Genomic DNA, 100424 nt, shown 5'->3' with positions numbered 1-100424 from the left:
TTATCATTGAGTGATACCCCTGTATTAACAAAGCTATTGTTTGACTTCACATAATTGAGATTCTTCCCCATCATCACTCTTTTTTTCATAACTCACCTCTTCCCCGTTTTGAATTAATTACCTTTACTCAATACCACATAAGTCCCATGCACATACCTCACCGATATCGATGCGATCTTTCCGGCAGCAATCGTAACGCTCTCTTTATCGCACTGCCAGCCGCTCGCATTCGGCAATGCCTGAGTAATGGCGGATGAGCCAGTATTCTTGATGTCTATCATGCACTCCCAGCCTTCGGCGGGAGTTGAAGCAAAAGACAACGCGCTGGCAGCTGACAATGTTACCTTGATCGAATAGTTTTCGATCGGGAGATTCGTTAGTGTCGTAGCCGTAGTGACGCTCTTAGGATCAAACACTTTTTTGTACGTGCCATCATCCATGAGGGCATCTGTGCCTCTACCTGATGTCCGAAAAACAAGATAGCGATTAATAAATGAAATACTAAGATCTGGAGCAATAGATATCGTAAAGCCAGTAGTTGATGGTATGCCAATTGAAGCATAGTATATATCACTAAAGCTAAAGTCAGTAATAAGTGCTATTTGCCCGTCTTCATCCAGTCCTAAATACCCGCTATAAATTGGAATTGTTGTGACAGATGCTACTTCTGGGCCAACTGAAGTATAGCTAACTTTATGATAAACATTTTTAGTTAGTGTTGAAGGTATGGCATTCATTAGAGTGTCCATTTGGTCTTGGGTAATAGAAGTCGTTCCTACCCTATCAAATGGTATGGCATTAAAAGCATCAAGTATGGCGTCCATCTGGTCTTGCGAAAGTTCTCCGTTTTTAATCTCAGCCCACCCTTCATCCTTTCGGCCGTAGGTCTTGCCGTCCGACGGTGCTTCCTGTACATAATTAGACAAGTCGACCTGTGTACTGCCAATATGCTCCGGCTTCCCGTCTATGTAGATATACTCGTCGTATATGTCGTTTCCCGAACCGGATTTGGGGACAAGGTAAATGACATTGCTGTCGCCGGATTCCGGGAGAGAGTCGACCTTTTTAAGGCTTACGCTATTAAGAGCAGAGATCAAAGATTGAACCTCTTCCTTTGTGTATGTCTCCGACTTCAGATAGTAGTTTGTAAGGTCGTTTACAGCCTTAGTGATAAAACCGCTATTGTTGGTCAGATCACTTGTTTCGGTAGGGATGCGCGGCTCGATATACTCCACAAACGTACCGGATGTGCTATCACTCGAGTTTGGGGTAAAGAGATACTTCTTACCTACAACAAGACCAGTTCCTTCAACAGAAACGTTTCCAGAACCAATGCCGGGTAGTCCCTGCTCGCCACGCGGGATGCTCCCGTCAACTCTGTATATTTCTTGTCCTTCTTCGTTTTGTCCAATTTTCGTAAAGGTCAGCGATACGAGAGAAGCGGGATCACCGGTCAGAATATTTCCATTTTGAATAACCGGAGCTTTTCCGGGTTCCCCTTTGTCGCCTTGTTTGGACACAATGCTAAGCGTGTAAACCGGATTCCCCTGACTGTCTTCGCTTGTCTTAACAAGGGAGATAGACGGTTCCAGCCCGCTGGTGTTCGTTCCGGCTTCAAATTTAGCAGTCTTGCCATCTGCCCCTTTTAATGATTCTAACTCTTCTGGTGTAAAATCCTCATAGGTGAATGGATCACCCTTTTCACCCTTCAATTCCGCCTTATCCTCTTCCGTCAAATCAGAAAAATGCAACTTCAACTCATCTTTCTGTTCCGGCGTAAGATCGGAAAACTTCAGCTTCAAATCATCGTAAGGGACAAGTACACGATAAGCTGTATCTTCTTCACTTTTGTACTTCCATTCAATGCCTGTGCTACCGGTTCTAAAAACAGGAGTATCACCGGCAGCACCTTTCAGATCGGACAAAGCGACAAGATTCTGCCAATTACCGTCTGTATAACGCCATTGGATATAGGTCTTATCCTGGTTTACCTGCAAGAATACTTCACGCCCGTCTACACCCTTCAAGATAGACAGGGCAACACGTACAAGCTTGTATGTGCTACCCAATGCCTGAAAGGCTGGAAGGGAAGACACACCGGTAAGCGAACTTACCTCTTCGTACTGCCCCGGATCTTTCGCCGTAGACGCAATCAAATCCTCCACCGCTGCCGCAATCTTCTGCAAGTCGTCCGGCGTGATTGTTGTTCCGTCTGATAATATGATATCTCCTGTCATAAGTGTTACTCTATTGCTGATTCAACTCGTCATAAATTTGTTGCACATCGTCAATAACCGCAGATACAATGTTTTTCTTCTCGTCGTTATTCAAACCTGGATAGGTATAAATATTCATCGTACCATCTACAGCTATGTTTATTTCTCCAAGACGAACTTCACCTTTTTTTAAAACTCCGGCGATATTTGTTGCGTCTTTTCCCGTCTCTTGCAAAATGTTATATTGAATATCAATATCTCCTATTGTATTTTTATACATAGATCTCTGTATTGAAGATAACTTTGTTGCCATATTACTTTCCCGTATCTACAAGTTCAACAATCTGTGCATATACTCCGGCGGCACTATAAATTGTAGCAGCCTGTTTGATCATAACCAGTTCTTCAGGAGATAAATCAATTTCCCCAGTAGAAGCGATTATTTTTTGACAAAGTTTATAGGCCTTGAATCTATAGTCATCATCGACGTTTGCCTTCCCCGCACGTTCAAGACCTCCTCCATTATACAATGCCTTTCCTACAAGATCATTTATAATTACAGGGCTTTTTACCATAACTACTCGTCCATCCTGCATCACTTTTTTGTCTTCTACAGCATCTGTTCCATCAAATTCTTTTAAAATAATGTGAAAATTTACTTTCATGATCCTTTGTTTTTAAGTTATTTATCCTAATGAAATTTTTAATGTAGTTCCATCCCTCCAAACCATTCCCGATGATTTTGGATCTATGGTTGGAATTTTAGTAAGAGTCAAACCTGTTGATAATGAGCTTATAATTTTTCCGTTCACATCATGAACGGAAAATCCTGATATACCTACCGAATATCGGTATATAGTAGAGCCAGAATTGACATCACGCAAATACATGTTTAATGTAGGAATTGATTGATAACCAGAGATGTTATCAAATTTAAATTCACTAACTAATGAATTAGAATTGTTAATCATTTTAAAAGACCTTGATGTAGGGTCGATGATAAATCTGTTGCCATTATCTGATGATTGCAACATGCCAGTAAAGTAGCTACTCCCGTTAACATTCCATAGTATTCTACCTCCAGCTAACCATCCACTTCCATCATGATTCAATTTTATCTTTGCATTTAGCTGATTTTCATATGTACTACCAGCCCAAAATGCAGCACCAGATGTGTCAGGCGATATTCCAGAAACACATTGAAAACTTGTATTCGATCCTGTTCCCATTTCGATACGACGGTTCAAGCGCATTTTGTTTGCCCCAAAAGAGTAAAAAGCGCCAGTTATATCTGCCACAGAATCTAATTCGCCTTCAACGTTGTCAACTCTATTACCTAAACTATTTATATTGATATTTAAACCATTTGCGGTTTGATTAACATAAGTTTCACTTGCAAGCCCTCTCACAGAAGAGGATATCTGGTTACTTGTCCAACTTGTTGTAGCGTATCCAACTAAAGCTCCATCAACATAAGAACCAACCTCGGTTTGTATTTTGTTACTCGTCCAAGACTGAGTAGCGTAATCCCGTCGTACGACTCGCTGAAATTCGTCATATTCCTCTTTAAATGAAGTAAGCTCAGCTTTATCGGCCTTTAATGATAAAGATGTATCGTATTTAGTATAAATTTTATCTGTCTCGGCATCAACATAATCTTTAGTTGCTCGTAATTTGATTTCTTCTTCGGTTTGGAGGATCTGTGTTTGTAACTTGACAATAGCATCTGCTATCTCATCAGAAAACAGCCCTACACCATAGATAAGTATCTCACCGGTAAATCTCAGTTCAAAATCACCTTTCCCATCCCATTTGCCGACCTTAGACAGCTTTTGGTAGCTGTCGCTCTCTGGTAGCTGCTCTTCATGATACAACTCGGTTCCTGGAATACCGAAAGCACAAGAACCGGGACGGAGCACCTTATAGAACAGAGAGAATGAATACATCTTTTCCTCTCCTTCCGTGTGATCCGGGATATTCATTATTGCGTTCTGCTGAAGGATATACGTATTCCTTATTCGCAGTACGTTTTTACCGTTGTCATTATAGATATCGGCTACTTGATCCTTTTCTACATAGAAGCTACCGTCCAGCCAAAGATATTCTCCACCTACGTTAATGAAATGGACGTTGTTCGCGGCTGTCCAATAGTTGGTGTTTTGGCTGAAAGATGAGTTCACAAGGATGTTACCCCCTTCGGCGGATATGTCGTTACGGATTCCATCTATCAAACTTTCAAACTTGCCGTTCATGGCAACGAAGGTCTGCTCGATGGTATCCCCGCTTTGAAGGATGAATGTCGAGTTCTCAACATATATGCCGTTCAAATAAGCCCCATAGCCGGACAACTGGTCGCCCCGCTGTGTCCGGATGCCTTTCAAATTGCCTAAACGGGCTTTTAATTTGTCTTCCGTGCTGACTCCTGTAATGCCGTCGTACACATCGATAAAGGGCGCACCGCTGTCGGCTGTGGTCAGGTATATCAATCCTTGGCGGTCAGCATCTTCGTTGCTCCCCCAACGAAGGGCAAAGTCTCCTGCCTCCGGTTGACCTGTTCCTTCAATCAGAGGAATGGCTATATCAAAATAGTCACTTTCCACACCGATACAACGACCGAAAAGATACTTGATGCTGGTCGTGCCCGTCCGCGTCTGTATGCGCACGCCGTCCCCCTTACGCAGGTTCATGAGCATAAGGCCGTCCATATCGTCCATATAGCAACGGTAACGGTCGGGCATCACTTTCACACTGGCTATTTTGTTGATGTCTGAAACAATCTGGCTACCCCCTAAACCGTAAATCTGGGAATAGGCTATTTCGTAGGCAGTGAATGTTTTGCGGACGAACAAGTTGTCCATCTCTGCCGTGGCCGTAGGGATATCCACCTCTACGCCCCAGCCGGCGAAACCGGAAGCAAACGTCGGAGAACCTATTTTCCCCCCTGCATAGATATCACTCCTTACACGAAGCGAATCAAACGTCGCCGCTCCCGGTGCTGTGATCTCCCAGCCTTTGCCTTCCCAATCATCGATAAAGATGGACGATCCTATTTTCTTGTCAAAAAGGATATTCCCGTGAGCAGTATCGTCGATATCTTTGCGAAGATACCGCTCATCAAGATAGGTCGCCAGCCTTGCACTTTCTACAGACGTTACATGCCCAAAATCATCAACACCGATATTTTGTACAAAAAAATCATCAAAATTAGATGTTGAAACAGCTAAAGATGTATCTTCATGCGAAACCGTGAAAATAACAGTTTCACCAACCAAATCCTTTTTTACATCAATGCCTTTTCCTTCTTTTACGTCAACATCTACATTTACGATTCCACCACCACCCGAAGTCGCACCCCCTCCTATTCGTTTAGGCAAATTATCGCTACCTAAACAAAACAAAGTAGGATCATCCTTATTGTCGTTGAGATACAATTCGCCCCTTACAAGACCATTCAAATCCCAATCTTCTGAACCATCATTGGTGGCGATAGGAGGTGCAGCAGCAACGGTTTTCCCTTCGCTGTCTACGGTTGTCTCAGATCCGTACCATATTCGTTTTGTTAACTTTTTTATGCTCATAGTGAATCAAGATGTGATTGGTTAACAAAACTTCCTTTGTTTCCTTTAAAGACTAAAACTTGACCGTCTTTAGCATTAGAAACGTTTAAACTGACTTCTCCAACAATACCAGATCCATCTGGATATTCGGTAAATCCATTGTAAGACACATTTTTGGAGCATTCTACCGCTAAGGTATAATTGAACTGCGGATATCTCTCGGCAATCGTTTGTTGTTCCGGTATGCTTGATTCACTTCTGGTATAAGACACTCCATTGATCTTCACAGAAGACAAGCAGAAGATATTGTTTAAAAGCCGTGCTATCTCAAAAGGGACACCTTCATTGTCGCCAATCGTAAGCGTCCTTTTTTCATAGGGGACAGAATACAGGTTGATCGGTTCTTGCTTTTGAGTCCTGAATTGTTCATTTTCAACAGCCAATTGCCGGCTATCAGATTTAAAACCTCCTTCTACACGCGTTTTAAACACACGTTTATTCCCTGATACATCAAATACAGCCCCAAATGCTTGCTGATTATTTGCGTTCGTATATTCTATTTGCATCGTAAATGCAGTATAAGATGCGCTATGCAAACAGAAGGGCAAACTAACGGATATCTCTCCCGCCTCGTTTGTTATTTTAGCTTGATAAGTCCCGTCATTTGAAGGATTTATCGTAAATTCATACAATGTGTTATAATCGTTAATCACATACTTTTGAGGAGATATCGGATATGAAGTGCCATTGTATAAATCAACAAGCAACATGGAAAATGTCTTGTTAGGAACGTCGACGATCTGTATGAGGATAGGTGTATCTTCCCTTTCAAACTTCTGAACATAATCAATCGAATGTTCAAAGCCTGTACTTTCAACGTCAAATATTAAAGGAGATACACTGCTTATTTTTATCATACGCTCATACAAACAAAAAGAGCCATACACGCAGTTTTAACTACGTGCATGGCTCTTAGGCTCTATGCTTGCAAATATAGCAATTATTCAAAACAAAGACAACATTAAACAATATTTTTGCAAATCAAAGTATAGTCTGTTGTCTGCATTTTACCAAGATGCTCTGTTATGTCGGAAACATAACCTGTGTATTTTTTGTTGTTGTAGTCAAATGATATAAGACCGTCATACAAAACCGGGAATGGTGATAACCCTATTGTTCCCACTTTCAGTGTTTCTACCCTAAAATAACGGCTATCTAATACAACGGGAGAATTTTCGCTTTCCCGCCATAAAACTGCATCTGCATTTCCCTCGGAAGCGGTAAATTCAAGCCTGCTTGTACAAGATGATAATATCTCCTTATTTGCAAGCAGCATTCTTCTTGGAGAATATGCGACATTAAATACAGAGGAAGGGAATAAAACCCCGGAAGGCCTGTCTCCCTGCCTGTTCAATTTTAACTTTATCGAGGATGTAGAAGGGTCTAAAACAGAAATTGCGTCAACAATGAACAAGTCATTATCCGAACTATCATCTTTCGTCTCTTCATCTCTTTTTTGTGCCAAAAACTCTATCCCATAGCAATCCGCACGATAAGGACTGATGAGTTTGTATATGTTATCATTGATTGAAATACCAGTCGAAAAACTATTCTTTACATGAAATTCATCACGACCGTTTATCTCATCATAATCCTTCTTTTCATACCCGACATCCACCCCGGAATAGATCAAGGAGTTATCAATTGAAATATCAATACTATTGACATGTTCAAGTTCTTTCACCGTTTCCGGATCATATAATTCTGTCAAATGGCAAAATATAACCTTCTTGCCTTCTATCTTGTAGTAATATCCAAGACATGCTTTTGCCCATTCTGAAAATTTACTGAAAGAGGTATGGACTTTTGCATTCTTGATATTTCTGATACTTTCCGCAGCTATCATATACGGTATCGTTGTGTCACCTTCCTTTACTTCCCCGGTCATATCGGTAAGACCCATATTGGATAGTATGGACGTGAGCAGTTTATTAGGGGTGAAGACATCGAAATTAACAGGCATTCCTCTTCCAGTGTACGATACACTAATCTCTTTGACATTGCTTATAGTCAAGGCAACAGGAGATGAAAGAATGTGATTGCCAGATACTGGCATTATTTGGTAGTAAAACCTCTCTCCGGTTCCCAAATCCACTTTATATTCTCTATCTATTTCGTTGAATGAATTAGGATTCATTCGTATCTCTTCTACAACCGTCTGTTTCAATATCCCTTCTTCGTCGTATACTTGCTTTACAGCTACAAACCATAAGAACGAATCTTTAACCGTATTCATGGAACCTACTTGAATGTTTAAGGATATCCTTAACTTCACGGTAACAGGAGTCAGTGCTTTAACAAGATAGTGATTGGCCAGCAACTCAGCATAATTTCGGTCTGTCAAAGGAGTATCGCCGATGTCAATGGTATTTTTGTTAGGGAAATTACTGGTTGTATAGCCTAATGGCAGCAAAAAAGGCCCTTGTATGCCTTTGGGTAATACAATAGAATATAAACCCTCTTCAGTCTGTTCTTCAGTCGGTATCACAACAAAATCGGCTTTGTTGTTCAACTCCATACGATCATAATACAGTTCATCCGATTTGAGACTTGAAACAGGAATATCATACACCTGTGACTTGTTTGCGTTAATTATAGCTTCCGCACTGTTATCTATAGCCTTTATGGATATAGTGTTACCGTTATTTTGGTATGAAGAAAAATCAAGATTACACCGGATCTTCTCATTATATGTCCAAGAATTATTCAATACCCCAATGACTATCACAGCAGAAGCATTCAGATAGTTTGTCAAGAACTCGTTCTCCAAGAGCATATAAGAATCACCGGCAAACTCAAATGAATCCCCGAACGTCCTATACACGCCGCCAAAGTCTTTTCTCTTTATCGATATTTCAACATCTTCCCAATTGACTAAATCTTTGGTAACTTCGTATTTCTTTCCGCCTATTAATAACTGAACACGTATCATAATCAATTCATTTTCGAGTTTTTATAAGAGTTGTATTCTGCCCTGCGCTGGCCTTTGGATATGATTCTACCTAAAGAACGAATCTCTTTCTTCAGATCGCCATTCGTCTTATTGTTTGCCTGAATGATGCCTTCCGCATCAAAGTTGTTCACGATCTGCACCCGTTCCCCGGCCTTGTTATGAGTTAGCCAATAACTGTTGTCCATGAAACGGGAATAAAACTCAGGATCATGAATATCCGGCAAAACTTCAGCACCTTTTGGTATAGGCATCAAGGTTGGAGTATCAGGAGTAATATATGTTTTGCCTCCTGATATGATCGCTTCGTGTTTACCGGCATCACCGACAATTGCCAAACCTCCGGGATGATAATCCGTACCTTTTGCGTACTTGGGGATAGGCTGGGCTATGATGGTGGCAAGTTGAACAGCACCGGTTGCAGCAATTAGCGCAGCCATAGGCCCAGCAAATATTCCAAGTTGTTTATATACGGTCATTATAGCTTGTGCTGTGGATGCAATAGTTTGAGCGATATCTATTGTTTTTTGGAATCGTGCCTGCCTTGTTTGCAAATCAGCCTTTTTCTTTTCAAGCTCAGCGTTTCTTGCAGATGATTGCTCCTCCGCTACGCGCTTACGGGCTTCAGCTTCCTCTTTTGTGATAACATCCTTTTCTGCCAAAGCATCAATTTCTTCAATACGTTTATCATAAGCCTCTTGATTAGCATCCATTTCCGTTTCTATATCCTGTATTCTACGGGTAAATACGGAAGATTCAATTTCTCCAATGGCATTTGCTACCTCTTGAATCAACTTCTTTTTTGCTTCTTCAACCTTTTCCCTTTCTTTAAGCTCCTTTTCTGCATCTGCATTTATTTTATCGGTAGTTTCTTTTGATAGCTGGACTCTTAATTGGGCTATCCTCTTCTCCATTTCTAAGCGTTCGTTTCCAGAAAACAGGTACAAACTGTTCTCAAGCAAATCAATTTCCTGCCGTAGGGCTTGAACCGCATATTGATATTGTAAATCTGCTTTCTTCTTCTCATAGGCTTCTTTCTTGATTATCCCTTTGGAGTATTGTTGTTCAAGCATAGATAATTCCTTGTTCAAGAAAATCTGTTGCTCTGATAATTCTAACTCGTTTTGAGATTGCTGACGAGAGAGTTGTACTTTGCCAAATTCCAAATAAGCATCTTCTATAAGTTTTAAGTACTTATCCTCTACTGCCAATTTATCTGCTCCTGTCTTTTCAGCCTCTTTCAATTCTGCAGCTTTTTGAAGTTCAAGAATATCAATGCGTGCATCAAGTTCTTGCAAACTTCCCTTTTTGGCATAGGAAATTCGATTTTGTGCGTCAATCATTGCACGTTTGGATTCGTATTCTTCCCTAAAATCGGCTAATTCTTTCTCTCTCTCGGCCTCTATTGCAGAAATCTGCTCATTTACACGAACCCCCTTTGTCTTTACATCATCTATTCTCTTTTGATATTGGGCATTACGAGTCTCTATTTCTTTTTCAAAGCCTTCATCCATTAGCTTTATGCGGGCTTCCTGGATTGTTCGCTCGGCTTCCATTTCGAGCTTTTGTCTTTGTTTGGCCTCACGTTCAGCTTGTTCCTTTTGCTTTTTTAATTTCTCCGCATTTGTCGCTTCTTCTATTGCTGCATTTTGTAGGGTAGTACGTGCCGCTTCGTTCTGTTTTAGGGAATAATCTAAATAGGCATCTCCTGCTGCCTTATAGGCTTCCGCTTCTGCGTTTAAATTATTAGCTTCAGTTTCTATAGATTTAGCATGCTGTTCTACGAGCTGATCCCGGCTTTTCATCTCCCCATACCTGGTATCTTGCAAATTCTGATATAAAGCAATCTCACTATTTTTTCTTGCTTCATCTGCCTCTTTCTGCTTATTCTCCGCCTCTACTCTTTTTATGATCATTTGCGAATATTGTTCAGTCGCAAGTTTTTCTCCGGCTGTAGCCAGTGCTCTTTCTTTTAAGGCTTGAATGAAAGCATCTGTATTTTCCACAAGTAGATTCTCTGCCTCATTCACATTAGTGATAGAAACGTCCAATTTTTTAAACTCGGCCTCATTGTCAATGATAAATTGTTTCTTCTTGTCAAAATCATCCCCCAGGCTATTCCATTCCTCCTGTAGTTTTTTAATGGACACAACATTCTGTCCATAGGTGGATGCTGAATTTTTAAGCTCATCAAAAAATTTACCACTTGTTGACGTAAGATCTTCCAATGCATCAGATGCAGCCTTTGAGGCATCTTTACTCTTTAATAAATTAGCGGCAAAATCGAAAATCTCGGAACCGTACACAGTAAGAAGTGTAACGCCAACAGACAGCAATGTTTGCCATGATACCAGACTTCCGGCTACCTGCCTCCATACCGGCACAGCTTTTTGACCGCTTTTCGTTAGCTCTACATTCTCACGTCTTATTCTGGCTATTTCATCAGCCAAAATAGGCAAGTTATTGCTGATTGCGAGCAATCCTGTATTCATGGATACTGCAAATGCAGGCATTTCACGACTTAATTGGTTGATTGCATTTCCTAATCCATCCCAATGAGAGGCATAGTTACCTACATTTCGGCCATATACTCCCATTTTAGCATCTTGTTCTTTCAAAAGCTTATCCAATTTCTGGATATTCTCAATTACTTTAGGATTAACTGCGTCTACCCCCCCGGCTTGAGTTTTGGAATAAGCCTTTAACTGACTTAATATGCGAGCTTGCTCTTTGTAAGAAAGGTTTGCTGTATCAAGTTTTAAAATTAGGTTTTCAACTTGATCAGATGTCAACTGCACATTTTGAGCATGTAATTTATCGGCTTTAGAAGCTGCCATTGTTGCTCGTTCTTCTGCCAGTTTAGCTCTACTTAGATCCTCTGTAGTTTGCTTTCTAATCTTTTCTGTAGCAGCAAGTTCTTTAGATACTTTTGATTGCTCTTTTTCCAATTTCGCTTTTTCCTTCGCTATGCGTGTGGCTTCTTGATCGGCCTTGATCTGGGCCATAACCTCGTTGACTCCTTCTTGTATTACCTTATTCTTTTCTTGGCGCAATTTATTAATTTCGGTCTCCGCCTTCTGTATTTCTTTCAGTGAAGCCATGTATTGATTATTCTTTTCAATCAATTCAGACATATTTTTAGGCTCAAAAGACAGTCCTTTAGCCATATTTCTTGCTGCAATCAAATACGAATCGTTCGCTTTACCTATTAATGTATCAAGTTTTTCAAGCTGATTAAAAGCCTCTTTCCCAACTATTGTCGTTATTTTCGTTTCATTTGCCATATTTTTTAACCTCCTCTATTTCGTTTAACATCAATCTAACAAGGTTTGCATATTCTGCTGCTGTATATGTTTTATCATCTATGCGCATTTTAAAATGAGCGGATAAAATCATTCGTTCTTTGGTAAAATCGACTCTTCTATTGACTTGATTGGGGTTATCAAGTTGTTCTTGAGCCATTTTTAATCTAAGCCTGATATAAGCCAATGAAGACTCAATCTTATTTATCAATTTCTCCGCATCAGCAACGGTTTGAATACTTGCATCTTTTATGTCAATAATGGCGAGCAAATCGGATATCTTACCTATTTCACCCTGTTTTATAAAATTGAATATAGCTGATATAACGGCTATTTTAGTATAATAATTTATGATCAAAGAACGTTTGGACACCGCGAATTGTAGATTTTTATTACCTATAATCTGGCTGTATTCATCCATGATCCGGCTGAACACCAAACGCAACTCTTTATCCGAAGCCTTTCCTGAAATCACCAAAGCCTCCAAATTCCCATTGTAAACCTCTATAAACTTACAGAGGGGTATCTCGTCGCATTTTGTGTATAATTTTGTCATATTTTTAAATTTATGTTTTACTAAAAAAATTCATGCCTATCTTCACAGACCAGCATGATCTATATGAAGACTTATCAAAAAATGCTTTATACCGTTAGAACTTTTGGTTCCCAATTTTTACGATACAGCTTTCTTAGATATGATATTAACTGTTCGTAGGTTGATATAAATCCTTCCTCTATCAAGCCGGCAATCTTCTTTTCTAATTGCCATAATTCACGTAGCTTTCCTTCGTCTCCGTGCTTGTTCCGTAACATCTTTTCATGGGAATTGAAAATGATCCAGTTCAATGCCTCGCCAATTTTTTGCATCGCTTTAGGCATGAAGTGACTCGGAACGATTTTCATAACTGCGGATGAAAGCTCTTTATAGGCATCTCCTGCGTCATTACGGTATCGGATCATCTCGTCATAAACGAAACGTAGTACTTTCACCTCAAATGTTGGATTGATCCACATGGCAAACTTGATAAAAAGGAGGGGATGCATCCATACCTGTCCAATAGTTTTAGAACCGTCTTTAAGAGTTCTCGATTTTATAGATTTAACAGCCTGAATATCTGGAAACTGCATTTTTGACCTTTGGCTTTCATCGTTGATCAATGCCTCAATAAATTCATTTGTCTTTGGGCTATCCAAAAATCTCTTCATACTTCTTTCAGGGTTTCCTTCAACAGAGTTCCATTGATTTAAAAGCCCATTGGCGTCAAAATACCCATCACTTGTTCGTTGAATCACTGAAAAATTATCAATGTAGCGTACCATCTCCTGATTTGTCTTCATCTCTTTTCATTAAAAATTAAACAAAAAGAGCCATACCCCGCAGGATATGACTCTTGCCGGGTATGGCTCTTAGGCTCTATGTCTTTTTCTATGTTTTACAAATATAGAAAAATCATATTAACTAACAAAATTACACTATAAATAATGTACATACTCTATTATATCTCCTTTAGTTCCAATTGCATCAATTGGTTCGAAAGTGTACGTATCGTCATGCTTGCGAATAATAACATAGATACGCTGCTCCATTCTGGCGGCTTTACTCGCCAATCTCCTCATATTATCCCTATTGGCCATAGCCTTGTTTTGAGACGAACAGTTGCAAGGTGCTTTCGCATTCATTCGAATCCATATTTTTTTAGCAGGTTTTCGATAGCCGGCATTATGCGATTATCCAACAAATACTTTTTTGCCTTTGGCGTGAGCCCCAAATGTTCCGGGCCATACTTTTCTTCAAGCGCATCATCGCCGGCATAGAAACCGATTGAGCGGGTTATGATCTTTCCACCATCTCTTCCATCAACGACAACAGGAGTGATGCTTCTATGGTATTCACCTGTTATTATGAGGTTAGGGGTATTCCTGTTACGAGGGGGGAACTTCAGGATATGCGATGTTTCAGGAGGCGTGACACGCTCCTTCATGTCCCTCCACCATACCGCCTTATTCCTTGCCGCTTTAGCCGTCTTCGTTATTTCCCGAAAGTAAGGATCCTGAAGATACGTAGGCCTTATCTGCTTCCTGTTTTCATCAAGCCCGGCCATTAGCTGGTCGGTAATCAAATCATGAATCAGATCCTCGCTTTCACGAAGGCTATTTGTAACCTCTGGCATGAAATTATCCTTTAACATCCTTACGGCATTTGAAACTCCCGCTATTGTTCCCATAATAAAACAAAAGGGGCTCGTTAAAGCCCCTCGTTTGTAACAGATTTACCTTTTATGATACTATAAACATCTGTTAGGATCTTTCTTCTATCCTCAATATTATGGTCTAAAAAGTAAGCATTTTCGTGGGCTTCCAAAAATTGCCTTCTTGTCATTTTAGCACATACATCTCGATTAAAAGAGACCCCGTTCATAATCACGTCCATTGCTCAATGCCCTTTACGCCTGCCTCAAACAAAGCAGATGGAGATTTCAGGGATGGTGTTCCGGTAGATGTAATATTCAAAACACCATTCACGTATTCCACCGCAGAAGCATTGTTCCACACATCGGATTTGGCCAACAACGAGCCATACACGGTTGTCAAGTTATACTTCCCATAATGCTCTACCACTCTGTAGGATGTTCCGCTGGATTCCGTCTTTTCAACATCCACCCATACAAGACCTTTGGCTTTTTCAACCAAGTCTACATCCGCCTGCAAAGATTTTGTTTCAAGCCAAGCCTTTTCGACATCATCATAAACCAAGCTGACAGCCATAGAAGCATTGTCTCCGCTTGTTTTATATCTCTGTACGGAGGAAGGATAGATAGAAGAAATCAAATATCCTTTTATGGTGGCATCCGTATCTGACTGGCCATATACGACATTATTCTTGTCGATAAACAAGGCACGCATCCGCTGGTTTTTCAACTTCATCAGGTTGGCAAGCAGACCTTCGTCAAAATTTTCCATTGTCCAAACCTCTATAAGCTCGGAATAGGAGGTGATCTGGGAGGGCCCATACCCCTGTTGTGAAGTTTGCGCCTCCCCGCCGCTCGGAGCATATTCGGCTACTTGGCCTATGGGGTAAATGCGGCCAGGTCTGTCCGCATGGATCATTTCCTCTATTCTCGTTTCAAATTCATCGTCATTGATCACCATATCTTCAGGAGTCAATACGATAACCTTCACATAATCCGGCACGAACGGGCATTTGCTCGATCCGGTATTAAATGTTTCGCTTCCGCAATCTCTATATTTTTTCATTCCTTATCTACAATTAGGTTTCTTTACTTTTATCTCCAAATCCAATATATCTATCCCGTCAAACAAATCGGCAAAAGGTTTCTTCCCGTCAGAACCATAAACCCCTCGGCTTCCATACCTCATATTATCCACATACCGGTGTGGTATGACATTTTTAGAGCCAAAATCAAATCTTTTGTCTTTGGCTAATTCTGAAATAAAATGTTCGTAAACCGGATGTAGAATTTCTTTATAAGAGATAGCAAGCCTCTGATTGTTGGTATAATCAGATAACGTGCGAGTTGCTATCATTAGGTCAATATTCGCTTTACAATATAGATCGGAATCGCCCTTATCTTCTTCAAATGGGGTAAAAAGAGCAAGAAGTGGCCATTTGCCCGATTCTGTAATAGGGGATTTGCTTAATATCTCCATTTCCCTTGCTATTTGTGCCCATTCCCCAAATAGGAAATTTATTTCCATCCCAACACTTACAGAAGTATTACGGCTAATATCCTTGAATATATCTACGATATTAATCATATTCCCATTTTATTCATAAATTCCAGCAAATGCTCATCAAAAAAATATCCGCTATAATCATCTCTGTGATCATATAGATAATCAGATATATACCTATTCATATAAGCCATCTGATTCCATGCGTTTATCATTTTGATATTACACGGCGAAACTTTATTGGAAGAGCTTTCCTCGACATTACCGATAGGCGTTGCCTGTGTTTGATTCTTTCTCAGATAGAAGAAGAATACATAGTAGGCAATCGGAGATACCTTCCGATCACCTACCTGTTCGACCAACATGTTTTTTAGATTATCCCATTTTTCCTCGCCTTCCCCGCTTTCGATATACTCAACAAACTTCTTGGCATTATCATAACCCAATATTTTACGATAAAAATCAAGTTCGTACTGAGATATCAAGGATTTGAGTTCATAATTGGCAGCCTCATTAGTTTTTGATGGCACGCCAGTATACGAAATTACTCCTTCTATATGGAGTTCGCCTGTGAAAAACGAGTTATCTAATAACATGGCATTTACTTCTTACGGTTTGACTTGATCAAATCACCCATCCCGTATTTCTCGATTGCTGAATCTATTTCGGGAGTGGAAACAATTTTGCCATCATTGATAAACATAATGGCTAACGGAAGAGACACAAGGTCCTTGTCACCTACATTATGATGATTGGCCTTTGTGTAAGTAACCTCATACACTTCGGAAGGGTCAAACTTGTAGCCCCTTCCCTCATTTTTGTTTTGCCTGCTTCTTTTCATATCTCAAAATATTTATACACTTGCTTTATTAGAATCAATAGCTTCCTTAATTGTCGCATAGCTTCCTTTGATAAAGGCCGTCTTGTAGTTTGACTTAATATAAGCCATCAGCCGCTTTTCACCAATCATCGTTACTTGATTCCTCTGAAAGTCATCATTTACCCAGCCGAAGGTAATGGACATCCCGACATAGTCTCTGATATTTAGATAACGGAAGTCCCCCAACACGAATTCCCCCTCCGTAATAGACGTTGAAGGACGGATTTGTACACCAGAAATCAATGTGCCGTCTTGCAATGTGAAAGGAGGGAACAAGTACTGTCCATTTGCATCCTTTGTCAACTTCATGTTAGCGAGGTCGATCGGATTAACGCGAACCAGATTAGGGACATAGTTCATCTTTGATACCGAAACAACTTGTGTGTAAGCTGCAATAATAGCATCAAAATTATTAGGCTTATCAACCTTCACGCTTGTCAAAGAATATTCAGGGATGTCAGTAAATACACCTTTAATCTCTCCATCTGAACCTTTGCCATAAAGAATACCTTCTTCTTCCGCAATGCCTATTTTCTGTATGATCTCAGACTGGACTTCCGCAACAAGCTGCGGTAGATCGGTCAGTGTCTCTTCTGTCAAAGTAGCCGTAAGCGCAACCTTTCCAGCGTTCACAATCACTTCTTGAATAGTAGCCGTCATTGAAGGCTTCAAACCGCCTTCGGGAACCCACTCGGCATCCCCTGTAGAATCCTTAAGCTCAGTATATACCAATGTCCGGGCATTGATAGTGGCGACATTGGCAAATTGTCTGATTTCGCTTTCGGCCATAGGAGGCGTTGAGATACCAGAATCGAACACGACTCCCGGACTAAGAGTTACGCCAGATGCGCCCGTTACGGTAGATGTGATAGGCGTATTCGCCTTTACGACAAGGTTAAACTGCTTTTTATAACCAGGCGAAGATTTACAAGCAGACTTCAGATCCACGATTTCTCTTCCGCTCTGATCCTTTGTTATAAATTCTTTCACCTGGTCCCGGATCTGCTCGTCTATCGATTTCAAACGAAATTCACCGGACGGGGTTTTATCCATCGCGCCTTTGATTCTTACAAGTTGTTCGCATACTTCTTTCTTAAAGTTTTCGAAGTCTTTCTTGTCAATCTTATCCGACATGCTCTTTTCATTCAATTGCTTGAAATCATTCATCAAATCGTTAAGTTGCTTGATATATTCCGGCTTACCAAGCTCGTCCTTCAAAAACTTGACGTTCAACTCCTCCAGTTTGTCATCCAGCCCCTTGAAAAACTTTTTCTGATCATCATCAAGCGTTGACTCATCGATAAAAGCCATCAAACCAAGGCCTGATAACAACACGCCTCCAGCCATAGGATTAGCAGAAAACGTAAAAACTGCAATCAGCGACAATGCCATGATTGCAAACAAAGAACAGGAAAGCTTAAATCTTTCTTTTCTTCCTCTCATGCTGTTCTGAAACAGCTCTCTGAAATACTTTCTCATCTTCTTACTTCTTTTAGTGTTATTTAAATTTCACATTATGGAATAAGCTTTTCTTTGGGTTTCCGGCGGCTTGATCTTGCACAAGTGAACGAAGCTTATTTTTCATATCTTCCTCCGGCTTGATTAGCATAAGTGCCTTAAACTTTGAGAATAAGCCTAATATTTCTGTTTTCTTTTTCATGGATAATCCCTGCAAACTATTTTCAATCTCGCTATGCAGTTCAATAACCTTATCTTCTACCTCTTCGGCTGTTTTCAGACCGGTGTAATGGGTTTCTCCATTACAACCTATGGAAACAGCAGATATTTCATACAATACGACTTCTTTTACGATAAAGGCATCTTTTTCCGAATCATAATCTACCTTGTCCCAAACATAAGAATAGCCGATAGAGAATTGATTGATCGTGCCAGATTCGAGTTGGGCAATTTCTCTATCGCCCAAATCAATTTTATCAATGTCTGCCTCAAAATATAACCCTTTATCATCTTCAATGAGTGTGACAATCTTTCCTACTGGTTCATTCATGTTATGCATCCATAAATGGATGATCTTATCATTTGCATTACTTTGAGGGCCTCTTTCTTGTATGCTTTTAGAAAAACATCCCTTTATTAAGATATCTCCCGCTTTATCCTTGTTTCCAAAAATAGCGGCATAGCCAGATATCCTACGACTTTCGGAGTTGATCGTTATTTCTTTTGCCTCAAAAGAGATAGCTTTATACTGCATCCCAATTGATTCTCTTTTCTTAGTTTTCAGTTTGTGTGCCATCTTTTATATTGTTTTCTATTAATTGAGATTCTTGTTTAAAGTCCCCTTCTGGATTGTCAGGGTCTATATCTATATAATTAGCCACTTCCTTTCTGGACTCGGACAATGTTATAATACCATCATTGTATAAATTACGAACTGCGTTAGAAGCAAGAGATAAAGCACTTGCTGCACTCTTCTTGTCTTCCTGAAGCACTGAGATATGAGTGTAATCCAATCTTATAATTATCTCATCATCTCCCACTATAGCCTTTGTTAAGGCTTCACAATAATTCTCCGAATCAGGAATGACCAAATCTTGATACGCATCTCTTTTTGCCCCATTCTGGTTATCATATGTACTATCAGATATCAAAACATTAGGATTCAGCCCCAATGCATTGCAAATAGCATTACGGCATTCTTCATCCTCTTGGTACAACTTCAAATCCTCTGAATTACCGGTAATTGGAACCCATTTCACATTTGCGGTAGTAACAAGAATAGAGAATAACTTGCCGACAACACCGTATTTATGCTTAAAACTTTCGTTAAGTTTGTCAATCTCTCCGGGATTAAGAGAGTTATCGCCATAGATATCGCCATTAGCATCGTTACACAATACCCCTTTAGGTCCACCATCGACAATCAATGTCCCCCTCGCAATCATCTGGGAGATCCAATTATTAACTGGTCGGGAAAGAGAGTCTGTTATATGTCTATAAGACAACTCTTGTTCGGTTACACTAATATTTGCGCTCGCATCCGAAACTATAAAGTATTCATCGCTTTCAATATAAATATTTTCACTCCCCCATTCAATCCATGCCTTTTTTATAACATCTTCCAATTTTGATTTTTTCCAAATATTCGCATCGACTTCTGCGTGAAAAAGTTCGGGTGGAATAATCCACATTGAGACAGGTATTTCAGACCTCAAAGCCCTAAATGTATAAATAGGACAAAATCCAAAGGTTTTAAGGGTAATCTCAACTTGCTTATTAAATTGTTTTCCGCTTTGGATTGGATTAGGCCGCTTAAGCAAAGCCCTTATTTTGCTATATTTATTATCCCCATTATCGAGATGCTCGTTATCTTCTTTGTCTGTTACATAAAATCGCCCATTGGAAAACATAGATCCGCATCTTTCAATAACACTTGCAAATGGAGTACAGGCTATTAAAGCCTTTCTCTTATCAGCAAGATTAAGCATATCAAGGACATCTGATTTACCCCCAATAAGATGTTGTAATCCTTTTGATATAGCATTTATATACCAAATGTTCCCTACTCGATCTTTTTCTACAGCATTCACATTCCTTACCATAGAAAAAGATTTCGAACTGATATTCCAGTTAGATTTCCAAAACGCAAGTTTATTTAATAAAGGATGTTTCATTTATTTGTACAAACAAAAAGAGCCATCCCCAGTATTTCTACCGAGAATGGCTCTTAGGCTCTTTATTTTCTTTTATACGCTACAAATATAGTGCTTATTTTCAGATGTACAAACAATTAAGAATAAAATCTATGCCACATATAAACCTCTCTTAACCCTTTCTGATAATGCCGCTAATGAATTTATAGCCTCTATATTATTCTTGTCCTTGTAGTCAAGGATGTTTTCAATAAACGCTTCAAAAAGGATGTCCGTATCATAATCACTTGGAATGAATATGTTATTACATATATAATCCATATGAGCAGAAATCCTTTTTTGTGGGTCGGGGAAAGGTTTTCTGCCTCTAACATCTTGAATATATATCCTCAAATTTCGAACATAAGCAGCAAGTGAAGGATCACATTCGGCTTGGACTCTATCCCCGGAAGCAATCAATGAAGATATTTCCGACTCTCCCATAATGGTATCGGATAACATCGCTTTTACTACATAACAATCGCCATCTTTAATCATGGCACGTACAAATACAAATTTTGAATTGATGGAAGGATTGATCTCAACCATGCCATAACCTTTAGACAAGTCTACTTTTGATTTATCATAATACTTCATTGCTGAATCAGGAATCTTGTTTCTACCCCTTCTAAGAGAAAACTTCGTGTATTCTTTATTAAAGGCCTCTGTTATGAAATATCGCTTCGTATCACTAAAATGGCCATATTGTTCGTATGTTTGGCCTGTCTCTTTATTTTTAATTCTTTGTTTCAAGATAGCTCCATTCACATCTTTCTTGACACGAGAGTAGTCGTTTATCGAAACCTTGCAACTCTCATCTATGCCTATATTTATGCTTTTTACAACTCCGGCATAAATAGCGTTGATAAATTCTCCCGACATGGCAACAGATGGATTTGTTTTAGGCATTCTTTCTTCTACCACAAATGATTTTTCCAGGCCAGCCTTGAATTTGTCAAAAAAAGAAAGCTTATCGTCATCTATTGTATTTCCGCTCTTTGTAGATACATCTCCATAAAGAAATATCTTATCCTTATGACCGATATCGTTAAGGAAAGTTACCGCCGCCTCAGAAGCCTTAGATACCGTATTAAAAGGCTCTTCTGCCGGTATCTCATGGATCTGTCTTGCGCTATTTACATTGCCTGTGATAATTTGCCAGAATCCAATTGATATATATGGGAGCACATTGTTATCTATAGTTATATGGATAGGATAATTTTCATTGTACTCATAACGGCCAACGTGTTTTCCTATCTCGAAGTTTCTGAAAAATTCACCGCCGGTCTTAATAGTTCCCCATTCTCCCAATGCATAGACCAGGTAATAGGAATAATCATTTATCTTATCCTTTTCAAAATCTGCTATTACTTGAGCATCATAAAAACCATAGGTCCCGTCAGGAGAACCTACTACCCAGAAATTGTTAAGATAAGTAGACCTCATAATCACCATGTCGGGGTTATGTGTATCGTATTCTTGTGTTCGAGGATTAAATATCAACTTGGCAGAATTGGTCCATTTCTGGGCGATTTCCGAATATTCTTTTCCAAGCACCTTGCCGGTGATGTTGTCCTTAAGCTTCCCTTCCAGGTGGTTATCCACCTCCAAGAGCTTCTCTTTGTCGAAGATGTTCTTCTTGACCCAGTGGTCTTCGGAGATGGGGTTGAAAGCCGAAATGATCTTTTGGCCTTTACGGCCTCTAAGACGCTTCCTGATCTGCTTAAAATCCGTTTCGTCAAATTCGGAAACCTCTTCGCAAAACACATACTGGTAAGTTTCCAGCCCTTTTATCTTTTCGGGGTCATCCAGCCCCTTGAATGTAATATATGAGCCGTTGAAGCACCTTATCTGTCCCTCTACCGGCTTAAAGAAAGCATCCAGCTTCAATCCTTTTACGGCTTCCCAAAATGTCTTGTATATGCTGTCGGAAATAGTCGCCCCTGTCTTCCTGTACACCATCGTGTTAAAACCCTCCTGTATACATTCAAGGATGATGGCCTGGGCTATGGAATAGGACTTGGAAGAGGAAGACCCGCCATAAAGGAAGATGAACCTTACGGCGTCGTCACGCAGCGACAACCTGAGGTGGTGAAAATTGGGATTGAACCGCTTATAACTTATGACCTTTTTATCCATTATCTTAAATATAGAATACTATAAAAAGTATAATCCCCGTGTTTTTTCTGACCAGAAGACATAAGATCTTAAATACAGAACATCAATCAAGGCCAGTGTCCACTTTTAATAGCGAGCTGCGCAGGTCTACAACGGTGGGCTCGTCATAGCCCAACATCTTACAAATGCGCGAGATGCTCCAGCTCTTCCCGTTAAGCTTCAATTCTATGCCGTCTTTGGTCTTTTTGACCGATTCAACAGCACGCGCCATGTCTTCTGTCCAAGCACCGGAATCCTTGAAAATGACCTCCCCTCCTTCAAGTGACAGAAAATCACGGATATCGGCAAAAGCAATGCAGCTCAATTCCTTCAATATACGCTCTTTGGTGATGGCTGATTTCTCCCTCATTTCGTCCTGAAGCTCTCTCACCCTTGCCGCAATCTTGCCGTGATTCATTAATTCGACAGCTTTCCGATTCACTGTTTCAGCCTTCATTTTATCACAAGAAAAAGCCCGGCGATAAGCCTCTGAAGCGTTTCCACATTCTATATAATAGTTGCAAAAGTTTTCCTGTTTGATTGTCAGTTTCATTTTCCCATTACGATTTTGATTTCCTTTTTACACTTTTTACACCAGCAGTAATAAGATCCAACACTGCCATAATCATAATGTCCAATCCAGTTACCATGGATAGGGCAAAAAACATCAACCTGTTTCTTTGGGGTAATAAACGGCCTCTGATGTGAAAACATAATAATCCATTTTAAATTAAGCCGTTTGCACAAAATTACAAATTAATTCGATATAACCAACATTTTGTTGGAAAAATATTTTTCCGTTCTACGCTTACAAGATCCGGAACAAACCCCACCGAGGCGATATAAGGGTATTAGAGGATAATAAAAAAGCCGGGGGTTATTCCGGCTTCTGTTATTTATATTTAATATTCCGCTCCAATTCTTTTGCTAACCCAGACATATTTATAGTTGGAAGCAATATTGTTTGTATTCCAGATAATGCGGAAAGATTTGCTATGTACGCTCTTATATAAGGGAACAAAATAGCAGGAGCATTATGCAAAAGGAACGGCATTGGAATATCACCATTTTCATCTTCTACATATTTAAATGTTGCGACCGCTGATATTTCTATAAGAAATGATTCTGCTTTATCTTTAATAGATGTTCCCAATGTCAACTCGAAGGTTTTTTGATCCTTATCAATTAATCCTTTAGGTTCAAAGTTGAAATTTATTGTCTTATCCATTTTCTTGTTTGACACATGGATAGTAGCATCTTCTATTATATATTTCTCAAAAGAAAATTTTGCTTTTTTTACTTCGCCCATACATGTTTGATTTAAGCAGCTAAAGCATATGAACAATAATCTGAAACATTATTGTTATATACCTTACTTGATTTATACTTTAAGTTTTCAGAGGTACTCATATCAATAACACCATTGTTATTAATATCATAAACTTTTGCGTTATCAGAACAAGAGAAAAGTTCCTCTTCTATGCTAAATAAAACATCATTATTAGGGAATAATTTATCTAACTCAAATACAAAGTCTATTTCGTCATTACAGTAACCTTCACTACTTTCAATTAAATTCTTTGGGTACACACAGATATTATGATCTATATTGTCCTCAGATACTTCATATACGAATTTTATCCATGGATATTTACAGATCATTAAATTTATCCATTTTTCAACATGTTCTTTTATTTCACTCATATTGCTCCAAATTGATCCTTTAATTTTCTTTCTAATGATTCTGATTTTTGTTTTATATCTAAACTATCGTCTAAACTAAACAAAACATCTCTATAATCAGCCTTAACTCTTCTACTCTTCAAGAGTCTAAAAATATCGACAATTTCCTTTGCTTTTTTACTATCTCTTACTCTATTTCTTATCTCATTTAAAATAAATTCATGACTTCCAGATGAGTCAATTTTATCTTGAACGGCATAACAAATAGGTTTAGCAGAATAATGAGCTAAAATATATTTCATCTGCATCAATCTACTATAATAAGAGCAATGTACACTTGCATTGTATATTCTCTTATTTATGAGTTCTTGAGCCGCTTCCATATATTCAATTGACTTTAATTTGATATTAGGCATTTCTACTGCATGTATAACACCCTCTGACGGGATTTGTTACCAAACGAGGGCCTTTTGTTCATATTTCACAGTGCAAAATTCGCTCTTTCATTCCAAATAGGCAAAAAATTTAACACTTTACCTATATGTTTTATGGCATGTTAGATTGTTTGAGCTTCCATATTAGTAAAATATGGAAATAAAAACACTTATTCATCTAAGCTGATGATATCATGCAAAGCCATGACCTTATACGCGGCAGGCCTTCCTTGTGCCGTTAAGATCATGACATCAACATAGTATGCACTTTTTATAGGATTAATATCAGACCTCAAAATCTCATCCTCTAAGACCTTTGAATCGAATAAAAGAGCTAAAGCCTTGCTTGATATAGCATCGATTATAGCCTTATTCCCTACACCCTCTCCTTTCCTTACTTGGTAAATGGCCATTAATTGCTTCTTGTATACATCCCCATTGTCGGAAACAGACCTTATTTCTTTTTGTTCATAATCTGATTTGTTTTGTATGCCATTCCCCTCAATATAGTTAAATGTACACCCGCTATATAATATGGAGTCAACATTTCCACGTATGACCTGAACAGACATAACACCATTTCTGTCATTAGCTGGAACCGAAACCATGTCATGCACATTTCTTAGATCAGCAGGCGTTAACTCCGGCTTAAAGGAAGCTCCCTTCACATAATAATCGTATATGCTTTTTATGTGTTTCGCAAAATCAAGAATCAAGTTCGAATTTTCCACAAAAGGGATGATACCCATAGTAGCCAATTCAACAAGGTGGATATCAATACTACCTTCAATGATTTTACTTACGTACAATTTGGCATTCGCCTCTTCTTTGGATTTCCCGTTTTTCTGGGCAAAAGACGCAAACAAAGCTCCAAAGGCATTCATCGTCTTTGTAAAGTCTGCGACTTCAACAGGCTGTGAGTTCTCTATATGAATCCTTAATATTTCTTGTTTGTTCTCTTCCATGAAGATTTTATTTTGATATGCAAATATACTATTTTCCTATCAAATCACCTTCTCCCCTACATCCTGTATTCGCAGGTGTAGGACTTCTTGCTTTTCTACCTCTTTTTACCGAACAACTCGGAATGGCTTCCGATCCTGACAATTTCCACTATGTCTGATACCGCATCTATCCAAATCAGAAGAAAGTCGTTGCCTACATGGCATTCCATGCAGTTATTGTAATTGCCTATCAGCTCATGGGGCTTGTACTTGCTTGGAAGGGATTCCCCTTTCTTTAGCTTGTCCAAGACATCAAATAAGGCTTCCATCAGCTTGATATTACCGCGGTACTTCTTCAAGTCTTTCTTTGCCTTCGTACTGTAATGGATTGTTTTCATTCTATCTCGTTCAATGATTTCATGAAGGCATCAAAACTGCTCACGTCTATCGTCCCGGCAAATTTGCCCGAACGAGCCTCGTTTATCGCCGCTATCGTTTCCTCGTTTGGCTCGGAGTACATAGCGTCCATCAAGGTGCTCTCTACAAAATTATTAAGGCTCCTGTTCGCTTTCTTGGCTTGTTCCTGTAAGATTTGCAACAAGTCCTCACGCAAACGAAAAGAAGTTTGTTTCCTTACTACTGCTTCCATATTACTTTTGTATTATATTGTATCGCAAAGGTAATACATTGCATGCAGAAAACAAATATTTACCGCTTTTTCTTTGCCGTTTTTACCTGTTAGGGGGGGGGGAAAGCCCCGCTCCTGAGGAACGGGGACAAAAGTAATAAATCATTCACTATCAATCTTAATCTTTATAAAGCTGGATCATATTCGATGATTTACCTTTAGGTTCTATCGATTTAGATGATTTTAAACTTACGCTATCTCCGTATCTGTTATAGGTTGAAAATGTACGACCATTATATTCAATTTCCCATCGAAAAGCTGGTTCATATACAGAATTGAATCTACCCCTAAGAGCGCAAGTTTCCCCGGGTTTAAGCTCTTCTCCAAGTAGTGATGCATCGGTAGTCTCTGTCACTATATTGTAATTGCCGGTATCAACCACATAGAATCTTGTAAGTTTTACAGTTTGAGAGCTATTGTTTCTTATAGCACACGATATATTACCTGTGTAATAGCCATTTATTATGGATACTGACGCTGATGGGAAATAGACAAGCATCATTTCATTTATATCCACAACATAAATCTGACATTCAGCTTTATGACTTCCATCTTCCGATATAGCTGTAATTGTGGTATTTCCTCGTGTATTACCTTTTACCATTCCATTTTCATCTACCGTTGCAACAATAGTATTGGATGATGACCATTTTACTCTTTTATTTCCTGCGTTATCAGGAAAGTATTGAAGGTTTAGTTGTTTTTTACCGCCTATCTCAACAGGATAATAGTTCTCTTCGAATTTTATGCCATCAAGAGGAATAGGTTTAACTACAACTTTACATTCGGCTTCAAATCCACCATCTTCTGATTTTGCTTTGATAACACACTCTCCAAAATGTACTGTTTTTACATTTCCATTACTATCCACCGTTGCTATATTAGCATCAGACGAATACCATTTTACATTTTTATTCGTTGCATATTCAGGAGTAAAAACAGGAGCTAACTTAAACGATTCCCCTTGAATAACAGTCTTCTCTTTTTCGCTTAAAGACAGCCCTTCTAATTTTGCAGCATTAACTTTAACTTTACATGTCGCACTTAATTGGGAATTATTACTCAAAACCACTGTTATGACAGCCTCCCCAGTTCCTGTTGCCGTTAATTCGCATTGATTAGAATTATCACCCTTTGGGGAAACTGTTACAACATTAGAATTACTTGTTTTCCAATAAAGTGACTTATTTGTCGCATTTTCTGGAGAAATAGTGCAAGTCAGTATTTCTTTCTTTTTAGGATCAATAGTTATTTCAGTTTTATCCAATTTTAGACCCTCTGCCTCAATAGGCTTTATTATGACTTTGCATCTTCTGATAAATCTTTCTCCTGTAACTGGATCAATAATATCCGTTGTCATAACTGTTACATAAGTTTCTCCAACATCTGTTGCCTCAAAATGCCCTAATTGGTCAATGCGAGCAATATCTACACCTTGTCCTCCACCCCATAAAGGATAATATTGAGAAACGTTCCATTCATACGTAGGAGCTTTAGCATCTGGTGGGTTATGCGATACTTTGAAATCATATGTTTCTCCGACCTTTAGTTCTAATTCACTTTTGTCTAAATCGATTGATGTGACTACAGGCTCTTCTTTCTCACAAGAAAATAATGCCACTAAAATAAGCGGCATTAAAAAAAAGAACTTCTTCATTTTAAAAACGTTTTTAATGATTAGTAATTATCCGCAAAGGTAAAAGCATTTTGTTAATATATGCAAATAGGGGGGGGTAAAATTCATGTTTTACAACACAACAAAATATATTAGAAATTGTTTGGATATTTCAAGGAAATATACTTGCTACGGACTGTCAACAAATCCAAATCCTAAAACGGACAGGATCGCATAGACGGAAATTCACGGTTTACGGAAGCCGGATAAAATCAAAACACCGTTTCCGCAAATTCCGCCCCTATCTTATGACAGCCTTTTCAAATCTATAATATTGAAACGGCGGCACGCTTTAGTTGTTCCCCAAGATCGGATAAAGCATTTGAAAACGTCTTCAATTCATCCGGGGTAAAATCAGCAGGCTTTCCATTTACCGCATTGCCATTTATGCGCTGGTACAACCATTGGCGCGACTTGCCAAAATAATGTTCCGCAATATATGACATAGAAGCAAATCCAAGTACATTATCAATCTTTTTTTTACGGTCAATAATCTTTGAAATTTTTTTTGCTTCATCTATAGCCTCTTTTGCTCCTTCCCTATACGCCTGCGCGAACTCTTTCCTTTCTGCCGAAGACAACGAAGCAAGAAAGGTTTTAAATCTCTTGTCATACTCCGCCTTTTGTTCTTTCGTACTCACCAAGGCGAAATCGGCTTTCCATCTCTTAAGTTCTAATTTTACATCCATGATAGTGTTGTTTTTAGTTTCTTGAAAAAGGTAGCCCCACTATGGGGGGCTACCGCTTTCTTTCAGCTTGTTTTTGGCATCAATCAAATCGTCTAACGCATCATTGACACTTCCTTCAAGCTCCTCGTCCGAAATCCAGTCGGTTTCCCGAATATCATCCCAGTAGAGGGAAAAGAAGCTAAGGTCTTTTTCCGCAGCTTCAATCCGAGCCTTTAGCTCTTCTTCGTCATCATACATTGTGCACTCTGTCTTATGACTATGCAAATATAATAACCTTTTGGTAATTATGCAAGAATCCGGGAACTTTTTTAAGTTTTTCTTTGCCGTTTCGCAACTTGGGATTACCTGTTAGGGCATGAAAAAGCCCCGATAAAGCGACCGGGGCTAAAAGTAATACAGAAGTCCCTTAATTTATGATCATTAAGTATTATTTCAACTTAACTGCAACACCTGAGACTTCCCAGCTTTGATATTTAGCTTCCGGTATAGGCTTTATATTAAAGTTTATAATACCATTGGCTCCCATATTTTTACATTCACTGACTATTTTTTCTAACATTCTATCTGGGGTTGCACAGTAAAATCGCGTTTGCGCTGATTTGTTGTACAAATTGATAATTCCGTTTTCATTTTTAAGAGACTTTTCAATTTTTTCTCCTGAATAAAATGAAACACTTATCATAGAAATAGGCTCAAAATCCATTCCTGAAGCTGTGGGATTTATAACAAAGCCATTCTCGGTATATTTTCTAAAATCCAAAACATTGCTTTGTTCAGAGTAATAAGTTCTACAACTGGTTGTTAGAGCAACAATCATTAAAAGCAAATACTTTTTCATTATTATTTATTTTTAGTTTTATGTTTGGCCACAAAGGTATTGGTTAAATCGAACAAAGGCTAATATTGTAACATATTTAATAACATATTATTCAACTTTTACCTTAAAATCCACCTCCACCGGTATAGTTTTTTGACAATGGGGGCAGATGATACTCTTTACTTGACTTTCCTTTTCAAATAAATCTGAGATGGGGACATGTAGGGCTGTAGCGATTTTTTCTAATGTTTCTACCGTAGGGTTTCCGTTTATCATATTAGATAGATTAACTCTATTGATTCCCATTTTATCAGCAAGCTCCGTAATGGTCATGCCTTTTTGTTTGATAATTTCTTTTATTCTTAAATCCATACTGTAATGTTTTAATCTTCGATGCAAATATACGAATAAAAACCACTTGTAGTATTATATCGGTACATTAACATGTTAAAGTAGTGTTAAATATTTCTTTTCATTTTGATTATTGTACCGTTATATATTACATTTGCGCCATAATAGAAAATTAAAACACTACGAAATAATGGAAGCACCGAAGTACAACAAAAGAAGAGTAATGAAATCAGCTTGGTCAATGTTCAAATCAGGTAAGAAGACCGGGCGTCACGTCCTCACATTTGGCGAATGCCTGAAAGAGGCTTGGAAGGACGAAAGAGGCTCTTATGACAAGGCGATGAAAATGTTCCAGCTTTTCAACTTGAACAAGCAGCAGTGCGAGAGCCGGGATGCTAAACGCAATGTTGATACTTGCTCTATGGCTTTCATGGCTAACGCACTGACAAATTACTATGCTAACAATAGATATAATGGAGATTAATATTATGACAACATTAGATGTACTAAAAGGAGTCCAGCGGATCATGATTGAGAAGCTGATAGGGAAGAGCGACATTATAATATCTGTCTCTTCCCGGCCGGAAAGATCAGAGTTATCCATCTATGTGCAGAATACTTCCTATGTGGTTCTGGCGCATGAAATATTTATCGACGATACCGGGATTAACTTTAAGGAAGAAAACAAAGAAGCCTATGGCAGGATAATAGAAGCCATAGACAAGCAATGCAAAGTTGCCATAGCCGGATAAGACCTTAACCCTACAAAGAAATAAAAACCAATATTAAATATATAATTCGTATGAAAACAGAAGTAGTTTTATTTAAAAGAGAAAATTTTCTGAATTTAGTTGCTGATTTGAAATTTGTTGTTACATTTGCAGCGTCCTATTTTTCACAGAAAGGCGGAGTATCCGCCGAACATATTTTATGTTGCGGCATTTTTTGTGCCTTAACATTATTTTTACGATATAACGGTTTCGTACCCCCTTGCTATAGCTTAATGGCTATAACTGCCTTTCTGTGGTGTAGGACAAAGGGACAGGCGGAACCGTTTTCTTTTTGCCTTCCAAAACAAACAATGTTATAAGATATGTCCAATCACAGAAACATTTGTTTGTCGGGGAATAATAGTACCCAGCAACCAACGGCTAATCCCTCCGACATGGGACAAATCTTTTCTTATAATGGTAATAACGTTACCATGCGTGTTCAAAATGGAGTTGTCTATGTAAATCTAACAGAAGTAGCAAAGGCATTTACAGACAAAAATCTCACCAATATTATTAACTCACAGGAAATCAGCGATTATTGTGAAAAGTTTTCCAAACTACAAAATTGTAGTTTGGCTGATTTATTGATAGTTAAGCGAGGTGGTAACAAATCCGGAACCTGGGCACATCATCGCGTAGCTCTTCGTGTTGCTCAAAAACTATCAACCGAGTTTTCTATATGGGTTGATGAAAAGATAGAAGAATTGCTAACTTCCGGGCATTGCTCTATCATACAACAGTACCAAATTCCGCAGTCATATTCCGAAGCTCTCATGCTGGCCGCTAAACAAGCGGAACAGATCGAACAGGCAAAACAGACAATAAACCGCCTGCAACCAAAAGCCGACTTCGCAGATGCCGCATTCACCACAGACGACAAAGTCGATATCGGAATGGCAGCTAAAATCCTAAAGTTGGGATTCGGGCGCAACACACTATTCCAAAAGCTTCGACAGGTAGGCGTATTCTTCTCTAACCGGAATGAACCGAAGCAACGGTTTGTCAATGCCGGGTATTTCGAGATGAAAGAAAAATTCATTGAGCGCAACAGCCATCCGGGTTTTGTTGTCACAAAAATTCTTGTCACGCAAAAGGGGCTGGCTTACATCAACCATCTGTTCGGCGGGAATCCGTCTGACGGGAAGATTGCAGCCATAAAATAAACCTTACATACATACCTATTCAGCAGTCCTTTATAACGCAGGACAGCCAATATTAAACCAATAAAGTAATTACAAAAATGGACGAAAGATATATCAACTACCGCGTATTCGCAGCACTCACGGACAAGGTAGAGGCGTTGACCAAGTACGCTAACACGCTGGCCAAGTACGCAAACACATTGGCCAAAGACCAAGCAGATATCATGGAACGGCTGGATGTTTTGGAAAAGCAGGGAAAGGCTAATGGCAAACCTGAATGCCTCCAGGTATCAATGCAACGGAGCTACATAAAGACAAGATAGATCCACATGTTGGGGCTTCGTACCCAACGTATCACGTTTAGACGCCCCGCCGGTAATATGGCCGGCGGGATTGTCAAAATGAAAAGGCAGACGCAAATTTGACGCAAATAATTAATGCAAGAATGTAAATATCTAATAATCAATACACTAAATAAGCAAAAATAAAGACTGGCAGTCTGAAGGTGATCGGTTCGAGTCCGATATGCTCCACAATCTTACGGTAAGTAAATAAAAAAGGCATTCATTTTCGAATGCCTTTTTTATTTCTATCTATCTCATTTCTTTGCATTTGCCAACTCCGTTTCGATCGGATCGTCGTACTGTTTCTGCAATTTATGCAGTTCGGTTTTCAGACTGTCGATCAAGTTTTCGTTGCCCGGTTCGTTATAGATGTTATGCATTTCCATCGGATCGTTTTGCAGATCATAAAGCTCCCAAACATCGATGTCATTATAGAAATGTATTAATTTATAGCGGTCGGTACGAACACCGTAATGGCGTTTAACCGCATGTTCCGCCGGATATTCGTAATAATGGTAATACAAGGAAGTGCGCCAGTCTTTCGGTTTTTCACCTTTCAACAATGGCAAATAAGAATCGCCCTGGATATCTTCAGGAACCGAAACGCCTGCCAACTGCAGGAAAGTAGCAGCATGGTCGATATTCTGAACCATTTCGGGAATGTCACCTTTAACACCGCCGGGGAATCGGACCAGCATCGGCGTACGGAAAGATTCTTCATACATGAAACGCTTGTCGAACCAACCATGTTCACCCATATAGAAACCCTGGTCGGAAGTATAGACGATAATCGTATTCTCCAACAAACCGTTTTTCTTCATATAATCCAATACACGACCGACATTACGGTCTACGGAATGGATCACACGCATATAATCGTGCATGTACTGCTGGTATTTCCATTCGGCCAAAGCCTTTCCGGTCAGCTTCTGTTCTTTAAACTTCTTGATAATCGGATCATAATGCCGGTCCCATGCAGCTTTCTGAGCCGGATTCATCCGGTTGTACAAATCACGCCCGTTCTTTTCCAGTCCGGTAGCCGTATGAATTTCATTTTCCTTATCCGCCATCTTCAGGTCATAGACGAGGTCCATATCCTTAATGATGCTCATTTCCTGTTCGGATGCGGCAATACGTCCTTCATATTTGTCATAGAACGTTTCGGGAACCGGATAAACGACATCTTCATACAAATCCAGATCGCAGGTATCCGGCATCCAGGTACGATGGGGCGCTTTGTGATGGAGCAAGAGGCAGAAAGGTTTGTTTTTATCACGCTTGTTGTCCAGCCAGTCCAAAGCCAGGTCTGTCGTGATATTCGTGGCATATCCTTCGATCTGTTTTTTCTCTCCGTTATCGATAAAATACGGATTATAATAATCCCCTTGTCCGGTCAGGATATTCCAGTAATCGAAACCTGTCGGATCAGAAGTCAAATGCCATTTTCCAACAATAGCGGTCTGATAACCGGCCTGCTGCAACAACTTCGGGAATGTCTGCTGGCTACCGTCGAAACGTTTCGTATTGTCGGTAAAGCCATTTTTGTGGCTGTGCTTGCCCGTCAGCAAACAAGCACGGCTGGGGCCGCTCAAAGAGTTGGCGACGAAGCTGTTCGTGAACCGTACGCCTTCATCGGCAATCCGGTCGATGTTCGGAGTTTCGATAAAACGATGATCGTAAGCACTGATTGTCTGGTAAGAATGATCGTCGCACATGATGTAGAGAATGTTCATAGGTTTCTCCGACACCTCTTTTTTGTCTTTCTGGACACAGGCAGGAAGAGCGACTGTGGCCAAACCTGTCAAAAGAAATAGTTGATTCGTTTTCATGATATATTATGTTTTTTGTCTGGATTAGGCAAAATTAAACAGAGCGAACGAAATAATCACTATCCGGACTGGAAAATATATAAAAAAAGTCCCGAAACTCAATTCCGGGACTTTTCTTTACTTTTTACCTTTCTTATTTATTGCAATACGGTAATTTATACGGATTTCTGTATTCGTACCAATACAGACGATGAGATTCAGCCTCCTTATCACCATTAAAGCTAAGGGTAGCCGGGTCCCAATGAACAGGACGACCCAGTTCACGGGCAATATTCTGCAAGCAACAAAGCGTATTCGTACTACAACCGACCTCAACCGGAGCAATCGGATTCTTACGTGAACGGACGCAATCGATAAAGTTCTGCATGTGCGGAGAACTTACTTCATACTCGCCCTTGCCAACTTTCTGTTCTTTCTTCGGCAACAAAGAAGGATCGGAACATTCGATATAACCGCGAGCCACTTTCAACCAGCCCTTATCACCGATAAACTTCAAGCCTTTTGCATCCTCCTCATCTTCGCGATAAGGCTGTTCGGTCATCACGATGCCATTGGCATATTTCATCGTTGCATATTTCGTACCGTTATAGCCGGCGGGAATAAACTCTACCGGACCCGAACCATCCATACCGATAGCTGCCTGTGCAATATCGAACATGTGAGCGCCCCAGTCAGCCGTATAACCGTTTCCGGTTTCCTGATACCAGCGCCATGCACCCCACAACTTCTCGTTCTGTTCAGGTTCAAGAGAGATAGGAGGACAAAGATCGGGATGATAATGAATCTTCGGATCGTTCAACGGTCCCATCCACTGGTTGAAATTCAGATTACCGGGAACATCCATTTCCGGCAAGTTCAGCGGCGTAGGCGGTTCGCCGACACGCGCATAGATCTTTTCGATATGGCCGATCTTACCGGCACGCACCAATGCGATTGCATCCTGGAATTCCTTGCTCGAACGCTGCTGGCTACCGATCTGGAACACACGGTTATTATCGCGTACGGCACGGGCGACAGCCAAACCTTCGGTAATCGTATAAGCCAACGGCTTCTGGCAATAAACATCCTTCCCGCTCTGGCAAGCGTGGATGGCAACCAAAGCATGCCAGTGGTCAGGTGTTGCCACTTCAATCACGTCGATATCCTTACGGTCCAGCAAATCTTCATAGAATTCATACATATCGCAGCGGGGAGCCACGTTCTGAGATTTCTGCCAGGCTTCGACACGACGTTTGAAACGCTCCCGTTTCAAGGAATCCACATCACAACATGCAGCAACCTGCACACCGGGACAAGTAGAGAAACTCTTGAAATCGGACAAGCCTTGCTGCCCTAATCCGACAAACCCCAAAACGACACGATCACTCGGTGCGATACGCACACCATTTACAGCCCAACTGGGCAGGATAGTCAAACTTGCCAATCCAAGAGCGGAAAGGCCGAGAAACTCTCGACGGGTTACCCCCTTCTTAGTGTTTTCTTTCATGGTAATTCAAAATATTGGACTAAAAAATTATTCGGACAAATATATTAATTAAATATCGAAATAACGAATTGTTGTGGAAAAGATGTCGTTTAATAACAAAATTATGGCTTTCCCATTTCATAATTATGAATCAGGAAAGCCATAACGATATATCAAAATACGTTTGTCTTAGAAAGCGTAGCCGAAACCAACGTTCAGGTAGATCGGATACATGGCAAAGGTAATCGTTTTGAAATCTTTCTGGAAAATATCATTTAAGCCCCAAGTCAGATCGGCACAAACGTTCAAATGCTTGAAAGCACGCCATTCAGCACCTAACTGTGCACCCCACTGAAACTTTCGGATATTTTTGGAGAAATCATATAAGGCACTTTTGCCATCTTCAAAAACAACCTTTTCGCCGGTCGGATCGTTCTCACGCAGATAACCGTCATAGACATTACCGGAAAAATCACCATCCAACATATAAGCAAAATAGGGTCCTAAATTCATGCTGAAGCGGGAATTGAACTGGTGAGTGGCCAAAACCGGAAAAGAAAGATAAGTGTTCTTGACATTCGTCTTCACATGCCCTGTCCAGTTCCCTTTGACGATCTCACCGCCGTCACCGATGATCTCCATACCATAGTTCTTTACACGCGCATCCGTCTTCATTCCTTTATTATCGAGACGAACCCCGATCCGCATCCCCCATTTCCGTTCTTTGTCAAACCATTTGGTTACATTCCCTTCTATTGCTACCGCCATAGTCGGATTATAGCCGGTTATCTCCCGAATCTCAACGGGCAAAGGCAGCGGAGCTGTTCCGCCGATATTAAAACCCGCCTTTACCTCATATTCCAAACCGAGCAACGCAGACTTAATAATCCCTTGATTCCGGTCCGCCTGTCCAAAAGCGGGAACTGCCGCCAGTGACAAGACCAGCATACAGATATAGACAGCTATACTATTTTTCTTCATTTCGCTCTTTATTTTAATTGTCGGCTGCATAAATCAATTCAACTTCATCGATATACAGGGTACTTCCCGGAGCTCCCCGGAAATAATTGCCTTCCTTGCTTGAAGAAAAAACAATCGAGACATTATATCCTCCGGATTTCAGCTTCTCGCGGTCGATAACCTTACCGGATTTCATTACAAAAGGAATATAAAACTCGGTCCATTCATCTGTTTCCTTCCTGTCTTTATCATCCAATAAAGCGACAGAGACTAAGTTCGGATGCGTATAATTACCCTCTACGATTGTCCCGTCCAGATAACGGACCTTATCCGTTACTTCATAGAAGATAGCATAGACATCCCACGTATCCTTCTTATTCTTAACCGGTTCTCCGTTCTCCTGGAACACCTCACCTGCTTTATATTTATAATAACCTTTAAGATAAGTCGGGACATGCTCGAACGGCATACCCAGGCGAGTCGCTTTCAACGCATTCGTCAAAGCGCTGAGGACATCAAATGTTCCCATAAAGAGATTACCGGCAGCAATAGGCATACCGAAACCTTCACCGAAACTACCTGTTTCCTTTGTTTCCAACTTCACGCCTTTACCAACTTTACCATCGACCGTAGAACTGGTCGGGAAACTTGTCCGGTCTGACCCCATACCGGTCAGAGCGAAGCCTGCATTACCGCTTGCCCAATTAATACGGTTGCCTGTTGCTTCATCCAAATCATAGAATACGTCATATGTATAATTCGTTTTCACTACCGAATCCACATCTTCGAAATGATATTCCGTACTGATTCCGGCGATAATATAAGACACCTGGTATTCTTTCTTCCAATTTCCGTCTTCAGAGGTAACCGTATAATACTGCGGAGAAGTAAAGTCGCGCTCCGTACCGCTGGCAGGGGAAATAGTCGCACCGGGAGTCAACGTAAACTCCGGAGACTGATGCGCCAGGTCGATATCCGCCTTTACCATCAACGTCACTTTATTATTCTCTATGACCGGGTCCCTTTTCAGGATATCGGCAGGGACTACACAAGTCAATATATCCGCTTCCGCATTAGGCGCTTCGTCCCGTATACACGACATGAGCGTGATACTTAACAAAAGCCATGTGATCAAATAAGTCGTTCTCATTTTCTGTTTGTTTAATAAATAAAAGTCTCCCTTAAAAAGCAAACCAAATACAAAAATACGCTCCTTTTCTCAAAAAGCCATTGTATTTATATTTTTATCACAGTTTTTATTGTACCACTCACCTTTTATTTATACATTTGGCTCAACAACTTATATTATCTAATTCATAAGACCATGACAACACGCAGAGATTTTATCCGGCAAGCGACCTTATTAGGCGCCGGACTTTCCATGAGTCCTTTCTTCATCAACGCTACTCCCGGAAGTGTAGGGGCAAACGACAAAATACGTGTCGGCCTGATTGGCTGTAAAGGGATGGGGTTTTCAGACCTGCAAGCATTCCTCCGGAATCCGGAAGTCGAGTGTATCGCGCTATGCGACATCGACGACGAAGTACTCAACAGCCGGGCAGCCGAGACTCAAAAGATTACAGGCAAGAAAGTTAAAAACCTTTACAAAGACTGGCGGAAACTGATCGACAACAAAGACATCGACGTTGTCATCGTCGGCACGCCCGACCATTGGCACTGCCTGCAAATGGTAGCTGCCTGCGAGGCCGGTAAGGATGTTTATTGCGAAAAGCCGTTAGGCAACAGCATTGAAGAATGTAACATTATGGTTCGCGCCGCCGAGAAATACAACCGGGTGGTACAGGTAGGACAATGGCAACGCAGCGATCCGCACTGGCAGGACGCCATGGCATTCGTGCACAGCGGGCAGTTAGGCAAGATCCGTACCGTCCGCGTCTTCTCATATCAGGGCTGGTGTCCTTCCATTCCGGTCAAGCCGGACGAACCCGTTCCTGCAGGAGTGGACTATGACATGTGGCTGGGCCCGGCTCCTCAACGCCCGTTCAACCGTAACCGCTTCCATTTCACCTTCCGCTGGTTCTGGGATTATGCCGGCGGGTTGATGACGGACTGGGGCGTGCATCTGCTCGACTATGCTCTATATGGAATGAACGTAACGGCTCCCAACTCCATCATGGCTTCGGGCGGCAAATTCGGTTATCCGGACGATGCCTGCGAAACGCCTGACCTGTTGCAGACGATCTATACATTCGACGACTTCACGGTTATGTGGGATCATGCGATCGGTATCGACGACGGAGCTTACGGACGCAATCACGGCCTGGGATTTGTCGGAGAAAACGGGACACTGGTTGTCGACCGCGGCGGCTGGGAAGTAATCCCCGAAAAGGTGAGCGGTAAAGCCCGCATGGAAGCCGTTCCTTTGAAGAAAGCCTACGGCGAAGGCGGATTGAACCTGCACGTGAAGAACCATCTGGAATGTATCAAGTCGCGCAACCGCAATTGCAATGCCAGCATCGAGATCGGCGCCCATATCGCCAAGTTCTCCCAATTAGGCAACATCGCCTACCGGACGGGAAAGAAACTGACCTGGGACGGAAAGAGTTTCCACGACGCGGAAGCCGATAAATACTTGTGTAAAGAATACCGGGCTCCCTGGGAACTTCCGAAAATCTAAACGGTATTTCATACCGAACGATATGGAGTGTAGCGAAGCTGTAAAGCATCCGCTACACTCTTTTTTGCATTATGACCAGCCCAACCGTAATTCGGGTAGGATAATCCGTAATCTGTATGAAAGCATAACTCCTCCTCATCCATACCTTTGCAATATCAGACAAAACTGAAAACAAAAAGGCATACGAACCATGTTAATTAGTCAGGATCAAAGAAAACACATAAACAAAGAAAAGTATGGAAACAGTAAAATTAAACAACGGCATTGAAATGCCGATTTTGGGTTACGGAGTTTATCAGGTGACACCTGAAGAGTGCGAACGCTGCGTGTCGGATGCCATCCGCGTAGGTTACAGGTCTATCGACACGGCACAGGCTTATTATAATGAAGAAGGCGTCGGCCACGCCATCCGGAAAAGCGGCGTGCCGCGCGAAGAACTGTTCATCACGACAAAAGTCTGGATCTCGAACGCCGGGGAGAAAAAAGCAAAAGCGTCGATCGACGAGTCGTTACGCAAGTTGCAAAGCGATTATGTCGACTTATTGCTTATCCACCAGCCTTTCAACGATTACTACGGGACTTACCGCGCCCTGGAAGAAGCCTATAAAGCAGGGAAAGCCCGCGCCATCGGTGTCAGCAACTTCTATCCCGACCGTTTTATAGATCTTGCCAAGTTCTGCGAGATCAAGCCGGCAGTCAATCAAATGGAGACGCATGTCTTCAACCAGCAGGTCAAACTACAGGAGATCATGAAAAAGGAAGGCACGCAACTTATGTCGTGGGGACCGTTTGCCGAAGGCCGTAACAACTTCTTCACCAACGAAGTGTTGGAAGCGATAGGCCGGCAATACGGGAAATCCGTCGCCCAGGTAGCGCTTCGCTTCCTGATACAACGAGGCATTATCGTTATTCCGAAATCAACCCATAAAGAACGGATGATCGAGAACTTCAATGTCTTCGACTTCACCCTGTCGGCAGAAGAGATGGAGGCGATAGGCCGCCTCGATAAGGCAGAAAGCCTTTTCTTCTCCCACTACAATCCGGAATTTGTCGAGTTTCTGATTAATTTATAAATAAAAGGAGGTGTCAAACACGAAACCAATGGATTTTGACACCTCCTTTTACAAGTTTATTGATGTTCCTGGCGCAGCAAATCGTTTACCGTCTTAACCGGGTTGAAGGTTTCGATAGGCACTTCCACGAAGATCGTATTCCAGTCGCTCATCGCACCGTTCCACAAACCGGGCAACTCCAACGCTTTCAGATCGCGGCCATCTTTGCTCTTATAAGAGATAAAGCCGGTGTTCTTGTCCACATAGTCCGGCAAGTTGAACTTCTCGCCTTTATAGTTCTTCAACGCGCAAACCAGATCCACCGGGTTGAAGTGCGTGCCCTTTTCGAACATCGCTTTCTTTTCGGGATCTTTCAAGTCGATCTGCGAGCTTTCGAGTATCTGCAAAGAGATCGTCCCGTCCGGGTTGACAGCGAGGAACGGGCCGCCGCCCGGTTCACCGACATTCTTCACCATACCGCAGACGCGCAACGGACGGTTCAGCTTGCTCTTAATATAAAGAATCAACTCGACATCTTCCAATAACTTCGTTTCAGGGTTCTTCACACACAAGTCTTCCTGCAGGAAATGAATCATCTCTTCCACCTGGTCGTGCGAATACTTGCCGCTGTCGATCAGTTCCAGATACTTGAAGATGCGTTCCTGTAAAGAGACCAACACACCGGCGATCACCTTCTTGAAGATAACGGTCGAACATTTGAAACTGTCCGGAACCACATTATCGATGTTCTTGACAAACACCACGTCGGCATCCACATCGTTCAGGTTTTCGATCAAGGCGCCGTGGCCGCCCGGACGGAACAACAGGTTACCGTTCTTGTCGCGGAACGGGTTGTTTTCCATATCGGCAGCGATCGTGTCGGTACTCGGTTTCTGCACACTGAAAGAAATATCGTATTTCACGGAGAATTTCTCTTCATAATTTCCCGCCTTTGCGGCAACCAACTGTTCGAACAGCGCCTTATGTTCGGGCGACACGGTGAAATGAATGTTCACTTCGCCCGCATTGTTCTTCGCATACATCGCACCCTCGGCCAGATGTTCTTCCATCGCCGTACGGACTGTTTTCGGATAAGAATGGAAAAGCAACAAACCTTTCGGAAGCTGTCCGTAGTTCAGCCCTTTAGGTTCCAACAGGTTGGCGACAACAGCTTTGTACTGTCCGAGAGCAATCAGCGCCGGAATATCTTTCGCTTCATTCTCGATGCAAGCCTGGTTCAAGGCATCATAGAAAGCAAACTTCGTGATATCGTCGAAGAACTTCTTCTCAAACGCATTCTGAGGCTCGTCATAACCGGCAGACAGGAACTCATACAGGTTCTTGAACATACGGCTTGCCGCACCCGAAGCCGGCACGAACTTCACAATCTTCTTATTCTTTGCCAGGTAAGCATCCCAGGCATCCATATAAGTAGCCTGTTTTTCCTGCGGGATCACCATAATCCCTCTCTCGACCGACGCCGAAGCTGTAATTTCCAGGAAAGGAAACCCTTTCACGAAGCAAGCCAACTGTTCTTCAATCTGCTTTTCGCTGATCCCTTTAGCTGCCAGTAACTCTAAGTCTTTTGCGTTTAACATAGTATATCTTTTTAATAAGTTAATAATCAGACACGCTACAAGGGCCTGCCGGCCTATGTATATCGCAAATGTATAAAAATACCATTAGAAATGCACTGATATTCGCAGAAAAACTTACTTTTACGGTATGTTTTACGGACAGCCCTCAAACAGGCAGCAAAAAGACAGACGACTATGGATATACAACCGTTCTTTACCGAAGAGGAGAAAAAGCAGTTTTTCTCCAAGTACAAGCAATTATTACGCCATCTGTACTCTTTCCTGAAAAAAGAAGATTTGGGCAAGATGAAGGAGTTGATGAAGCGGGTTGTGGCTTTGGATTGCTACGGACGAGACAAAAACGGCATCAACGGCCTGCTCCGCAATATCGATACGGCGTTGATCGCCACCGTAGAGATCGGGCTGAAGCGCACTTCGGTCATCGCTCTCCTGCTCTACCGCCCGGTCATGAAAAAGATCATCACATTAGATGAAGTGAAAGAGACGTTCGACGCGGATGTCACCCTGATCATCAGCCGCCTGCTGAAGACTTCGGACCTTTACGCCCGCAATACGGCTGTCGATTCCGAGAACTTCCATAAACTACTGTTCTCGTTTGCCGAAGATGTGCGCGTGATCCTGATCATGATCGCCGACCGCCTTTGCCTGATGCGCCTCGGCAAACATTTGAAGAACGACGAAGACCGGAAACGGCTGGCGACGGAAGTTTCTTACCTGTACGCCCCGCTTGCCCACCGCCTCGGATTGTACACGATCAAGAGCGAACTGGAAGACTTGTCGCTGAAATACACCGACCGCAAGCAGTACGACTTCATCAAACGGAAACTGAACGAGACGAAACGCTCGCGCGACGCCTACATCGCCGAGTTCATCGCGCCTATCAAAAGCAAGCTGGAAGATGCCGGACTCCGTTTCGACATCAAGGGACGCACCAAGTCTATCCACTCCATCAACAACAAACTGAAAAAGCAGAACATCCCGTTCGAAGACATATACGACTTGTTTGCCATCCGCATCATCCTGGACACGCCGTATGAGAAGGAACGTTCGGACTGCTGGCAGGTCTACTCGATCATCACCGACATGTACCAGCCGAACCCGAAGCGCATGAAAGACTGGATCTCCATCCCGAAGACGAACGGTTACGAAAGTCTGCATATCACCGTGATGGGACCGCAGAGCAAATGGGTGGAAGTGCAGATACGCACCCGCCGCATGGACGAGATCGCCGAGCGGGGACTGGCCGCGCATTGGAAATATAAAGGAGGAAAAGCGGAAAGCGGACTGGACGAATTCCTGAACACCGTACGCGCCGCCCTGGAAACGAAGGAGAACAACCCGCTCGACCTGATGCAGGATTTCAAGATGGACTTGTACAAGGACGAGATCTATGTCTTCACCCCGACAGGCGAACTGATCAAGCTGGCCAAAGGGGCGACCGTGCTCGACTTTGCTTTCGCGATCCATACCAAGTTAGGAAGCAAATGCGTATCGGCAAAAGTGAACGGGAAGAATGTCCCTATTAAATATGTACTGAATAACGGAGACACGGTTTCCGTCATCACCGCTCCCGCCCAAAGCCCGAAGCGTGACTGGCTGAACATCGTCGTCACCTCCAAAGCGCGGGTCAAGATCAAGCAGGCGCTACGCGAAGAGACTGCCAAGGCCGTGGACTTTGCCAAAGAGATGCTGCAACGCCGCTTCAAGAACCGGAAGATCGAGATGGAGGAACCGATCCTGATGCGTTACATCAAGAAGAAAGGGTTCAAGACCGTCACCGACTTCTATGTCGAGATTGCCGAAGAACGCCTCGACCCGAACCAGGTGATCGACGAATACCTGGAACAGCTACGTCGGGAAACGGAAACGAACGAACACACCGAAGTCCGCAGCGCCGAAGAATATATCACGACGACCGAGGCGGAAGAGATCGCGACCAACAAGGACGTGCTGGTGATCGACAAGAACCTGACCGGCATCGAGTATAAGCTGGCTAAATGCTGCAACCCGATCTACGGGGACGAGGTGTTCGGTTTCGTCTCCACGCAAGGCATCAAGATTCACCGGATGGACTGCCCGAACGCGCAGGAGATGTTCAGCCGTTTCGGCTACCGCATCATCCAGGCCAAATGGAGCGGCAAGGGAGACAACGGATATATCGTCACCTTGCGCGTGACGGGACGTGACGACATCTCGATCGTCACCAACATAACCTCGGTAATCGGCAAAGAAACCGGCATTTCGCTCCGTTCGCTCAACATCGATTCGGTAGACGGCATCTTCCAGGGAACCTTTACCGTGATGGTGCGCGACACGACGGCGTTGAACATGCTGACCAAGAAGATCAATGCGGTGAAAGGGGTAAAGACGGTGGAAAGGTTAAACTCCTGAAACGGGTTATCCGTTACAAACGGAATCGTATTTATAATCAAACAGAAGAAATGACGGACGGAATCAACACACTGCGCTATTCGGACTTCTTCCTGGCGATGTACTTCGACGGAGGAAGAAGTTGCTTGCACCGGAACCATTCTCATGTGTTAGTCTATATGTACTCCGGTGAAATGGTAATCGATGAAAGGGATAAAATCACCCGGCTGCATAAAGGTGATTGCGCCTTTATCCGTAAAGACTTTAGTGTACAAATGACCAAGCAGGCATGGAACGGGGAACAGTTCAAAGCCATATTCCTGATGTTCACCCCCAAATTCTTGCGCGGTTTTTACAGCCGTTTGGACCGGAATGCAATACCTGAAGATGCCAGGCGAGATCAAACAAGCCTGTACAAGTTACCGCCCAACCGCCCCGACATCGTAAGCCTGTTCGAATCCATGACACCTTACTTCGATTCGAACATCCAGCCGACAGAGGAGTTATTGCAACTGAAAATGGTCGAAGGCATATACGTGTTGCTCAATACGAGCAAGAACCTGTATGCCTCTGTCTTCGATTTTACGGACCCGTGGAAAATCGACATATTGGAATTCCTCGAAAGAAACTACATGAATGACATATCGATGGAAGAAATCGCCAATTATACCGGTCGCAGCCTGTCCACGTTCAAGCGGGATTTCAAAAAGTGCAGTACGCTTTCCCCACGGGAATGGTTGATACGCCGTCGCCTCGAAGCCGCCCGTGAGTTGATACGGAAAGGAGGACGCAAGGTATCGGAAATTTGTTTTGAGGTAGGATTCAAGAACCTTTCCCACTTCTCGAAGATTTATAAAGAAACGTATGGCATTCCTCCGACTGAGGATATAAAGCCAGGAATCAGTCTCGCATAAGTTGCGGGACTTTTTTATTTGTGAACTTTCCAACAAAGCATTCTGAACCACACAACAAAGCCATTGCGCCACAACCCTCCTACCTTTGCATCAGAAAATGATCAGAGTTCATAACAAATAAAATCAGACAATCATGACAACAAGAGAAACAACGAGTATGGAAGATATTTTCAAGAAAGACCTGTCGGGCGAAATGGTTTCCCCCGACGAGCCGGGTTACGAAATGTTGATTACCGACATTTTCGCCACCATCAAGACCGCTACGGAAATGAATACGGGTTACCGCACCCCGGAAGAAGTACACGAATATATGGGCCGGATTCTCGGCAAACCGCTCGAAAAGAGTACGACGGTACTGCCGCCGCTCTACATCGACTACGGCAAACCTGTCACGATCGGGAAGGGATGTTTCATCCAGCAGTGTTGTACCTTCTTCGGACGCGGCGGCATCACGATTGGCGATGGAGTATTCATTGGCCCGAAAGTCAACCTGATTACAATCAACCACGACCCGGACCCGGAAAACCGCAGCGCGACCTATGGCCGTCCGATCGTAATCGAGGACAAGGCATGGATCGGCATCAATTCTACCATCCTTCCCGGAGTAAGCATCGGCTACGGAGCCATCGTCGGAGCCGGTAGCGTAGTGACTAAAGACGTGCCTCCCATGACAGTGGTAGCCGGCAATCCGGCAAAATTCATTAAGAAGATAGATTGACGCCCCTGCCATTCTACGAAAAGATCGTTGCTTTTTCTCACCCCTTCCCACACCAGTGAGAAAAGTTTCTCATGGCGGTGAGAATTTATTCTCATGCGCGTGAGAAAGTTTTCTCATAGGCAGGAGAATAGTTTCTCACAGGCAGGAGAATATCACGATATGCTATTCCCAGTCATAGTCCTCCTTATACTCGTCAAACACAGGTTCGGAAGTAATCCCGTGTTTCCGGAATACATTTTTAATAAATATCTGTTCTTCAGGGGTGATAAGCCGTTCCCGGTTCCGGATGCGATAATACGTACTCCGGCCGAAATGATTATAGATCGGACGTTTAACGATAGTTGCGTCCCGATAAGTCAGGTTGTCATATAGATGGATCATGCCGACAGCGAAACGCACCAACCGTTTTTCCTTAAAAAAGGGACAGGACTTCCCGTCCGATACCACATTGTTGGGATTCACGACCGTTACATACTTCCGATCGGACGGTATATGGGCGGCTAACAGGTGACGAAGACATTTGTCAGCACATGCACACTGTCCGTTAAAACAATGGGCGAAACCATAAGGGGCCGACTGGTAATTAAATTCAGGTTCCATTTGTTTTTTCTTTTTATAGTTAGTAAGAGGAAAACGTTAGTTCTTTCTCATGACCACATCGGTCAATTCTTTATTAAACAAGCGATATTCACTTTCTGTTATCTCACGCTCCGTTGTAAGGACGAGCAAAGAATGTCCTTTGCAGCCACTCCGGTAAGGAGGATGTATGTGCGGATAAGGATTCTTATGAAAACCGCACCTTTTATAAAACCTCAAACGTGCTTCCGAGACTTCATCCGTAATCGGATCTATTTCCAACAATACCATTTTGGAGGCTTCGGATATAAAACGTTGCAGAATCCGGTAGCCATGTCCTTTCCCCCTAAGAGATTGATTTATGGCAAAGTGTTCTATATAAATATAATCGCTGAACTCCCAGTAAGAGATAAAACCGATGAAACAGCCATCTTCGGCATAGGCGTTCAGATGGTAGTTCAGGCAGGAGAAAGCATCGTCTTGTTGTTCATCGGTCCGCTGTTCAAAAACCGGGAAGCTAATCATATACAAGTCTCTGAACATCCGATAATACGCATGCCCTGCACTATTTATTATTATCTTATCCACTATTTTCTATGATTAAAATTATACATGCTATGGCCTTGCCGGTTTCAGCCCCATCTTCTCCGCCCGTTGCAGCATAAAGGCGCGGGCAGCTTCGTATTCGTTCGGGATCACGCCGTCGAGGATCGCGTTCTTGATGGCTTCTTTCAGGACACCGACCGGCTGCGAAGGCGGCAAACCGAATGTTTCCATAATCTCCTCGCCCGTCACAGGCGGCTGGAAGTTGCGGACGCGGTCTTTCTCTTCTATATCGGCGAGCTTGCTGCGGACTTTCTGGAAGTTATTCAGGAAGCGGCGCACCTTTTCGGGGTTCTTGCTCGTGATATCCGCCTCGCAAAGTTTCATCAGGTCTTCTATATCGTCGCCCGCATCAAACAGCAGGCGGCGGATGGCCGAATCCGTTACCTCATCGTCCGACAAGGCGATCGGGCGCATGTGCAGGCTGACCATCTTCTGGACATATTTCATCTTCTCGTTCATCGGCAGCTTCATCTTGCGGAAGATGCCGGGAATCATCTTCTCGCCGATGAAATTATGATTGTGGAACGTCCAGCCCAGGCGCGGATCGAAACGTTTCGTCGCCGGCTTGGCTATATCATGGAAAAGGGCGCTCCAGCGCAACCACAGGTTATCGGTCGTCCTGCTCAGGCGGTCGAGCACCATCAAAGTATGGGCGAAGTTATCCTTATGCCCGATCCCTTCCTTCGTCTCCACTCCTTTCAGGGCGCAAAGTTCGGGGAAGATCAGAGGCAACAGCCCGCAACGGTCCAGCAGGTCGAAGCCGACAGAGGGTTTCGGCGAAAGGACGATCTTGTTCAACTCATCCACGATACGCTCTTTCGAGATGATCGAGATGCGCTCCTTATTCCGTTCGATCGCATCGAAGGTATCGGGATCGATAAAGAACCCTAACTGGCTGGCAAAGCGGACGGCACGCATCATGCGCAACGGATCGTCGCTAAAGGTAATATCCGGATCGAGCGGCGTACGGATCAGCCAATTGTCCATATCGGTCAAGCCATCGAAAGGATCGACCAGTTCACCGTACCGGTCTTTATTCAGGCAAAGTGCCAGGGCGTTGATCGTAAAGTCGCGGCGGTTCTGGTCGTCTTCGAGCGTCCCGTCTTCGACAACCGGCTTGCGGCTGTCATGCGTGTAGGATTCCTTGCGGGCGCCGACAAATTCGAGTTCAAGGTCGCCGGCCTTCACCTGCGCCGTACCGAAGTTCTTGAAGACGGACAGGTAAGCGCCCCGCCCCAATTTCTTAGCGACAGCTTTCGCCAGTTCGATGCCGCTCCCGACGGCAACGACATCGATATCTTTGGAAGGACGATGCAGAAATATATCCCGCACATAGCCGCCTATCACGTATGCCTCAACTCCTAACTCATCCGCCGCCTCCGAAATCAAATGAAACGGCTTCGCCGAAATATGTTTTAATATATCTTCTTGTTCGATGTACATATATATATTGTTTATCAACAAATGCTGATTTGTCTGTTACTTTTGGCTTGACCTGCCTCGCTACTTCGTTCCCTTCGTTCGCTGTCGCGTCTGAAACTCGCTTCGCTTGGGACAGCGGAGTCTTTGCCCGGAGTAGCCCGGACGGTTAAGCCTTGATCTTTTGGTTACTTTTGGATCAAGCCAAAAGTAACAGACAAATCAGCATTTAACACGCAAAGATAATTAAATTCTTGCGGGGATACTAATTCTCTCTTTTTCCAATATCTTTGCAGAGGATAATAAGAAGTAGACAATTAAACAATTATCATAATGAAAAAGTCAGCAATCTGTATAGCACTTGCAGCCGTGGCACTGGCCGGTTGCAACAATGACGAAAAGAATGCACAAGCACGGTTAGACAGTGCCCGGAACATGTTTGAACGGAACGAGTTCTTTGCCGCCAAAAGTGAGATAGACAGCATCCGCATCCTGTACCCGAAAGAGTTCAAGGTGATCCGGGAAGGTCTGACACTGATGCGCCAGGTAGAGCAAAAGGAGGCGGAACGCAACCTGGCTTTCTGCGACAGCCTGATCCCTGTCAAGCAGCAGGAACTGGAAGAACTAAAGAAAGGTTTTAACTTTGAAAAAGATTCCGCCTATAACGAAATCGGCAATTACGTCTCCAAACAGCAGACCATCGAACGCAACATCCAACGCTGCTACATCCGTTCCGGCGTAAACGAAAAAGGCGAAATGTACCTGGCAAGCGTCTATTTCGGAGGCAAGCCGATCAATCATACCGGCATCAAGCTGAGCACCCAGGACGGCCTTTTCGCCGAAACGCCCGCCATCCCTTACGACGGGGGCCTGAACTACCATTTCAAGGACTTGGGGAATACGACCGAAGTCGTGACCTACCAGGGAGAGAAATGCGAAGATGCCGTTAAGTTCATTTCTGCCAATAAAGGGGAACGCATCAAGGTCGAATATACGGGTGGCAAGCCTTATATCCTCTACATTGCCGATGCGGATAAGAAGGCAATCGCCTCGACCTATGAGTTTGCTGTCGTATTAAGCGACATCGAAAAGCTGACGAAAGAAAAGGAAAAAGCCATTAAGAAGTTGGCTTATTTGGAGAAGAAACTTTCGGGAGAGAAATAAATCTTTTCCCGCAATTACTAAATAAAAAAAGGCGGCTCCCTTTGCAGGAGGCCGCCTTTTCAGTTATAAGATCATCGTTCTTATTTTACAATCACTTTGTAAGTGGTGTCACCTTCGACTGTTACCAATACAATGCCGGATGTAGCTGGCATTGAGAAGTATTCAGAGCTTGCCCGGCGAACACCGATTGTCTGTCCTAAGATATTAGACAATGTAATCATTCTACCGGAAGCATTCGTCACGATAACCTGACCGTCATTGCTGATCACCTTGATTTCAGAGACGTTCATTTCTTCGTTGGCTGTCGGGGCGGAAGCGGTTTGTACTTCGAATGCTGCACTCGGAGTGGCCTGCATAACGGCGAAACCGTTTACAACACCTACATAAGGCTTACCATTCTTATCCAACTCTTTCTGGTTTTCCAGATAATAACCACCTTCTTCAGCAGTCTTGAATGCGAAGAGAGCAGGGCTATCCTTCATTGTCTTGATTGAATCATGAGAGATAAACATTGCATAAGTAGTAGCATCAATACCTGCTCTTGTTGTATCTTTAGCTGCTAAGTAATAGCGGATATTTGCTTCAGCTTTACCACCATTAGCAACACCAGAAGAAATAAAATACAATTGTTTTCCAGCAATAACTGTATCTTGTTCAACCCACAAGCTAAAGTTATCAGCTTCGTAATTTGCCTTTGTAATCGGATTACCTTCATCTTTCATTTCAGCAAAGAAGTTCAGCGGATTCATAACTAAAGCATTGTTGTTATAGGCCAAACGTTTGTGAGCACTTGCAAATGAAGCATATTCGGGAGCGTCAACGGCTTCAAGGTTTACATAAGCTGCTTTCTCTGACAGCTGTACACAAGAGGTATTGACATTCATACCTACATACAAACTATCAGAAGTTAACATTGCATATTTTTCAGCTGTAGCATCAGAAATAAATCTAAAAGATTCAGCAGTTCCAACAGCAGACAACTTCAGACTATCAGTTTGTTTAGCGAGCATATCTTTGTTAAACATTGCTCTTAACTTATATGAAGTGACATACAACGTATCTAACAAACTCTTTGCACCACCAACTTTTTCTACTTTATCCACAACCAACTTAAAGATTGCTGCGTCTTTGGCATCACCGGCTTTACCTTTCAAGATAGAATCTGTAGTATAAGCATAAATGTTACTTACTCCTGTTGTTCCAGAAACCAAGTTCAGTACATAACCGTTAGCATTCAATTCGTCTTCTGTAAAGTAGAGAGAACCTAAATATTTGTCGTTCAAATTAACAGGTTGCCAAGAAATCTTCACAGAGTCATTACCAAACAAATATGTATTTTCCTTTCCCTGTACAGCAAAAACTTCCTGATTTAAGATCATCTCAGAATCTGACTGACGATCAACAACAGAGTATTTACCGTTATTTTCTTTAATATACCACTGACCTCTTGCCAAATTAACAGAAGGAACACTGTCGCCTCCCATAAAGGTATTTTTAGTCACGTAATATTTACCATTATTAGCACCTTCACTTACCTTCTGCAAGAAGTAGACACCTGTACCGGTCGGGATTGTAACGGGAGTGCCCTTTGAAACTTTAATTAAAGGCAGTTTACCTTGCAAAGGCTGAGCATCCGCATTCAATTCAGAAACCGTTAAAACCTTAGTACTACCTGTTTGAGCATAAACAACACGAACCGTATCGTCCACAAGTTCCAAATCTCCATTTACGTCAGGAGCTCCAGCAACAAACATTGCCAAAGAATCATTCTGTAAATTGACAACAAACTTAAAATGTTGACAACGTTCATTCGGACGCAAAACTTTACGTGTTGAATCCAAAGCAAACCCTGCACCAAATACATTTTCTTGATTATTAATTGTTGTTTTGAGTGTATCAACACCTAAAAACTTTTTAACCCCATTTGGATATGCTTCATCTCCTTTTACCTGTAAAGTCATAAAGCCTTTATCTCCAATAGAATTAGCAATCAAGTCTTCACCTGTAAAGATATTTCCTTCATATTGATCTCCGAATGTCAACTGAAAAGTGCTGAAACCATCACCAAGATCCTGCGGGGTCATGGTCATTGTGTCAGGTTTAGTCACAGTTAAGCTTAAAGCTGAACCATCCTTAAAAACAAGACCATTATCGCTTCCTAAAGCCAATGTCATTGTTTTATTATCACCAATAGAAGCACTTAAACTTCCTCCATCAGTAAACGTCCATTTATCTACTCCTGCTACTAAAATCGGTTTAGCCTCTTGAGATGCAGCAAAAGATAAAACAGCATTTGTCTTTTTATTCTTAAATTGATAAACTGTTCCAGCTGTTTCTGTTATCCCCGTAATTTCCCACAATGCAGAATCACGAGCAGCTTTATCTACGTTCTCAAACGAAGTGATTTCTTTCACTACTACCGAATCAGCTTTATTTCCGTCCAAAGACAGATAATTATTATCACTGACTAAGTAATAATAATTACCAGCAGTCCATTCATCAGAATCCACTGCCGCACTTGCCGCAGTAAAAGTTCCTACCGTCATCAAGGCCGCAGCCAAAAGTGTAAATTTTTTATTCATATGCAAATTGTTTAATTATTCAGTCCTTTAACAGAGGCAAAGATAGAAAAGTTCAATTTCACAAAGTTATAATCAACTATAAAAGATACTTACGTCCGGACATAATGTACAAAAACGCCATTATCCATGCTATAATAAAAAAAGGCTCGCCACCAAAGTGACGAGCCGGGAATCATTTTCTCTTATAATCAAATAATAATACTAAAGTAATGAAATAAAGTTCTTAATATCTTATACTTATATTTTCTTTGTTAATTATTATAATGATTGACAAAGATAAATCTTTTTGTTTAAAGTTCTATCCTTCAAAAGGACTCCTTACAAAACCTGCCGATTATTGAACGAATCCTTTTCTTTTCAGGACAAATCAGTTATCAGCCCGATGCACAGTAAGTTGCGGGAACGGGAAGTTGATGCCTTTTTCATTAAATGTTGCATAAACCGCCTGATTGATTCCGAAATAAACATCCCAATAATCCGAGCTTTCCACCCATACACGGACAACAATATTCACACTGCTGTCAGCCAACGCGTGCAAGGCGATGAAAGGAGCCGGATCAGTCAAAATGCGGGAGTCGCGGGCAAGAATCGTTTCGATCACCGCCTTTACTTTATCATAATCTTCGCCATAATCGACGCCGAACGTCCAATCCACGCGGCGGGTAGCCTGCCGGCTGAAGTTCGTAACCGCTCCACTACTCAACGAGCCGTTCGGGATATACACCATTTTATTATCGGGTGTCGCCAGGATCGTGTGGAAAATCTGGATTTCCTTCACCGTACCGCCCGTACCCTGTACCTCAACATAGTCACCGACCTTGAAAGGCTTGAACAAAAGAATAATCAATCCGCCCGCGAAGTTCGCCAGATTACCGCTCAACGCCATACCGACAGCGACACCGGCAGAAGCCAGCAGGGCTGCAAACGAAGTCGTCTGTACTCCCAACGCACCGACAACCGAAATGATCAATAAAATTGTCAGGACAACATTTACCAGACTCCCGACAAAAGTCTTTACCGAAGGCTCGATATCACGCTTCAGCAAAACCCGCTTTATCAGTTTATTCACCAGGTTAATCAGGAGACGCCCGACTATAAAAACCAAAAACGCCTTGATAAGCGTCCATCCCAATGTCGCACCTTGCGTCATCAGGGAATTCAAAATACCTTCCAGGCCATGTGAAAGGTCAATTGCTGTTACTATCATAATTATTTATATTTATGGAAATTCATATTTGTTACATAACACTTATCCGTTCCAAAAGTATTAGAAATTGTAGCAAAGGTATAAAGTTTTTTTATTCGAATGAAGAACCGATTTTATTATGTAGTTTTGCAACCGGTCAGATAACAGATATAAACGATAGAGAATGAGGACTTTCTTGATTATTATAGGGGTGTTCCTTTTTATGGGGAATGGCTTTGCACAATCATACGAAGAATTAATAGAGAAGAGCTACGACTTCGTAGATAAAGGCGACTTGGTGTCCGCAGAAGAGAGCCTGAAAGCGGCCATGCGCAAAAAACCCGCTAACCCGCTGAACTATGCCCTGCTCACGAATCTCGGAACCATACAACGCCGGCAGGGGAAGTTGCAGGACGCGCTTATCTCCTACACTTCCGCATTAAGCGGACATACAAAGAATATCACCATTCTCGAAAACCGGGCTTCCCTTTATACCGAACTGGGAGAAACAGAAAAGGCATTGAACGACTATAACACGCTGTTGATTGAAGATCCGGAACATCAGGAAGCGCTCTATTGCCGCGGATTGCTCTACATCCAGTTACAAAATTATATGTGGGCGGAACAGGACTTCGACAAGATCCTGGAAGTAAACGAGAAGTCGGTCCGCGCCCGCCTCGGCCATGCCATCCTGGAAAAGATGCGCGGGAACTATGACGAAAGCGAACGGATATTCAACTACCTGATCAGCGAAATGCCCCGCGACTGGGTTCTCTACGAAGGACGGGCGGACCTGTATTTTATGATGGGAAAGAACGCACGGGCAATGGCGGATATAGAAAAGGTCTTTACCGAAAGCGAACCGACAGCCAACCTCTATGTGCTGAGAGGCAAGATCAAGCTGGCACAATACGAAAAGGAACGGGCAGCCCTCGATTTCAAGAAAGCCGAATCAATGGGATATAATAAGGAAGTAATCAAGGAATTGATGAAACTCGCCCAACAATAAGCTAACAAATATTTTCTAACATACTTAAATCATCTTACTTATTATGCAGAAAGACACTAAACGCAATTTTGCGCTCGATGTACTGCGGGTACTGGCCTGCTACATGGTAATCCAGGTACACACCGGAGAGTTTTATTATATCGGCCCTGTCGGGGACGTGATAAAAGGGGAGAATGCTTTTTGGGTAGACCTTTATAACTCGGTCTGCCGCTCGGCTGTTCCTCTGTTCGTGATGCTGACCGGATATTTTCTTCTTCCGGTAAAAGACGAGCCGGCACAATTCTTCCGCAAACGCTTCACGCGTGTAGTCATACCTTTTATATTCTGGTGCATCGCTTATTCTTTCTATCAGTTCTTCCGAGGACAAGCGGACTTTGCAACCGCCTGTATGAATATCCTCAAAATCCCGGTAAACTTCGGGACACAAGTGGGGCATCTGTGGTACGTATATATGCTGATGGGACTGTATCTCTTCGCTCCTATCATTTCGCCTTGGTTAAAAACGGCTTCGCGAAAGAGCATCGAGCTATATCTTGGGATATGGGCGTTTACTTTGTGCGTGCCTTATATCCATCTGGTATTTCCGGATATATTAGGGGAATGTTTCTGGAACGGGACTCCGATGTTATACTATTTCTCCGGGCTGCTGGGATATATGGTATTAGCTTATTATCTGCGGACATATGCTTCGGAACGGAAAAGTTGGAACCTGCCGGTCGGCATCGCTTTATTGGCAGTGGGCTATTTCATCACCTGGTATGGTTTCCACGAACGGTTATCGACAGCCGAATACGTCCCGCAACTGGAAATCACCTGGGGATACGAGACTATCAACGTAGCAATGGTGGCAACGGGCATTTTTCTGTTGATCAAGAATATCCGGATCAAGAACCCGGATTCAGCCTGCGGAAAGTCAGTTACGGATATATCGATTAAAAGCTATGGGATTTACCTGGTACATATCATGTTGCTGAACCTGTTCTATGACTTGTTGAATAATCTGTTCGACAGTGCCATGATCAAGATTCCGGTAATCGCAATCTGTACTTTCATTACTTCTTATTTAGTAATCAAAGCCCTCTCCTATCTTCCGAAGAGCAAATACATAATCGGATAACCATATTTATCGGAAGTGTGCCATTTGGTATTTTTGACACACTTCCGTTTCTCCAGCAATTACTTCTTCCCGATATAGTCGACAATCCATGCGCCGACCTCTTTTGTGCCATATCTTGCACCGCCTTCCACCTGGATTTCGGGGGTACGGACATTAGCATCCAGAGAAGCATCCACGGCCTCGCGGATCAAAGCGCCTTCCGCCTTGCAACCGAAATATTCGAACAGCATGGCAACCGAAAGGATCTGTGCCAACGGGTTGGCGATATTCAATCCTTTAGCCTGCGGCCATGAACCATGAATCGGTTCGAATACAGGAGTGCTTTCGCCCGTCGAAGCAGAAGGGAGCAAGCCCATAGAACCGCTGATGCAAGAACCTTCGTCGGTAAGGATATCGCCAAACGTATTTTCCGTTACCATGACATCAAAGAATTTGGGTTCCTGGATCATACGCATGGCAGCATTGTCGACATACATATAGTCGGTCTGAACTTCCGGATAAGAAGGAGCCATCTCTTGTGCGATCTGGCGCCACAGGCGCGAAGAGGCCAGGACATTCGCCTTATCGACCACCGTCAGATGCTTCTTCCGTTTCATGGCGTATTCGAAACCGACTTTCAAGATGCGCTCGATCTCAGGGCGTGTATACATATTGGTATCGTAGGCCTTATCGTTATCCTGATATTTCTCCCCGAAATACATGCCTCCCGTCAGTTCACGGATACACAGGAAATCCGCACCGTCCACCAAGTCGGCACGAAGCGGAGATTTATGCAGCAGGCACTTAAAGGTTTGTACGGGCCGGATATTCGCAAACAACCCCAGTTTCTTACGCATAGCCAGCAATCCCTGTTCAGGGCGCACCTTGGCTGTCGGATCGTTGTCGAACTTCGGATCGCCTACGGCAGAGAAGAGGACGGCATCCGCTTCTTTACAAATCCGGTACGTTTCTTCGGGGAAAGGGTCTCCCACCTTGTCGATAGCATCAGCCCCGCAAAGAGCATACTCATAACGGACTTCATGTCCGAATTTCTTACAAACGGCACTCATCACATCCACACCTTGTGCAGAGATTTCAGGACCGATCCCGTCTCCGGGAAGTACAGCAATATTCAATTTCATATTCGTTTGTTATGTTATTATTCTCTTTTAAAATAGACGTATTTAGGTTCTGTCGGGACATAGTTTTCATCATCCCACAGCGTACTTGTGATCATCAGGTCGGCACTATACCGGTTACAAGCGATAGGCACGTTATGGACACGGCACTGGCGAAGCAACATTTGGATATCGGCCTCGTGCGGCTGCGGGTTCAGGTCGTCGATCAGGAATACGGCAAGGTCTATTTCCTTCCGTACTACCATCGCTGCAATTTCGGCATCTCCACCCAGCGGGCCGGAATGCATGCAGGCGATATCCGCCGGAACACCTTTTTCTTCCATTGCCTTCCGAACCAGATTTCCGGTTGTTCCGGTACATACAATGTGATGATGGGACAGAAATTCAGCATTGTGAACAGCCCATTCTACCATGTCAGCCTTCCGGTTGTCGTGCGCAACAAGCGCGATTGTTAACTTCTTCATGACTTCAATAATTTATTAATTAGCCAAATCTTTGATATATGAATTATCCTATAAAAGAAACCTGCGTAAACAGGAATTGGTTCATCGCATAACCGTCATATCAATTCATCGGTACATTATTATTGTTCTATCTTGTTCAGCATCTTCAGTGTCGCCTTGATAGCAGCTTCTGTCTGGTCTGCATCGAGACCGCGGGTTTTAAAGTCCACTCCTGCATAATTCCAGCTGATGATGGTCTGCACAAAGGCATCGGTCCGTCCGCCGGGCGGTATGGAAACGGAGTAGTTGGTCAGCATCGGGAAAGGACGCCCCAGATCGGTATAGATCTTCCGCAGGGCACGAACGAAGGCGTCGTACTGTCCGTCGCCGGAAGCCGACTCCTGGTAGGCTTCGCCATTGATCTCTATCTTCAGGGTAGCGACCGGTTTCAGTCCTTGAGCCAAAGACAGGGAATAATTCAGTATACGGATGCGCTGGTCGGCCATCGTATCGTGATGGAGCACATCGCTGATGATATACGGGAGATCCTCCGTCGTAACCATTTCTTTCTTATCACCCAGTTCGATAATCCGTTCGGTAACCTTACGCATGGAGTTTTCATCGATATCGATCCCTAACGATTCGAGGTTCTTGCGGATATTCGCTTTGCCGGATGTCTTGCCGAGGGCATATTCGCGGACACGACCGAAGCGTTCGGGCAGCAGGTCATTGCAATACAGATTGTTTTTGCTGTCGCCATCGGCATGGACACCGGCACATTGCGTAAAGACATGTTCCCCGATAATCGGTTTGTTGGGCGGGATATGAACACCTGAGAAGGTTTCCACCAGGCGGCTGGCGTAATTGATCCGCTCCTCCCTGAGCGTTGTCTCCACTCCCAACTGGTCTTTCAGCACGGCAAGCACACTGCTAAGCGGGGCATTCCCGGCACGCTCCCCCAATCCGTTCAACGTGGTATGAAGCCCTTCTATGCCGGCACGGACAGCGGAGTAGACATTCGCTACCGCCAGGTCGTAGTCGTTATGGGCATGGAAATCAAACTTCAGGTCCGGATAACGCGTAACCATTTCCTTACAATACTCGTAGGTGTTGCCGGGGTTCAGGATGCCGAGCGTATCGGGCAGCATAAAACGCCGGATCGGTAGGTCGCGAAGCGAATCGACTGCCTGAAAGACATATTCAGGCGAGTTCTTGATACCGTTCGACCAGTCTTCCAGATAGACGTTCACGGCGATCCCCCGTTCGGTCGCCAGGTTGATGACGGAACGTATATCGGCAAAATGCTGTTCGGGAGTTTTGCGAAGCTGTTCCGTCACATGCTTGTAAGAACCTTTGCAGAGCAGGTTTACCACACGGCATCCGGCTGCTTCGATCCAGTCGAGCGAGACGTTGCCATCTACAAAGCCGAGCACTTCGAGCTTTTGCAGGTTTCCGGTACGTTCCGCCCAGGAAGCCACGCGCTTCACGGCCTCAAATTCACCGTCCGAGACACGCGCGGAAGCGATCTCCAGACGGTTCACGCCCAGGTCGAGCAATGCCTGTGCAATACTCAGCTTCTCATGCGCCGCAAAGGAAACCCCTGATGTCTGTTCCCCGTCACGCAGGGTGGTATCCATTATTTCTATCATAATTATTTATATCACATAAAGATGATTTGTCGTACAATGATTAGGCACGGATTACGCGGATTTCGCGGATAATATATCGATTTAAAACAAAAAACGTGTTAATCCGTGTATTCCGTGCCTAAAATAAATCATCATTTATCATTATTTATTATTGCGTCCCCCTTCGAATGCTTCGATCTTTGCTTTGTTGGATAACAGGTAGTCAATGTCGTCGAGGCCATTTACTAAGCAATCCTTTTTATAGGCGTTGATGTCGAAGTGCTCGCTCTTACCGGTAGCCTTGTTGGTGATGGTTTGGGCGGGCAGATTGACCTCGACTTCTGTTGCAGGATCGGCATAGATAGAGTCGAAAAGCTCGGCCAGGAACGGTTCGCTTACGACAACCGGAAGGACGAAGTTGTTCAGTTCGTTGTTTTTGTGGATGTCGGCAAAGAAACTGGAAACAACAACCCGGAAACCATAGTCGGCAATCGCCCAGGCAGCATGTTCGCGGCTGGAACCCGAACCGAAGTTCTTTCCTGCCACCAGTATCTGGCCGCTGTAGGTCGGATCGTTCAAGACAAACGATTCGATTTTGTTACCTTGCTTGTCATACCGCCAGTCACGGAACAGGTTTTCGCCGAACCCTTTCTTGTCGGTCGCTTTCAGAAAGCGGGCCGGGATAATCTGGTCCGTATCCACATTCTCCAAAGGAAGAGGGACACAGGTTGATGTTATGATATTGAATTTCTGTTTCATCTCTTTATCTTATTTATCGTTTTAATACAACTTACATTATCCGATTAATGTTCGCGGATCGGTAATCTCGCCCGTTACGGCGGCAGCGGCGGCAACCAACGGTCCGGCCAGAATCGTGCGTGCGCCCGGTCCCTGACGTCCTTCGAAGTTACGGTTACTTGTCGAAACCGAATATTTGCCAGCCGGAATCTTATCATCGTTCATCGCCAGACAAGCCGAACATCCCGGTTGACGCAATTGGAAACCAGCTTCTTCAAATATCTTGTCCAGACCTTCTTCGCGGATCTGCGCGTCTACCATCCAGGAACCGGGAACCAGCCATACCGTTACGCCTTCCGCTTTCTTTTTTCCTTTTACGATAGAAGCGAAAGCGCGGAAATCCTCGATACGTCCATTGGTGCAAGAGCCTAAGAATACATAGTCGATCTTCTTGCCTAACAACGATTCGCCCGGTTCGAAGCCCATATACTCCATTGATTTCATAAAGGAAGTTTTAGCCACTTCACCCATGCCTTCGACAGTCGGAATATGTCCGGTGACACCCATGCCCATACCTGGGTTGGTTCCGTAGGTCAACATCGGCTCGATATCGGCTGCATCAAACAGGATTTCTTTATCAAACACGGCGTCATCACCGCTCTTCAACGTTTTCCAATAAGCGACGGCTTTATCCCATTCTTCACCCACCGGAGCGTTTTCACGTCCCTTGAGATAAGCAAAGGTTGTTTCGTCGGGAGCGATCATCCCTCCGCGTGCTCCCATTTCGATAGACAGGTTGCACAAGGTCAGGCGGCCTTCCATCGTCAGGCTGCGGATAGCCGAACCTCCATATTCTATGAAATAGCCGGTGGCGCCGCTGGTCGTTACTTTCGACATGATATAGAGAGCGACATCCTTTGCCGTCACCCCTTTTCCCAAATTGCCTTCCACACGGATGCGCATGGTTTTCGGTTTTGCCTGCAAGATGCACTGCGAAGCCATCACCATCTCCACTTCGCTGGTTCCGATACCGAAGGCAACCGCTCCGACCGCTCCGTGCGTGGAAGTATGCGAGTCGCCGCAAACGATAGTCATTCCCGGCAAGGTCAGACCGCGTTCCGGGCCTACCACATGGATGATGCCGTTCCGTTCATCCATCATTCCATAATGAGTCAGACCGAAATCGGCAGCGTTCTTTGCCAGCGTGTCGACCTGATTCTTCGAGACAGGATCTTCGATCGGTTTATCCTGATCGTGTGTCGGGGTGTTATGATCCGGCATACAATAGATACGTTCCGGGCGAAGCGGTTTCAAACCACGTTCCCGCATGCCGGCAAAAGCCTGCGGACTGGTCACTTCATGACAGTACAACCTGTCGATGTAAAGCTGTGTGGGTCCCTCTTCGATCATCGTCACCACGTGGGAATCCCAAATTTTGTCGAATAATGTATTCATATTTATTGGTTTATTTCACAAATTTATTAATTGCATCGATAAATGCCTCAACAGAAGCCGCTATAATATCGGTATTGGCTGCAAAACCGTAATAACGGTTTCCTTCGTATTCGACCTGCATGTGTACTTTACCCATGTCGTCGCTACCTTTATTGATTGCCTGGATCAGGAACTCCTGGATCGTCATCGTACGGTGGATAATGGATTTCACCGCCTTAATAGCCGCATCGACAGGGCCGTTGCCGGAAGCGGCTGCTTCGAACTTCTCGCCTGCGATATTCAGGCAAACGCTGGCAACGGACTGCAAACCGACGCCAGAAGTCACCTGCAGATATTCCAACTTGATGCGGTGCATGGCCGTACGATCCTTACCGGCAAGCATCAAGACATCGTCGTCGTTGATATCTTTCTTGCGGTCGGCCAGTTTCAGGAACTCTTCATATACCTTGTCCAACTTTTCCTGCGACAGTTCGACACCTAACACCTGCAAGCGATGTTTCAATGCCGCACGTCCGCTACGGGCAGTCAGCACGATTGCGTTATCGTCGATTCCCACATCTTTCGGGTCGATGATTTCATAACTTTCACGGTTTTTCAATACGCCGTCCTGGTGGATGCCGGAAGAATGGGCGAACGCGTTGCGTCCGACGATCGCTTTGTTCGGCTGGATCGGCATATTCATCAGGCTGGACACCATACGGCTGACACCGTATATCTTGGTCGTGTTGATATTGGTGATAATGCCACGTTCTTTGTGACTTTTGAAGATCATTGCGATTTCTTCCAAAGACGTATTTCCGGCACGTTCACCGATACCGTTCATCGTGACTTCCACCTGGCGGGCGCCATTCAACACACCCTGAACGGTGTTGGCGGTCGCCATTCCCAAATCGTTATGGCAATGAGTAGAAAGGATCGCCTTCTCGATACCATCCACATGTTCCATCAGGTATTTGATCTTCGCGCCATATTCGTCCGGCAGGCAATAGCCGGTCGTATCGGGAATATTCACCACCGTAGCACCAGCCTTGATAACCGCTTCTACCACACGTGCCAGATATTCGTTGTCCGTACGTCCGGCATCCTCGCAATAGAACTCGATGTCTTCCACATATTTCTTAGCATATTTGGTAGCGGCAATGGCACGTTCCAGAATCTCTTCCTGGTTGGAGTTGAACTTATACTTGATATGATAATCGGACGTTCCGATACCCGTATGTATCCGTCCGTGCTTTGCATATTTCAACGCATCGGCAGCCACATCGATGTCTCTCTCCACCGCACGGGTAAGCGCACAGATTGTAGGCCAGGTTACGGCTTTCGATATTTCAACAACGCTATTGAAATCACCCGGACTCGATACGGGGAAACCGGCTTCTATCACATCAACACCCAGCTCTTCCAATGCTTTGGCAACCTGGATCTTTTCAATACTGTTTAACTGGCAACCCGGCACTTGTTCACCGTCGCGCAATGTTGTGTCGAAAATAAATAATCTGTCTGACATAGTTCTTATCGTCTTAAATTAATACCTATTCTTAATTCTTAAAATGAAAAAAGCCTCTCTCACAAGGAAGTGAGAAAGGCTTTTTCATATCTTAATGCCCAGCAAAGCATACACAGTCTCACTTCCTATCCCGTTCCCAGAGTAGAATAATATTTAGAGAAATAATGAGACTATTTAGCATTTCCTGTTTCATGTTGTTCTTTAACTTGTTTTTGTTTGAACGCTGCAAAGATACAGCCTTTTTCCAAACCTCCAAATATAATTCGAAGTTTTTTGTATATATTTTCTTATAGAACGTAAGATGAATACACACTGACAACTTCAATTCGTAACTTAAAATTCACTTATCAAGCTATACCTGCCCGTTCAGCCCTCCTAATATCTTAATTACTCCACCCGGTATCCGCATACCCTTATTACTAATCCATTTCCCTTTCAGAGGTGAGATATTGACTTCCGGGAGCACTAACAAGCTATCCTCCAACACGACGGAGACAGGAGCCCCTACAAGTTCTCGGAGATAACGGGAATATTTTTTATAGGCAATATGGGAAACAGTCAAGCAGTCGTTCATCAAGGAATCCGGTACAAGCAGGCGAAACTTACCTGCCCTGTCCGACACATCGCCAAGACTCTTTCCCATTATACCGACATTAACGAAAGCAACCGGATTGCCCGCCACATCCTTAACCGTGCCGGTTATCTCCGTTCTATGTTCTTGCGCATTGGCTGTAAACATTGAAAAAAGCAGGAAAAAGAACAGATATTTCATGGTGTTACTTTTTTATGGAGAATTGATCCAGCACTTTCCCGTCCACATCCACGACCTGTATTTTCAGTTCTTTCGGATCGGCAGTCGCTTTCAGGACAGCAGTGTTGGAATTGACGATAATCGGAAATGGCGTCTGAGCCGTTGCCTCCTGATGGATGAAACGGTGGAGGTGGCCGCACAGCATCACGTCCGGCTTGGCATCGCGTAACAAAGGCATGAATTTATTTTCCACTTCCAGGTTTCCATGCCAGCCCCCGATCGGCGGGATATGGGCAACGACGATCTTAAACGGCGCTTCCTTATATTCTTTACTATCCAATACCTGACGCAACCATTCCGCCTGTTCCGTCCGGTATTCGTCGTAAACCGTTATGCCGGCATACTCGATATCGGAATCCGGTTTATCCTCTCCCGTATCCAGGATAACGAAACAGATCGGGCCTTGCCGGAACATATAGTAGATATTCTCTTCTTTCGGAGAAAAGTAACGCTGGAATTCGGTTGCAAAAGCACCACGCGTTTCATGGTTGCCTCTCGTATAATACATCGGAATCTCGGAGGCAAACAGCTTGGTCGCCGTATCCATAAAACCGTCGAAGATATGATTCTCCTCATTGAAGACCGACACCATATCGCCGTTGAAAAGGAAGAAATCCGTCTTTTCCAGATCACATTTGGAAACCAAGTTCGTCAACACGTCATTCTTTCCATGTATATCGTTCACCATCGCAAATGAGACGGCATTATCCGCAGGATTGCTTGTCTTGAACACCAACGGCTTTTTGGAGTAGACATCAGTCGAGGCGTAATTCCCATAGATAACCTTATGTCCGATATGGCTCAACACCTCCTGTACAAAGACGCGATAGCGGTAGTTCGTGCCCGGCTTAAGCCCTTTAATCTTCACAGTATGGATCGTGGATGTATTCTTAACCCCGTTACGTGCATCGTAATACTTGGGACGTTCGGTAGCATAAAAGTCCGTATCGTCATCCGGCGCCAGTTCCACCCAACCGACAGACGGCTTATCCGACAACCACACAATCGTCACTTCGTCAGGCCCCAAATTCTGCAAATATGGGCCATGCACCAACTGGATCTTTGACTCTACCGCACCTGCAAGGCAAACAGACAGCCACAACAGCATTACTAAAACTTGAAATTTCTTCATGATATAATATTTAAGCAATTAAATTCAGATTTCCTGCCACGAAGATACCGATTACTATCCAAAGATTTCTTATTGAAATGATACATTTCCTATAAAAAAAGCGACAATCCATACCGAATTGTCGCTTTCCTTTACACACTAATAAAAAGGTGCTATGTCTATCAATTGTTTTCCGGACGCAATTTACGAACGACCGCGCCTGCACGCCACATTTCGCTTTCGCGCAACGCTTTCAATTCTTCATTCAGCTTTTCACGATAATCCGGTTTGCTGTTTGTATCAATAGAACGCTGGGCTTCATTGCCGCAAGCGACTTCCTTATACAGTTTTTCGAATACCGGTTTAGTTGCATCGTGGAACGGACCCATCCAGTCCAGAGCACCACGCTGTGCTGTTGTCGAACAGTTTGCATACATCCAGTCCATACCGTTTTCAGCGAACAGCGGCATCAAAGACTGCGTCAATTCTTCCACTGTTTCATTGAATGCTTCGGAAGGTTCGTGGCCGTTTTCACGCAATGTTTCGTATTGAGCCAACAGCAACCCCTGGATAGCCCCCATCAAAGTACCACGTTCGCCTGTCAGGTCGGAATAAACTTCCTTCTTGAATGTCGTTTCGAACAGGTAACCGGAACCGACGCCGATACCCAAAGCAATCACACGATCCCAAGCTTTGCCTGTCGCATCCTGGAAGATTGCATAGCTGGAGTTCAGGCCACGTCCCTGCAGGAACATGCGGCGCAAAGAAGTGCCGGAACCTTTCGGTGCGATCAGGATCACGTCGACGTCAGCAGGAGGGATGATGTTGGTACGTTCCTTGTAAGTGATAGCAAAACCGTGGGAGAAATACAACGCCTTGCCCGGAGTCAGGTATTTCTTGATACGCGGCCAGCATTCGATCTGGGCGGCATCGGAAAGCAGAACCTGTATGATGGTTGCTTTTTCGCATGCTTCTTCGATACCGAACAATGTTTCGCCCGGAACCCAACCGTCGGCTACGGCCTTGTCATACGTCTTACCGGGACGCTGTCCTACGATAACGTTGAAACCGTTGTCACGCAAGTTCAAACTCTGTCCAGGACCCTGAACACCGTAACCGATAACTGCGATTACTTCATCTTTCAACACTTCTCTTGCTTTTTCCAACGGAAATTCTTCGCGGGTTACTACGTTTTCGTCAACACCGCCAAAATTCATTACTGCCATATTCTTTTACTATTAAATGTAATGTGTTAATAAAATAATTCTTTGTTTATTCAACGCCACGTAACGGCGGCACGGCAGATCGCTTTGCCTTCGTTACAGATCGCCATATCATATTTTCCGGCATCCGCCTCCTTCTTGTGCAGCATGAGTTCCATGCCATACTTACCTTCGGACTGGTAAGCGATTTCGAAACGTTTGATATCTTTTGTCTTAAACAGCTCCAGATCGAACAGGTCGAGCAGATGTTCCATATACTTGATACTGTTCAGGTGACCGTTGATGTCGAGGTCGCTGTATTTAATGATATAAGGGATTCCTTCCGTATCATTCTCCACAGCCGCAATCTTTCCCGGCTTTTCGATCGGGCAGGGACGGTCTGTGACATAAGCGCTCAACCCGGCGACGTCCAATAAGGTCGGCCGGCGTGTTTCCACATCGATAGCCGCCCAAATAGAGCGGGCATAACCGAATGTCTTACCGCCAGCGTCCACCAGCTCGAAACAACGGCTGGTAAAAAGACGGCCGACTTCGTCCACCCAGGTATATAGCGTTATGGGTTCGGACATGGCAGGATATTCGATCATTTCGATTGCCAGGCGGGAAAGCACCCAAGCGGTATGCCGTTCCGACATATCGTTGAAGCCGAATCCGCGTTCGGCGGCATGGCTGGATGCGACGTGTATCAGGTAGTTACCGATCATCGGTATCGTCACGCGCCCACGGAAATCCAACAGGTACGGTTCTGTGACGAAATGAAATTCTCCTACTTTGTTTTTGTCCATAATTCTATGCTTTTGTCGGGGCGGTTTGCAAACCGCCCGTACGTTATTGTTGTCCGTTTTGTTTATCCTGTAACTTGCGTTCCATTTCAGCCAGCATGTCGCTCAGGCGTTCCACGCGGCTTTTTGTGATCGCAACGCGACCGGAACGGATGAACTGCAAGACACCGATCGTTTCGCTCAACTCCTTGAAGAGGGCTTGCGTCTCATCGTAATGCCCGCTCTTTTCGAGAACTACACATGTTTCGTTCATTTCCAGAATACGGGCGTTATATTTGCGGATCAAGTCCTCGACCGTCCCCATCTTGATGAACAGTTCGGTACTCAGCTTATAAAGGGCTATTTCCTGGAAAACCAGGTCTTCATCCGTATTGTAATAAGCCTTCAGGATATCCACCCGCTTGTCGATCTGCTTCACGACCTTGTCGATCATATCTTCATCGGCAAACGTCGTGATCGTGAACTTGTGTATGCCTTGTATGGCAGAAGGTGAAACGGAAAGCGTCTCGATATTCAGTTGCCGGCGCGTAAAGATAATCGTAATCTGGTTCAGAAGACCTACTGTATTCTCTGAAAAGATAATAACGGTGTATAATTTTTTTGTTGTCATAGCTTCGCCTCCTTACTTATCTCCTAATATCATGTTTGTTACGCTTCCTCCGGCAGGGACCATCGGATATACCATACCGCACGTTTCCACGTTGGCAACCAGCACATAAGCTCCCTTATGGTTCAACATTTCGGCAATTGCCTCATCCAGTTCCTCCCGTTTTTCCACAGCTCGGCTGGCAATGCCGTATGCTTTCGCGATCGCTACGAAATCGGGATTCTCCATGGTCGTATTCGAATAGCGTTCGTGGAAGAACAACTCCTGCCACTGGCGTACCATCCCTAAGAAGTTATTATTGAGGATGATGATTTTCACATCCAGCTTTTCCTGCATGATGGTTCCCAGTTCCTGGATCGTCATCTGCATCCCGCCGTCGCCGGTAAAGAAGCAGACCGTACGGTCGGGCGCACCGAACTTGGCCCCCATAGCGGCAGGAAGGCCAAAGCCCATCGTTCCCAGGCCGCCCGAAGTAACCACGCTACGGGTACGTTTATATTTGAAATAGCGTACGCCCATCATCTGGTTCTGTCCGACATCCGTCACCAAAACAGCGTCGTTGCCGGTTGCCTCGGACACTTTTCGAACGACTTCGCCCATTTTCAGTTGCCCGCCTGCCGGACACAATTCCTTTTCGATCACCTTTTCATATTCTTCCTGCGCATCCGGCTCGAACTCGGCATTCCATTCCGAGCGTTTCCGTTCTTCCAACAACGCAGTTATCATCGGAATGGTATGTTTGGCATTTCCGAGGACCTTCACATCGACCGGTACATTCTTGCCGATCTCCGAGTTATCGATGTCCAGATGGATCACTTTCGCCTGCTTGGCGTATGTCTTCAGGTCGCCGGTGACACGATCGTCGAAACGCATGCCGATGGCGATCAGCACGTCGCATTCGTTGGTCTTCCGGTTCGGGCCAACATTGCCGTGCATGCCGAGCATACCTTTATTCAAAGGGAAATCGGAAGGCAACGCCGACAGGCCGAGGACGGTCGAACCGGCAGGAATGTCATTCTTCAACAGGAACGCTTTCAGCTCCTCTTCGGCGCCTCCCAGCAGAACGCCTTGTCCGACCAGGCAGAAAGGTTTCTCCGCTTTATTGATCCATGCGGCAGCCGTCTTGATCCGGTCCTGGTTGATATCCGGTTCCGGCTGATAGCTGCGGACATAATCCACTTTCTTATATTCATAATCCACCAGTCCGACCTGGGCGTCCTTAGCCAAATCGAGCACGACAGGTCCCGGACGTCCGGTAGATGCGATGTAGAAGGCGCGCGAAACAGCCCACGCGATCTCTTCCGGCTTACGGATCTGGTACGCCCATTTGGTGATCGGTTGCGTAATGCCGATCACATCGACTTCCTGGAAAGCGTCGGTTCCGAGCAATGGAGAAGGAACCTGGCCGGCGATGACCACCATAGGCGTGCTGTCCATCAGCGCATCGGCAATGCCGGTAATCGTATTCGTCGCACCGGGACCTGAAGTCACCAATGTCACGCCTACTTTGCCTGATACACGTGCATACCCCTGTGCAGCATGCGTCGCCCCTTGTTCGTGACGCACCAAAACATGTTTCAATTTATCCCTGTAATCATACAAACTATCGTAAATAGGAATCGCCTGTCCGCCGGGATAACCGAAGATCGTATCTACTCCTTCAGCTATCAGTGACTTCAGCAAAGCCTCCGAACCGGTTATCTTATGTTTCTCCATATCTCTTTATTTTAGTCTTGTGTTTAATCTTCTACTATTCTCACTCCCCCCTTATCGGCCGAGCTAACCATCTTGCCGTAAGCTCTCAAGGCTTTCGAAACGATACGCTGGCGGTGAGGAGGCGTAAAGGCTTTCGCGCCGCGTGCCTCTTCCGCTTTCCGGCGCTCTGCCAGTTCTTCATCGCTTACCTTCACATTGATCGTACGTCCGGGGATATCGATTTCGATCATATCGCCGTCTTTCACCAGGCCGATCGCCCCGCCTGCCGCAGCTTCGGGAGAGACGTGGCCGATGGAAAGGCCGGAAGTACCGCCGCTGAAACGGCCGTCCGTGATCAGCGCGCACTCCTTGCCTAAATGGCGGCTTTTTATATAGGAAGTAGGATAAAGCATCTCCTGCATGCCCGGACCGCCTTTCGGCCCTTCGTGCGTGATCACGACCACATCGCCCGAAACCACTTTTCCGCCCAGAATGCCTTCGCAAGCCGCATCCTGTGAATCGAATACTTTAGCAGGGCCGGCAAACTTCCAGATGCTTTCATCTACGCCGGCGGTCTTGACCACGCAACCGTCCAGGGCAATGTTCCCTTTCAGGACGGCCAGGCCGCCGTCTTTGGAATAAGCATGTCCGACATCACGGATGCACCCGCCGGCGCGGTCGGTATCCAGTTCCTTATAATAGGTTTCCTGCGATCCCATCCGGATACTGAAACGATGGGCGGGCGCGCTCTTATATTTCTTTACAGCCTCTTTTGTTACATTCGGGGAAGTGATAGCAAAGGCATCTGCTGCTTCGGCAAGCGTCATGCCGTCCACACGCTTCACACTCCCGTCTACCAGGCCGCCTTTCAGCAGTTCGTCCATAATCCCCATGATGCCGCCTGCACGGTTTACGTCCTGGACATGATACGTGTGTGTGTTGGGAGCTACCTTGCAAAGGCAGGGAGTCTTGCGGGAAAGCATATCGATATCATCCATCGTGAAATCCGCCTCCGCCTCCTGCGCTATTGCAAGCAGATGGAGAACCGTATTCGTAGAACCGCCCATTGCAATATCCAATGACATGGCATTCAGGAATGCCTGGCGGGTGGCGATACTGCGGGGAAGGACGGACTCATCGCCGTCACGATAGTATTTATAAGCATTTTCTACAATCTGCCTGGCTGCGTCGCGGAACAACTGCGTACGTCCCACATGGGTAGCGACAATCGTCCCGTTGCCCGGAAGCGCCAGGCCGATCGCTTCGTTCAGACAGTTCATCGAATTGGCCGTAAACATGCCGGAGCAGCAGCCGCATCCCGGACAGGCATTCCGTTCCACCTGTGCGATCCGCTCGTCGCTCACCGAAGTGTCGGCCGATTCGATCATGGCATCGATCAAATCCAGATGGCGATTATCCAGTTCGCCAGCTTCCATCGGGCCGCCTGAAACAAAGATAGTCGGGATATTGAGCCGCATGGACGCCATCAACATCCCCGGCGTGATCTTGTCGCAATTGCTGATGCAGACCATCGCATCGGCTTTGTGGGCATTCACCATATACTCGACGCTATCCGCAATAATATCGCGTGAAGGGAGCGAATAGAGCATTCCGTCGTGCCCCATCGCGATACCGTCGTCGATTGCAATCGTATTGAACTCGGCGGCAAAGCAACCCAGCTTTTCGATCTCCGCTTTTACCACCTGTCCGATCTCATGCAGATGCACATGGCCGGGGACAAACTGTGTAAACGAATTCACAATGGCTATAATCGGTTTGCCGAACTGCTCTTCTTTCAGGCCGTTGGCGCGCCACAAAGCACGGGCTCCGGCCATGCGTCTGCCCTCTGTGCTGTATGAACTTCTTAACGGATTCTTCATCATATCATTTGTTCTTTACATGGACAGGTTTCCCTTGTCCCTACGTTTATTCTTACATTATATATATTAAAAAAGCCCTTCTCTGTATGGAGAAAGGCTTAAGAAATATCTTTATACGACTTCACGACTTCTTGCACACCTTTCTCCTTACCTGCTAATGACTAGAAGGACCACCACGAGAATAATATGCAATACGTTGTTCATCATCTTTTCTTACGTCTTTATTGTTTGACGCTGCAAATGTAGAACAATAATTCGTACCTCCAAAGAAATTAAAAGAAAAATATCAATTTATCTTACATTTCTCAAGTAAAGAAACGAGATAGGCTTGCAGTTTAATACTTTTCAGCCTGCTTTTCACGATGAAAACGAATAAAAGTATATTTTTGCGAACAGATACATGCTAATATGAATTTATAAACAGGATAATCATGCAAGATATAGTAAACGAACGTTGCGGTTGGTGTGGCACTGACGAGTTATATGTAAAATATCATGACCAGGAATGGGGAAAATTGGTGACAGATGAAAAGATATTGTTTGAATTTCTGGTGCTGGAGAGTGCCCAGGCCGGCTTGAACTGGTTAACGATCCTTAGAAAGCGCGAGGGATACCGCAAAGTCTTTTGTAATTTCGATGCCGAGCTGGTGGCGCAAATGACCGATGAAGATGTCGAACGGTTGATGGGATTTGACGGGATTGTAAGAAACCGCCTGAAAATCAAATCAGCAATCACAAATGCAAAGCTATTCCTTGCTATACAAAAGGAGTTCGGAAGTTTTTATAACTATACCCTGTCGTTCCTCCCTAACCAGGAACCGATTGTCAACTCTTTTCGGTCACTGGGCGAGATTCCTGTAACATCCCCCGAATCCGAAGCCATGAGCAAGGATATGAAAAAAAGAGGATTCAAATTCTTCGGAGCGACGATTTGTTATGCCCATTTGCAGGCCTCAGGGTTTATCAACGATCATCTGACGGGCTGCATTTGCCGGAAGTAGTTTTGCTTTAATAGTTCGGTTTTAAGAAAAACTGAACCTATATTTTAGGCACGGATTTCACGGATTACACGGCAAGAAGTTTTTTCAAAACATATTTAAACCGTGAAATCCGTGTAATCCGTGCCTAAAATTGGTTCAAATCTGCCAGAATATGAGTCTGTGAAGTTGTTCCTATAGATGCCTGTCGCTTCCCGAAAAGGTCGGCATCGGTTGCCGGATAGATGCCGACCTTTTTCCTGCTACCCTATAGGCTTTTCACGGACAGGCTAAAGGCTGTATTTTTTAGCCTATAACCTGTATTTTATGGGACAGGAACCAATTCCGATCCCTTATGTGACAAAATTAAAAAACAGGGTTCACGGCGGTAAAAGGCTAATGGCCAGCGATTTGTTGTGAAGGCTGTGAAGGCTGTGAAACCGGTTTACGATCAGCCAATCCTATCGGTCGATCCCGCCTTTTTTATCTTGCATTCACAGGGTTCACAGCAATATGCTGATCTACAGAGTTTTCCAGACAGTGTGAACCCTAATTAGATAAAACAACCAGGGGGTATTTAGAGGATAATCTAAGAATATTTGAACCGATAAAGAATAAGGAGCCAGGTACGCGGATGACCCTTATTCGCTTTTCACCACCTCCGCCGGATTACTGTTGGCCGCCCTCAACACTTGCCCCAGCACGGTAAGGAGCACCACCGCGACCACTCCCGTTATCACGCCGGCCAACAACCACCAGGGGATGTCCGTACGGTAGGCATACCCTTGCAGCCAACGGCTCATGGCGATGTAAGCCAACGGGAGCGCGACCGCGCCGGCAAGCATCACCTGCACCGTATATTCACGGAAGAACATGCGGATGATATCGCCCACTCTGGCCCCCACCACCTTACGGACAGCTACCTCCTTGCGCCGGCGCTGCGTAGCGGCTGAGGCTACGGCGTAAATGCCGAACAACGAGATCAGCAGACAAACGACCGCCAGGACGGAAAACATCTTCAAGCCGGCTTGCTCCGAATAATTCAGACGGTCATACATCTCGCTTAACCGTACCGGATGAACATCTACAAAAGAGGCATCTATCGCGGGCAACACTGCGTTTATCCTCCGGATCGCCTCCTGCTCCTGCCCCGGCACAGCACGGACATACAGACTGTTTGTCGGATAAATCGATGGGAAGAAGATCGTTGGAAGAATGCGGCTACGAAGCGAAAAGAGATGGAAATCCTTCACAACACCGACCACCCGGTATTCTTCCGGCTCATTCAATGTCATGCGGATAACGGTGCCCACCGGCTCCTCAAGCCCCATCGCCCGGACAGCTTCCTCGTTGAGCACGACATTACGCTCTCCGCCTTCACCCAACCATTCCCCTTGAAGCATGTTGACCTTGAAGGTTTCGGCAAACCGGCTGTCGGTCGGCACGACACAGAATGCCGATTTTTCGGATTGCGCCTTCCCCGGCCATTCGATATCCGTTTTTATGTCGGAAGGAGTCGCACTATGCTTCGGCGTAAAATAGGTATCCGTCACATTCCCGACTTGCGGGATCGAAGCCAGCTCCTTCAATAAGGCCGCCCGCACATCCTCATTAATAAAAAGCTGTATGCCGGACAAATAGATAATCCCGTTGCGGTCGAACCCCAAATCCTTGTGATTGACGAAACGCATTTGCAGCATCACCACCCACGCAGCGACAATAAACAGAATACTGACAGCCAGTTGCAAGGTAACGGCTACGCGCTGCAAGCCCAATTGCCCGGTCGTCTTCCTTTCTGCCCGCGGCCGGACGGCCAACCGGCTTAACCGCCAAAAAAGGACAGACCCGACAAGAAGTACCAACAGCATCACTCCTGCTCCGCAGAGGGCAAAAAGCCCTAATGCCTGCGACACCTCCATCGAAATCCCCAGCAATCCGGAAAAGACCGGGTTGACAGCCACCACCAAATAGCCGGCTGGAAGCAAAGCCAAAAGAATGGCACAAGTCAATTCAAACAACATTTGCCCGATAAGCTGTCCGCTCGACGCTCCATTTACAGCCCTCAGGCGCAACTCGCGCATGCGTTGATGAAAAAGATCAAGATGCAGATTCAGGAAGTTGAACAAAGCGCTGAAAAGCAACAAGATCCCGGCGACAACGAACAGACGTATGAAATTCAGTGTAAACGGAGCCTCATCCTTCAGCCTGTAGCGTACGTCTCCTATCGGCAACATCCGTATTTCCACGTTTCCGTTCGCCAGTGACTGGGAAGGATAATCACGCAACTGACCGGCAAGGCGACCGACATCTGTATAAGGAGGCAACTTCGCATACATCTGTAAAGAGGCAAAGTTCCATACTGCCTTTCCGGATTCATCCACAAAGGTCTTATGCATCTTTATCTGCTCATGCGAAAGAATAGCCTCAAACGACAAATTAGTGTTGGCTGGAGGATCTTTAATGACTGCCGTAACGGTATAAGGCGGATCATATTGAGTCAAGCCTGTACTTTTTACAGACTGTCCGACAGCCTTTTCCACGTCCCCGAACAAACGTACGGCAACCGTTTCCGTCAGGATCATATTATTGGCGACCTGCAACGGATGCCAAGCGTCGCCACTCACGATTGTCTGCGGAAAAACATCTAAAAAAGCACTGTCCGTAAAAAGCGTAAGCAATCGGACATAGGGCGTCCCTTCGGTTTTACAGTCATTTTGATCGATAAAAAAGACGGTAGATGTCTGCATGGCAGGGAACTGGTCATGCAGTTTCCGGTCCAGAATGCCCGAAACCATATCGTTTGTCTTGCCTGCCTGTTTGTCAAACGAGTAGACACGATAAATACGGTCAGCATCAGGATAGAAACCATCATACGACGTCTCGTAACGCAACCAATAGAGCGCCGGGACGAAACAGGCGAGTCCGAAGGCCAACCCGAAAATACCGGTCAGCGACTGCGTCTTGTATTTCCACATATTGCGGAAAGCGATTTTCAGATAAAGTGCAAGCATAATGCTATCAAATTAAAGTTACGACTCCTGAAACAAGAGCAAAAAACATGCCAATACGCATAATCATATAATATACAACACATTGCAACAACGCAAAACCTTCAGAAGTGTCTAATTATTTGACAGCGGTGTAAATATATTAGACACTTTCCAGAGGATTCCGGCCGGACGGAGCAGTCCCGCCTCTCCGCCCGGCCACATGTCACGCCTATCAACCGCCTCCCACTTCGCTTACGTGTTGAACAACATAATAAATATATTGATATTCAAGGCCATAATCCAATATAAAAAGGTAAGTTTGCCTTCAACATAAAAACAAACGATATGGCTACAAAAAGTTACAAATGGTATTTCGACCTCGCCGAAAACCTTCTGACAAAAGACGTGACGAACGACTACACCGCCACAGTGAAAACCCTCCTCCCGAAGACGGTCGACAACCTCGCCGACGAGATCGTGAAAGAAACGGCCTACAACCGCGAGACGGTCATCGGCGTTATCACCCTGTATGACAAGAAAATCATCGAATCGGTCTGCCAAGGCAACACCGTCAACACCGGATCCACGCTCTACGCCCCGGCCCTGCCCGGCTCGTTCATCGGGACGGACGGCGTGGTGGACCCCGCCAAACAGAAACCGTATGTGAACATCAACCCCTCGGTTGCCTTCCGCAAGGAACTGGAAACGGTAGTGCCCGTCTTTTCAGGCAACGTGCTCGACTCGGGCGGCGCACGCATCGGCCTGGTGACCGACTCGGCCACCGGACGCACGGACGGATTCATGACACCGGGCAACACGATCGACATCACGGGCAAGAAGATCCGCAGCCTCAACGCCGACGGCTCGGGCATCGGAAGCATCAAGTTCATCAATGCCGAAACGGACGCGGTGGCGGCAACGATCGCTTCGACTTCGATCAACGAACCGAAACGCATCATACTGGTCGTTCCGGCCAGCTTGCCTGAAGGGACGTACCGGTTGGAGATGGAGACGTATTACAGCAACACTTCTACTTTACTGAAGTCCCCTCGCACGCTGATCTACACTCCGCTTTACATCGGGGAAGTACCTACCGGAGGTGGCGGAGAAGAAGAACGTCCGGGAGAATTATAATTCCACATTTTCCGTCTCGTCGAGACGATGGCCATCGTTCAGACGAGACGACGGGCGTCGTTCAGGCGAGACGATGAGCATCGTTCAAACCAGACGATGGACTGCATTCAGACAAGACGGAACTTGTTCCTCCTCCATTCAACAATTTTCTTTTATTCACATAAATCTTTTGGAGTATAGATAAACATCTCTTCTTCACTCGCTCTTCACCACCTCCGCCGGATTACCGTTGGCCGCCCTCAACACCTGTCCTAAGACGGTAAGCAGCACCACCGCCACCACTCCCGTAAGTACACCCGCCAGCAGCCATCCGGGGATATCCGTGCGATAGGCATACCCTTGCAGCCAGTTGTCCATGGCAAAGTAGGACAGCGGGAGTGCAAAGACAGCGGCAATGAACACTTGCAGCGTATATTCGCGGAAGAACATGCGGACGATCGTTCCGGCTTCGGCTCCGACCACCTTGCGGATGGCGATCTCTTTGCGCCGCCGTTGCGTGGCGGCAGAGGCGACAGCGTAAATGCCGAACAACGAGATCAGCAGGCAGACGACCGCCAGGACGGAAAACATTTTCAGCCCGACTTGTTCCGAGCGGTTGAGGCGGTCGTACAACTCACCCACAGGCGTCAGGCGGGCATCGGCCAAGGTAACGTCGACTTCGGGAAGAATCTCCATAACCCGGCGGATTGCCTCCATCTCCTGTCCGGGAACAACACGCAGATACAAGAGATTGAACAACCGTGTCGAAGGAAAGAAAAGCGCAGGCTGGATACGGTTGCGAAGTGACAACAAATGGAAGTCTTTCACCACACCCGCCACTTCATAATCGGCAACGGAATCCTCTTCGAACACCGGCATACGGATAACCACCCCCACCGGGTCACGAAGCCCCATCACACGGACCGCCTCCTCGTTGAGAACCACCTTTCGCACCTGTCCTTCCTCCCACCACTTTCCATGAAGCAGTTTCAAACGGAACGTCGAGGCAAAACACTCGTCTGCAGGAACCAGATAAAAAGAGCTGTTCGCAGATGATTGCTCCCCTGGCCATTCCACCCGGTTCGACAGACAATAAGGCAATACCTCATGGCGAGGTTCGAAATAAGCATCGGTCAGAATTTCGACTTGGGGGACTGCCTTCAACTTGTCCATCAAGGCAGCTTCCACTTTTCCCGAATAATCCTGAAACCCGGACAACTGCACGACTCCGTTACGGTCAAACCCCAAATCTTTGTGATTGACAAAACGCATCTGCATCATTACGACGGATGCGGCAAGGATAAACACGACACTGACCGCAAGTTGCAAAGTGACAGCCATCCGCCTCAACACCGGCTGCCGCGTATTCTCCCTTTCCGACGCAGGCAACATGGCCAAACGGCTTAACCGCCAAAAAGCGACAGCGCCGACAAGCAGTATCGAAGCCAGCAATACGGCACTACTAGCAAGGAAGAACAGGACCAATTGCGACACCCCTATTTCAATGTCCAACAGCCCTGAAAAGGCGGGACGGACAAGCAGTATCAGGAAACATGCCAGCAAGAAGGCGATCAGGATCGAACAAGCCAGTTCGAAAAGCATCTGCCGGATCAGTTGGCCTCCCGTAGCTCCGTTCACGATGCGCAAATGCAACTCCCGGAGGCGCTGGCGGAAAAAGTCGAGATGCAAGTTCAAGAAATTGAATATCGTAGATAACAGCAGCAATATCCCGGAGGCGACAAACAGGCCTATGAAGTTCAGCGTAAAAGGCGCATCCGAGTTCAGGTGGTGACGGATATCGCCGATGGGCAATACCCGCAACTCGACATTGGGGTTAGTCCCCGACCGGGAAGCCAAATCACGCACTTGCCCTGCCAGTGCGCCGGCATCTGCATGAGGATTCAGCTTCACATACAAATCAAAGATGAAAAAGCCCCACTGTTGTTTTTCATCTATTTCGGCAAAGTGCTTGACCATATTGCTGTAAATAATCGCGTCGAACGAAAAATTAGAGTTGGCCGGCGGGTCTTTCACCACCGCCGTGACCGTATAGGGCGGCCAATCCGCCCTGATCGTATTCTGCACCTGTTGCCCGACTGCTTTTTCCGGATCGCCGAACAAGCGCACAGCCATCGTTTCCGTAAGCACGACATTATCTATCACTTGCAGCGGACGCTCGGCATCGCCGCAAACAAACTTCTGCGGGAAAACATCGAAGAAAGCGTTCTCGGCATAAAGCATGCGCAACCGGACATACGGGATATGATCGGTACGGCAGTTCTCCTCCTGCCCGGTTATGCAAACGGCGGAGGCTTCTACAGCCGGAAACTGCTCATGCAATGCCTTCTCATAAACTTTCGAAAGGCTTTTGTTCACATTGCCGGACTGTTTATCTACGGCATAAACACGATAGATATTCTCCGCTTCCGGGTAAAAACCGTCGTAAGACGTCTCGTAACGCATCCAATAAAGGACCGGTACGAAGCAGGCAAGCCCGAATGCCAATCCGAAAATACCGGTCAGCGACTGCGTCTTGTATTTCCACATATTACGGAAAGCGATTTTCAGATAAAGAGCCAACATAATACTATCAAATTTAAAGCATAAACAACTCAATTCAAACAAAACGTATAAAGCGACGCTTCCGCCCGCCGGAGCAGTTTCGCCTTTTTCGTGCCCGGGGCATAGACGAAGGTTTCCGCCACGACAACCCGCTGGTTCTTCCGGTCGAGATGGGCATGGCTGACAAACGGGCCGCCCATCATGTCGCCTTCCATCTCCCACAATCCCCGGACGACTCCGCAGTACTCCCCGTTCTTCGATATAGCTTCGTAAGAGGGTGTAAAACGCTTTTCGGTCGTCATATAAGAGCCGGGGAACGCGCCTTGTATATGTTCGCCTAAAACGGAATCGCGCATGGCTACCAGATAATCCAACGTAAACGTACGCTCGCTGACATAAGGGAAACTGTAGACGACCATATCGGTCCGTCCCCTCACGCCATGATCTGTCACCCAAAGAAAGTCCGTCGTATCCTTATAAGAGCACATCTCTTCCGGTGCATGCAACTGCGCATTGAAACGCGCCTTCACCTTGTCGTCCACCCAGACGCTATGCGACCCCTCCAGATAGCCGGCCGCCCGTTCCCGCTCCTTCTCACCCAACCAGGCGACCAACGGCGTTCCTTGCTTTTCCAGGTATTCAGCCAAAAGCCGGGGAGAAGGCGCGTTGACCGTAACCACTTCCTGCCCGGTAGCCCACCGGTCTTTTTCCTTATATACAGATACCTTCGTGTAAAGGGATGCATCCACCCGGACATTAATAATGTTACGGACATAATGGAGCAGGCCGTTAAACTGCGACGGCTCGGCATACGTCACCCGCATAGTCGGCTCATTCTGGGGCAACCCCGGAATAGGAGCCGTCAGCTGGCCGTACAGCAACCGGCCTGCCTCTCCTTTCCACGTATTATTGTCCATTACAACCAACACTTCATAAGCAAAACCAGTCGCCCGTTTCATAAAGATGGACTGTTTAGCCGGCTTGGATGACCGGTTACAAGCCGTCCCCCCTGCCAGGGCGATCAGGATCAAAATTAATAAAAAATGCGTTCTCATGTCATTCACTCATTAAGTTTACTTAAAAATTAAATCCACACAACGCAAAGATAGAGAGGAGGGAAAAGAAGGGAAAGAAACGATGCCGGACAAATAGCTAATCCATTAACAGCTTAAAATACAATCACATAAACAAAACGAGCGATACAATATATCCAATTCAGCGGACAATCCGCCTCTTTCCTGCCCCTAATAAAGACGAATAAATTGATCCAAATCGGCCTTCTCATCCAGCCGGAGCTTCTTCTTCAACCGGTTTTTCGATTTGGTCAGGGCTTCTGACGTATTATTGAAAACAGCCAATTGTTCCTTCCGCGAGAAGTTCCATTTGACCAGACAGCAGATTTCCTGTTCATGGCGGGTAATCCCTTGCTTCTCCTTCAAATCGATCAGGATATGATTGAAAAGGACATCTGTCAAATGAAACAGACCGTTCCATTCCTCGCGGGTGAGGTTCGTATGAAGCGGGTCATCTTTCAACTGGACCAGCATAGACAGGACATTCATATCGGACAGGTCTGCGTTTTCGGCTGATAAAGAGGATATGACCCGCTCGCTCTCCCGAAGTTTCCGTTGGTAGAACTCAAGGTCGGACATCCGTTCCTTATACTGTTCGGATTCGGATGCCGAGTGCAACAAATCTTCTTCCAACTGCTTCACCTGCCTGGCATATTCGTAACGTTCCTTTTGCTGCCGGCAGATGATCGCTTTATTCCGTTTCAGTTTCTCCTTTACCTGGCGAAAGCGTTCTTGCCTGCCGCCCGTACGAAACCCGATCACAAATCCGAACAAGGCTCCTGCGATCAGGGCGACAAAGCACAAGGTAAATAACACGAATGTCCAGGAAGAAGGAAGATCCATACCGTCTATATTTTGTTTTTCAGATATTCATAAATAGCCAACTGTGCCCGGACTTTCACCGGATTGTCATCCCGTTTGAAGTTGTTATGCAAATGTTCGTCGATCAAACAGGCTTTCACGTTATCCTGCAACTGGATATTCAGGATATCGATGATGTTTTGCTTGATTTCCGCATTCAGAATCGGGAAAGCTGTCTCTATACGGCGATTCAGGTTCCGACGCATCCAATCGGCAGAAGTCAGGAACAAATCTTCCTCTCCGTCATTATAGAAGTACCAGATGCGGGAATGTTCCAGAAACATATCCACAATACGGGTCACCCGGATATTCGTACTGAACGGACGGTTCGGGACCAGGCAACAAATTCCCCGGACGATCAGGTCGATTTCCACTCCGTTCTCACTCGCATTATACAATTCATCAATCATATTCTGGTCATGCAGGCCATTCATCTTCAACACAATGCGTCCTTTACGCCCGGCCTTCACATGTTCGATCTCCCGATGGATCATACGGGTTAGCTCCGGAACCATATTAAAACGGGCAACCAGCAGATGGCGGAACGTCGGTCCGGTCAGCTTCCCTTCCAGCACGGCAAACACTTTGTTTATGTCGGTTATCAATTCCGCATTCGAAGTCAGCAACGCCATATCGGAATAGATACGCGCCGTTTTTTCATTGAAATTGCCGGTGCTCAGATAGGCAAAATCCCGCCGCTTGCTACCGTCCTCCGTATCTTTCCGCAAGATAACCGCCACTTTTGCATGCACTTTCAAGCCGGGGATGCTATAGATAATACGGATGCCGGCCTGCTCCATCCGTTCAGCCGTGCTCATATTGTTCTCTTCGTCGAAACGGGCTTTCAGCTCCACGAAGACCGTCACCTTCTTGCCGTTCTGCGCAGCACTGATCAACGTGTTGATAACAGCCGAATTCTCCGCCACCCGGTATTGCGTGATCTTGATCTCATCTACTTTCGGATCGAAAGCCGCCTCCATCAGGAAACGGATCAGATAGTCGAAAGACTGGTAGGGGAAATGCAACAGGATATCCCGCTTTTTCACCGCCCGGAAGACAGAACCCATCTCGTCCAGGAAAGGCACACGCATAGGAGACGGAACCTGTTGCTCCAACTCTTTCCCCTTCGGATTCGGCAGTTTGATCAAATCCTGCAGGTTGTTATACCGTCCCCCCAGTACCAGATCGTCTGTGGTAATACCAAAGGCATTGCATATAAACGCCAAGAAATCATCGGGCATATTGCTGTCGTACATAAACCGGCTCAAGGCGCCGATCTTGCGCTTTTTCACTTTCTTGCGAATGTTTTCCACGATATTCCCGCCTTTCTCGTCATCCAGGTAAATATCGGCATCCCGTGAAATCTTGATGCTGTAACAACTCTCCACCACATAGCCGGGGAAGATACTGGACAAATTGGCCCGGATAATATCGTCGATAAACATGATATAGTGTTTTCCTTCATGCGTAGGCAATTCGATAAAACGGGGCACTTTCGCATACGGGATTTTCATCAGGGCATAATAATATTCCGGCACATAATCCGGTTCTGTCATCCGCTTGCTCTTTTTCATCATCCGGATTACCAGATAAAGACGGCGGTCACGTATGAACGTACGGATATCCCCTGCCTGTATCATGACCGGCGAAAGGAAAGGGAACACCTCTTCATTGAAAAAGTTATGCACGAATTCCTCATGAAACGGTTCCGGCCTGCTGTCCTGATACAAGTAGATATCCTGCCGGTTCAATTCCTGCAATACTTTGGAGAATATGCGATAGTATTCGCGCTGCTGCCGGTTCACCTCTTCCGTGATTTCGGCAAGCGTCTCTTCCGCTTCCGCCCCGCTTTCTTCGGTGAAATTCTTTTTCATGATCACACCCCGGTGCTCGGCAACCCTTATCTCGTAAAACTCTTCGAGATTGGACGAATAGATCGAAAGGAACTTGATACGCTCATAGATAGGGAGCGTTTCATCTTCCGCCTCCAGCAAAACGCGATAGTTGAAGGACAACCAGCTAATATCACGTTTAAAGTATTTATGTGAATTCTCCATCGTATTATTATCTTCGGTCGGTAAATATAAATACTTTTGTGGGATAAAAGAAATTGTTATGCTTAAAATAGGACTTCTTTCAGATACCCACGCCTGGTGGGACGACAAGTATGCGGAATATTTCTCGGAATGTGATGAAATCTGGCATGCAGGAGATATCGGTTCGGACGGACTGGCGGCACGGCTGGCGGCATTGAAACCATTTCGCGCCGTATATGGCAACATAGACGGGCAATCGCTTCGCCTGCAATATCCGCAGGTCGCCCATTTCAAGGCCGAGGAAGTGAACGTCATGATGACGCATATCGGCGGCTATCCGGGACGTTACAATCCGCTTATCAGGGAAGAGTTGTATGACACCCGGCCCAATCTGTTCATTGCCGGACATTCGCATATCCTAAAAGTTGCGTTCGACAGAAGTTTAAATTGCTTGTATATGAATCCGGGCGCAGCCGGTAAGAGCGGATTTCATCAGATAAGGACACTGGTACGTTTCGTGATAGACGGGAAGCTGATTAAAGATCTGGAAGTTATCGAATTAGGCAATCGATAAGAGTGCAAACATTTGCACCCTTACCGATTCTTAGCAATCAGCACAGCAGAAATTTTCTGCCAGCAGGACAGTGTTTTGCAAATAAGCAAATTCCTGTTCAAAATACTCGCTGAAAACACCTGAACTCAGATTTTCTTCAATCTGCTTGGAAGTCCAGAGCTTTCCGTTCGGTCGTTTGATCTGATCCATAACCTCTTCTGAGCGCACACACATCACATACAGGTTCACCAAATGTTTCACCTTTTCGTTCTCAAATGTGTACCGAATCAGGAAACGGGGCATGATATCACCTTTCTCACCCAAGTCGCCCATTGTTTCACGCACCGTACTTTCTATACTATGGCGGAACAAAACATATCTGTAGAACGGATAGTCGATCGTATCAGGTGATACAAAAGACTTCTTCCCCCTGTTTACCAGATAAAGCATTCCCTGGTAAACAACAGCCACACGTACAACAGGATGATAATACTTTTTTGGTAACGAACGGCTTACGGAACGAGCTATGCAACCAATCACCTTTCCTCCGTCATTCAATACAGGCAACCACATTTCCTTTTGAAGGCTGCCTTGCATCATCGAGATTCTTATCTGTTCATACAGAATCAGAAATACTCCGATAACGATCCCAAGCTCCCTGTATAAGAAACGCTCCATACGCACACTCTGCATCGTTTCGGGCAAAATACTGTATACCAAAATGATAAACAGATGCAATGTATAGAGGTTCTGGATGAGCTGGGCGACAAAAAAGAATTCATTCAACGTAGTACGCATCAATGTCCGCTTGTAGGTCGGATGCTGAGAAGTCCGGATTCGCCGTAATATTGTCCGTTTGGCAAACCCCAAAAACGCCAATACCACTACTAATAAAACTTCTGTTATTAACGGAGAATAAATAAACAACACCGGCTCAAGCCGAAGGCAAAGAAAAATCGAATAAAGAACTAATGTTGTCGCAGCCGGTAATAACAAAAATTGATAAACCTTATCCTTACTCAGGATCTGATACAAAAAAATACAAACGAAACAAAAGGTAATGCCGATTATGAAGGATAACAAATATGAAAAATAATTATCCAAAAACATAAACAGCAACAGTGGCACTAAGCCAATAGCCTGATTATCCAGGCCTCTCTTCACTTTGTTCATACCCATTCCCCCTTTTTTCCCTTTATAACATAACAAACTGTACAGAGAAATGTTCTCGCCATCATACGTGTTTTTCAGCGTGATAAGAGGAACGGACCAGCGGAGCGCTCTCCACCTTTTTGAACCCTTTTTGTAAAGCAATTGATTTATAAGACTCGAACTGTTCAGGCGTAACGTATTCTTTAACCGGAATATTTTTCCGACTGGGTTGCAAGTATTGCCCGATTGTCAGGACAGAGACGCCGGCAGCCCGCACGTCATCCATTAACTCGCAAACTTCCCCGACCGTTTCACCCAGACCTACCATTATACCGGTCTTGGCAACGACGCCTTGTGCGGCAATACGCGCAAGCACGGAAAGGCTTACCTCGTACTTCGCGGCACTACGCACTTCGGGACTGATACGGCGAACAGTTTCCATATTATGGGATATTATTTCGGGAGCGGCTGCCACCACTTTATCCACCAGTTCCAACCGCCCCTGAAAGTCGGGGATCAGGACTTCTACCGTCGTTTCCGGATTGACCGCTTTTATCGTACGGATCGTATCTACCCAATGCTGCGCACCCAAATCCGGCAAATCATCCCGGTCGACAGAAGTAATAACCGCATGTTTCAACTCCATCAGCCGGATGCTTTCCGCCACATTCGCAGGCTCCTTCGGGTCCAACGGGAGCGGCTTGCCTGTCAACGTATTGCAGAAACGGCAAGAACGCGTACAGATATCTCCGGCAATCATAAAGGTAGCCGTCCCCCTGCTCCAGCACTCTCCCATATTCGGACATTTCCCGCTGGTGCAGATCGTATGCAGGCAATGGGACTCAACGATGCTTTTTGTTCGTGTGAACTGTTCGTTCCCACCCAGCCGGATCTTTAACCAATCCGGCTTTCTTAAATGTTCTGACATTATAATGTTACAAATTATCAAATAAAAAGTTAGACATTCTGGTATACAGATGATAACGGGTATTTCCGCCATAGATACTATGGTTACGGTCTTTGTAAACCTGCATTTCAAACTGTTTACCGGCTTGTACCAAGCTTTCAGCATAATCCATTGTCTGCTGGAAATGCACATTATCGTCGGCTGTGCCGTGGATCAGCAACAGCTTTCCCTGCAAATCCTTCGCCAGACGGATCGGTGAAGTAGCGGCATAGCCTTCAAAATTTTCTTTTGGCGTACGCATAAAGCGTTCCGTATAGACAGAATCGTAATATTTCCAATCGGTAGGAGGCGCAACGGCGATACCGGCTTTGAAAGTTCCGTTACCGACACTCATGGACATCAGCGTATTGTAGCCGCCGAAACTCCATCCCCAGATAGCCATGCGGTTCTTATCGACAAACGGCAATTTGCCTAAAGCCTGCGCAGCTTCCACCTGGTCCTTAGATTCCAGTTCGCCCATCCGCAGATACGTGCATTTACGGAAGGCTTCCCCACGGGCTCCTGTACCACGTCCGTCCACACAGACCGTAATGATCCCGTTAGCCGCCAGATATTGTTCCCAGTCAAAACCATATTTATCCAATACCTGCTGGGAGTTCGGGCCACTGTACTGGAACATCAGGACCGGATATTTTTTCGATTCGTCGAAGTCAGCCGGTTTCACGATCCATGCATTCAGTTCATAATCGGAAGCTGTACGCACTTTGAAAAACTCCTTCTTGGCGTAGGAATAGCCTGCCAGCTTATCGATCAGGCGGGCGTTATCCTGAAGGACACGCAGCACTTTATTCGACTTCGTCTCGTTTACGGTAATTTTGACCGGCGTGTTGGCATTTGAATATTGATTTACATAATAAGCGAAGTTATCGCTGAATGTTGCATTGTTCGTTCCTTCCTGTGTCGAAAGTTTCGTCTTTACTCCTTTCGCATCGATTTTATATATAGCACGCCGGATCGGACTTTCTTCGGCCGATTCATAGTAAACCGTCTTTGCCGCTTCATCATAACCCAGGAACGCCGTCACGTCCCAATTGCCTTTCGTCACCTGGCGTTGCATGACACCCGTAGGAGAATACAGGTAAATATGCGCATAGCCATCCTGTTCATTTACATAAGAGAAGCTGTTCGCATAAAAATGGATGGAGTTCAACCACTCAGAATCGACATAAGCCTTATTTTCATCACGCAGGATCAGGCGGAAAACGCCGCTTTTCGGATTCGCGTAATACATATTGAAAACATTCTGATGACGGTTCAAGGTCATCACAGCCAACTGATCGTCATTATTCGTAAAAACGATCCGTGGAATATAGCTGTCCGCTTCCACCGGAACTTTCAGTTCCTTCGTATCTTTCGTCGCCACGTCATAAGAGTGCAACGTCACTTTCGAATTCTTCTCGCCAGCTTTCGGATATTTATAGTCATAATAGCCGGGATAAAGCCCGTTGCCGAACATCTGCATCGAATATTCGGGCACTTCCGATTCATCGAAACGCACAAAAGCCAACTGTTCGCTGTTCGGCGACCAGGCCATCAGGTTCGTTACGGCAAACTCTTCTTCATATACCCAATCGGTAATACCGTTCAGGATTTTATTCAGCTCCCCGTCTTTCGTCACCTGGACTTCCGTATCGTAATCGAATTTACGAATCCATATATTATTGTCACTCACATAGGCGACCATCCTCCCGTCCGGCGAGAATGTCGGAATCATCTGCTTGCTTTTCGAATCGGAAATCGGCTTCACATAATTACGGCGCACATCATAGTCGTACACATTCGCCTTGAACGAACGGCGATAGATCGGCTCCGTATCGCGCCAGACGAGAATATGATGTCCTGTGCTGCTGATCGTGTATCCGTCGAACTTGTCAAACGTACACTCACGCGCTTTCCCTGTATTGAATAAAGTATCGACCGGATTTCCGGTGCGATAGGAATATTTTATAATCATGTTGCGGGCATCGTTCATCGCCGTGTAATGCTCGCCGTCAGGCATAGAACGCATTTCCCCTATATTTGTCACTTGGCGGAACTGACCGTCTGTAATTTCTTTTAAATCGACACGTTTACTCCCATTCTGTGCTGCCAGGCTCCCAACCAGCAGGAACGAAAGTAAAGCGCCAAACCCTAATCGTTTCATGTATGATCCTATTTTTATCTTATAATTCAGTTAGAACGGATTGCAAAGTTACTACATTCTTGCCGTATTTGGCAGAAAACCGCCAATGATTAAAGGATATTTGTGTAGAACAAAGCCATCCGGATGTCATTTTATCAAATTATTAACCACCGGACATTGCCCTTTAACCATTATAAATTACCTTTGCCCGCATGGAAAACAGCAAACCATATCGTGATTTCGGAGATTTCCTGCGGGAAGTATTCCCTTATAAAGTGCAAAAGATTTCGATCAACGCCGGCTTCACCTGTCCGAACCGCGACGGGACGAAAGGTTTCGGCGGTTGTACCTACTGCAACAACCAGACATTCAGCCCGGAATACTGCCATACCGAAAAAAGCGTAACGGAACAATTGGAAGAGGGCGTCCGCTTTTTCTCCCGCAAATATCCGGAGATGAAATATCTGGCCTATTTCCAAGCATATACAAACACGTATGACGAACTAAACTCGTTGATCGCAAAATATGAGGAAGCGCTCGCTTATCCGGATGTCGTCGGACTGATCGTCGGCACACGGCCGGATTGCATGCCGGAAGCATTGCTGGATTATTTCTCCGCTTTATCCCAAAAGAAGTTCGTCATGATCGAATATGGCTTGGAGAGCACGCTGGACCGTACCTTAACCCGTATCAACCGGGGACATACGCAGGCTGAATCGGAAGAGGCCATCCGTCGCACGGCGGCCCGGAACATCTACACGGGAGCCCACTTGATCTTAGGTCTTCCGGGAGAAAGCCGGGAAGAAATATTGCACCATGCCGACAACTTGTCCACCCTTCCGGTCACGACGCTGAAGCTCCACCAGTTGCAACTTATCCGAGGCACGCGCATGGCCAGGGAACAGGCGGAACATCCCGAACAGTTCCACCTCTATACCGTCGACGAATACATCGACTTGGTCATAGACTTCATAGAACGATTAAACCCCTCTATTGTCGTAGAGAGGTTCGTATCGCAATCCCCAAAAGAGCTGCTGATTGCACCGGATTGGGGACTTAAGAATTTTGAATTTACAGCAAAGGTAAATAAACGTATTTCCGAACGAAATGCGCGGCAGGGGCGGCTGCTCAATCCTCCTTCTTCGGAGCCAGTTCTCCCTGGTATGTGATATTTTGCCTATTAGCCGGCGTTACGCTTATGATTGCGGAACCATTTGAAAATACTTGCACATCGAAACGGAAAGTATCTTCTTTGGTACGGGCTGCAAATTTAATTCGAGCGGTCCCCTTCTTATCGAAGGTTGATTGATAATCGGTAATTGATTCTTCAAAACGCATCCCGTCGCCTCCACCGTACGGCAAAGAATATGCCCTGCCGAAATAAGGCAGATAAGAAATCGCCGAGTCACCACGCATTTCAAGAGAATAAGGAGTCGTCAGATTAACCGTACGTCCTCCCATTGGCAACGCCCGGTCCACATCTATCGTAAACCGGCCGCTTTCTATCATTTCTTTTATGTCTTTAGCTTTTTGTTCTTTCCTTTCCTTCTTATTTTGAGAATAAAGGGATTGTCCTCCGATCGTAAGGACAATCCCTATCAAAAACAATAACCTAACATTCTTCATAAACCTTAAATAACTAAACATTATCTTTCGCCTTTGTATATATAAGACAGTCCAATGCCTCAAAAGGTTTATTCCAACAATGTTAATTTATATCAAAGGGGCTGCATCAAAATTCATGATTCGAACCCGCCAAGACAAAACGGGACTTTGACACACCCCCTTTCTCATGCCTATGGGAATCTTTTCACAAGACAGTGAGAAACTTTTCTCATCTTGGCGAGAAAGTTTTCTCACCAGCATGAGAATAAATTCTCACTACATACGGAATCAATGAGAAAAACAAACGAATTATTCGTACAACGGATTTAACCATCGAACCTCCTCCTGATTTCAAACATTAACACCTTGTATTTGTATATGTCCTATAACTTTGCGTAATTTGTTCCCTCAATTTTCTGAAACAGATTAATAAATTTATGGAGAAAAAACATCAGTATCAAGGATTAACCAAACAAGAAGTAGAAGAAAGCAGGCGCCTTCACGGCGAAAATATCCTCACTCCTCCGGAGAAAGCCTCTCTATGGAGCCAATTTCTTGAGAAATTCAATGATCCGATTATCAAGATTCTATTGGTAGCATGGTTCTTGTCCATGATTATCGCAGGCGTACATTGTTGGGGGCCTGAGGCCAAAGGCTTTACCGCCTTCCTCGAACCGATCGGCATCTTCTTCGCAATCATGTTGGCATCTTGCGTCGGCTTCTTTTTCGAAGTCAAGGCAAACAGGGCTTTCGATGTATTGAATACGGTCAATGATGACATCTTTGTGAAGGTGATCCGCGAAGGGAATATCTGCCAGATCCCGCGAAAAGAGGTTGTCGTCGGCGATATTGTCGTACTGGAAACGGGAGAAGAAGTCCCGGCCGACGGACATTTATTGGAAGCGATCTCCCTGCAGATCAACGAATCGACATTGACCGGCGAACCGATCATCAGCAAGACGACAAATGAGGCGGACTTCGATGAAGAAGCGACCTACCCGTCCAATGTTGTCATGCGCGGAACGACTGTTGTCGACGGACATGGCGTAATGGCTGTTGAAAAAGTCGGCGATGAAACCGGATACGGAAAGGTGTATGAAGGCTCGCAGATAGAAAACAATATCGACACGCCGCTGCAGATACAGTTAGCCGGGTTGGCGAAGGTGATCAGCAAAGCCGGCTATGCAATTGCTACTATCACTTTTATCGCATTACTGACAAAGGTACTGCTGTCCTCATCCGGAATGCCGGTCATGGACCTGATCTCCCATATCCTGAATATATTTATGGTAGCAGTTACGCTGATCGTCGTATCTGTGCCGGAAGGCTTGCCAATGAGCGTAACCCTCAGTTTGGCGCTGAGCATGAACCGGATGCTGAAAACGAACAACCTCGTCCGTAAAATGCATGCCTGCGAAACAATGGGAGCTACTACTGTCATTTGTACGGACAAGACGGGAACACTTACACAGAACCAGATGCAGGTGTACCAAACGAACTTTTACAACCTGAAAGACCAGAAATTAGGAGACGACGAACTGAGCGACCTTATAAAAGAAGGCATATCGGTCAACTCAACCGCCTTCCTCGATTTTTCAGAAGATAAGGTAAAAACCTTGGGTAACCCGACGGAAGCCGCTCTGCTGTTATGGTTGAACAGCCAACACCAGAACTATCTGGAAATACGGGAAAGCGACCGGATACTGGATCAACTGACCTTCTCCACCGAACGGAAATATATGGCGACAGTCGTACAATCGTCCTTACTGGGAAAACGCGTGCTGTATGTCAAAGGCGCTCCGGAAATCGTATTGGCGAACAGCAACCGGGTAGCGATCGACGGGACCTATAAACCGGTAGAAGACTGTAAAGCCGGCATCGAAAAGCAGCTACTGGACTATCAGAACCAGGCCATGCGTACGCTGGGATTTGCCTACCAGATATTGGAGGACGGACAGGATGCCGCGTTCTTTGCAAACGGGCGATTGCATAATACGGACCTTACCTATTTAGGTATCGTCGCCATCTCCGACCCCGTGCGTGCCGATGTTCCGGCAGCCGTTCAAAGTTGCCTTGATGCCGGCATCGACATCAAAATCGTGACCGGTGACACTCCGGGAACGGCCAAAGAGATCGGACGGCAGATCGGAACCTGGAAAGCCGGAGACACCGAACGCAACATCATCACCGGGCCGGGCTTCGAAGCCTTGACAGACGAGGAAGCCTTGGATCGTGTGCTCGACCTGAAGATCATGTGCCGTGCCCGCCCAACCGACAAACAACGCCTGGTAAAATTGTTGCAGCAGAAAGGAGCCGTAGTTGCCGTAACAGGTGACGGGACCAACGATGCCCCCGCCCTGAAAGCAGCGCAGGTCGGCCTGTCTATGGGAGACGGGACTTCCGTGGCGAAAGAGGCAAGCGACATCACGATTATAGACAACTCGTTCAGCAGCATCACCCGTGCGGTGATGTGGGGACGCTCCCTGTACCGGAACATCCAGAAATTCCTGTTGTTCCAATTGACGATCAATGTGGCGGCCTGCCTGATCGTGTTGTTAGGTTCCCTCTTAGGAACGGAATCTCCGCTTACGATCACCCAGATGCTTTGGGTGAACCTGATCATGGATACATTTGCCGCCGGAGCACTGGCTTCGCTGCCGCCTAACGAACGGGTGATGAAAGACAAACCCCGCCGGAGCGGCAAGGATGGCGACTTTATCATTACCCGCCCGATGGCTTACAACATTTTCGGTGTCGGCCTTGCATTCGTAATCGTCTTGATGGGGTTATTGCTCCACTTCCATGCACAGGACGGACTGACGCCGCACGACCTGTCCTGGTTCTTCAGTTTCTTCGTGATGCTCCAGTTCTGGAATATGTTCAATGCAAAAGCGTTTATGGAAGGACGTTCGGCATTCGCCAACCTCAAAGGAAGCAAGAGTTTCCTGCTGGTAGCCTTGCTTATCATCGTCGGACAATACCTGATCGTCACGTTCGGCGGCGAGATGTTCAGTGTCGTTCCGCTATCCTGGAAAGACTGGGGAATCATTATCGGCTCGACTTCGCTGGTTCTCTGGATCGGAGAGGTTGGACGGCTGATCGGAAGATTGAGAAAATAATTAAAAAGAAAGGCGCTGTCGATTTTGACAGCGCCTTTCTTTTTAATTATTTTTTCTTCCTTTTATAATTCCGAATCAAAAGTACAATAGCAAGACCAGAGTTTCATCATACTTTTTCATCTTCTTTATGTTCAATCCGGTACTTATAGATAAGAAGTGCAATCAAGCCAATCGTACTTCCTACAGCCAAACTTCCAAATAAAACTACTGCTGGTTCCATATTCTTTACTTTTTATGTTTTAAATCATAAATAACAAATCCAGTGGCTACAAACATAACAGTAGACCAAACTCCTACAAACAATACAAATCCTTTACTTTCCGCCATATCCAACAGCGTACTTAGCACTACACCCGCAAAGACAAGCTTTGCAATATCAACAAAGAAATCGCCTAACTTCTCATTGATCTGAATTACTTCATTTGTTACTCTTGTTACTTTTTTCATAGCTAACAACTATTTTGATTACTACACCCGCAAAGATAAATGAAATATTCGTACCGATAACACAAATCGTTACAAATAACTTGCTCACGTAAAGGATAATCTATACTTTTGCTTGAACGTAAATCAGAATAGGAACAGATTATGAAGATAACAATAGAAAACGGGAAAGAAACAGTCATCAGCCTTTCCGGACAATTAGATACGTTAACCTCCATCGATCTTGAAAAAGAGATCGCTCCCATCCTTCAGGGAGAAGCGCAAACGGTAGTGCTCGACGGCGCAGAACTGACCTACATCAGCAGTGCCGGACTCCGCCTGCTCCTGACGCTGCAAAAAGGGATGAAAAGCAAAGGAGGCTCCTTCCGGTTGAAGAATATCCAGAAGGAGATTATGGAGATCCTGAATATCACCGGATTCTCCCACATCCTCACGATTGAATAACAAGCGTCCCTATTCCGGCAGATGACAAATACGCTATACATCAAAAACGAACTGGAACAGTTAACCCGTCTATACGCGTTTCTGGACCGGCAAGCAGGCGTTTACAAACTGGAAGAGCTACTGTCGATGCAGATCAAACTGGCACTTGAAGAAGCCGTGACCAATGTCATCCTGTACGCCTATCCGGACAAGAAAGATCAGGACATCCGTATCGATATGAGCTGCGAGAACAAACGGCTGACAATCGTGATAACCGATACAGGAATCGCCTTCAACCCGCTTGAGAGGCAGGAGCCGGATCTGACACTTTCACTGGAAGAGCGCCCCATCGGCGGACTCGGAATCTTTCTGGTCAAACAACTGATGACGGAAGTCACCTACAGTCACTCAGACGGAAAAAACATACTTACAATGACAAAAGACATTCATTGACATGGCAGACTTCGATATTAAAGATATTGCAGCGCTCAAAATAAAGCGGCAGGTTATAGAGAAGATCATATTGGCCGACTGGATACTGATCATCCTCTCGATGTATTATGACTGGGGAGGATGGATCGCCTCCTTGATCGTCGCCCAATGCGTCCTCTATATTTATAAAGGAAGGCTGCAAAAGCGACTGAAACAAAAAGAATACCTGGCAAAGGTGGTGGAAGAACGGACAATCGAACTCCGCATCCAGCGAGACCAGGTGCTGAATGAATCCAAGAAACTGTCCGACGCCCTCGACGCCCTGGCGAAAGCCCAGGACGAACTGGTCCGCAAAGAGAAGCTGGCTACAGTCGGACAATTGACGCAGGGTTTGGTCGACCGCATCCTGAACCCGATCAACTACATCAACAACTTCGCCGGCCTTTCCGTCAACCTGATCAATGACCTGAAGGAGAACATCACGGACGAGCAGGCGATCATGTCAAAAGAGAACTACGCCGACAGCATCGAGATTCTCGATATGATCAACAGCAACCTGCAGAAGATTAACGAACACGGCTGCAACACTGTCCGGATCGTCAAAGCGATGGAAGAGTTGTTGAAAGACCGTCACGGCGACGTCACTCCGACCGACATCAGCAACCTCTGCAAGGTGAACGTGGACGTGATCCGCAAGCAGTTCAAAGAAGATATCGAGAGCAAGCAGATACAGATCGAACTCGACTGCCCGGAAGAACCCGCAACTGCAGAGATCAACATCGAGCAGATGAACAAAGTGATGCTCAGCTTGCTCAAGAACAGCGTCTACGCATTGCTGAAAAAGTTGCAGAAAGAGGACTTCACGCCGGTCATCAACATCCACGTGGAAAAGAGGCTGAACGGAACGGTCTTCCTCAGCATCCGCGACAACGGCATCGGTATCGAGGACAGCATAAAAGCCAAGATATTCGAACCGTTCTTCACAACAAAGCCCACAGCCGAGGCAGCCGGTGTAGGCTTGTACCTCTGCCGCGAGGTGATCCTGAACCATCAGGGTTCCATCATCGTAAAGAGCGAAAAGGACAATTTTACCGAGTTTATGATTACGATTCCAATTTATCAAAAGAGCAACGACAATGGATGATAACAGTATGAGAGAGTTAGAACGTCTGAGAAAACAGATCAGCCAGCAGGAAAAGATGGCTTCACTCGGACTGTTGAGCGCCGGTATCGCACATGAGATACAGAACCCGCTCAACTTCGTGATCAACTTCAGCAAACTATCGTGCAAGTTGCTGCAAGATATGGAAGACGTACTGGACGAACTGGAGAACAAACTTCCTGCCGATGCGGACGAGGAGATCCGGGAAATCATGGACGACCTCAAAAGCAATATGTGCAAGATCGAGGAAAACGGGAACCGCGCGTCGAACATCGTCCGGGGCATCCTGCTCTATTCCCGCGGCAAGGACGACGAATACATACCGACCGACCTCTGCCAACTGACAAAAGAATACGTATGGCTTTCCTACCATGCTGTCCGCGCCAATAACAAGAGCTTCAATGTCGCCATCATAGAGGAATACGACAATACGCTCCCGCAGGTCAAAGTGATCCCGCAGGATTTCAGCCGCGCCGTCCTCAACCTGATGAACAACGCCTGCTATGCCGTCTTCAGCAAGTCCAAAGGTGTCACCGAAAGCCCTTACAATCCGACCATCAAGGTCAAGCTGGCGAAAGACGGCGACCGGGTACGGTTGGTTATCGAAGACAATGGCTTGGGAATCACGAAGGAGGTCAAAGAGAAACTCTATACACCGTTCTTCACCACCAAACCGGTCGGGGAAGGGACCGGTCTCGGCCTCTCTATCACCAAGTCAATCATCGAACAAAAACATAACGGAACGATCGAGATGGAATCCGAACCGAACGAGTTCACCCGTTTCACCATCACCATTCCGATTCAATAATTAGAGAAACAACGCTACTATGGCTATAAAAATATTAAGTGTAGATGACGAACTCGACCTGGAAATACTGCTGACCCAATATTTCAGGCGCAAGATAAAGAAAGGCGAATACGAGTTCTATTTCGCCCACAACGGACTGGAAGCACTTCAGATGATGCTTGCCATGCCGGACTTCGACGTGATCCTGAGTGACATCAACATGCCGGAGATGGACGGGTTGACACTGCTCACGAAGATCAACGAGATGCGTAACCCGGCGCTGAAATGCATCATGGTATCGGCCTACGGCGATATGGAGAATATCCGCAGCGCCATGAACCAGGGGGCTTTCGACTTCACGACCAAGCCGATCAACCTCGAAGACCTCGAACGTACCATCGAAAAGGCGGCCGAGCAGATCGCCTTCATCAAGCAGGCACAGAAGGAACACACGCAGTTGGAATCCATCCAGAACGACCTGCACGTCGCCCAGGAAATCCAGCAGACGATCCTGCCCAAGACATTCCCCCCGTTCCCGGAGCTGAAATCGTTCGACCTGTACGCCTACATGAGCGCCGCCAAATATGTAGGAGGAGATTTTTATGATTTCTTCCGCATCGACCAGGACCGCCTGGGCTTCGTCATTGCCGACGTATCGGGCAAGGGCGTTCCCGCCGCTATCTTCATGGCGATCAGCCGGACTGTGATACGTGCCATCGCGCTGACCGAAAACTCGGCATCCATGTGCATGCAACGTTCCAACAACATTCTCTGCCAGGAAAGCGTAAACGATATGTTCGTGACCGTGTTCTATGGCATCCTGAATATCCATACGGGCGTCGTCACCTATTGCAATGCAGGCCACAACCCGCCTATCCTAATGAAAAAGGACGGCTCCGTTTCCAAAGTGCCGGCTACCGGCGATATGATATTGGGGGCGATCAGCGACGCCAGCTATCACGAAAAGGAATTGAAACTGTCGCCCGGCGATAACCTCTTTCTCTATACCGACGGGGTAACGGAGGCGATGAACATGAAGCATGAACTGTACAGCGAACAACGGTTGCTCGAAAACTGCCGGACGCTCGCCGGCAAAAACCCGAAAGAGGTTGTGGAAAAGATAACCGAGACGGTTGGCGAGTTTGTCGTCGGTGCTGTCCAGTCGGACGACATCACGCTGCTTTCGATCAACTACAAAGGGTGACGAAAGCGAGTCACGCGATCCGAAACCGTGAGTTGCCCTACCCGGAAAAATAAGTAGCCCGACTTCCTTTTGGAGGCCGGGCTACTTATTATATTAATGTATAGAGAATCTTACTTCAACAAAGCGTCACGGATACCCATGATTTCTGCATTTGCAGCACGAGCGCTCTGGATAGAAGCGACTTTTTCTTTCAGCGGAGCAATCGTTTCGCCTAACTGTTTCAGGTCAGGATAGTAAGCAGCCAGATCGGCAACCACTTCTTCCAGCATGCTGACACGTTTTTCCATGTTTGCAGAAAGGCCGGCAGAAGTAGCATCGCCCTGTACAACCAATGTAGGATTGGCAACCAGGCAAGCATATTCGGCAGAAGCAGCACCTAACATTTCAACTTCGGCGTCTATTTTGTTTTCAGCAGCCATCTTTTCGATGATCTTGTCTTCCTGTGCGTTCATGAAAGCCTGCAATTGTTCTTTAGTTGCATCTTTCGGAGCCTGTTCTTTCAGGATATCCAAAACAAACGACACATTCAGGTCTGTAGCCAACTTGGCAATTACGCCTTCCACTTCGGCTGTCGGCTTGCCGATCGCCTTCAGTACGTTATAATCGGCCATGTACATACCCAATGCACGGGCTTTCTGCGCCGGAGTGCTCAATTCGGCAGCCTTACCAACCGGCACCATATACTTGACATCACCCACATTTACTTTTACTTCACCTGTGGAAAGACGGTAAGGAATATCAGAATCCGGCATGTCCTTCAACAATTGAATTGTCTCTTGTTTCAACTCTTCGGTCAACAGGTCTTTCGGAGCCTTACCTGCTATAACAGCGGCTTCTTCAGTCTTTTCAGATTCTTCGCTTGTTTTCTTGGCTCCGTTGCAGGAAGTCATTCCAAACACTAATGCTGCTACGGCGAGCATGCTTAATACACTCTTTTTCATATTGTATAATTTAATAATTTATTATTTCAGACTTCAAAATTCGTCCCGTTTCAGGAAACGTCCCGGAAACTCTGCGAATATAGCGATAATCGCCAATAATGCAAAGAAACCTATAACCAATAAATTAAATTTATAAGTAGAAATATGATATCCGCCCCAATTTTTCTCATGACTGTAGAAAGCGGCACGCCCGAAACGGTTGTCGGGCTCCACATAAACCTGCCCGATCGCCGGATAGATACGATGGTTTGCTTCCTTATACAGATGGCGTCCTCCGGTCCCCATAACCAGGTCTTCGATCGCTGTATTGTGATGGGCTTTCTTGATCTTCGACAGTTGTTCGGCCCCCTCTTTCCGGCCGCGCTCTTGCTGGACCTGGTCGAGATAGGCAGTGAAGTTGTGCGCCCGTTCGTGCAGGGCGGCATCCACCTTGTCCAGATAAGCCAGATAGCTCTCTCCCTCCGTGCGGGGAGCGATGCGGGCGGCACGGCTCAATACGGCCAGCTCGTTCTCGACTGTTTTCCGCTTATCGGGATCGTCTTTTGCCGCAATCTGTTCTGCCAGGCTGCGCACTTCCGGTGAATGGACGTTCTCGTAATATTGCGCCAGATATTTCTCTTTCTCGATCGGAAAATAAGGACGGTTGTAAGCATTATCGCGGAACTGCTCCACCATCAACGCCTCAAAAGCCCAGCGCGAAGGGATCACCTCGCCGATCAGCGGCACGATGTTCTCGTCCGAAGCCCGCGTATTGAGGTCGTCAAACTTGATAACCAGGCCGCAAAGCAATATCTGGGGAATCAGCAGAAGCGGGATCGTGATATAGATCGCGACAACCGAACTCATCGTCTGCGAAAGGATCAACCCGGTCAGGTTCGCCAGGAACGACGTAGCCCACAGGATGCTCCACCACGTGCCGAACATCTCGCTCCCCACCCCGATAATGGCATTCCCCACCCCGATGAACAGAAGCGATTGCAGCCCAGACACAGCCAACAGATACACCATCTTGGACGTCAGGTAACTGCTCCGGCTCAATCGGAGGAAATGTTCGCGCTTCAGGATCGTCCGGTCCTTTATAATCTCCTCGGCACTGATGCTCAGCCCCATAAAGGTAACAACGATCACTGACATGAAGATATAAGAAACAAAATTCTTGTTGGCAAGCAACGTATATTCATCCCCGTCCATATAGCGGGTCAGAAGGGCGACGATCAGCGCAAGCAAAGGGGCTTCCAATAGCGTGATAGCCAAATATTGCCTGTTCGTCAGCTTCGTGCGTATATTTCTTTCCAGGAAGATCAGGAATTGTTTGAACCAGGAAGGTTTCTTCTGCAGGTTCTCCGGCAACGCCCCCTCCCCGACAGGCGAAAAAGCGGGACGGGAAGCAAGGTATTCGGCATGCCATTCCTCCGGCGTGAACTTCCGGATATTCGTCTGGTTACCGGAATCGTCGATCTTCTTGGAGTCGATGATGTTCAAAATCAATTCGGGATTCACATTGCCGCAGACACTGCACACGCTGATATCCGGGTCGGTGTACTTGGCCGCCTGTTTGAAATAGGTGATCGCCTCTATCGGGTTCCCGTCATAGATCGGGTAGCCTCCCCGGTCAAGCAGCCACAGGCGGTCGAACAACTTATAGATTTCGGACGAAGGCTGGTGTATGTTCACCACCACCAATTTCCCCCGGTGAGTCTGTTCCTTCAGGAGCATGATTACTTTTTCGGAATCGGACGACGACAATCCCGACGTCGGTTCGTCGAGATACAGGATAGCCGGCTCGCGTATCAGTTCGAGAGCGATATTCAGGCGCTTCCGCTGGCCTCCACTGATCGTCTTACGGATAGGGGAACCGACTTCGAGATCTTTTATCTCTTCCAGGTCCAATTCCTTCAATACCTTTTCCACACGCTGTCCGATCTCCTCGTCCGTCAAACGGGCGAAACAGAGCCGTGCCGTGTACAAAAGGTTCTGGTAAACGGTCAACTCCTCGATCAGCAAATCATCCTGCGGGACAAAACCGATCAACTGGCGTGCCTCCGGAGAGTCGAGCGGATGCCCGTTCACGGTTATCATCCCCTTGTCGGGACGGATATTGCCGTTCATGATTCCCAACAAAGTCGACTTCCCGACCCCGCTACCGCCCATAATGGCTACGAGCTGCCCGGATTCGAGATTGAAAGAGAAGTTATGCAGTCCGTTATGGCTGTTCTTAAACGTAAAATCAATGTCACGTCCGGCGAGATGAATGACCTCCTTGCGTTCGTTCTTATTAAAAACGGCCAGCAGGTTGCTGTAATAGACCGGCAGGAACAAAGGCCCCTTCAGCACACTGCTATGCTGCCAGGCATAAAACATATCCGACGAAAGCGGAATGTCGTTCATAAAAACCTGCCCGTTCCCATGATAGGTAAAAATATGCTTATCGAAGCGACGGATATAGAGCACACGGATGAAACCTTCCATCCCTTTCCGCGTGATATGGTTGGCATCCGCCTCCTCCTCCCCGCTGATCGTCAGCAAAGACGAAGAAGGTTTTCCTGTGATAAATGCAAGCGCATCGTCAAATTCTTCCTGGGGAATCGAAAAGATATCGGCCACCAGGCGGAACAGATCCGAATGCCGATCCGCCTCCCCGCTGTTCGTATAGGCGAACTCTACGAAACGGATCAGTAAAAGCAACTGTTCTTCGGCCCTCAACTTTACTTTCATCTGTTCGCAGATATTCCGGACAATCTGCTCTTTGTCGAGCACAAAGAGCGAATCGTCGTACATATCGCGCAACGCATTGTAAAGTTCAATATATTCTTTGTGGGAACGTACCCCGAAGTGACTGGACAGATAAGAATGAACGGCACGACCAGCCTGCTCCCTTTCAATCCGTACGGAGGAAGCAAAAATAGCAAATAGATTTAATAAGCCGTTTAATATGGTCTCATTCATTTATTTTGTCAGTGTAAGATGAATTTATCTGCAAAGATAGTAAAGATTCAAAGGAAAATTTCATTGTTTTGCATCTAAACTATTACTTTCTTACGTCTAAAAGGTAATATGTTGAATTAAAAAGTATAAGATTATGGAAATCGGAAATTTAATACCTACAGTAATTTTGACATTACCTTTTGTGTTCGTCCTTATAATGGCATGGATAAAAAGTAATGAAAAACATCGGAGCAACCAGCTAAAAGCTGAATTGTACATGAAAGCGATGGAGAAAGGAGAGACATTGCCGGAAAACCTGTTTAAAGAACCTGTAAAAAGAAATAAATCACTTAAGACAGGTATCATCCTGATTTCGGCAGGTATCGGTATTATCCTATTTATGGCGCTCAATGCCGATCCGGGAAATTATGTACGCAGAATATCTGCCGGCCTGATCCCGTTCTGTCTTGGAATTGGTTACTTGCTTATTCACTTTATCTGGAAAAAACAAGGAATAGAAGATGAAGAATGACACCTTACTTGTATCAAAGGTTATTTTGCTGGGTGACCGGAAAGCGTTCAACCGACTGGTTGAGGCTTATCAGTCACCCGTGCGGCGTTTCTTCTTCCATCTGACCGGCGGCGACGAAGAGCTGAGCAAGGATCTGGCGCAGGACACCTTCATAAAAGCGTGGCTCCATATCGGTTCGTTCCGCTCCATATCTACTTTTTCGACCTGGCTCTACCGGGTTGCCTACAATACGTTTTAT

At 45.2% G+C, this 100424-nt stretch carries 90 protein-coding genes (1 of these 90 only partly in view); 25 read left to right on the top strand and 65 right to left on the bottom strand.

Features of this window, described 5'->3' with window-relative positions:
* Positions 1-113 precede the first annotated feature (113 nt).
* The 30 genes from H8S65_RS07685 to H8S65_RS07540 form a co-directional block, all read right to left on the bottom strand.
* A complete protein-coding gene (locus H8S65_RS07685; protein WP_186929410.1) occupies positions 114-2237 on the bottom strand; it encodes a hypothetical protein in 2124 nt (707 codons plus the stop codon).
* Positions 2238-2247: 10 nt separating this feature from the next.
* Positions 2248-2529 (bottom strand): hypothetical protein, encoded by a 282-nt coding sequence (locus H8S65_RS07680; RefSeq protein WP_186929402.1) that lies wholly within the window; start codon positions 2527-2529, stop codon positions 2248-2250.
* 1 nt (position 2530) lies between these two features.
* Complete coding sequence (locus tag H8S65_RS07675) at positions 2531-2881, bottom strand: hypothetical protein (protein WP_186929401.1); 351 nt, start codon at positions 2879-2881, stop codon at positions 2531-2533.
* A 21-nt stretch (positions 2882-2902) separates the two neighbouring features.
* A complete protein-coding gene (locus tag H8S65_RS07670) occupies positions 2903-5794 on the bottom strand; it encodes a hypothetical protein (RefSeq protein ID WP_186929400.1) in 2892 nt (963 codons plus the stop codon).
* Positions 5791-6690, bottom strand: coding sequence for a hypothetical protein (locus H8S65_RS07665; RefSeq protein ID WP_186929399.1), 900 nt, complete (start codon positions 6688-6690; stop codon positions 5791-5793). The genes H8S65_RS07670 and H8S65_RS07665 overlap by 4 nt, the downstream gene beginning before the upstream one ends.
* Positions 6691-6794: 104 nt before the next feature.
* Complete coding sequence (locus H8S65_RS07660; RefSeq protein WP_186929398.1) at positions 6795-8765, bottom strand: hypothetical protein; 1971 nt, start codon at positions 8763-8765, stop codon at positions 6795-6797.
* A 2-nt stretch (positions 8766-8767) separates the two neighbouring features.
* Positions 8768-12067 (bottom strand): hypothetical protein, encoded by a 3300-nt coding sequence (locus tag H8S65_RS07655; protein WP_186929397.1) that lies wholly within the window; start codon positions 12065-12067, stop codon positions 8768-8770.
* A complete protein-coding gene (locus H8S65_RS07650; protein ID WP_186929396.1) occupies positions 12057-12641 on the bottom strand; it encodes a hypothetical protein in 585 nt (194 codons plus the stop codon). The genes H8S65_RS07655 and H8S65_RS07650 overlap by 11 nt, the downstream gene beginning before the upstream one ends.
* 86 nt (positions 12642-12727) lie before the next feature.
* Positions 12728-13423 carry a KilA-N domain-containing protein gene (locus H8S65_RS07645; RefSeq protein ID WP_186929395.1) on the bottom strand — a complete coding sequence of 232 codons (696 nt, stop codon included), beginning with the start codon at positions 13421-13423 and terminating at the stop codon, positions 12728-12730.
* A gap of 338 nt (positions 13424-13761) precedes the next feature.
* A complete protein-coding gene (locus H8S65_RS07640; protein WP_186929394.1) occupies positions 13762-14310 on the bottom strand; it encodes a hypothetical protein in 549 nt (182 codons plus the stop codon).
* Positions 14311-14506: 196 nt separating this feature from the next.
* A complete protein-coding gene (locus H8S65_RS07635) occupies positions 14507-15340 on the bottom strand; it encodes a hypothetical protein (protein WP_186929393.1) in 834 nt (277 codons plus the stop codon).
* A gap of 3 nt (positions 15341-15343) precedes the next feature.
* Entirely contained in the window at positions 15344-15862 is a 519-nt protein-coding gene (locus H8S65_RS07630; RefSeq protein WP_186929392.1) for a hypothetical protein, read from the bottom strand.
* A complete protein-coding gene (locus H8S65_RS07625) occupies positions 15859-16374 on the bottom strand; it encodes a hypothetical protein (protein ID WP_186929391.1) in 516 nt (171 codons plus the stop codon). The genes H8S65_RS07630 and H8S65_RS07625 overlap by 4 nt, the downstream gene beginning before the upstream one ends.
* Before the next feature lie 5 nt (positions 16375-16379).
* Positions 16380-16619, bottom strand: coding sequence for a hypothetical protein (locus H8S65_RS07620; protein WP_186929390.1), 240 nt, complete (start codon positions 16617-16619; stop codon positions 16380-16382).
* Positions 16620-16631: 12 nt separating this feature from the next.
* On the bottom strand, positions 16632-18137 hold the full coding sequence (locus H8S65_RS07615) for a phage major capsid protein (RefSeq protein ID WP_186929389.1): 1506 nt from the start codon (positions 18135-18137) through the stop codon (positions 16632-16634).
* A 19-nt stretch (positions 18138-18156) separates the two neighbouring features.
* A complete protein-coding gene (locus H8S65_RS07610) occupies positions 18157-18912 on the bottom strand; it encodes an HK97 family phage prohead protease (RefSeq protein ID WP_186929388.1) in 756 nt (251 codons plus the stop codon).
* The gene (locus H8S65_RS07605) at positions 18890-20290 is read right to left on the bottom strand and encodes a phage portal protein (protein WP_186929387.1); all 1401 of its coding nucleotides are present in this window, start codon (positions 20288-20290) and stop codon (positions 18890-18892) included. The genes H8S65_RS07610 and H8S65_RS07605 overlap by 23 nt, the downstream gene beginning before the upstream one ends.
* Before the next feature lie 129 nt (positions 20291-20419).
* Positions 20420-22447, bottom strand: a complete 2028-nt coding sequence (locus H8S65_RS07600) for a PBSX family phage terminase large subunit (protein ID WP_186929386.1) — start codon at positions 22445-22447, stop codon at positions 20420-20422.
* A gap of 82 nt (positions 22448-22529) precedes the next feature.
* Entirely contained in the window at positions 22530-23018 is a 489-nt protein-coding gene (locus tag H8S65_RS07595; protein WP_186929385.1) for a terminase small subunit, read from the bottom strand.
* Positions 23019-23357: 339 nt separating this feature from the next.
* Complete coding sequence (locus tag H8S65_RS07590; protein WP_186929384.1) at positions 23358-23774, bottom strand: protein-export chaperone SecB; 417 nt, start codon at positions 23772-23774, stop codon at positions 23358-23360.
* A gap of 11 nt (positions 23775-23785) precedes the next feature.
* Positions 23786-24169 (bottom strand): hypothetical protein, encoded by a 384-nt coding sequence (locus H8S65_RS07585; RefSeq protein ID WP_186929383.1) that lies wholly within the window; start codon positions 24167-24169, stop codon positions 23786-23788.
* Positions 24166-24531: a hypothetical protein gene (locus tag H8S65_RS07580; RefSeq protein ID WP_186929382.1), complete on the bottom strand. Its 366-nt coding sequence runs from the start codon at positions 24529-24531 to the stop codon at positions 24166-24168. The genes H8S65_RS07585 and H8S65_RS07580 overlap by 4 nt, the downstream gene beginning before the upstream one ends.
* Before the next feature lie 221 nt (positions 24532-24752).
* Entirely contained in the window at positions 24753-25547 is a 795-nt protein-coding gene (locus tag H8S65_RS07575; RefSeq protein ID WP_186929381.1) for a hypothetical protein, read from the bottom strand.
* Positions 25548-25642: 95 nt separating this feature from the next.
* Entirely contained in the window at positions 25643-25924 is a 282-nt protein-coding gene (locus H8S65_RS07570; RefSeq protein WP_186929380.1) for a type II toxin-antitoxin system YafQ family toxin, read from the bottom strand.
* Complete coding sequence (locus H8S65_RS07565; protein ID WP_186929379.1) at positions 25921-26175, bottom strand: toxin-antitoxin system protein; 255 nt, start codon at positions 26173-26175, stop codon at positions 25921-25923. The genes H8S65_RS07570 and H8S65_RS07565 overlap by 4 nt, the downstream gene beginning before the upstream one ends.
* Before the next feature lie 157 nt (positions 26176-26332).
* Complete coding sequence (locus H8S65_RS07560; protein WP_186929378.1) at positions 26333-27871, bottom strand: Ig-like domain-containing protein; 1539 nt, start codon at positions 27869-27871, stop codon at positions 26333-26335.
* Between the two features lie 284 nt (positions 27872-28155).
* Entirely contained in the window at positions 28156-28578 is a 423-nt protein-coding gene (locus tag H8S65_RS07555; protein ID WP_186929377.1) for a DUF5053 domain-containing protein, read from the bottom strand.
* Positions 28579-28617: 39 nt separating this feature from the next.
* Positions 28618-28815, bottom strand: a complete 198-nt coding sequence (locus H8S65_RS07550; RefSeq protein ID WP_148477690.1) for a diguanylate cyclase — start codon at positions 28813-28815, stop codon at positions 28618-28620.
* A gap of 190 nt (positions 28816-29005) precedes the next feature.
* Positions 29006-29416 carry a hypothetical protein gene (locus H8S65_RS07545; RefSeq protein ID WP_186929376.1) on the bottom strand — a complete coding sequence of 137 codons (411 nt, stop codon included), beginning with the start codon at positions 29414-29416 and terminating at the stop codon, positions 29006-29008.
* An 87-nt stretch (positions 29417-29503) separates the two neighbouring features.
* On the bottom strand, positions 29504-29767 hold the full coding sequence (locus H8S65_RS07540) for a helix-turn-helix domain-containing protein (protein ID WP_186929375.1): 264 nt from the start codon (positions 29765-29767) through the stop codon (positions 29504-29506).
* A gap of 202 nt (positions 29768-29969) precedes the next feature.
* Between H8S65_RS07540 and H8S65_RS07535 the strand changes: the two genes are divergently transcribed.
* From H8S65_RS07535 to H8S65_RS07515, 5 genes are all read left to right on the top strand, one after another.
* Positions 29970-30230 (top strand): hypothetical protein, encoded by a 261-nt coding sequence (locus H8S65_RS07535; RefSeq protein ID WP_186929374.1) that lies wholly within the window; start codon positions 29970-29972, stop codon positions 30228-30230.
* A gap of 4 nt (positions 30231-30234) precedes the next feature.
* On the top strand, positions 30235-30498 hold the full coding sequence (locus H8S65_RS07530; RefSeq protein ID WP_186929373.1) for a hypothetical protein: 264 nt from the start codon (positions 30235-30237) through the stop codon (positions 30496-30498).
* Between the two features lie 50 nt (positions 30499-30548).
* Complete coding sequence (locus tag H8S65_RS07525; RefSeq protein WP_186929372.1) at positions 30549-30836, top strand: hypothetical protein; 288 nt, start codon at positions 30549-30551, stop codon at positions 30834-30836.
* 75 nt (positions 30837-30911) lie between these two features.
* Positions 30912-31682: a phage antirepressor KilAC domain-containing protein gene (locus tag H8S65_RS07520; RefSeq protein WP_186929371.1), complete on the top strand. Its 771-nt coding sequence runs from the start codon at positions 30912-30914 to the stop codon at positions 31680-31682.
* 77 nt (positions 31683-31759) lie between these two features.
* Positions 31760-31984: a hypothetical protein gene (locus tag H8S65_RS07515; RefSeq protein WP_186929370.1), complete on the top strand. Its 225-nt coding sequence runs from the start codon at positions 31760-31762 to the stop codon at positions 31982-31984.
* A 275-nt stretch (positions 31985-32259) separates the two neighbouring features.
* Here H8S65_RS07515 and H8S65_RS07510 read toward each other — a convergent pair whose 3' ends face one another.
* The 4 genes from H8S65_RS07510 to H8S65_RS07495 form a co-directional block, all read right to left on the bottom strand.
* Entirely contained in the window at positions 32260-33834 is a 1575-nt protein-coding gene (locus H8S65_RS07510) for a sulfatase family protein (protein ID WP_186929369.1), read from the bottom strand.
* A 133-nt stretch (positions 33835-33967) separates the two neighbouring features.
* Positions 33968-35320, bottom strand: coding sequence for a Gfo/Idh/MocA family protein (locus tag H8S65_RS07505; RefSeq protein ID WP_186929368.1), 1353 nt, complete (start codon positions 35318-35320; stop codon positions 33968-33970).
* Positions 35321-35488: 168 nt separating this feature from the next.
* Complete coding sequence (locus H8S65_RS07500) at positions 35489-36280, bottom strand: porin family protein (protein WP_186929367.1); 792 nt, start codon at positions 36278-36280, stop codon at positions 35489-35491.
* A 13-nt stretch (positions 36281-36293) separates the two neighbouring features.
* Complete coding sequence (locus H8S65_RS07495) at positions 36294-37409, bottom strand: PCMD domain-containing protein (protein WP_186929366.1); 1116 nt, start codon at positions 37407-37409, stop codon at positions 36294-36296.
* A 174-nt stretch (positions 37410-37583) separates the two neighbouring features.
* On the opposite strand from H8S65_RS07495, the gene H8S65_RS07490 reads away from it, so the two are divergent.
* Entirely contained in the window at positions 37584-38897 is a 1314-nt protein-coding gene (locus H8S65_RS07490) for a Gfo/Idh/MocA family protein (protein ID WP_186929365.1), read from the top strand.
* A 236-nt stretch (positions 38898-39133) separates the two neighbouring features.
* Positions 39134-39970 carry an aldo/keto reductase gene (locus tag H8S65_RS07485; protein WP_186929364.1) on the top strand — a complete coding sequence of 279 codons (837 nt, stop codon included), beginning with the start codon at positions 39134-39136 and terminating at the stop codon, positions 39968-39970.
* Positions 39971-40026: 56 nt separating this feature from the next.
* On the opposite strand, the gene H8S65_RS07480 is transcribed toward H8S65_RS07485, so the two are convergent.
* On the bottom strand, positions 40027-41547 hold the full coding sequence (locus H8S65_RS07480) for a DUF4301 family protein (protein WP_186929363.1): 1521 nt from the start codon (positions 41545-41547) through the stop codon (positions 40027-40029).
* 174 nt (positions 41548-41721) lie between these two features.
* Here H8S65_RS07480 and H8S65_RS07475 point away from each other — a divergent pair, with 174 nt between their 5' ends.
* From H8S65_RS07475 to H8S65_RS07465, 3 genes are all read left to right on the top strand, one after another.
* Positions 41722-43938, top strand: coding sequence for a RelA/SpoT family protein (locus H8S65_RS07475; protein ID WP_186929362.1), 2217 nt, complete (start codon positions 41722-41724; stop codon positions 43936-43938).
* Between the two features lie 50 nt (positions 43939-43988).
* On the top strand, positions 43989-44831 hold the full coding sequence (locus tag H8S65_RS07470) for a helix-turn-helix domain-containing protein (RefSeq protein ID WP_186929361.1): 843 nt from the start codon (positions 43989-43991) through the stop codon (positions 44829-44831).
* A 157-nt stretch (positions 44832-44988) separates the two neighbouring features.
* Positions 44989-45549, top strand: a complete 561-nt coding sequence (locus H8S65_RS07465) for a DapH/DapD/GlmU-related protein (RefSeq protein ID WP_186929409.1) — start codon at positions 44989-44991, stop codon at positions 45547-45549.
* Positions 45550-45711: 162 nt separating this feature from the next.
* Here H8S65_RS07465 and H8S65_RS07460 read toward each other — a convergent pair whose 3' ends face one another.
* The 3 genes from H8S65_RS07460 to H8S65_RS07450 are packed head-to-tail and all read right to left on the bottom strand — an operon-like array spanning position 45712 to position 48174.
* Complete coding sequence (locus tag H8S65_RS07460) at positions 45712-46149, bottom strand: DUF6078 family protein (protein ID WP_186929360.1); 438 nt, start codon at positions 46147-46149, stop codon at positions 45712-45714.
* 36 nt (positions 46150-46185) lie between these two features.
* A complete protein-coding gene (locus H8S65_RS07455; protein ID WP_293730695.1) occupies positions 46186-46713 on the bottom strand; it encodes a GNAT family N-acetyltransferase in 528 nt (175 codons plus the stop codon).
* 27 nt (positions 46714-46740) lie between these two features.
* A complete protein-coding gene (locus tag H8S65_RS07450) occupies positions 46741-48174 on the bottom strand; it encodes a CCA tRNA nucleotidyltransferase (protein ID WP_186929359.1) in 1434 nt (477 codons plus the stop codon).
* Positions 48175-48483: 309 nt separating this feature from the next.
* Here H8S65_RS07450 and H8S65_RS07445 point away from each other — a divergent pair, with 309 nt between their 5' ends.
* Positions 48484-49314 (top strand): hypothetical protein, encoded by an 831-nt coding sequence (locus H8S65_RS07445; protein WP_186929358.1) that lies wholly within the window; start codon positions 48484-48486, stop codon positions 49312-49314.
* An 80-nt stretch (positions 49315-49394) separates the two neighbouring features.
* Here the strand turns inward: H8S65_RS07445 and H8S65_RS07440 are convergent, their stop codons facing one another.
* Together H8S65_RS07440 and H8S65_RS07435 are read right to left on the bottom strand one after the other, a co-directional pair.
* Positions 49395-51896 carry a DUF6383 domain-containing protein gene (locus H8S65_RS07440; RefSeq protein ID WP_186929357.1) on the bottom strand — a complete coding sequence of 834 codons (2502 nt, stop codon included), beginning with the start codon at positions 51894-51896 and terminating at the stop codon, positions 49395-49397.
* 367 nt (positions 51897-52263) lie between these two features.
* Complete coding sequence (locus H8S65_RS07435) at positions 52264-53046, bottom strand: mechanosensitive ion channel family protein (protein WP_255489068.1); 783 nt, start codon at positions 53044-53046, stop codon at positions 52264-52266.
* Positions 53047-53266: 220 nt separating this feature from the next.
* Here H8S65_RS07435 and H8S65_RS07430 point away from each other — a divergent pair, with 220 nt between their 5' ends.
* Both H8S65_RS07430 and H8S65_RS07425 read left to right on the top strand, forming a co-directional pair.
* Positions 53267-54091, top strand: coding sequence for a tetratricopeptide repeat protein (locus H8S65_RS07430; RefSeq protein WP_186929355.1), 825 nt, complete (start codon positions 53267-53269; stop codon positions 54089-54091).
* A gap of 43 nt (positions 54092-54134) precedes the next feature.
* Complete coding sequence (locus H8S65_RS07425) at positions 54135-55208, top strand: acyltransferase (protein WP_186929354.1); 1074 nt, start codon at positions 54135-54137, stop codon at positions 55206-55208.
* Between the two features lie 59 nt (positions 55209-55267).
* Here the strand turns inward: H8S65_RS07425 and leuB are convergent, their stop codons facing one another.
* The 13 genes from leuB to ilvD all read right to left on the bottom strand — a co-directional run bounded on the left by leuB (position 55268) and on the right by ilvD (position 70206).
* Complete coding sequence (gene leuB / locus H8S65_RS07420; protein WP_186929353.1) at positions 55268-56329, bottom strand: 3-isopropylmalate dehydrogenase; 1062 nt, start codon at positions 56327-56329, stop codon at positions 55268-55270.
* Between the two features lie 17 nt (positions 56330-56346).
* Complete coding sequence (locus H8S65_RS07415; RefSeq protein WP_008149824.1) at positions 56347-56790, bottom strand: methylglyoxal synthase; 444 nt, start codon at positions 56788-56790, stop codon at positions 56347-56349.
* Between the two features lie 119 nt (positions 56791-56909).
* Positions 56910-58418 (bottom strand): hydroxymethylglutaryl-CoA lyase-like TIM-barrel protein, encoded by a 1509-nt coding sequence (locus tag H8S65_RS07410; protein ID WP_186929352.1) that lies wholly within the window; start codon positions 58416-58418, stop codon positions 56910-56912.
* A 141-nt stretch (positions 58419-58559) separates the two neighbouring features.
* A complete protein-coding gene (leuD, locus tag H8S65_RS07405) occupies positions 58560-59156 on the bottom strand; it encodes a 3-isopropylmalate dehydratase small subunit (RefSeq protein WP_186929351.1) in 597 nt (198 codons plus the stop codon).
* A gap of 36 nt (positions 59157-59192) precedes the next feature.
* Positions 59193-60590: a 3-isopropylmalate dehydratase large subunit gene (gene leuC, locus H8S65_RS07400; RefSeq protein WP_186929350.1), complete on the bottom strand. Its 1398-nt coding sequence runs from the start codon at positions 60588-60590 to the stop codon at positions 59193-59195.
* A gap of 10 nt (positions 60591-60600) precedes the next feature.
* A complete protein-coding gene (locus tag H8S65_RS07395) occupies positions 60601-62097 on the bottom strand; it encodes a 2-isopropylmalate synthase (RefSeq protein WP_186929349.1) in 1497 nt (498 codons plus the stop codon).
* 352 nt (positions 62098-62449) lie between these two features.
* Positions 62450-62869: a carboxypeptidase-like regulatory domain-containing protein gene (locus tag H8S65_RS07390; protein WP_186929348.1), complete on the bottom strand. Its 420-nt coding sequence runs from the start codon at positions 62867-62869 to the stop codon at positions 62450-62452.
* A gap of 4 nt (positions 62870-62873) precedes the next feature.
* Positions 62874-64040, bottom strand: coding sequence for a purple acid phosphatase family protein (locus H8S65_RS07385; protein WP_186929347.1), 1167 nt, complete (start codon positions 64038-64040; stop codon positions 62874-62876).
* 161 nt (positions 64041-64201) lie between these two features.
* Positions 64202-65245 (bottom strand): ketol-acid reductoisomerase, encoded by a 1044-nt coding sequence (gene ilvC / locus H8S65_RS07380; protein WP_186929346.1) that lies wholly within the window; start codon positions 65243-65245, stop codon positions 64202-64204.
* Between the two features lie 50 nt (positions 65246-65295).
* On the bottom strand, positions 65296-66027 hold the full coding sequence (locus H8S65_RS07375; RefSeq protein ID WP_186929345.1) for an acyl-[acyl-carrier-protein] thioesterase: 732 nt from the start codon (positions 66025-66027) through the stop codon (positions 65296-65298).
* Positions 66028-66070: 43 nt separating this feature from the next.
* The gene (ilvN, locus tag H8S65_RS07370; protein WP_186929344.1) at positions 66071-66634 is read right to left on the bottom strand and encodes an acetolactate synthase small subunit; all 564 of its coding nucleotides are present in this window, start codon (positions 66632-66634) and stop codon (positions 66071-66073) included.
* 12 nt (positions 66635-66646) lie between these two features.
* Positions 66647-68347, bottom strand: coding sequence for a biosynthetic-type acetolactate synthase large subunit (ilvB, locus tag H8S65_RS07365; RefSeq protein ID WP_186929343.1), 1701 nt, complete (start codon positions 68345-68347; stop codon positions 66647-66649).
* Between the two features lie 23 nt (positions 68348-68370).
* Positions 68371-70206 carry a dihydroxy-acid dehydratase gene (gene ilvD / locus H8S65_RS07360; protein ID WP_186929407.1) on the bottom strand — a complete coding sequence of 612 codons (1836 nt, stop codon included), beginning with the start codon at positions 70204-70206 and terminating at the stop codon, positions 68371-68373.
* A gap of 431 nt (positions 70207-70637) precedes the next feature.
* Here ilvD and H8S65_RS07355 point away from each other — a divergent pair, with 431 nt between their 5' ends.
* Positions 70638-71207: a DNA-3-methyladenine glycosylase I gene (locus H8S65_RS07355; protein ID WP_186929342.1), complete on the top strand. Its 570-nt coding sequence runs from the start codon at positions 70638-70640 to the stop codon at positions 71205-71207.
* Between the two features lie 617 nt (positions 71208-71824).
* On the opposite strand, the gene H8S65_RS07350 is transcribed toward H8S65_RS07355, so the two are convergent.
* Entirely contained in the window at positions 71825-74194 is a 2370-nt protein-coding gene (locus tag H8S65_RS07350) for an ABC transporter permease (protein WP_186929341.1), read from the bottom strand.
* Positions 74195-74518: 324 nt separating this feature from the next.
* Between H8S65_RS07350 and H8S65_RS07345 the strand changes: the two genes are divergently transcribed.
* Positions 74519-75307 (top strand): DNA-binding domain-containing protein, encoded by a 789-nt coding sequence (locus H8S65_RS07345; RefSeq protein WP_186929340.1) that lies wholly within the window; start codon positions 74519-74521, stop codon positions 75305-75307.
* 195 nt (positions 75308-75502) lie between these two features.
* Here H8S65_RS07345 and H8S65_RS07340 read toward each other — a convergent pair whose 3' ends face one another.
* The 4 genes from H8S65_RS07340 to H8S65_RS07325 form a co-directional block, all read right to left on the bottom strand.
* Positions 75503-77869, bottom strand: coding sequence for an ABC transporter permease (locus tag H8S65_RS07340; protein ID WP_186929339.1), 2367 nt, complete (start codon positions 77867-77869; stop codon positions 75503-75505).
* Between the two features lie 29 nt (positions 77870-77898).
* Entirely contained in the window at positions 77899-78903 is a 1005-nt protein-coding gene (locus H8S65_RS07335) for a DUF4837 family protein (protein ID WP_186929338.1), read from the bottom strand.
* Between the two features lie 189 nt (positions 78904-79092).
* Complete coding sequence (locus H8S65_RS07330; protein ID WP_186929337.1) at positions 79093-79764, bottom strand: hypothetical protein; 672 nt, start codon at positions 79762-79764, stop codon at positions 79093-79095.
* Positions 79765-79769: 5 nt separating this feature from the next.
* The gene (locus tag H8S65_RS07325; protein WP_186929336.1) at positions 79770-81839 is read right to left on the bottom strand and encodes an RNA degradosome polyphosphate kinase; all 2070 of its coding nucleotides are present in this window, start codon (positions 81837-81839) and stop codon (positions 79770-79772) included.
* A gap of 58 nt (positions 81840-81897) precedes the next feature.
* Between H8S65_RS07325 and H8S65_RS07320 the strand changes: the two genes are divergently transcribed.
* Entirely contained in the window at positions 81898-82392 is a 495-nt protein-coding gene (locus H8S65_RS07320; protein WP_186929335.1) for a metallophosphoesterase family protein, read from the top strand.
* Between the two features lie 30 nt (positions 82393-82422).
* On the opposite strand, the gene H8S65_RS07315 is transcribed toward H8S65_RS07320, so the two are convergent.
* From H8S65_RS07315 to H8S65_RS07305, 3 genes are all read right to left on the bottom strand, one after another.
* On the bottom strand, positions 82423-83544 hold the full coding sequence (locus H8S65_RS07315; RefSeq protein WP_186929334.1) for a hypothetical protein: 1122 nt from the start codon (positions 83542-83544) through the stop codon (positions 82423-82425).
* A 61-nt stretch (positions 83545-83605) separates the two neighbouring features.
* Entirely contained in the window at positions 83606-84451 is an 846-nt protein-coding gene (gene lipA / locus H8S65_RS07310) for a lipoyl synthase (protein WP_186929333.1), read from the bottom strand.
* Positions 84452-84458: 7 nt separating this feature from the next.
* Positions 84459-86633, bottom strand: a complete 2175-nt coding sequence (locus tag H8S65_RS07305; protein ID WP_186929332.1) for a S9 family peptidase — start codon at positions 86631-86633, stop codon at positions 84459-84461.
* A 191-nt stretch (positions 86634-86824) separates the two neighbouring features.
* On the opposite strand from H8S65_RS07305, the gene mnmL reads away from it, so the two are divergent.
* On the top strand, positions 86825-87781 hold the full coding sequence (mnmL, locus tag H8S65_RS07300) for a tRNA modification radical SAM protein MnmL/YtqA (protein ID WP_186929331.1): 957 nt from the start codon (positions 86825-86827) through the stop codon (positions 87779-87781).
* Here the strand turns inward: mnmL and H8S65_RS07295 are convergent.
* Positions 87741-88238 carry a DUF4251 domain-containing protein gene (locus H8S65_RS07295; RefSeq protein WP_186929330.1) on the bottom strand — a complete coding sequence of 166 codons (498 nt, stop codon included), beginning with the start codon at positions 88236-88238 and terminating at the stop codon, positions 87741-87743. The two genes, mnmL and H8S65_RS07295, sit on opposite strands and share 41 nt — an antisense overlap.
* Before the next feature lie 416 nt (positions 88239-88654).
* On the opposite strand from H8S65_RS07295, the gene H8S65_RS07290 reads away from it, so the two are divergent.
* The gene (locus H8S65_RS07290) at positions 88655-91336 is read left to right on the top strand and encodes a calcium-translocating P-type ATPase, PMCA-type (protein ID WP_186929329.1); all 2682 of its coding nucleotides are present in this window, start codon (positions 88655-88657) and stop codon (positions 91334-91336) included.
* 225 nt (positions 91337-91561) lie between these two features.
* Here H8S65_RS07290 and H8S65_RS07285 read toward each other — a convergent pair whose 3' ends face one another.
* A complete protein-coding gene (locus tag H8S65_RS07285; protein ID WP_186929328.1) occupies positions 91562-91783 on the bottom strand; it encodes a DUF6722 family protein in 222 nt (73 codons plus the stop codon).
* A gap of 141 nt (positions 91784-91924) precedes the next feature.
* On the opposite strand from H8S65_RS07285, the gene H8S65_RS07280 reads away from it, so the two are divergent.
* Genes H8S65_RS07280 through H8S65_RS07260 form a run of 5 tightly spaced genes read left to right on the top strand, consistent with a single transcriptional unit; the run spans position 91925 to position 95788 of the window.
* A complete protein-coding gene (locus H8S65_RS07280; RefSeq protein WP_186929327.1) occupies positions 91925-92224 on the top strand; it encodes an STAS domain-containing protein in 300 nt (99 codons plus the stop codon).
* Between the two features lie 21 nt (positions 92225-92245).
* Complete coding sequence (locus tag H8S65_RS07275) at positions 92246-92656, top strand: ATP-binding protein (protein ID WP_186929326.1); 411 nt, start codon at positions 92246-92248, stop codon at positions 92654-92656.
* Position 92657: 1 nt separating this feature from the next.
* Positions 92658-93779, top strand: a complete 1122-nt coding sequence (locus H8S65_RS07270) for a sensor histidine kinase (RefSeq protein WP_186929325.1) — start codon at positions 92658-92660, stop codon at positions 93777-93779.
* Positions 93772-94605, top strand: coding sequence for a sensor histidine kinase (locus H8S65_RS07265; RefSeq protein ID WP_186929324.1), 834 nt, complete (start codon positions 93772-93774; stop codon positions 94603-94605). Before H8S65_RS07270 ends, H8S65_RS07265 begins: the two co-directional genes overlap by 8 nt.
* Positions 94606-94624: 19 nt before the next feature.
* A complete protein-coding gene (locus tag H8S65_RS07260; protein WP_186929323.1) occupies positions 94625-95788 on the top strand; it encodes a PP2C family protein-serine/threonine phosphatase in 1164 nt (387 codons plus the stop codon).
* A 110-nt stretch (positions 95789-95898) separates the two neighbouring features.
* Here H8S65_RS07260 and H8S65_RS07255 read toward each other — a convergent pair whose 3' ends face one another.
* Both H8S65_RS07255 and H8S65_RS07250 read right to left on the bottom strand, forming a co-directional pair.
* A complete protein-coding gene (locus H8S65_RS07255; protein WP_186929322.1) occupies positions 95899-96729 on the bottom strand; it encodes a hypothetical protein in 831 nt (276 codons plus the stop codon).
* Between the two features lie 33 nt (positions 96730-96762).
* The gene (locus H8S65_RS07250; protein ID WP_186929321.1) at positions 96763-99675 is read right to left on the bottom strand and encodes an ATP-binding cassette domain-containing protein; all 2913 of its coding nucleotides are present in this window, start codon (positions 99673-99675) and stop codon (positions 96763-96765) included.
* 133 nt (positions 99676-99808) lie between these two features.
* Between H8S65_RS07250 and H8S65_RS07245 the strand changes: the two genes are divergently transcribed.
* Together H8S65_RS07245 and H8S65_RS07240 are read left to right on the top strand one after the other, a co-directional pair.
* Entirely contained in the window at positions 99809-100186 is a 378-nt protein-coding gene (locus tag H8S65_RS07245) for a DUF6249 domain-containing protein (RefSeq protein ID WP_186929320.1), read from the top strand.
* Positions 100176-100424, top strand: the start of a protein-coding gene (locus H8S65_RS07240; RefSeq protein ID WP_186929319.1) for an RNA polymerase sigma factor. 288 nt of this gene lie beyond the right edge of the window; the window shows 249 of its 537 coding nt (coding positions 1-249); it begins with the start codon at positions 100176-100178; its stop codon lies beyond the right edge, outside the window. The genes H8S65_RS07245 and H8S65_RS07240 overlap by 11 nt, the downstream gene beginning before the upstream one ends.

The sequence above is a fragment of the Parabacteroides hominis genome (assembly GCF_014287585.1).
GTDB lineage: Bacteria > Bacteroidota > Bacteroidia > Bacteroidales > Tannerellaceae > Parabacteroides > Parabacteroides hominis.
Note: the sequence above shows the minus strand (reverse complement) of the source record. Positions and strands in the feature narration are given on the sequence as shown.

Excerpts from the sequence above, each read along its gene's own strand:
- H8S65_RS07685 (WP_186929410.1), bottom strand. The coding sequence starts at position 2,237 with ATGACAGGAGATATCATATTATCAGACGGAACAACAATCACGCCGGAC.
- H8S65_RS07680 (WP_186929402.1), bottom strand. The coding sequence starts at position 2,529 with ATGGCAACAAAGTTATCTTCAATACAGAGATCTATGTATAAAAATACA.
- H8S65_RS07675 (WP_186929401.1), bottom strand. The coding sequence starts at position 2,881 with ATGAAAGTAAATTTTCACATTATTTTAAAAGAATTTGATGGAACAGAT.
- H8S65_RS07670 (WP_186929400.1), bottom strand. The coding sequence starts at position 5,794 with ATGAGCATAAAAAAGTTAACAAAACGAATATGGTACGGATCTGAGACA.
- H8S65_RS07665 (WP_186929399.1), bottom strand. The coding sequence starts at position 6,690 with ATGATAAAAATAAGCAGTGTATCTCCTTTAATATTTGACGTTGAAAGT.
- H8S65_RS07660 (WP_186929398.1), bottom strand. The coding sequence starts at position 8,765 with ATGATACGTGTTCAGTTATTAATAGGCGGAAAGAAATACGAAGTTACC.
- H8S65_RS07655 (WP_186929397.1), bottom strand. The coding sequence starts at position 12,067 with ATGGCAAATGAAACGAAAATAACGACAATAGTTGGGAAAGAGGCTTTT.
- H8S65_RS07650 (WP_186929396.1), bottom strand. The coding sequence starts at position 12,641 with ATGACAAAATTATACACAAAATGCGACGAGATACCCCTCTGTAAGTTT.
- H8S65_RS07645 (WP_186929395.1), bottom strand. The coding sequence starts at position 13,423 with ATGAAGACAAATCAGGAGATGGTACGCTACATTGATAATTTTTCAGTG.
- H8S65_RS07640 (WP_186929394.1), bottom strand. The coding sequence starts at position 14,310 with ATGGGAACAATAGCGGGAGTTTCAAATGCCGTAAGGATGTTAAAGGAT.
- H8S65_RS07635 (WP_186929393.1), bottom strand. The coding sequence starts at position 15,340 with ATGAAAAAATATAGAGATTGCGGAAGCGAAACATTTAATACCGGATCG.
- H8S65_RS07630 (WP_186929392.1), bottom strand. The coding sequence starts at position 15,862 with ATGATTAATATCGTAGATATATTCAAGGATATTAGCCGTAATACTTCT.
- H8S65_RS07625 (WP_186929391.1), bottom strand. The coding sequence starts at position 16,374 with ATGTTATTAGATAACTCGTTTTTCACAGGCGAACTCCATATAGAAGGA.
- H8S65_RS07620 (WP_186929390.1), bottom strand. The coding sequence starts at position 16,619 with ATGAAAAGAAGCAGGCAAAACAAAAATGAGGGAAGGGGCTACAAGTTT.
- H8S65_RS07615 (WP_186929389.1), bottom strand. The coding sequence starts at position 18,137 with ATGAGAAAGTATTTCAGAGAGCTGTTTCAGAACAGCATGAGAGGAAGA.
- H8S65_RS07610 (WP_186929388.1), bottom strand. The coding sequence starts at position 18,912 with ATGGCACACAAACTGAAAACTAAGAAAAGAGAATCAATTGGGATGCAG.
- H8S65_RS07605 (WP_186929387.1), bottom strand. The coding sequence starts at position 20,290 with ATGAAACATCCTTTATTAAATAAACTTGCGTTTTGGAAATCTAACTGG.
- H8S65_RS07600 (WP_186929386.1), bottom strand. The coding sequence starts at position 22,447 with ATGGATAAAAAGGTCATAAGTTATAAGCGGTTCAATCCCAATTTTCAC.
- H8S65_RS07595 (WP_186929385.1), bottom strand. The coding sequence starts at position 23,018 with ATGAAACTGACAATCAAACAGGAAAACTTTTGCAACTATTATATAGAA.
- H8S65_RS07590 (WP_186929384.1), bottom strand. The coding sequence starts at position 23,774 with ATGGGCGAAGTAAAAAAAGCAAAATTTTCTTTTGAGAAATATATAATA.
- H8S65_RS07585 (WP_186929383.1), bottom strand. The coding sequence starts at position 24,169 with ATGAGTGAAATAAAAGAACATGTTGAAAAATGGATAAATTTAATGATC.
- H8S65_RS07580 (WP_186929382.1), bottom strand. The coding sequence starts at position 24,531 with ATGGAAGCGGCTCAAGAACTCATAAATAAGAGAATATACAATGCAAGT.
- H8S65_RS07575 (WP_186929381.1), bottom strand. The coding sequence starts at position 25,547 with ATGGAAGAGAACAAACAAGAAATATTAAGGATTCATATAGAGAACTCA.
- H8S65_RS07570 (WP_186929380.1), bottom strand. The coding sequence starts at position 25,924 with ATGAAAACAATCCATTACAGTACGAAGGCAAAGAAAGACTTGAAGAAG.
- H8S65_RS07565 (WP_186929379.1), bottom strand. The coding sequence starts at position 26,175 with ATGGAAGCAGTAGTAAGGAAACAAACTTCTTTTCGTTTGCGTGAGGAC.
- H8S65_RS07560 (WP_186929378.1), bottom strand. The coding sequence starts at position 27,871 with ATGAAGAAGTTCTTTTTTTTAATGCCGCTTATTTTAGTGGCATTATTT.
- H8S65_RS07555 (WP_186929377.1), bottom strand. The coding sequence starts at position 28,578 with ATGGATGTAAAATTAGAACTTAAGAGATGGAAAGCCGATTTCGCCTTG.
- H8S65_RS07550 (WP_148477690.1), bottom strand. The coding sequence starts at position 28,815 with ATGTATGATGACGAAGAAGAGCTAAAGGCTCGGATTGAAGCTGCGGAA.
- H8S65_RS07545 (WP_186929376.1), bottom strand. The coding sequence starts at position 29,416 with ATGAAAAAGTATTTGCTTTTAATGATTGTTGCTCTAACAACCAGTTGT.
- H8S65_RS07540 (WP_186929375.1), bottom strand. The coding sequence starts at position 29,767 with ATGGATTTAAGAATAAAAGAAATTATCAAACAAAAAGGCATGACCATT.
- H8S65_RS07535 (WP_186929374.1), top strand. The coding sequence starts at position 29,970 with ATGAAATCAGCTTGGTCAATGTTCAAATCAGGTAAGAAGACCGGGCGT.
- H8S65_RS07530 (WP_186929373.1), top strand. The coding sequence starts at position 30,235 with ATGACAACATTAGATGTACTAAAAGGAGTCCAGCGGATCATGATTGAG.
- H8S65_RS07525 (WP_186929372.1), top strand. The coding sequence starts at position 30,549 with ATGAAAACAGAAGTAGTTTTATTTAAAAGAGAAAATTTTCTGAATTTA.
- H8S65_RS07520 (WP_186929371.1), top strand. The coding sequence starts at position 30,912 with ATGGGACAAATCTTTTCTTATAATGGTAATAACGTTACCATGCGTGTT.
- H8S65_RS07515 (WP_186929370.1), top strand. The coding sequence starts at position 31,760 with ATGGACGAAAGATATATCAACTACCGCGTATTCGCAGCACTCACGGAC.
- H8S65_RS07510 (WP_186929369.1), bottom strand. The coding sequence starts at position 33,834 with ATGAAAACGAATCAACTATTTCTTTTGACAGGTTTGGCCACAGTCGCT.
- H8S65_RS07505 (WP_186929368.1), bottom strand. The coding sequence starts at position 35,320 with ATGAAAGAAAACACTAAGAAGGGGGTAACCCGTCGAGAGTTTCTCGGC.
- H8S65_RS07500 (WP_186929367.1), bottom strand. The coding sequence starts at position 36,280 with ATGAAGAAAAATAGTATAGCTGTCTATATCTGTATGCTGGTCTTGTCA.
- H8S65_RS07495 (WP_186929366.1), bottom strand. The coding sequence starts at position 37,409 with ATGAGAACGACTTATTTGATCACATGGCTTTTGTTAAGTATCACGCTC.
- H8S65_RS07490 (WP_186929365.1), top strand. The coding sequence starts at position 37,584 with ATGACAACACGCAGAGATTTTATCCGGCAAGCGACCTTATTAGGCGCC.
- H8S65_RS07485 (WP_186929364.1), top strand. The coding sequence starts at position 39,134 with ATGGAAACAGTAAAATTAAACAACGGCATTGAAATGCCGATTTTGGGT.
- H8S65_RS07480 (WP_186929363.1), bottom strand. The coding sequence starts at position 41,547 with ATGTTAAACGCAAAAGACTTAGAGTTACTGGCAGCTAAAGGGATCAGC.
- H8S65_RS07475 (WP_186929362.1), top strand. The coding sequence starts at position 41,722 with ATGGATATACAACCGTTCTTTACCGAAGAGGAGAAAAAGCAGTTTTTC.
- H8S65_RS07470 (WP_186929361.1), top strand. The coding sequence starts at position 43,989 with ATGACGGACGGAATCAACACACTGCGCTATTCGGACTTCTTCCTGGCG.
- H8S65_RS07465 (WP_186929409.1), top strand. The coding sequence starts at position 44,989 with ATGGAAGATATTTTCAAGAAAGACCTGTCGGGCGAAATGGTTTCCCCC.
- H8S65_RS07460 (WP_186929360.1), bottom strand. The coding sequence starts at position 46,149 with ATGGAACCTGAATTTAATTACCAGTCGGCCCCTTATGGTTTCGCCCAT.
- H8S65_RS07450 (WP_186929359.1), bottom strand. The coding sequence starts at position 48,174 with ATGTACATCGAACAAGAAGATATATTAAAACATATTTCGGCGAAGCCG.
- H8S65_RS07445 (WP_186929358.1), top strand. The coding sequence starts at position 48,484 with ATGAAAAAGTCAGCAATCTGTATAGCACTTGCAGCCGTGGCACTGGCC.
- H8S65_RS07440 (WP_186929357.1), bottom strand. The coding sequence starts at position 51,896 with ATGAATAAAAAATTTACACTTTTGGCTGCGGCCTTGATGACGGTAGGA.
- H8S65_RS07435 (WP_255489068.1), bottom strand. The coding sequence starts at position 53,046 with ATGACGCAAGGTGCGACATTGGGATGGACGCTTATCAAGGCGTTTTTG.
- H8S65_RS07430 (WP_186929355.1), top strand. The coding sequence starts at position 53,267 with ATGAGGACTTTCTTGATTATTATAGGGGTGTTCCTTTTTATGGGGAAT.
- H8S65_RS07425 (WP_186929354.1), top strand. The coding sequence starts at position 54,135 with ATGCAGAAAGACACTAAACGCAATTTTGCGCTCGATGTACTGCGGGTA.
- leuB (WP_186929353.1), bottom strand. The coding sequence starts at position 56,329 with ATGAAATTGAATATTGCTGTACTTCCCGGAGACGGGATCGGTCCTGAA.
- H8S65_RS07415 (WP_008149824.1), bottom strand. The coding sequence starts at position 56,790 with ATGAAGAAGTTAACAATCGCGCTTGTTGCGCACGACAACCGGAAGGCT.
- H8S65_RS07410 (WP_186929352.1), bottom strand. The coding sequence starts at position 58,418 with ATGATAGAAATAATGGATACCACCCTGCGTGACGGGGAACAGACATCA.
- leuD (WP_186929351.1), bottom strand. The coding sequence starts at position 59,156 with ATGAAACAGAAATTCAATATCATAACATCAACCTGTGTCCCTCTTCCT.
- leuC (WP_186929350.1), bottom strand. The coding sequence starts at position 60,590 with ATGAATACATTATTCGACAAAATTTGGGATTCCCACGTGGTGACGATG.
- H8S65_RS07395 (WP_186929349.1), bottom strand. The coding sequence starts at position 62,097 with ATGTCAGACAGATTATTTATTTTCGACACAACATTGCGCGACGGTGAA.
- H8S65_RS07390 (WP_186929348.1), bottom strand. The coding sequence starts at position 62,869 with ATGAAATATCTGTTCTTTTTCCTGCTTTTTTCAATGTTTACAGCCAAT.
- H8S65_RS07385 (WP_186929347.1), bottom strand. The coding sequence starts at position 64,040 with ATGAAGAAATTTCAAGTTTTAGTAATGCTGTTGTGGCTGTCTGTTTGC.
- ilvC (WP_186929346.1), bottom strand. The coding sequence starts at position 65,245 with ATGGCAGTAATGAATTTTGGCGGTGTTGACGAAAACGTAGTAACCCGC.
- H8S65_RS07375 (WP_186929345.1), bottom strand. The coding sequence starts at position 66,027 with ATGGACAAAAACAAAGTAGGAGAATTTCATTTCGTCACAGAACCGTAC.
- ilvN (WP_186929344.1), bottom strand. The coding sequence starts at position 66,634 with ATGACAACAAAAAAATTATACACCGTTATTATCTTTTCAGAGAATACA.
- ilvB (WP_186929343.1), bottom strand. The coding sequence starts at position 68,347 with ATGGAGAAACATAAGATAACCGGTTCGGAGGCTTTGCTGAAGTCACTG.
- ilvD (WP_186929407.1), bottom strand. The coding sequence starts at position 70,206 with ATGAAGAATCCGTTAAGAAGTTCATACAGCACAGAGGGCAGACGCATG.
- H8S65_RS07355 (WP_186929342.1), top strand. The coding sequence starts at position 70,638 with ATGCAAGATATAGTAAACGAACGTTGCGGTTGGTGTGGCACTGACGAG.
- H8S65_RS07350 (WP_186929341.1), bottom strand. The coding sequence starts at position 74,194 with ATGCTTGCACTTTATCTGAAAATCGCTTTCCGCAATATGTGGAAATAC.
- H8S65_RS07345 (WP_186929340.1), top strand. The coding sequence starts at position 74,519 with ATGGCTACAAAAAGTTACAAATGGTATTTCGACCTCGCCGAAAACCTT.
- H8S65_RS07340 (WP_186929339.1), bottom strand. The coding sequence starts at position 77,869 with ATGTTGGCTCTTTATCTGAAAATCGCTTTCCGTAATATGTGGAAATAC.
- H8S65_RS07335 (WP_186929338.1), bottom strand. The coding sequence starts at position 78,903 with ATGAGAACGCATTTTTTATTAATTTTGATCCTGATCGCCCTGGCAGGG.
- H8S65_RS07330 (WP_186929337.1), bottom strand. The coding sequence starts at position 79,764 with ATGGATCTTCCTTCTTCCTGGACATTCGTGTTATTTACCTTGTGCTTT.
- H8S65_RS07325 (WP_186929336.1), bottom strand. The coding sequence starts at position 81,839 with ATGGAGAATTCACATAAATACTTTAAACGTGATATTAGCTGGTTGTCC.
- H8S65_RS07320 (WP_186929335.1), top strand. The coding sequence starts at position 81,898 with ATGCTTAAAATAGGACTTCTTTCAGATACCCACGCCTGGTGGGACGAC.
- H8S65_RS07315 (WP_186929334.1), bottom strand. The coding sequence starts at position 83,544 with ATGAACAAAGTGAAGAGAGGCCTGGATAATCAGGCTATTGGCTTAGTG.
- lipA (WP_186929333.1), bottom strand. The coding sequence starts at position 84,451 with ATGTCAGAACATTTAAGAAAGCCGGATTGGTTAAAGATCCGGCTGGGT.
- H8S65_RS07305 (WP_186929332.1), bottom strand. The coding sequence starts at position 86,633 with ATGAAACGATTAGGGTTTGGCGCTTTACTTTCGTTCCTGCTGGTTGGG.
- mnmL (WP_186929331.1), top strand. The coding sequence starts at position 86,825 with ATGGAAAACAGCAAACCATATCGTGATTTCGGAGATTTCCTGCGGGAA.
- H8S65_RS07295 (WP_186929330.1), bottom strand. The coding sequence starts at position 88,238 with ATGAAGAATGTTAGGTTATTGTTTTTGATAGGGATTGTCCTTACGATC.
- H8S65_RS07290 (WP_186929329.1), top strand. The coding sequence starts at position 88,655 with ATGGAGAAAAAACATCAGTATCAAGGATTAACCAAACAAGAAGTAGAA.
- H8S65_RS07285 (WP_186929328.1), bottom strand. The coding sequence starts at position 91,783 with ATGAAAAAAGTAACAAGAGTAACAAATGAAGTAATTCAGATCAATGAG.
- H8S65_RS07280 (WP_186929327.1), top strand. The coding sequence starts at position 91,925 with ATGAAGATAACAATAGAAAACGGGAAAGAAACAGTCATCAGCCTTTCC.
- H8S65_RS07275 (WP_186929326.1), top strand. The coding sequence starts at position 92,246 with ATGACAAATACGCTATACATCAAAAACGAACTGGAACAGTTAACCCGT.
- H8S65_RS07270 (WP_186929325.1), top strand. The coding sequence starts at position 92,658 with ATGGCAGACTTCGATATTAAAGATATTGCAGCGCTCAAAATAAAGCGG.
- H8S65_RS07265 (WP_186929324.1), top strand. The coding sequence starts at position 93,772 with ATGGATGATAACAGTATGAGAGAGTTAGAACGTCTGAGAAAACAGATC.
- H8S65_RS07260 (WP_186929323.1), top strand. The coding sequence starts at position 94,625 with ATGGCTATAAAAATATTAAGTGTAGATGACGAACTCGACCTGGAAATA.
- H8S65_RS07255 (WP_186929322.1), bottom strand. The coding sequence starts at position 96,729 with ATGAAAAAGAGTGTATTAAGCATGCTCGCCGTAGCAGCATTAGTGTTT.
- H8S65_RS07250 (WP_186929321.1), bottom strand. The coding sequence starts at position 99,675 with ATGAATGAGACCATATTAAACGGCTTATTAAATCTATTTGCTATTTTT.
- H8S65_RS07245 (WP_186929320.1), top strand. The coding sequence starts at position 99,809 with ATGGAAATCGGAAATTTAATACCTACAGTAATTTTGACATTACCTTTT.